At 62.2% G+C, this 111665-nt stretch carries 114 protein-coding genes and 1 tRNA gene (1 of these 115 running past the window's edge); 48 read left to right on the top strand and 67 right to left on the bottom strand.

What is annotated here, in order from left to right; genetic code table 11:
• Nucleotides 1-153, top strand: partial view of a DUF2842 domain-containing protein gene (locus tag B8784_RS02490; RefSeq protein WP_233355934.1) — the 3' portion only. The gene continues 33 nt to the left of window position 1, outside the view; the window shows 153 of its 186 coding nt (coding positions 34-186); the start codon falls outside the window, past its left edge; it ends in the stop codon at nt 151-153.
• A gap of 5 nt (nt 154-158) precedes the next feature.
• Here B8784_RS02490 and B8784_RS02485 read toward each other — a convergent pair whose 3' ends face one another.
• Nucleotides 159-1073 (bottom strand): phosphatidylserine decarboxylase, encoded by a 915-nt coding sequence (locus B8784_RS02485; protein ID WP_084396044.1) that lies wholly within the window; start codon nt 1071-1073, stop codon nt 159-161.
• 11 nt (nt 1074-1084) lie between these two features.
• Nucleotides 1085-2911, bottom strand: a complete 1827-nt coding sequence (locus B8784_RS02480) for an ABCB family ABC transporter ATP-binding protein/permease (protein ID WP_233355933.1) — start codon at nt 2909-2911, stop codon at nt 1085-1087.
• Between the two features lie 110 nt (nt 2912-3021).
• Here B8784_RS02480 and B8784_RS02475 point away from each other — a divergent pair, with 110 nt between their 5' ends.
• On the top strand, nt 3022-3585 hold the full coding sequence (locus tag B8784_RS02475) for an LOG family protein (RefSeq protein WP_084396042.1): 564 nt from the start codon (nt 3022-3024) through the stop codon (nt 3583-3585).
• Here the strand turns inward: B8784_RS02475 and gltX are convergent.
• Genes gltX through B8784_RS02455 form a run of 4 tightly spaced genes read right to left on the bottom strand, consistent with a single transcriptional unit; the run spans nt 3582 to nt 8686 of the window.
• Nucleotides 3582-4925: a glutamate--tRNA ligase gene (gene gltX, locus B8784_RS02470; RefSeq protein WP_084396041.1), complete on the bottom strand. Its 1344-nt coding sequence runs from the start codon at nt 4923-4925 to the stop codon at nt 3582-3584. The two genes, B8784_RS02475 and gltX, sit on opposite strands and share 4 nt — an antisense overlap.
• Complete coding sequence (locus B8784_RS02465; protein WP_084396040.1) at nt 4925-6580, bottom strand: NAD+ synthase; 1656 nt, start codon at nt 6578-6580, stop codon at nt 4925-4927. Before B8784_RS02465 ends, gltX begins: the two co-directional genes overlap by 1 nt.
• 22 nt (nt 6581-6602) lie before the next feature.
• A complete protein-coding gene (locus B8784_RS02460; protein ID WP_084396039.1) occupies nt 6603-7763 on the bottom strand; it encodes a DegT/DnrJ/EryC1/StrS family aminotransferase in 1161 nt (386 codons plus the stop codon).
• 2 nt (nt 7764-7765) lie between these two features.
• Nucleotides 7766-8686, bottom strand: coding sequence for a Gfo/Idh/MocA family protein (locus tag B8784_RS02455; RefSeq protein ID WP_084396038.1), 921 nt, complete (start codon nt 8684-8686; stop codon nt 7766-7768).
• A gap of 167 nt (nt 8687-8853) precedes the next feature.
• Between B8784_RS02455 and B8784_RS02450 the strand changes: the two genes are divergently transcribed.
• The 3 genes from B8784_RS02450 to B8784_RS02440 all read left to right on the top strand — a co-directional run bounded on the left by B8784_RS02450 (nt 8854) and on the right by B8784_RS02440 (nt 11175).
• Entirely contained in the window at nt 8854-9876 is a 1023-nt protein-coding gene (locus tag B8784_RS02450; RefSeq protein ID WP_143435257.1) for an NADP-dependent oxidoreductase, read from the top strand.
• A gap of 25 nt (nt 9877-9901) precedes the next feature.
• Entirely contained in the window at nt 9902-10813 is a 912-nt protein-coding gene (locus B8784_RS02445; RefSeq protein WP_084396036.1) for a hypothetical protein, read from the top strand.
• Nucleotides 10814-10908: 95 nt separating this feature from the next.
• Nucleotides 10909-11175, top strand: a complete 267-nt coding sequence (locus B8784_RS02440) for an HU family DNA-binding protein (protein ID WP_084396035.1) — start codon at nt 10909-10911, stop codon at nt 11173-11175.
• A gap of 18 nt (nt 11176-11193) precedes the next feature.
• Here B8784_RS02440 and B8784_RS02435 read toward each other — a convergent pair whose 3' ends face one another.
• Together B8784_RS02435 and B8784_RS02430 are read right to left on the bottom strand one after the other, a co-directional pair.
• Entirely contained in the window at nt 11194-12579 is a 1386-nt protein-coding gene (locus B8784_RS02435; RefSeq protein ID WP_084396034.1) for an MATE family efflux transporter, read from the bottom strand.
• A 15-nt stretch (nt 12580-12594) separates the two neighbouring features.
• On the bottom strand, nt 12595-13974 hold the full coding sequence (locus B8784_RS02430) for a class II 3-deoxy-7-phosphoheptulonate synthase (RefSeq protein ID WP_084396033.1): 1380 nt from the start codon (nt 13972-13974) through the stop codon (nt 12595-12597).
• 145 nt (nt 13975-14119) lie between these two features.
• On the opposite strand from B8784_RS02430, the gene B8784_RS02425 reads away from it, so the two are divergent.
• A complete protein-coding gene (locus B8784_RS02425; protein WP_084396032.1) occupies nt 14120-15439 on the top strand; it encodes an AAA family ATPase in 1320 nt (439 codons plus the stop codon).
• On the opposite strand, the gene gor is transcribed toward B8784_RS02425, so the two are convergent.
• The 3 genes from gor to glmU are packed head-to-tail and all read right to left on the bottom strand — an operon-like array spanning nt 15440 to nt 18958.
• Entirely contained in the window at nt 15440-16840 is a 1401-nt protein-coding gene (gene gor / locus B8784_RS02420) for a glutathione-disulfide reductase (protein WP_084396031.1), read from the bottom strand.
• A gap of 54 nt (nt 16841-16894) precedes the next feature.
• The gene (gene rpiA, locus B8784_RS02415) at nt 16895-17593 is read right to left on the bottom strand and encodes a ribose-5-phosphate isomerase RpiA (protein WP_084396030.1); all 699 of its coding nucleotides are present in this window, start codon (nt 17591-17593) and stop codon (nt 16895-16897) included.
• Between the two features lie 12 nt (nt 17594-17605).
• Complete coding sequence (gene glmU / locus B8784_RS02410) at nt 17606-18958, bottom strand: bifunctional UDP-N-acetylglucosamine diphosphorylase/glucosamine-1-phosphate N-acetyltransferase GlmU (RefSeq protein ID WP_084396029.1); 1353 nt, start codon at nt 18956-18958, stop codon at nt 17606-17608.
• Between the two features lie 77 nt (nt 18959-19035).
• Between glmU and B8784_RS02405 the strand changes: the two genes are divergently transcribed.
• A complete protein-coding gene (locus B8784_RS02405; protein ID WP_084396028.1) occupies nt 19036-19719 on the top strand; it encodes an HAD-IA family hydrolase in 684 nt (227 codons plus the stop codon).
• Here B8784_RS02405 and B8784_RS02400 read toward each other — a convergent pair.
• Nucleotides 19716-19964, bottom strand: coding sequence for a hypothetical protein (locus B8784_RS02400; protein WP_084396027.1), 249 nt, complete (start codon nt 19962-19964; stop codon nt 19716-19718). The two genes, B8784_RS02405 and B8784_RS02400, sit on opposite strands and share 4 nt — an antisense overlap.
• 506 nt (nt 19965-20470) lie before the next feature.
• Here B8784_RS02400 and B8784_RS02395 point away from each other — a divergent pair.
• From B8784_RS02395 to B8784_RS02360, 8 genes are all read left to right on the top strand, one after another.
• Nucleotides 20471-20545 (top strand) — tRNA-Val (locus tag B8784_RS02395).
• A gap of 102 nt (nt 20546-20647) precedes the next feature.
• Nucleotides 20648-21355 (top strand): lysophospholipid acyltransferase family protein, encoded by a 708-nt coding sequence (locus B8784_RS02390; protein ID WP_143435256.1) that lies wholly within the window; start codon nt 20648-20650, stop codon nt 21353-21355.
• Nucleotides 21356-21400: 45 nt separating this feature from the next.
• A complete protein-coding gene (locus B8784_RS02385) occupies nt 21401-22675 on the top strand; it encodes a 3-deoxy-D-manno-octulosonic acid transferase (protein ID WP_084396025.1) in 1275 nt (424 codons plus the stop codon).
• Nucleotides 22672-23673, top strand: a complete 1002-nt coding sequence (gene lpxK / locus B8784_RS02380) for a tetraacyldisaccharide 4'-kinase (RefSeq protein ID WP_084396024.1) — start codon at nt 22672-22674, stop codon at nt 23671-23673. Before B8784_RS02385 ends, lpxK begins: the two co-directional genes overlap by 4 nt.
• The gene (locus tag B8784_RS02375) at nt 23670-24629 is read left to right on the top strand and encodes a lysophospholipid acyltransferase family protein (protein WP_084396023.1); all 960 of its coding nucleotides are present in this window, start codon (nt 23670-23672) and stop codon (nt 24627-24629) included. The genes lpxK and B8784_RS02375 overlap by 4 nt, the downstream gene beginning before the upstream one ends.
• Nucleotides 24630-24705: 76 nt before the next feature.
• Nucleotides 24706-25104, top strand: a complete 399-nt coding sequence (locus B8784_RS02370; RefSeq protein ID WP_084396022.1) for a DUF4345 family protein — start codon at nt 24706-24708, stop codon at nt 25102-25104.
• A gap of 19 nt (nt 25105-25123) precedes the next feature.
• Nucleotides 25124-26047: a pseudouridine synthase gene (locus B8784_RS02365; RefSeq protein ID WP_084396021.1), complete on the top strand. Its 924-nt coding sequence runs from the start codon at nt 25124-25126 to the stop codon at nt 26045-26047.
• A gap of 28 nt (nt 26048-26075) precedes the next feature.
• Nucleotides 26076-27410 (top strand): cytochrome P450, encoded by a 1335-nt coding sequence (locus B8784_RS02360; protein WP_084396020.1) that lies wholly within the window; start codon nt 26076-26078, stop codon nt 27408-27410.
• Nucleotides 27411-27421: 11 nt separating this feature from the next.
• Here B8784_RS02360 and B8784_RS02355 read toward each other — a convergent pair whose 3' ends face one another.
• Nucleotides 27422-28273 (bottom strand): OmpA family protein, encoded by an 852-nt coding sequence (locus tag B8784_RS02355; protein WP_084396019.1) that lies wholly within the window; start codon nt 28271-28273, stop codon nt 27422-27424.
• Nucleotides 28274-28357: 84 nt separating this feature from the next.
• Here B8784_RS02355 and B8784_RS02350 point away from each other — a divergent pair, with 84 nt between their 5' ends.
• Complete coding sequence (locus B8784_RS02350; RefSeq protein ID WP_084396018.1) at nt 28358-29290, top strand: hypothetical protein; 933 nt, start codon at nt 28358-28360, stop codon at nt 29288-29290.
• On the opposite strand, the gene B8784_RS02345 is transcribed toward B8784_RS02350, so the two are convergent.
• The 4 genes from B8784_RS02345 to purD form a co-directional block, all read right to left on the bottom strand.
• Nucleotides 29229-30134, bottom strand: a complete 906-nt coding sequence (locus B8784_RS02345) for a hypothetical protein (protein WP_084396017.1) — start codon at nt 30132-30134, stop codon at nt 29229-29231. The genes B8784_RS02350 and B8784_RS02345 overlap by 62 nt on opposite strands.
• Nucleotides 30135-30138: 4 nt before the next feature.
• Nucleotides 30139-31227, bottom strand: coding sequence for a phosphotransferase family protein (locus B8784_RS02340; RefSeq protein WP_084396016.1), 1089 nt, complete (start codon nt 31225-31227; stop codon nt 30139-30141).
• A 166-nt stretch (nt 31228-31393) separates the two neighbouring features.
• Nucleotides 31394-31831, bottom strand: a complete 438-nt coding sequence (locus B8784_RS02335; RefSeq protein WP_084396015.1) for a PA2169 family four-helix-bundle protein — start codon at nt 31829-31831, stop codon at nt 31394-31396.
• Nucleotides 31832-31912: 81 nt separating this feature from the next.
• Entirely contained in the window at nt 31913-33226 is a 1314-nt protein-coding gene (gene purD, locus B8784_RS02330; RefSeq protein WP_233355931.1) for a phosphoribosylamine--glycine ligase, read from the bottom strand.
• 135 nt (nt 33227-33361) lie between these two features.
• Between purD and B8784_RS02325 the strand changes: the two genes are divergently transcribed.
• Together B8784_RS02325 and xseA are read left to right on the top strand one after the other, a co-directional pair.
• A complete protein-coding gene (locus B8784_RS02325; RefSeq protein ID WP_143435255.1) occupies nt 33362-33814 on the top strand; it encodes a hypothetical protein in 453 nt (150 codons plus the stop codon).
• A gap of 3 nt (nt 33815-33817) precedes the next feature.
• Nucleotides 33818-35254, top strand: a complete 1437-nt coding sequence (gene xseA / locus B8784_RS02320; RefSeq protein WP_084396013.1) for an exodeoxyribonuclease VII large subunit — start codon at nt 33818-33820, stop codon at nt 35252-35254.
• Nucleotides 35255-35318: 64 nt separating this feature from the next.
• Here xseA and B8784_RS02315 read toward each other — a convergent pair whose 3' ends face one another.
• From B8784_RS02315 to B8784_RS02305, 3 genes are all read right to left on the bottom strand, one after another.
• Nucleotides 35319-35792 (bottom strand): NfeD family protein, encoded by a 474-nt coding sequence (locus tag B8784_RS02315; protein ID WP_084396012.1) that lies wholly within the window; start codon nt 35790-35792, stop codon nt 35319-35321.
• A 2-nt stretch (nt 35793-35794) separates the two neighbouring features.
• On the bottom strand, nt 35795-36754 hold the full coding sequence (locus tag B8784_RS02310) for an SPFH domain-containing protein (protein WP_084396011.1): 960 nt from the start codon (nt 36752-36754) through the stop codon (nt 35795-35797).
• A 135-nt stretch (nt 36755-36889) separates the two neighbouring features.
• A complete protein-coding gene (locus tag B8784_RS02305) occupies nt 36890-37372 on the bottom strand; it encodes a peroxiredoxin (protein WP_084396010.1) in 483 nt (160 codons plus the stop codon).
• 116 nt (nt 37373-37488) lie between these two features.
• Here B8784_RS02305 and B8784_RS02300 point away from each other — a divergent pair, with 116 nt between their 5' ends.
• Nucleotides 37489-38049, top strand: a complete 561-nt coding sequence (locus tag B8784_RS02300; protein ID WP_084396009.1) for a YqgE/AlgH family protein — start codon at nt 37489-37491, stop codon at nt 38047-38049.
• A 7-nt stretch (nt 38050-38056) separates the two neighbouring features.
• On the opposite strand, the gene B8784_RS02295 is transcribed toward B8784_RS02300, so the two are convergent.
• The 10 genes from B8784_RS02295 to coxB all read right to left on the bottom strand — a co-directional run bounded on the left by B8784_RS02295 (nt 38057) and on the right by coxB (nt 47050).
• Nucleotides 38057-39091, bottom strand: coding sequence for an EAL domain-containing protein (locus B8784_RS02295; protein ID WP_084396008.1), 1035 nt, complete (start codon nt 39089-39091; stop codon nt 38057-38059).
• Nucleotides 39092-39132: 41 nt separating this feature from the next.
• On the bottom strand, nt 39133-40515 hold the full coding sequence (gene thrC, locus B8784_RS02290) for a threonine synthase (RefSeq protein ID WP_084396007.1): 1383 nt from the start codon (nt 40513-40515) through the stop codon (nt 39133-39135).
• Nucleotides 40516-40519: 4 nt separating this feature from the next.
• On the bottom strand, nt 40520-41209 hold the full coding sequence (locus tag B8784_RS02285; protein ID WP_084396006.1) for an SURF1 family cytochrome oxidase biogenesis protein: 690 nt from the start codon (nt 41207-41209) through the stop codon (nt 40520-40522).
• Nucleotides 41206-41586 (bottom strand): DUF983 domain-containing protein, encoded by a 381-nt coding sequence (locus B8784_RS02280; RefSeq protein ID WP_084396005.1) that lies wholly within the window; start codon nt 41584-41586, stop codon nt 41206-41208. The genes B8784_RS02285 and B8784_RS02280 overlap by 4 nt, the downstream gene beginning before the upstream one ends.
• A gap of 9 nt (nt 41587-41595) precedes the next feature.
• Nucleotides 41596-42471: a cytochrome c oxidase subunit 3 gene (locus tag B8784_RS02275; protein ID WP_084396004.1), complete on the bottom strand. Its 876-nt coding sequence runs from the start codon at nt 42469-42471 to the stop codon at nt 41596-41598.
• A 70-nt stretch (nt 42472-42541) separates the two neighbouring features.
• Entirely contained in the window at nt 42542-43090 is a 549-nt protein-coding gene (locus B8784_RS02270; protein WP_084396003.1) for a cytochrome c oxidase assembly protein, read from the bottom strand.
• Nucleotides 43087-43344 carry a hypothetical protein gene (locus tag B8784_RS02265; protein ID WP_084396002.1) on the bottom strand — a complete coding sequence of 86 codons (258 nt, stop codon included), beginning with the start codon at nt 43342-43344 and terminating at the stop codon, nt 43087-43089. The genes B8784_RS02270 and B8784_RS02265 overlap by 4 nt, the downstream gene beginning before the upstream one ends.
• The gene (gene cyoE / locus B8784_RS02260) at nt 43341-44309 is read right to left on the bottom strand and encodes a heme o synthase (RefSeq protein WP_084396001.1); all 969 of its coding nucleotides are present in this window, start codon (nt 44307-44309) and stop codon (nt 43341-43343) included. The genes B8784_RS02265 and cyoE overlap by 4 nt, the downstream gene beginning before the upstream one ends.
• An 87-nt stretch (nt 44310-44396) precedes the next feature.
• On the bottom strand, nt 44397-46070 hold the full coding sequence (ctaD, locus tag B8784_RS02255) for a cytochrome c oxidase subunit I (protein WP_084396000.1): 1674 nt from the start codon (nt 46068-46070) through the stop codon (nt 44397-44399).
• A gap of 29 nt (nt 46071-46099) precedes the next feature.
• Nucleotides 46100-47050, bottom strand: coding sequence for a cytochrome c oxidase subunit II (gene coxB / locus B8784_RS02250; RefSeq protein WP_084395999.1), 951 nt, complete (start codon nt 47048-47050; stop codon nt 46100-46102).
• Between the two features lie 156 nt (nt 47051-47206).
• Between coxB and B8784_RS02245 the strand changes: the two genes are divergently transcribed.
• Both B8784_RS02245 and tldD read left to right on the top strand, forming a co-directional pair.
• Nucleotides 47207-47758, top strand: a complete 552-nt coding sequence (locus tag B8784_RS02245; RefSeq protein WP_084395998.1) for a tetratricopeptide repeat protein — start codon at nt 47207-47209, stop codon at nt 47756-47758.
• A 45-nt stretch (nt 47759-47803) separates the two neighbouring features.
• On the top strand, nt 47804-49207 hold the full coding sequence (gene tldD / locus B8784_RS02240) for a metalloprotease TldD (protein ID WP_084395997.1): 1404 nt from the start codon (nt 47804-47806) through the stop codon (nt 49205-49207).
• On the opposite strand, the gene B8784_RS02235 is transcribed toward tldD, so the two are convergent.
• Entirely contained in the window at nt 49204-49611 is a 408-nt protein-coding gene (locus tag B8784_RS02235) for an energy transducer TonB (RefSeq protein ID WP_143435254.1), read from the bottom strand. The genes tldD and B8784_RS02235 overlap by 4 nt on opposite strands.
• Before the next feature lie 208 nt (nt 49612-49819).
• Here B8784_RS02235 and B8784_RS02230 point away from each other — a divergent pair, with 208 nt between their 5' ends.
• Nucleotides 49820-50155, top strand: a complete 336-nt coding sequence (locus B8784_RS02230) for a rhodanese-like domain-containing protein (RefSeq protein WP_158085547.1) — start codon at nt 49820-49822, stop codon at nt 50153-50155.
• 19 nt (nt 50156-50174) lie between these two features.
• Here the strand turns inward: B8784_RS02230 and B8784_RS02225 are convergent, their stop codons facing one another.
• The 3 genes from B8784_RS02225 to B8784_RS02215 all read right to left on the bottom strand — a co-directional run bounded on the left by B8784_RS02225 (nt 50175) and on the right by B8784_RS02215 (nt 54081).
• Nucleotides 50175-51794 carry a peptide MFS transporter gene (locus B8784_RS02225; protein ID WP_084395994.1) on the bottom strand — a complete coding sequence of 540 codons (1620 nt, stop codon included), beginning with the start codon at nt 51792-51794 and terminating at the stop codon, nt 50175-50177.
• 130 nt (nt 51795-51924) lie between these two features.
• Complete coding sequence (locus B8784_RS02220; RefSeq protein WP_084395993.1) at nt 51925-53304, bottom strand: glutamate--cysteine ligase; 1380 nt, start codon at nt 53302-53304, stop codon at nt 51925-51927.
• A gap of 15 nt (nt 53305-53319) precedes the next feature.
• Nucleotides 53320-54081, bottom strand: a complete 762-nt coding sequence (locus tag B8784_RS02215; protein ID WP_169712599.1) for a 16S rRNA (uracil(1498)-N(3))-methyltransferase — start codon at nt 54079-54081, stop codon at nt 53320-53322.
• Between the two features lie 56 nt (nt 54082-54137).
• Between B8784_RS02215 and B8784_RS02210 the strand changes: the two genes are divergently transcribed.
• The 4 genes from B8784_RS02210 to B8784_RS02195 are packed head-to-tail and all read left to right on the top strand — an operon-like array spanning nt 54138 to nt 58232.
• Nucleotides 54138-55502, top strand: a complete 1365-nt coding sequence (locus tag B8784_RS02210; protein ID WP_084395991.1) for an NAD-dependent succinate-semialdehyde dehydrogenase — start codon at nt 54138-54140, stop codon at nt 55500-55502.
• A 27-nt stretch (nt 55503-55529) separates the two neighbouring features.
• Complete coding sequence (locus B8784_RS02205) at nt 55530-56510, top strand: 4-hydroxybenzoate octaprenyltransferase (RefSeq protein ID WP_084395990.1); 981 nt, start codon at nt 55530-55532, stop codon at nt 56508-56510.
• Between the two features lie 53 nt (nt 56511-56563).
• Complete coding sequence (locus B8784_RS02200; protein WP_084395989.1) at nt 56564-57517, top strand: fatty acid desaturase family protein; 954 nt, start codon at nt 56564-56566, stop codon at nt 57515-57517.
• Nucleotides 57518-57563: 46 nt separating this feature from the next.
• Nucleotides 57564-58232 carry a DsbA family oxidoreductase gene (locus B8784_RS02195; RefSeq protein ID WP_084395988.1) on the top strand — a complete coding sequence of 223 codons (669 nt, stop codon included), beginning with the start codon at nt 57564-57566 and terminating at the stop codon, nt 58230-58232.
• Here B8784_RS02195 and B8784_RS02190 read toward each other — a convergent pair.
• The 5 genes from B8784_RS02190 to B8784_RS02170 all read right to left on the bottom strand — a co-directional run bounded on the left by B8784_RS02190 (nt 58229) and on the right by B8784_RS02170 (nt 64913).
• Complete coding sequence (locus B8784_RS02190; protein WP_233355929.1) at nt 58229-60067, bottom strand: ABC transporter ATP-binding protein; 1839 nt, start codon at nt 60065-60067, stop codon at nt 58229-58231. The two genes, B8784_RS02195 and B8784_RS02190, sit on opposite strands and share 4 nt — an antisense overlap.
• Complete coding sequence (locus tag B8784_RS02185) at nt 59991-61109, bottom strand: inositol monophosphatase family protein (protein ID WP_233355928.1); 1119 nt, start codon at nt 61107-61109, stop codon at nt 59991-59993. The genes B8784_RS02190 and B8784_RS02185 overlap by 77 nt, the downstream gene beginning before the upstream one ends.
• On the bottom strand, nt 61096-62445 hold the full coding sequence (locus tag B8784_RS02180; RefSeq protein ID WP_084395985.1) for a TldD/PmbA family protein: 1350 nt from the start codon (nt 62443-62445) through the stop codon (nt 61096-61098). The genes B8784_RS02185 and B8784_RS02180 overlap by 14 nt, the downstream gene beginning before the upstream one ends.
• Before the next feature lie 72 nt (nt 62446-62517).
• Entirely contained in the window at nt 62518-63252 is a 735-nt protein-coding gene (locus tag B8784_RS02175) for a CheR family methyltransferase (RefSeq protein WP_084395984.1), read from the bottom strand.
• Between the two features lie 191 nt (nt 63253-63443).
• Entirely contained in the window at nt 63444-64913 is a 1470-nt protein-coding gene (locus tag B8784_RS02170) for a pyridoxal phosphate-dependent decarboxylase family protein (protein ID WP_084395983.1), read from the bottom strand.
• A gap of 118 nt (nt 64914-65031) precedes the next feature.
• On the opposite strand from B8784_RS02170, the gene trmFO reads away from it, so the two are divergent.
• Complete coding sequence (gene trmFO, locus B8784_RS02165) at nt 65032-66444, top strand: methylenetetrahydrofolate--tRNA-(uracil(54)-C(5))-methyltransferase (FADH(2)-oxidizing) TrmFO (RefSeq protein WP_084395982.1); 1413 nt, start codon at nt 65032-65034, stop codon at nt 66442-66444.
• Here trmFO and B8784_RS02160 read toward each other — a convergent pair whose 3' ends face one another.
• The 4 genes from B8784_RS02160 to B8784_RS02145 all read right to left on the bottom strand — a co-directional run bounded on the left by B8784_RS02160 (nt 66445) and on the right by B8784_RS02145 (nt 71106).
• Complete coding sequence (locus tag B8784_RS02160) at nt 66445-66957, bottom strand: nuclear transport factor 2 family protein (protein WP_233355927.1); 513 nt, start codon at nt 66955-66957, stop codon at nt 66445-66447.
• Nucleotides 66958-66979: 22 nt separating this feature from the next.
• The gene (locus tag B8784_RS02155) at nt 66980-67588 is read right to left on the bottom strand and encodes a glutathione S-transferase family protein (protein ID WP_084395980.1); all 609 of its coding nucleotides are present in this window, start codon (nt 67586-67588) and stop codon (nt 66980-66982) included.
• A gap of 105 nt (nt 67589-67693) precedes the next feature.
• On the bottom strand, nt 67694-69742 hold the full coding sequence (locus B8784_RS02150; protein WP_084395979.1) for a TonB-dependent receptor: 2049 nt from the start codon (nt 69740-69742) through the stop codon (nt 67694-67696).
• 80 nt (nt 69743-69822) lie between these two features.
• Nucleotides 69823-71106 (bottom strand): NupC/NupG family nucleoside CNT transporter, encoded by a 1284-nt coding sequence (locus B8784_RS02145; protein ID WP_084396184.1) that lies wholly within the window; start codon nt 71104-71106, stop codon nt 69823-69825.
• A gap of 145 nt (nt 71107-71251) precedes the next feature.
• On the opposite strand from B8784_RS02145, the gene B8784_RS02140 reads away from it, so the two are divergent.
• Complete coding sequence (locus B8784_RS02140; RefSeq protein ID WP_084395978.1) at nt 71252-71518, top strand: hypothetical protein; 267 nt, start codon at nt 71252-71254, stop codon at nt 71516-71518.
• A gap of 73 nt (nt 71519-71591) precedes the next feature.
• Here B8784_RS02140 and B8784_RS02135 read toward each other — a convergent pair whose 3' ends face one another.
• Entirely contained in the window at nt 71592-71960 is a 369-nt protein-coding gene (locus B8784_RS02135; RefSeq protein ID WP_084395977.1) for a VOC family protein, read from the bottom strand.
• Between the two features lie 152 nt (nt 71961-72112).
• Between B8784_RS02135 and B8784_RS02130 the strand changes: the two genes are divergently transcribed.
• Both B8784_RS02130 and B8784_RS02125 read left to right on the top strand, forming a co-directional pair.
• Complete coding sequence (locus B8784_RS02130) at nt 72113-73030, top strand: SDR family NAD(P)-dependent oxidoreductase (protein WP_084395976.1); 918 nt, start codon at nt 72113-72115, stop codon at nt 73028-73030.
• Between the two features lie 105 nt (nt 73031-73135).
• Complete coding sequence (locus B8784_RS02125; protein WP_084395975.1) at nt 73136-73546, top strand: Kazal-type serine protease inhibitor family protein; 411 nt, start codon at nt 73136-73138, stop codon at nt 73544-73546.
• A 30-nt stretch (nt 73547-73576) separates the two neighbouring features.
• Here B8784_RS02125 and B8784_RS02120 read toward each other — a convergent pair whose 3' ends face one another.
• From B8784_RS02120 to B8784_RS02070, 11 genes are all read right to left on the bottom strand, one after another.
• Complete coding sequence (locus B8784_RS02120) at nt 73577-74230, bottom strand: protein-L-isoaspartate(D-aspartate) O-methyltransferase (protein WP_084395974.1); 654 nt, start codon at nt 74228-74230, stop codon at nt 73577-73579.
• Nucleotides 74218-74979: a 5'/3'-nucleotidase SurE gene (gene surE / locus B8784_RS02115; protein WP_084395973.1), complete on the bottom strand. Its 762-nt coding sequence runs from the start codon at nt 74977-74979 to the stop codon at nt 74218-74220. The genes B8784_RS02120 and surE overlap by 13 nt, the downstream gene beginning before the upstream one ends.
• On the bottom strand, nt 74976-76496 hold the full coding sequence (serS, locus tag B8784_RS02110) for a serine--tRNA ligase (RefSeq protein ID WP_084395972.1): 1521 nt from the start codon (nt 76494-76496) through the stop codon (nt 74976-74978). Before serS ends, surE begins: the two co-directional genes overlap by 4 nt.
• Before the next feature lie 85 nt (nt 76497-76581).
• Nucleotides 76582-77421, bottom strand: coding sequence for a twin-arginine translocase subunit TatC (gene tatC, locus B8784_RS02105; protein WP_084395971.1), 840 nt, complete (start codon nt 77419-77421; stop codon nt 76582-76584).
• Nucleotides 77418-77885 (bottom strand): Sec-independent protein translocase protein TatB, encoded by a 468-nt coding sequence (tatB, locus tag B8784_RS02100; protein ID WP_084395970.1) that lies wholly within the window; start codon nt 77883-77885, stop codon nt 77418-77420. The genes tatC and tatB overlap by 4 nt, the downstream gene beginning before the upstream one ends.
• Before the next feature lie 23 nt (nt 77886-77908).
• The gene (gene tatA / locus B8784_RS02095; protein ID WP_084395969.1) at nt 77909-78160 is read right to left on the bottom strand and encodes a twin-arginine translocase TatA/TatE family subunit; all 252 of its coding nucleotides are present in this window, start codon (nt 78158-78160) and stop codon (nt 77909-77911) included.
• 74 nt (nt 78161-78234) lie between these two features.
• Entirely contained in the window at nt 78235-79029 is a 795-nt protein-coding gene (scpB, locus tag B8784_RS02090) for an SMC-Scp complex subunit ScpB (protein ID WP_084395968.1), read from the bottom strand.
• On the bottom strand, nt 79026-79847 hold the full coding sequence (locus B8784_RS02085) for a segregation and condensation protein A (protein ID WP_084395967.1): 822 nt from the start codon (nt 79845-79847) through the stop codon (nt 79026-79028). Before B8784_RS02085 ends, scpB begins: the two co-directional genes overlap by 4 nt.
• Nucleotides 79844-80887: a beta-N-acetylhexosaminidase gene (nagZ, locus tag B8784_RS02080; RefSeq protein ID WP_084395966.1), complete on the bottom strand. Its 1044-nt coding sequence runs from the start codon at nt 80885-80887 to the stop codon at nt 79844-79846. The genes B8784_RS02085 and nagZ overlap by 4 nt, the downstream gene beginning before the upstream one ends.
• Nucleotides 80884-81759 carry an SPOR domain-containing protein gene (locus B8784_RS02075; RefSeq protein ID WP_158085546.1) on the bottom strand — a complete coding sequence of 292 codons (876 nt, stop codon included), beginning with the start codon at nt 81757-81759 and terminating at the stop codon, nt 80884-80886. The genes nagZ and B8784_RS02075 overlap by 4 nt, the downstream gene beginning before the upstream one ends.
• A 97-nt stretch (nt 81760-81856) precedes the next feature.
• Nucleotides 81857-83059 (bottom strand): deoxyguanosinetriphosphate triphosphohydrolase, encoded by a 1203-nt coding sequence (locus B8784_RS02070; protein WP_143435253.1) that lies wholly within the window; start codon nt 83057-83059, stop codon nt 81857-81859.
• Between B8784_RS02070 and erpA the strand changes: the two genes are divergently transcribed.
• Together erpA and B8784_RS02060 are read left to right on the top strand one after the other, a co-directional pair.
• The gene (gene erpA / locus B8784_RS02065) at nt 83058-83384 is read left to right on the top strand and encodes an iron-sulfur cluster insertion protein ErpA (protein WP_084395964.1); all 327 of its coding nucleotides are present in this window, start codon (nt 83058-83060) and stop codon (nt 83382-83384) included. The two genes, B8784_RS02070 and erpA, sit on opposite strands and share 2 nt — an antisense overlap.
• Before the next feature lie 188 nt (nt 83385-83572).
• Nucleotides 83573-84151, top strand: a complete 579-nt coding sequence (locus B8784_RS02060) for a lipid-binding SYLF domain-containing protein (protein WP_084395963.1) — start codon at nt 83573-83575, stop codon at nt 84149-84151.
• 71 nt (nt 84152-84222) lie between these two features.
• Here B8784_RS02060 and B8784_RS02055 read toward each other — a convergent pair whose 3' ends face one another.
• Nucleotides 84223-85485 (bottom strand): SulP family inorganic anion transporter, encoded by a 1263-nt coding sequence (locus tag B8784_RS02055; protein WP_084396182.1) that lies wholly within the window; start codon nt 85483-85485, stop codon nt 84223-84225.
• Between the two features lie 151 nt (nt 85486-85636).
• Here B8784_RS02055 and B8784_RS02050 point away from each other — a divergent pair, with 151 nt between their 5' ends.
• Nucleotides 85637-86248 (top strand): DUF1287 domain-containing protein, encoded by a 612-nt coding sequence (locus B8784_RS02050; RefSeq protein ID WP_407646460.1) that lies wholly within the window; start codon nt 85637-85639, stop codon nt 86246-86248.
• Between the two features lie 31 nt (nt 86249-86279).
• Complete coding sequence (locus tag B8784_RS02045; protein WP_084395961.1) at nt 86280-86651, top strand: C40 family peptidase; 372 nt, start codon at nt 86280-86282, stop codon at nt 86649-86651.
• Between the two features lie 7 nt (nt 86652-86658).
• Here the strand turns inward: B8784_RS02045 and B8784_RS02040 are convergent, their stop codons facing one another.
• Nucleotides 86659-87060, bottom strand: a complete 402-nt coding sequence (locus B8784_RS02040) for a DUF983 domain-containing protein (RefSeq protein WP_084395960.1) — start codon at nt 87058-87060, stop codon at nt 86659-86661.
• 53 nt (nt 87061-87113) lie between these two features.
• The gene (locus B8784_RS02035; protein WP_084395959.1) at nt 87114-87923 is read right to left on the bottom strand and encodes a TerC family protein; all 810 of its coding nucleotides are present in this window, start codon (nt 87921-87923) and stop codon (nt 87114-87116) included.
• A gap of 135 nt (nt 87924-88058) precedes the next feature.
• Here B8784_RS02035 and B8784_RS02030 point away from each other — a divergent pair, with 135 nt between their 5' ends.
• Nucleotides 88059-88736, top strand: a complete 678-nt coding sequence (locus tag B8784_RS02030; protein WP_084395958.1) for a nitroreductase — start codon at nt 88059-88061, stop codon at nt 88734-88736.
• Here B8784_RS02030 and B8784_RS02025 read toward each other — a convergent pair.
• Nucleotides 88733-89125, bottom strand: a complete 393-nt coding sequence (locus tag B8784_RS02025; protein ID WP_158085545.1) for a DUF983 domain-containing protein — start codon at nt 89123-89125, stop codon at nt 88733-88735. The genes B8784_RS02030 and B8784_RS02025 overlap by 4 nt on opposite strands.
• A 128-nt stretch (nt 89126-89253) precedes the next feature.
• On the opposite strand from B8784_RS02025, the gene B8784_RS02020 reads away from it, so the two are divergent.
• On the top strand, nt 89254-90138 hold the full coding sequence (locus B8784_RS02020; RefSeq protein WP_084395956.1) for a CHAD domain-containing protein: 885 nt from the start codon (nt 89254-89256) through the stop codon (nt 90136-90138).
• Between the two features lie 6 nt (nt 90139-90144).
• Here the strand turns inward: B8784_RS02020 and B8784_RS02015 are convergent, their stop codons facing one another.
• A complete protein-coding gene (locus B8784_RS02015) occupies nt 90145-90738 on the bottom strand; it encodes a squalene/phytoene synthase family protein (protein ID WP_158085544.1) in 594 nt (197 codons plus the stop codon).
• Between the two features lie 122 nt (nt 90739-90860).
• Between B8784_RS02015 and B8784_RS02010 the strand changes: the two genes are divergently transcribed.
• From B8784_RS02010 to B8784_RS02000, 3 genes are all read left to right on the top strand, one after another.
• Nucleotides 90861-91466: a superoxide dismutase gene (locus B8784_RS02010; RefSeq protein ID WP_084395954.1), complete on the top strand. Its 606-nt coding sequence runs from the start codon at nt 90861-90863 to the stop codon at nt 91464-91466.
• A gap of 239 nt (nt 91467-91705) precedes the next feature.
• Nucleotides 91706-93223 carry a DEAD/DEAH box helicase gene (locus tag B8784_RS02005; protein WP_233355924.1) on the top strand — a complete coding sequence of 506 codons (1518 nt, stop codon included), beginning with the start codon at nt 91706-91708 and terminating at the stop codon, nt 93221-93223.
• 103 nt (nt 93224-93326) lie between these two features.
• On the top strand, nt 93327-95291 hold the full coding sequence (locus tag B8784_RS02000; protein WP_143435252.1) for an alpha/beta hydrolase family protein: 1965 nt from the start codon (nt 93327-93329) through the stop codon (nt 95289-95291).
• Between the two features lie 6 nt (nt 95292-95297).
• Here B8784_RS02000 and B8784_RS01995 read toward each other — a convergent pair whose 3' ends face one another.
• Nucleotides 95298-96734 (bottom strand): coniferyl aldehyde dehydrogenase, encoded by a 1437-nt coding sequence (locus tag B8784_RS01995; protein WP_084395951.1) that lies wholly within the window; start codon nt 96732-96734, stop codon nt 95298-95300.
• Nucleotides 96735-96871: 137 nt separating this feature from the next.
• On the opposite strand from B8784_RS01995, the gene B8784_RS01990 reads away from it, so the two are divergent.
• Nucleotides 96872-97663, top strand: coding sequence for an enoyl-CoA hydratase/isomerase (locus B8784_RS01990; RefSeq protein ID WP_084395950.1), 792 nt, complete (start codon nt 96872-96874; stop codon nt 97661-97663).
• Between the two features lie 161 nt (nt 97664-97824).
• Here B8784_RS01990 and B8784_RS01985 read toward each other — a convergent pair whose 3' ends face one another.
• Nucleotides 97825-99060 carry a serine hydrolase domain-containing protein gene (locus B8784_RS01985; RefSeq protein WP_084395949.1) on the bottom strand — a complete coding sequence of 412 codons (1236 nt, stop codon included), beginning with the start codon at nt 99058-99060 and terminating at the stop codon, nt 97825-97827.
• Between the two features lie 31 nt (nt 99061-99091).
• The gene (locus B8784_RS01980; protein ID WP_084395948.1) at nt 99092-100252 is read right to left on the bottom strand and encodes an acyl-CoA dehydrogenase family protein; all 1161 of its coding nucleotides are present in this window, start codon (nt 100250-100252) and stop codon (nt 99092-99094) included.
• A 128-nt stretch (nt 100253-100380) separates the two neighbouring features.
• On the opposite strand from B8784_RS01980, the gene B8784_RS01975 reads away from it, so the two are divergent.
• Both B8784_RS01975 and B8784_RS01970 read left to right on the top strand, forming a co-directional pair.
• Entirely contained in the window at nt 100381-100812 is a 432-nt protein-coding gene (locus B8784_RS01975; RefSeq protein WP_084396181.1) for a PaaI family thioesterase, read from the top strand.
• A 52-nt stretch (nt 100813-100864) separates the two neighbouring features.
• Nucleotides 100865-101503, top strand: coding sequence for a hypothetical protein (locus B8784_RS01970; RefSeq protein WP_084395947.1), 639 nt, complete (start codon nt 100865-100867; stop codon nt 101501-101503).
• Between the two features lie 3 nt (nt 101504-101506).
• On the opposite strand, the gene B8784_RS01965 is transcribed toward B8784_RS01970, so the two are convergent.
• Both B8784_RS01965 and B8784_RS01960 read right to left on the bottom strand, forming a co-directional pair.
• Entirely contained in the window at nt 101507-102661 is a 1155-nt protein-coding gene (locus B8784_RS01965) for an acyl-CoA dehydrogenase family protein (protein ID WP_143435262.1), read from the bottom strand.
• Nucleotides 102662-102738: 77 nt separating this feature from the next.
• Nucleotides 102739-103824 carry an FAD-dependent oxidoreductase gene (locus B8784_RS01960; RefSeq protein WP_158085543.1) on the bottom strand — a complete coding sequence of 362 codons (1086 nt, stop codon included), beginning with the start codon at nt 103822-103824 and terminating at the stop codon, nt 102739-102741.
• 139 nt (nt 103825-103963) lie between these two features.
• Between B8784_RS01960 and B8784_RS01955 the strand changes: the two genes are divergently transcribed.
• The 5 genes from B8784_RS01955 to B8784_RS01935 all read left to right on the top strand — a co-directional run bounded on the left by B8784_RS01955 (nt 103964) and on the right by B8784_RS01935 (nt 110046).
• Nucleotides 103964-105070: an extracellular solute-binding protein gene (locus B8784_RS01955; protein WP_084395944.1), complete on the top strand. Its 1107-nt coding sequence runs from the start codon at nt 103964-103966 to the stop codon at nt 105068-105070.
• A gap of 13 nt (nt 105071-105083) precedes the next feature.
• Nucleotides 105084-106703: an ABC transporter permease gene (locus tag B8784_RS01950; RefSeq protein WP_084395943.1), complete on the top strand. Its 1620-nt coding sequence runs from the start codon at nt 105084-105086 to the stop codon at nt 106701-106703.
• Nucleotides 106700-107716, top strand: a complete 1017-nt coding sequence (locus tag B8784_RS01945; protein ID WP_084395942.1) for an ABC transporter ATP-binding protein — start codon at nt 106700-106702, stop codon at nt 107714-107716. Before B8784_RS01950 ends, B8784_RS01945 begins: the two co-directional genes overlap by 4 nt.
• An 84-nt stretch (nt 107717-107800) precedes the next feature.
• Entirely contained in the window at nt 107801-109162 is a 1362-nt protein-coding gene (locus B8784_RS01940) for a M48 family metalloprotease (RefSeq protein ID WP_084395941.1), read from the top strand.
• 134 nt (nt 109163-109296) lie between these two features.
• A complete protein-coding gene (locus B8784_RS01935) occupies nt 109297-110046 on the top strand; it encodes a DsbA family protein (RefSeq protein WP_084395940.1) in 750 nt (249 codons plus the stop codon).
• A gap of 17 nt (nt 110047-110063) precedes the next feature.
• On the opposite strand, the gene B8784_RS01930 is transcribed toward B8784_RS01935, so the two are convergent.
• Complete coding sequence (locus tag B8784_RS01930) at nt 110064-110834, bottom strand: thiazole synthase (RefSeq protein WP_084395939.1); 771 nt, start codon at nt 110832-110834, stop codon at nt 110064-110066.
• Nucleotides 110835-110852: 18 nt separating this feature from the next.
• On the bottom strand, nt 110853-111053 hold the full coding sequence (thiS, locus tag B8784_RS01925; RefSeq protein ID WP_084395938.1) for a sulfur carrier protein ThiS: 201 nt from the start codon (nt 111051-111053) through the stop codon (nt 110853-110855).
• A 66-nt stretch (nt 111054-111119) separates the two neighbouring features.
• Between thiS and B8784_RS01920 the strand changes: the two genes are divergently transcribed.
• Nucleotides 111120-111551 carry a type II 3-dehydroquinate dehydratase gene (locus B8784_RS01920; RefSeq protein ID WP_084395937.1) on the top strand — a complete coding sequence of 144 codons (432 nt, stop codon included), beginning with the start codon at nt 111120-111122 and terminating at the stop codon, nt 111549-111551.
• The last annotated feature ends 114 nt before the right edge of the window (nt 111552-111665 follow it).

The following is a 111665-nucleotide window of genomic DNA, read 5'->3' as shown; positions in this document are numbered from 1 at the left end:
GCCTTCATCGCCTTCTGGATTTTTCTGGCCGGCACGATCGGCACGCACATGACCGGCCTGCCCGGCTGGCTGCAGCTCGTCTTCTATGTAGTCGCCGGGATTGCCTGGGTCTTTCCGCTCCGGCCCATCCTGAAATGGATGAACCGCGCCTGAGCCGATCAGGCCTTGCCGGGATCGTCTGAATCCGACTCGTCGGGGTCCGGGTCGTCCGACATCTTGCGGGCTTCGCGCCTGAGCCGAGCGAACATCTCAGCCGGATCATTGCTGCGCGTATCGGCTTCTTCCTCAGCCTCCTCGGCCACCTCGGGCGGAACCGTCTCGGGATTGGGCGGTGCATCCGCGACGGTTTCCGTCTCCACCTCATCCGGTACAGCCCGCGGCCCATCTTTCTCGCCGAGCACCCACAGCCCGGACTCGCCGCCGATCAGCGTGCGGCCCGGCTCGACTAGGGCCTGGCCGGCCGTGGGGACATAGACATCGCACCAGCCGCCAAGGCGTCGCGTGGCGATTGTCTTGCCCGCTGCAGCCCGATCGCCGGCATCGGTGCGCGGCTCGAGGCGTGGCCCCAGTCCCCCGGTCGCGATGCGCAGGCCAACAGAATCAGCTTCGCCGACCACGGTCATGAACATCTGCGCCAGCCCCGAGGAATCGGGCCGCATCGCCGCGACGGTTTCCGGCGCGCCGTCCTCACGGATAAGGTGATCGATGCTGCCGGCGATCGGGGCGTGGATATTGTTGGTCGCAAAAGGCGAGGACGAGATGCGGATGCGCTTGTAGTCCCCCGACAGCCGCAACTCCTCCGGTGGCACGCCATCCTCGACGCTCACCACGACGCCGTCACAGGGCGCGATCACCATGGAGGGGGTCGAGGGCGTCACGCGCCGGGCGCTGCGCGTCGCAAACAGGACAACGATGCCCGGCAGGAATCCCAGCCAGAAGAGCGGCCCCCAGATCATGCCGAGCAGGATGCCCAGAAGCCAGCCGGCGAGAAAGCCGACAATCCCTTCGAGTTCGAAACTATTCTGCCACCACGCGAAGGTCCGGTCTGCGACGGGTTTACCGCGATTTTCCATCAAGTCTCGTCCTATTCGGCAACTGCAACGAGCTGGTCTCTGGCGACCTGCCGCGCCCACATGTGTGCGTAAGCGCCATCCTTGGCAAGAAGCGTAGCATGCGTGCCGCGCTCGACAATACGCCCCTCTTCCAGAACGATAATTTCGTCTGCGTTCTGTACGGTGGACAGGCGGTGAGCCACCATCAGCGTGGTGCGCCCGCGTGCAGCCTCATCGAGCGCATCCTGAACAGCGGCCTCGGTCGCGCTGTCGAGTGCGGAGGTCGCTTCGTCGAGGACCAGGATGGCCGGATTTGCGAGAATCACCCGCGCAATGCCGACCCGCTGCTTCTCGCCGCCCGACAGCTTCAGCCCACGTTCGCCGACGCGGGTCTCCCAGCCATCCGGCAGGGCCTCAATGAAAGGCAGGAGCTGGGCCCGGCGGGCGGCATCGCGCACCTCTTCCATGCTGGCGTCCGGACGCGCATAGGCGATGTTCCAGCGGATCGTGTCATTGAACAGGACGACGTCCTGCGGAACGAGGCCCAGGCTGCGGCGAAGCGATGTCTGGGTGAGATCGCGGACATCATGCCCATCGACCAGAACGGCCCCATCATCGACATCATAGAACCGGAAGAGCAGTTTCAGCAGCGTCGACTTGCCCGCCCCCGACGTGCCGACAAAGGCGATCTTGCGGCCCGGCTCGACGGTAAACGAGACATCCTGCACGCCGACCGTGCGTGCATCATGGGTAAAGGCCACATCGCGGAATTCGACCTTGCCATCCGGATGCTCAAGCACGCGCGCATCCGGCTTGTCAGCCACTTCGGCTTTCATGCCGAGCAACCCGTGCAGCTTTTCCAGGTCGACCGCGCCCTGCTTGATCTCGCGCCAGGCAAAACCAAGGATGTTGAGCGGGGCATACAGGCTGAGCAGCACCATCATCACGGCGGTCAGGTCGCCGACCTTCATGGTGCCCTGGCTGTAATTCCAGGCTGAGAGCGCCAGCACGGCGAGCAGGCCGGCATTCATGATGAAGGCCTGTATGCCATTCAGCAGGTACATGCTGCGCACCGCCTCGACGAAGCGCTTGTTATAATGGCGCATCGCGCTGTCATAGCGTCCGGTCTCGCGCTCTTCGGCGGCAAAGGCCTTCACCGTCTCGAAGTTTGTCATCGTGTCGATGGAAACCGCCCTCAGCTCGGTATCGGCCTTGTTCATCCGGCGGCGCTGGCGAACGCGCCACTCCGTGATGACGACGGTGGCGATGACATAGATGATGATGGTGCCGATGGCGATCAGCGACAGCCTGTAATCATAGGCGGCCCCAAGCGCGATGGAGGCGAGCACAAGCCGGACAAAGGTCGGCCCGATATTGAAGGCCAGAAACCGGATGAGATAATCGATGGCGCTCGCGCCCCGCTCGATCACCCGGTTCAGCGCGCCTGAGCGCCGCGTCTGGTGAAAACCGAGCGACAGCGACTGCGCATGCCCGAATGCGTCCACACAGGCGACCCGCTGGGCATCCTGGCTGACCGGGCTGAACAGGAAGTCGCGCACCTGCGGCAAGGCGGCGGCGAGGAACCTCAGGCCAATTGCAAACCCGATCCAGGCAATCGCAATGGCAAGCGGTGTCGCCCCGTCATCCTCGCCCGCCACCTTGTTGATGGCGTCCCCCAGAATGATCGGGGAAACCACTTCAAGAACTGCCGCCCCCAGCGTCAGAACGATCGCTATGCCCATGACCGGGCGCCATTTGGCGAGTTCAGGGCGCCATAACAGCTTCAGGATCCGGACGATCGAACCACCCAGCCCGCCGTCGGCGCTTTCGATCTGGTCGGTATCGTCCCTCGCACTCATACTTCTCATGCCCGCCATATGGCCCCAAATGCAGCCTGCGAACAGGCCATGGCTGGTACGAATCCCTTCATGGGCTTAAATGCGGGGCCGAATTCAGGAAAGAAATCCGAATGCCGAAGCTGAAATCCATCTGCGTCTATTGCGGCTCGTCCAATCAGGTGAAGCCCGCCTATATCCGGCTCGCGCGCGATCTCGGACGCAGCCTTGCACAGCAGAATCTGCGCCTTGTCTATGGCGGCGGCGGTGTCGGCCTGATGGGCGCGTGCGCGAAAGCCGTCCACGAGGCCGGCGGCGACGTCCTCGGTGTCATGCCGAAATTCCTGCTGCAGAAAGAACGCATCTTCGAGGATGTCGAGCATCGCATCGTCGATGACATGCACACCCGCAAGCAGATGATGTTCGACGAATCGGATGCCTTCATCGTCCTGCCCGGCGGCATCGGCACGCTGGAAGAAGCCGTCGAGATGCTGAGCTGGGCGCGTCTCGGCCTGCATGCAAAACCGATGGCCTTCCTCGACGAGGACGGCTTCTGGTCGCCCTTCTTCGAGCTGATGGAACACATCATCGAAGGCAAATTCACGCCGGAAGAGTTCCGCGCCTGCCTTGTTCACGAAAATACGCCTGAAGCGGCCATCGCGGCCCTGCAGGACCGTGTCGTCGTGATGGACAGCTAGGCCTTCGAGAGCCGGCGGACCACAGCCTCACGTCCAATCAGCGGCAGGATCGTGCCCATGTCGGGCCCGTGCTCCTGGCCGGTCAGCGCCTTGCGAAGCGGCATGAAGAGCCCCCGGCCCTTGCGGCCCGTCTTCTCCTTCAGCGCGCTCGTCCAGGTCTTCCAGGTCTCGCCTGTCACCTCACCTTCCGGCAGCAGGTCGCGTGCTTCAGCGATGAAGGCTTCATCATCTTCATCGACGACCGGTTCGATCTGTCCATAGGCGATGTCGGCGAAATCCTTGGCGTCATGCACCGTCTGGCAGTTCTCGCGTACCGCCAGCCAGAACGGCTCATTAGCGGCATCCGGCGCAATCTTGGCGAGCTGGTCTTTCACGGCCTCGTACGGGGTCGTGTGAATGAGCGTGGCATTCAGCGCCAGCAGGTCGCGCTCATCGAACTTGGCCGGCGCCCGGCCGATCTTGTCGAAGCTGAACTCCCCGGCCAGCGCCTCCAGACTCTCGCGCGCCTCGATATTGTCGCTCGTACCGAGCTTGGCGAGCAGCGACAGGATCGCCATCGGGAAGATGCCGCGCGCCTCCAGCGTATCCATGCTGAGCGAACCGAGCCGCTTGGAAAACGCCCCGCCCTCTGCATCGACAAGCAACGGCGTGTGCGCCATCTCCGGCGCCGAACCGCCGAGCGCCTTGAATATCTCGATCTGCGCGCCGGAATTGGTCACATGGTCTTCGCCGCGCACGACATGCGTGATCTTCGCGTCGATATCGTCGACCACGGAGGGCAGCGTATAGAGATAGGAGCCGTCTTCGCGGATCAGGACCGGGTCTGACACGCTGGCCGTGTCGACGCTTTGCGGCCCGCGGACCAGGTCGGTCCACTCCACGCGCTCGCCCGACAGCTTGAAGCGCCAGTGAGGCTTGCGGCCTTCGGCTTCCAGCTTGGCCTTGTCCTCATCGGTGAGGGTCAGGGCGGAGCGGTCATAGACCGGCGGGCGCCCGCGCGACAGCGCAATCTTGCGCTTGCGATCGAGCTCGTCAGCGGTCTCGTAGCAGGCATAAAGCAGGCCCATCTCGCGCAGCTTGGCCGCTGCGGCATCATACTGATCGAAGCGCTTGGACTGGTTGAACGTGTCGTCCCAGACAAGGCCCAGCCACGTGAGGTCGGCCTTGATCTGGTCTTCATAGGCCTGTGTCGAACGCTCGGTGTCGGTGTCGTCGACGCGCAGGACGAACGTGCCGCCCTGCCCCTTGGCGAACAGCCAGTTGATCAGCGCGGTGCGGACATTGCCGACATGCAGCTTGCCGGTCGGTGACGGCGCGAAACGGACTATGGGTGAAGTCATCAATCGTCCCTGAAACGGTTCGTGATCGGATAGCGCCTGTCGCGGCCGAAATTCTTGCCGCCGACCTTCGCGCCGGGCGGCGCCTGCCTACGCTTGTATTCGGCAAGATACAAGAGATGCTCGATCCGCTTTACAGTCGCCTCGTCATGGCCGCGGGCCATGATGTCCCGGATATCTTCTTCGCGGTCGACCAGACCACGAAGAATATCGTCGAGCTTGTCATAGGATGGCAGCGAATCCTCATCCTTCTGGTCCTCGCGCAGTTCGGCAGAGGGCGGCTTGGTGATGATCCGCTCCGGAATGACTTCGCCTTCAGGCCCCAGCGCGCCGCGCGGGTGATGTTCATTGCGCCAGCGCGACAACTCGAAGACTTCGGTCTTGTAGAAGTCCTTCAGCGCATTGTAACCACCGCACATGTCGCCATAGAGCGTCGCATACCCGACCGCCATTTCGGACTTGTTGCCCGTGGTGACGACCATGTGGCCGAACTTGTTCGACAACGCCATCAACGTCACCCCGCGCAGGCGTGACTGGATGTTCTCCTCCGTGATCCCCGGCTCGGTGCCCTCGAAGGGGGCGGCCAGCATCTCATCCATCGCGGACACACCGGGGGCGATATTGATGATGTCATAGCGCACACCGAGCGCCTCGGCGCATTTCTTCGCATCCTCAAGGCTTTCCGACGAGGTGTATTTCGACGGCATCATCACGCACCAGACGCGCTCCGGCCCGAGCGCATCGACGGCAATCGCCGCGCTCAGCGCACTGTCGATCCCGCCGGAGAGGCCGATGACCACGCCCGGAAAGCGGTTCTTGTTGACATAGTCGCCCAGAGCCAGCGTCGTGGCGCGATACTCCATGTGCCAGCCATCATGATCGAGCCGGCAGCCCTTGTCCTTCAGGACGAGCTTGCGGGTCTCCAGATCGAAGGCGACCAGTTCGGTCCCGGTCTCGAACTGGCCGACGAGCCCGCACCGTTCGGCATGGGTCGAGTTGGTCGCATAGGAGCCCCCATCGAAGACAAGCTCATCCTGGCCGCCGACCTGGTTGACGAAGATGTAGGGCAGGCCCAGCACGCTCCAGCGGTCGAACGCCTCGGCACGTTCGGTATGGATGCTGCGGCGCCACGGCGAGCCGTTCGGGATGACCAGCAGCTCGGCGCCGGCGGCGTGGGCCGCCATCGGCACGCGCTCGAACCAGACATCCTCGCAGATGGCGAGGCCGATCTTCACCCCCTTCAGCTCGACAATGCAGGCCGGCGAGCGTCCCTTTGCGAACAGGCGCTGCTCGTCGAACACGCCGTAATTCGGCAGCTCCTGCTTGTCATAGCGCGCGGCGATCTCGCCCCCCGCACAGAAGGCTATGGAATTGAAAAGTTCTCCATCCTGCCAGGGCGAACCGATGATGAAGGCTGGCAGGTCGGCGCTCTCACCGGCGAGTTGTATGACGGCGGCCATGCAGTCCTCGACCGCGCTCGGCTTCAGGACAAGATCTTCCGGCGGATAGCCGAGAATGAACATCTCACTGAAGACGACAAGATCGGCGCCTTTCTCGGCACCCTCTTTCAGCGTCTGGCGGGCCAGCTCGAGATTGCCGTTAATGTCTCCGACAATCGGGTCGAGCTGCGCGGCGAGGATCTTCAGCGTATCGGTCATTGCGCCCACTTAATGGGCGTTGTCAGCGCTGCAAAGCCCCCAGAAGCGCGTCGCAGACGCGATGCACCTGATCTTCCGAAAGATAGGCATGCATCGGCAGGCTCAACACCTCGCCCGCAGCCCGCTCACATTCCGGCAGGCCACGGGCCGGCGCGAACTGTTCAAAGGCCGGCATCTGATGGATCGGCGTGTCGTAATAAATGGCCGTCGGAATGCCGGCTTCCTGCATCTTTGCTCTAACAGCGTCCCGGTCGGGCACGCGCACCGTATAGAGGCCATAGGCCGGCTCATCGCCCGGGCCAGGCTGCTGGCGCTCGACCTTGCCGAGCAGGCGGCGGTCATAGATTTCGGCCGCCTGGATACGGCGCTGGCGCTCGGCCTCGAAGATACCGAGCTTCTCGGCCACCACGGCACACTGGATGGAATCGCAGCGGCCATTGATGCCCACCCGGATCGACTCCTTGCGGTTGTCGCCCGTGCCGTGCCAGCGGATGGAGCGCAACAGATCACCCATCTCCTTCTCGCGCACCAGGATCGCCCCGCCATCGCCATAGCCGCCAAGCGTCTTGGTCGGATAGAAGCTCGTCGCCGTGATTTCCGCGAGCATGCCTGCCCACGCGCCATCCTGCTTGCAGCCGAAAGACTGCGCGGCATCGGCAACCATGCGCAACCCATGCGCATCGGCAACAGACTGGATCGCCTTGTAGTTGGCCGGCAGACCATAGAGATCGACCGGTATCACGGCCCGGGCGCGCAGGTTGCGCGTGCCTTTCACCCTCTGGATTTTCCGCTCCAGGTCTTCTGCATCCATGTTGAAAGTCAGCGGATCAATGTCGACCAGAACCGGCGTTGCGCCGGCGAGCAGGACGGCGTTGGCGGTGGCATTATACGTGAAGCCAGGAATGAAGACCGCGTCGCCATGGCCGTAGCCGAGCGCGATCAGCGGCATCACCAAAGCCTGCGTGCCTGAGCCGACGGCGACCGCATCGGCCGCGCCGGTAAACTCGCACAGCTTCTGCTCACACTCGTCGACTTCAGGACCGCCGATATAGCGGCCATGATCGAGGATGGTCATCCAGCGCTGTTCGAGAGCGGGACGAATTTCGGCCTGCTGGGCTTTCAGGTCAAAGAACTGGATCGGCGCTTCGGCGGGCAGATCGATCATCTTCTCGGCAGCGGCCATGGTCAGGCTCCAATCTTCTGAAGAGCGGTCTGTTCGACAAGCTCGGCAAGCCGCACCGCTTCGGCAGCTTCCCGGCCGGGAATGGGGGTCTCGCGCTCGCCCAGGCACGCGGCGAAGAACGCTTCGTCCGCCGCCCCGAGCGGATCGGGCAGATCGGCAGAGACATCCGCCTTGATCGCATGCGGCGTCGTGTTCTCCACCTTGCGGGTCAGGAAATCGATGCTGATCGTGCCGGAAGGGTAGATCACCGTCATGGCCCGGCGGCGCTCCGGAGCCACCCGGCTGGCCCTGATGACGGCTTTCGCGTCCGACGGAAAGTCGAGCCGTGCCACCGCTTCGTCGATATGGTCGGTGTGCTGACGGCTGCCTTCACCACTGACGCTGGCGCCCACGCCGATCAGCTTGGCGGCCATGTCGAGATCGTGGATCATCAGGTCCCAGATAACCGAAACATCGCCCGCCCGGCCTTCCGGCGAAGGTGGGCTCTCACGGACCGCCTCGATCGAGACAGGGACTTCCGCAATATCGAAAAAGCCCATGGCGGCGAGGACAAACCGCTCCTGATGGCCCACCTGCAGCGTCAGCCCCTTCTCATCGGCCAGCGCGGCCAACTCGCGTGCCCGTGCCCCGGAAAGCGCCAGCGGCTTCTCGACAAGGACATGCAGCCCGGCGACGAGCGCCCGCTCCACAACCGCGTCATGGTAAATGGCCGGACAGGCGACAATGACGCCATCACAAGCCTCATGCAGCGCCGCTTCGCTTTCGAAGACCCGGGTCTCATGCTTTTCGGCCAGCACTTCTGCGCGCGATTGGTCCGGATCGAACACCCCGGCAAGCTGGGCCCGCTTCGAGTCTGCGATCTTTCCGGCATGATAGCCGCCAAAGACCCCGGCACCGATCAGACCGACTTTCAGAGAAGACATTCAACACTCCGCTTTGCGCGCCCCCTTCGCACCGGTTCGCGCCAGGCTGCAAGCTAAGCCGGCAGCCGACGGGATCAAAGAGTCTTGCGAATTCTTACCGCCAATCCTTCACACCAGACGCTTTCCGCTCCATCTGTGGGCTCAAACACAAATGGAGGATAACGATAATGCCGACAATCCCGACAAAAGACTGGACCCTCGCAAGCCGCCCGGTGGGTATGCCGAAACTGTCAGACTTCGCCATGGAGAAAGGCGAAGCCGCCGAGCCCAGGGACGGCGAGATCCAGGTCCGCAATTCCTGGATGTCCGTCGACCCCTATATGCGCGGACGGATGTATGACCGCGAAAGCTATATCCCGCCCTTCCAGATCGGCGAAGTGCTGCAGGGTCACGCTGTCGGTACAGTCGTCGCCTCGAAACATCCCGACTATGCCGAGGGTGATCTCGTCACCTCCATGGCCGGCTGGCGCGAAGCGTGGACCGACGAGCCGAAAGCCGCGATGGCCACAAAGATCCCGCAGACCGGCCTGCCCGAATCCGCCCTGCTTGGCGTGGCCGGCATGCCGGGCCTGACCGCCTATGCCGGTATCCTGCGCGTAGCCGAGCTCAAGGAAGGCGACACCGTCTTCGTCTCCGGCGCGGCCGGGGCGGTCGGCTCGACTGTGGTCCAGATCGCGAAGATCAAGAACTGCACGGTCATCGGCTCGGCCGGCGGCGAGGAAAAGTGCAAGCTCGTCAAGGAACTCGGCGCCGATCATGTGATCGATTACAAGCAGCACGATAGTTATGAGTCGCTGCTGGGCGCCCTAACGGCCGCGGCCCCGAAAGGCATCGATGTCTATTTCGACAATGTCGGCGGTGACCATTTGCAGGCCGCCATCGAATGTGCCCGCCCGATGGGCCGTTTCGCGCTTTGCGGCATGATCAGCCAGTATAATGTGACCGAGCCACAGCCCGGCCCCTACAACATCATCCAGCTCGTCGGGAAACAGCTCACCCTGCGCGGCTTCATCGTGGGATCGCATGTTGATCTGCAACCGCAGTTCCTTCAGGACATGGCCGGCTGGATCAAAGCGGGCAAGATGAAGTTCGAGGAAACGGTCATGGAAGGCATCGAGCATGCCCCGGAAGCCTTCCTCGGTCTCTTCGAGGGGCGCAACAAGGGCAAGATGCTCGTCAAGCTCTCCTGACCCCCGACAAACGACGGAGACACACATGGCGCGTCTGTTCGACGCCTATATCATAGTGGACTGGAGCGCCGCCGGCAAACCGGCGCAAGGGGCCAATTCCGTCTGGATCGGTGCCCTTGCCCGGGACGCCCGACTGAAATTCCATTTCCAGTCGGCCAACCCCTCGACACGCCTGCAGGCGCGCGAGATCGTTGCCGGACTGGCCGAACGCTTTACCGCGCGCGGCGACAAGGTGCTGATCGGTTTCGATTTCGGCCTTGGCTATCCGGCCGGGACCGCCGAGGCCATCGGCCTCGACACGGCGGCCAAGCCGGCCTGGCAGGCCATGCACGACCATCTCTCGTCCAAGGTCAGGGAACGCCCGGATAATTCCAACACTCGCTTCGCGATCGCGGCCGGGCTGAACTATGCGATGACGAAAGGCCCGCTCCCCTTCTGGGGCGCACCGGCGCGCGACCAGATCACCACGCTGACCGGCCAGAAGGGAGACTTCTCGGACTCCCCGGTCGAGGAGTTCCGGCTCTGCGAGCAATGGGTTAGGAAAACTCACAAATCGAAACCCAAATCCATGTGGCAACTTTACGGTGCCGGCTCCGTCGGCAGCCAGTCCCTGCTCGGCATCCCGTCGATGCAGGCCCTGCGCCAGCGCTTGCCGAACTCGAAGATCTGGCCGTTCGAGACCGGCTTCGAACCGCTCGAGGCGGACGCCCTTGAAGAGACCAATATCGTCTTTGCCGAGGTCTATCCCTCGCTCGTTTCGGCCAGGCCCGAAACCGGTGAAGTGGCCGACCAGGCCCAGGTTCGTGCCCTCGCCCGTCACTATTACGGTTTGGACGAAGCGGGAAAACTCGGGGCCCTGTTCGGGCCGCCGGAGGGCCTTGAAAGCACGGATATCCCCAAAATTGTCGGCGAAGAAGGGTGGATTCTGCTGAAATAGCCCGTCGTTATTGGGTTTTCGGGCTATTTACCCCCTCCGAATCGTGTAGAAAGCATGCGCGGCAAGATATCGCCGTAAGCTAAAAGGAGAGCCCAATGAACAAGGGTGAACTTACAAAGGCCGTCGCAGAATCGGCTGGCATGTCTCAAGCAGACGCCGGCAAGGCGGTAGACGCAGTTTTCGACACCATCTCCGGCGCGGTCAAAAGCCGCAAGCAGGTGGCTATCGCTGGCTTCGGCACGTTCCACGCCAAAACGCGTGGCGCTCGCGAAGGCCGTAACCCGGCAACGGGTGACACCATCCAGATCCCTGAGAAGACCTCGGGTGCCTTCAAGCCGGCTTCGGCTCTGAAGGATATCTAAGGCTCCCCAGGGGGGATCTTAGCTCACGGGGCGGCGCGCTGGTCTCAACCGGCGCGCCGCTTTTGATTCCAGCAGAGCCGTCTGCAGCACGCCGGCAAAGACCGACGCGATCAGCACGCCCTCCATCATGCCCTGCGCGCCCCGGCCGAGATAAAGGCCGAAGAACCACGCCGCCGGGATCATGATCAGGAAGTATGAGCCGAGATGGATATAGGTGGGTGGCCAGATGACATTCTGGGCCCTGAGCGCCATTGAGGCGATGTTCTGAAGCCCGTCGAACACGATGACAAAAGCCGTGAAGCCGACAATGCCGACGAGCTCCGGACGGATCAGGACACCGGCCACTTCAGCCTCAGACTTCACGAGAAGCGCCGCCAGCTGCGCCTGGAAGATCCAGACAAGCGCGCCCATGACGAGGCCGATCAGCGTCCCGGCCACGATGCCGAGCCGTGAGGCGTCCTGCACCTGGTCCTTGTTGCGCCGGCCATAGGCTTCGGCCACGCGCACGCCCGTGGCTGTGCCAAGGCCCAGGAAGGCCATGAAGCAGAAGCCGATGACGTGCACGGCCATGCCATAGATCGTCGTGGCGGCCGTGCTGATCCAGGTCGCGATGACGAAGGTGAAATTGAACCCACCCCACTCGGCGACATTGGATACAGCCATGCCATAGCCGACCGAGATCTGACGGACCGGCTCGTCTTCCGGTCCCGGCGGAGAGGGCTTGAAGGCCGGCGTAAAGCGCCACACGGCGGCGAGGAAGAACACCACCAGCAGCCAGCGCGTCCCCGTCGTGGCGATAGCGACGCCGTCCGCGCCCATTTTCGGCATGCCCCACCAGCCGGCGACGACGGCCAGGTCGATCACCAGGTTGATGAGAACGCCCGCATACATGATCGCGGTCACGACCAGCGGCCGGCGCAGGGCTTCAAGATAGGAGCCCGCAACATGGGTTAGCATGTGTCCGATCAGGCCGAGGGCCAGGATTCGCGAGACCGACGCTGTCCCGGCCGCCACCGTCTCGCCAAAGCCGAGCCCGCGGAACATCGGCTCCACGCACAAGAGGATAAGCAGGGTCAGCAGCGCCCCGAACCAGAGCGAGAACCGGATGCCCCGCCGGAAGATCCGCCCGCTCTCGTGGGCTTGCCCGATCCCGGCCAGCTCGGCGGTCAGCACCGACACGCCGAGCAGAAGCCCCATTGTGAGGCCCAGCGACACGCCGATGGGCAGCCAGGAGTTCAGGACATAGGGCAGCTCGCTCGGCGCGTTCTGGCCAAGCACGATCACATCCGTCAGGCCCATCAGCATCATCGCGGCGCGCGAGACGGCAATCGGCCCTGACAGCCGCAAGAGATCTGCAATGTCGGATGGCCGCGCCCAGGCGGGCCAGACCCGCCTGCGATACATGGCGCTGTCTCCCTCTTAGCTCGCTGCGCGCGTTTCCGCGTTGACGGCTTCCTTCATGAGCTGGAGCTTCTCTGCGATCAGGAAGGCCAGCTCAAGGGCCTGTTCGCCATTCAGGCGTGGATCGCAATGCGTGTGGTATCGCGACGACAGGTCGGCCTCGGAAATGGCCTGGGCACCACCGATACACTCGGTCACGTTCTGCCCGGTCATCTCGAAATGGACCCCGCCCGGATAGCAGCCTTCCGACGACACGATGTCGATGAACTGGCTGACTTCCGAAAGGATACGGTCCACCGGCCGCGTCTTGAAGCCGCTTTCCGTCTTTAGCGTGTTGCCGTGCATCGGATCGCAGGACCAGACGACGTTCCGGCCGCTCTTCTTCACCGCGCGCACGAGCGGCGGCAGGCCTTCCTTGACGCCGTCAGAGCCGAAGCGCGAGATCAGCGTGATGCGGCCCGGCTCGTCATTGGGGTTCAGCGTCTCGATCAGGCGCAGAAGCTCATCGGTTTCCATGCCCGGGCCACACTTCACGCCGAGCGGATTGCGCACGCCTTTGCAGAATTCGACATGGGCATGGTCCAGCTGACGCGTACGGTGGCCGATCCAGAGCATGTGGGCGGAGGTGTCGTACCAGTCGCCCGACGTGGAATCGACGCGCGTCATCGCTTCCTCGAAGCCGAGCAGCAACGCCTCGTGCGAGGTGTAGACATCGACCTGCGCCATTTGCGGCACGCTCTTGGAGTTCACCCCGCAGGCATCCATGAAGGACAGGGCATCAGTGATCCGGTCGGCCAGCGCCTCATAGCGCTTGCCCTGCGGCGAGCGGTCGACGAAGCCGAGCATCCACTGGTGGACGTTCGCCAGATCGGCATAGCCACCCTGCGAGAAGGCGCGCACCAGGTTCAGCGTCGAGGCGGCCTGCGAATAGCCCTGGATCAGGCGTTCCGGGTTGGGCGTGCGGCTTTCCTCGGTGAAGTCCATCGCATTGATGTTGTCGCCCCGGTAGGATGGCAGCGTGACACCGTCGATGGTTTCGGTCGCAGACGAGCGCGGCTTGCCGAACTGGCCAGCCAGGCGGCCAACCTTCACGACCGGCTTGGAAGCGGCGAAGGTCAGAACGACGGCCATCTGCAGCATGACGCGCAGCGTGTCGCGGATATTGTCCGCACTGAATTCCTTGAAGCTTTCGGCACAATCGCCGCCCTGCAGCAGGAAGGCTTCGCCGGCAGACACCTTGGCCAGGTTCTGCTTCAGACGGCGCACTTCACCGGCAAAAACGAGCGGCGGATAACTCTTCAGACGCGTCTCTGCATCAGCCAGCGCAGCATTGTCCGGATAGTCTTCCGGAATGTGCATGGCCGGTTTCGTTCTCCAGCTGTTCGGTGTCCAGGTCATCGCTTCTTTCCTTCCAGCGGGCGTATCAATCACAAAGGGCGACGGGGCACAAGTTTTACCACATTTCTGACTGTGTTGTGTGGCGGAATCACCGAGCTTGCCTTACGCAGCAGGGAAAACCTCAGGATTTCGGAGCCCTCTCCCCATGTCGCATGCTTTCATCGTTCATGGCCCGAAAGACGTCGACAGCCTGCTTCAGGTACACGAGGCCCTGCGGCGGGCCGGTATTCCCGACTGGTACGAGCCGCCGGGCGCCGACAGCCCGGAAAGCCGCCACTCCGTCGCCGAAGCCATCGACAAGGCCTTTGCCATGGTGGTGCTCGTCTCGGCAAGCAGCATCCGCTCGCGCGAGGCGCAGGCCCAGATCGAGCGCGGCATCGCCCGCGGCCTGACCATCGTCCCCTTCCGCGTGGACAATGCGCGCCTGTCCGGCGTCTTCAAGAAGGAGCTCGCCGGCAGTCTGCGCCACGCCATCATGGATGAAGGCGGGCTCGAGAAGCTCGTCGCAGAGGTGCGCGCACGTTACCGCCATAAATGCCCCGTCATCGCGGTGATGAATCTCAAGGGGGGCGTCGGCAAGACCACCATCACCTCTCAGATCTTCGGCGCCTGGCAGGCCGCTCTTGGCGGGCGTATCCTGCTGGTCGACCTCGACCCGCAATACAATCTCACCCAGACCTTTTTCGACATGGAGGCCGCCGACCAGAGCGCCGCGCGCGACCGCTCCGTTATCTCCCTCTTCGAGAAGAGCCGGCTGCATGCACCGGACGTCCCCTCCCCGGCGGAGTCCTGGAGCCGGTTGTCGACCGAGCCCTTCCCGACCCCGGCCATCGCCGACCTCGTCCATCCCCTGCTTGGCGAGAACGGACCTGGCGGCGTGCTCGACCTTATCTCCGGCCAGTTCGAAATCTCGAAATACGCCTTTGCGACCGACAAGGCCGCCCTGGACGCGATCCGCCTCAATTTCCTGCATATGGTCGACCATCTGCGCGGCAGTTACGACCTGATCGTCTTCGATACCAATCCGAACGCGACCTTCCTGACGAAATGCGCGCTGGAAGCCTCCGACCGCGTGATCGCGCCGATGCATCCCGACATGTACTCGCTGCGCGGCGTGAAGCTTCTGAACCAGGTCCTGAACGAGCAGATCGCAGAGGATGTCCGGCCGAAACTGTCGATCCTGTTCAACCGGGTCAGCCGCAACGAGCAATCGGCCTTCGAGGCCGACGCTCGCAACGGGGCCCATGACCAGCGCGCCGGCTTCAAGCTGTCGGAGGCGCTGCTGCAGCATCCGGTCCCGAAGAGCGGCCACTTGCAGGTGCGTTCGCCGGAGCCCGATCAGGAGCCGTGGAAGTCGCTTATCGTCCACAAGGGCCGTGGCGGCGGCCTGAAATCCATCCGCGAGTCCCTGAAAGCCTCGGCGGCCGAGATCCGCGACAAGACCTCGGCCGAAGAACCGTCCTGATCAGGCCGGTTCAGTCTCGGGCACCCATTTGTGGCGCAGGGTGACGATTTCCTCGGCAATGGTCGGGTGAACCGCGCAGGTCGCATCGAACTGGCTCTTGGTCACGCCCATCTTCACCGCGATGCCCAGCATCTGGATCATTTCAGCCGCATCCGGGCTGACGATGTGGACCCCGACAACCCGCTCGTCATCGGCCTTCACGACGAGCTTGATCATCACCCGCTCACCATGCTCGAGCAGCGCGGTCTGCATCGGCCGGAAACGTGTCTTGTAGATATCGACCTCGCCGAACGCCTTGCGGGCTTCGGCTTCCGTCATGCCCACCGTGCCGACTTCAGGCTGGGTAAAAACGGCAGAGGCGACATTGTCGTGATCGAATGAGTGCTCCTCGCCGCCGAAGACGGTATCGGCAAAGGCATGGCCTTCCCGGATCGCAACGGGCGTCAGCTGGATCCGGTCGGTGACGTCGCCCACAGCAAAGACATTCGGCACATTGGTGCGGGACATGTCATCGACGATGACCGCGCCTTTTTCATCCAGCTCCACGCCGGCCTTGTCGCAGCCAAGCCCGGCCGTCGCCGGCCGGCGGCCAACCGCCATGAGCACGACATCCGACTTGATCTTCGTGTCGTTGCTGAGATGCACGCAATAGGGATGGTCCTCGCCCTCCAGCGTGGTGACCTCGTCCAGAACAGCAGAGGTGATGACACGGACACCGGCCTCTTTCAGCCCTTCGTGAACGGAGGTCCGGACGTCCCAGTCGAAGCCGTTGAGCACCGTGTCGCCGCGATAGACAAGACAGGTGTCGACGCCGAGCCCGGCAAAAATGTGCGCGAACTCACAGGCGATATAGCCCCCGCCCGCAATCACGATGTGCTTTGGCAGCTCCTCGATGTGGAAGACCTCATTCGAGGTAATCGTGTGCTCGACCCCCGGCAGGTCTTCCGGGGTGGGCCGCCAGGGCGTACCGCCGGTCGCGATCAGGATCTTGTCGACGGAAAACGTCTTGCCGCTGTCTTTGAGGACGATGGTATGCGCGTCCTGCATTTCGGCGCGTTCCTCGAACACGTCGACACCGGCATTGGCGAGGTTGCGCAGATAGATGCCCGACAGCCGGTCGACCTCGGCATGCATGTTCGACATGAATTTCGGAAAGTCGAAGCCGGACGACTCGACCTGCCAGCCATAGTCCTGCGCTTCCTTGAGCTTGCGGCCATAGTCGCTGGCATAGACCATGAACTTCTTGGGCACACAGCCCCGGATCACGCACGTGCCGCCGACGCGGTACTCTTCGGCGATGGCGACCTTCGCACCGGCCTGTGCCGCGATCCTGGCCGCCCTGACCCCTCCCGATCCCGATCCGATAACAAAGAGATCGTAGTCGTAGCCCAGCTCAGCCATGAAGTGTCCTTTCGGGTTTCCGGTCCAAAGGTGCGCGATATGGCGTGATCGGGCCTAGTATTCAATGACGGCTGCGCCGACATCCTGTCCGATGATCACCGTGCGGGCCATGCCGATGAAAAGACCATGCTCCACGACGCCCGGAACAGCGGACAAAAGACGCGCCGCTTCAGGCGCATCGGGAATGATCGAGCAATGACAGTCCAGGATGTAATTGCCGCCATCGGTGACGAGCGGCTTGCTCCCGCTGCCATTGCGCACCTCGATGCGCGGCTTGGAGACGCCTGACGCCCGCAGCGCGTCATAAACCTTCTTGGCCGTGATCGTGTAACCGAAGGGCGTCACCTCCACTGGCAGGGGAAAGGCGCCCAGCACCTCGACCTGCTTGGACGGGTCGGCAATGACCATCATCAGGTCACTGGCATTCGCGATGATCTTCTCGCGCAGAAGGGCGGCGCCGCCGCCCTTGATCAGCTGCGCCTTCTCGTCGACCTCATCGGCGCCGTCGACGGTCAGCTGAATGCGGTCCACATGTTCGATCGGCAGCAGCGGCACGCCGAGCGATTCGGCCAGCCGGCGCGTATCCTCACTGGTCGGCACGCCCTTCACCATCAGCCCATCGGCGATTTCCTCGGCGAGCAGCTCGACAAAGAATTTCGCCGTCGAGCCAGTGCCCAGGCCAAGTGTCATGCCGTCCTCGACAAACTCGATCGCGGCAGCCGCTGCGTTTTCCTTCTCACGTTCATACGCCATGGCGAACCTCTTCTAGCTACGGGCCTTCTTCTCTGCCGCTTTCTTCTGTCTGAACTCCGACGCCCACTCGGCCTTTTCGACCTGGCGTCCACGCGCCACAGCCAGGGCATTGTCGGAAACATTTTCCGTGATGACCGAGCCCGAGCCGACAATGGCCCCATTACCGATCTTCACAGGCGCGACAAGCGCGCTGTTTGACCCGATGAACGCATTGGCGCCGATCTTCGTCTGATACTTCAGGAAGCCGTCATAGTTACAGAAGATCGTTCCGGCCCCGATATTCGCATTCGCGCCAATATCGCCGTCGCCGAGATAGGCCAGATGATTGGCCTTGGCGCCAGCGCCCACACGCGTCTTCTTCACCTCGACAAAATTGCCGATCTTCGCGCCTTCGCCAATAATCGCGCCCGGACGCAAACGGGCATAAGGACCGATCTCGGCGCCTTCCTCGACATTTGCGCCTTCAAGATGGGAGAAAGCCCGGATCATGCTACCGCGGCGAACATGCACGCCCGGTGCAAAGATGACATTCGGTTCGATCGTGCAGTCCGGCTCGACTATCGTGTCATAGGAAAAATAGACCGTCTCCGGCGCCGTCAGCGTCACACCGGCATCAAGCAGCTCTCCGCGCCGCCGCTCCTGGAACGCCGCTTCCGCCGTAGCCAGCTCCCGGCGGGAATTGACGCCGAGCACATCGCGCTCATGGCAGGTGACGACCTTGCAGGCAGCGCCCTCGTCCCGGGCCAGTGCCGCGATGTCGGTGAGGTAGTACTCACCCTTCTGATTCTCATTCGTGACCTGCGAGAGAAGGCGGAACAAGCGCTCCGCCCGAACGGCCATGACGCCTGAATTGCAGAGATCGATCTTCAGCTGCTCGGGACTGGCATCCTTGGCTTCGACAATCGCCTCCAGGTCGCCGTCATAAGACGTGACCAGCCGCCCATAGGCGCCCGGCTCTTCGGCCCGGAAGCCCAGCACGCCAACGCCGGCCCCAGCCTCGAGCGCCTCGAACAGGGATTCGACCGCGCTCGACGGGATAAGCGGGGTGTCGCCGTAAAGGACGATGACGTCGCCGCGAAAGCCCGCCAGGGCACGCTCGGCGGACTGCACCGCATGGCCGGTTCCGAGCGGGCGCTCCTGCACGGCAATCGCATCCTCACCCAGCGCCCCTGCGACATGGCTATGAAGCTCCGGCGCATTCGGACTGATCACGGTCACGATCTGCTCACAGCCAACCCGCCGGGCAAGGTCGATCGACCAGTCCAGCATGGCTCGCCCGCCGACCTTGTGAAGAACTTTCGGGAGCGACGATTTCATGCGGGTTCCCTGCCCCGCGGCAAGAATGATTGCGGCGCGTTCAGCCATGTCGTCCGGTCTCGTACTGCTTTGACAACTCGCCTAAACCATCTGACGAGTCGATGCGAGTGATTTAAGGAGCGCCCATGACAGACGCCAATCTCAAGGGCTGGACGATTGTTTTCGATCTCGACGGGACGCTGGTCGATACCGCGCCCGACCTGCATGCCGCGCTCAATCACTGCTTGGCGGCGGCCGGCTACAACACGGTCCCCTTCGAGGCGATTCGCGGCATGATCGGAGACGGGGCGAAAGCGATGATCCGCAAGGGGCTGGAAGCCGACGGTGTCGCCCCCGAAGACCCTGTCGTCGAGCCGCTATGGACGGGTTTTCTCGAGCACTACCGCGCCAATATCTGCCGGTTGAGCCGGCCCTTTCCGGATGCGCTCGACACCCTCTCCCGGCTCATCGGCCAGGGCGCACGCTGTGCGGTCTGTACGAACAAGACCCAGCAGCTTGCCGAAGAGGTGCTGAACGGCCTGGAGCTGACACGCTATTTCGACGCGGTCGTGGGCGCCGACAGCGTGCCTGAAAAGAAGCCGCATGGCGGCCATATCTTGCAAACTATTGCAGAGGCTGGCGGCACGCCTGAGCGCGCCATCATGGTTGGCGACAGCCTGACAGACGAAAGGGCAGCCCGGAATGCCGGACTGCCCTTTATCTTTGTCCCGTTCGGTTACGGGCCGGAGCCCGAAACGCCACTGGAAACGCTGCTTGTTGCCGAGACCTATTCTGATCTTTCGGCGGTCATACTGTCTGTGACAGCTTAAGCGGCTTCGATCGTGGCTTCGGCAGGACGGTAAGGTGTGCGCACATCTTCCTGCGTTTTCGCGATACGGCGGCGCGGCATGCCGTTCACCATATTGCTGCGCAGGTCGGTCCGTGCACTCCGCATGGCAGGGACGAAGCCTGCATCGACGAGGTCGACATCGACTTCATAGCCACGCTCGGCCCAATATTCGCGAATCTTCTCGCGGAGGCGTTTTGCACCTTCGTTGTTACACCAGTCTTTCATTTCAATCTCTCCAGGCTAACTAGTTATGCAGGAGGGGATCCTCCCACTTGCCTGTCCTTCTGTTTGCTATTGTTTTGCACAATGATGCGGAGCGGTTTGGCGCCGCGTCATTCGTGACGCCTAGATGACGGTTTCGGTCCCAAAGCTCAAGGCTTTTTCTAGATGAAAATCGAGTAAGGCCCGAATATGAACAGCTGTTCATTCTGAATATCTGTTCATATTCAACACCCTTTGAGAACCAGAATTTCCCTATCATTGCTTGTTTCCAGCTAGGCTATTGGTTTCATATATAATTATCCAATTGTGGCGATATTCAGGACGTGTCCCGCGAACAGGCGACACAATGCCGCAAAATCTCATCACGCCGTGAACGGGCCAAAAATCCCATGCCGTAACGCATGGGAGGCATGCAAATTCAAAAGCAGTTAATACCACCAGAAATACGTGTGCAGAGATCAATTGACGCCCCCTACAAGGCGACTTATCACCTGCGGCTCCCGAATCGGGGGCGATTAGCTCAGCGGTAGAGCACTGCCTTCACACGGCAGGGGTCACTGGTTCGATCCCAGTATCGCCCACCATTTGCAAGATTTCCCGGATCGACAACCCTTCCCGGCCGAGCTGCAACGGCATTGTTTTATGCCTTTGCGATTCGCCACGACCCGCTCTACACCCGCGCTCAAATGAAATCACTCCTGCGCAACCCTGTTGTGGTGTCCATTCTTGGCGCCCTGATCTGGGCCTATATGGTCCTTTGTGCCCGCACGATCCGCTGGACCGTCGAAGGCGACGACGCCTTCCGGGAGGCCTGGAAACGCGATTATGGCCTCATCGTCGCCGCCTGGCATTCCCGCGTCCTGCTGCTGCCCACCATATGGAGCCGCATTGCCCGCAAGCTGCCGGAAAAGCCGCACCCCACCGCCATGTTGATCTCGCTCTCGCGCGATGGCGAGGCGGTTGCCCGCGCGATCACGCATCTCGGCCTCGACTCCGTGCGCGGCTCCTCCACCCACAAACGCAAGCGCAAGGACAAGGGCGGCACCGCCGCCATCGCCGAAACAAGCCGCCGCCTGCGGGCCGGCAGCGTGGTCTGCATCACGCCCGACGGGCCGCGCGGCCCGGCCGAACAGGTCCAGCAGGGCCCGGTCATCCTCGCCCAGCGGACCGGCGCCGCCATCGTCCCGTATGCCCTTCACTGCAAGCCCGTCTGGCGCCTCGACACCTGGGACCGCTTCATGATCCCCCTGCCCTTCACCAAAGGTGCCATGGTCATCGGCGAGCCCTTCTTCGTCGAGAAGACCGACGACACAGAACAGGCCCGTCAGGCCCTCGACGACAGGATGCAGGCGGTTCACCAGCGCGCTTCGGCCCTTGCCGGACAGTCCGGATAAGACGAGGCTGTGGCATGATTGCCTGGAGCCATTAGGAAAGCGGGTATGAGTTTCGCACAGGCGCTATACAGGGTCGCAACGACCACGGCCGAGCCACTGCTCGGCCTTGTCATGCGCCGCCGCCTGAAAGCGGGAAAAGAGGTGGAAGGCCGCGTGCCTGAACGTTTCGGCCGCAGCCAGGCCCCGGCACTCCCACAGCCGCTTGTCTGGATGCATGGCGCCAGCATTGGCGAAACACGCCTCTTGCTCGAACTCGCCAAACACCTGCGTGACGAACGGCCTGACCTCTCCATCCTCTTTACCAGCCAGACGGTGACGGCTGCTCAGCTTATCGACGCCGACATCGAGACCGATCCGCGTCTCACAGGTGCCGCCCGCCACCAGTTCGCGCCGATCGACACCACCGCCATCGCGAAGCGCTTTCTCGACCACTGGCAGCCCAGCCTATGGATCCTCGCCGAAGGCGAGATCTGGCCGAACCTGCTGCGCGAGGCCCGCCGGCGCGCCATTCCGACAGCCCTTATCAATGCCCGCATGACGCAGGCCAGCGTGAAGAACTGGGCCAAATGGCCGAAGCTGAGCCGGGCCCTGTTCGGCGGATTTGATCTGATGTTGGCAGGCGACAAGCAGACCGCCGAAGGGCTCACCCGCCTTGCCGGGCGGACGGTCGAGAGCCCCGGCAACCTCAAGGCCTCCTTGCCGCCGCCGCGCCATGACCCGCAGGAAGCTAAAAGCCTTCGGGCGAACTTCCTCAATGGCCGTGCCTGCCTCACCGCTGTCTCCACCCATCCGGGCGAAGAAGCGCTTGTGCTGGATGCCCTGGACATGATCACGCCTCGCCCGGCCTGCATCATCGTTCCCCGCCACCCGGACCGTGGCGCCGAGATTGAGGCCCTTCTGAAAGCCTGCAAACTCAGCTGCGCTGTCCGGTCAAAACAAACGCCCCCCACACCGGATACGGATGTTCTGCTTGCTGACACATTGGGTGAGGTTGGGCTCTTCGCCTCGCTTGCCGATACAGTCTATCTCGGTGGCGGGCATGCGCCCGGCATTGGCGGGCACAACCCGCTCGAGATCACCCGCCTCGGAAAAGCCGTCGCGAGCGGTCCGGACATGTTCAACTTCTCCGACACAAAAGCGCTGCTCGAAGGCAAACGAGGCTTTTATTTCGTCGATAACGCCAGCGCACTCGCTTTCGGCTTCCCTTTCGATCCGCCTACGGATGACCTTATTCGCGAGATCGAAGGCATGGCCCAGGCCCCCATGGATGCGACCCTTCAGGGCCTGCGCCCGCTCCTGCCTCAGGAGGCCGAACAATGAGACCGCCACGCTTCTGGAATGGCGATATCGATCCGCGCTCACGCGAAGCGGCCCCGCTGACGCGGGTGCTCCTGACGCCTCTGGCGGCGCTTTATGCTGGCGTGACGGCGCGAAAAATCAGGCAGGCCGATCCGGCCCAGCTGCCCATCCCCGTCATCTGCGTCGGCAATCTCACGGCCGGTGGCTCGGGCAAGAGCCCCGTTGCGGCGGGGCTCCGCGACTGGTTCAGCGAACGCTTTCCCGGCAAACGGATCGCAACTCTCTCGCGTGGTTATAAGGGCCGGCTCAAAGGGCCGCTGCGTGTCGACTTCGACACACACACCGCTGCGGATGTCGGCGACGAAGCCCTGATGTTTGCCGCCCATGGAGAAGCCTGGATCGGCGCCGACCGGGGCGAAGCCGGCAAGGCCATGGCCGCTGACGGGGTCGACCTCATCATCATGGATGACGGCCACCAGAATCCGACCCTGAAGAAAGACCTTTCGCTCGTCGTGGTCGACAGCGAATACGGCTTCGGCAACGGCCACGTTATCCCGAGAGGCCCCTTGCGCGAACCGATCGACCGGGGCCTTGAGCGCGCAGACGCCGTGATCGTCACAGGCCGGACCTCAGCCCCAGAAGAACTGAACTCATTCCGTGAGCCGATACTCCGCTGCCTGATCAATAGCGAAGGACCTGTGATGATGCAGGCGCTGGTCGCCTTTGCGGGTATCGGTCGGCCCGAAAAATTCTTCGACACGCTGGGCGCGCTTGGCAACAAGCCCGTCGATGCCGTCCCCTTCCCGGACCACCACGCCTATACCCGGCGCGATCTCGCCTACCTGCATGATCTGGCCAGAAAAAACGGCGCCACGCTCATCACCACGGAAAAGGACTTCGTTCGTCTCGATCAGGAGCAGCGCAAGGGCATCCTGACCCTGCCGGTCAAGGCGCAGTTCGACGCGCCGCAGATGCTGGATCAAATCCTCGCCCCTGTGGCAGAACGCTTGTCGTCATGACCAAACCCGCATCCCGGCAATATGTCCGTCCCAAGGATATCGATGAGCGCTCGACCCTCGGCCAGCGCATCGGCTGGCGGCTGGAGGCGATTGCCTGGGACGTTCTCTACTGGGGGCCGATGAAGCTGCTTGGACCGGACCGCGCATCGAAGACGGCTGGCTGGATCGTGCGCTCGATTGCACCCCTGTTCAGCCAGAACAGGACGGTAAAGCGCAATCTGCGCCTCGCTTTCCCGGACTGGAGTGAAGACAAGATCGAGGCGACCGCCAAAGCCGCCTGGACCAGTGTCGGACAGACGGCCGGCGAGCTGCCACACCTGCCGAAAATCCACCCTTATGCCGGCGACCGGGTCGAGGTGGTCAATGCAGATCGCCTCGACGCCGTTGAAGCCGCCGACAAGGGCGCGGTTTTCATCTCGGGCCATTTCGCAAACTGGGAAGTGATGGCCGCCGTCATCTGCCGCCGGCCGGTCGACTGCCTCGTCACCTATCGGGCCCTGAACAACCCGCATATCGACAAGCGCATCAACAAGGTGCGCCATGACTATGGCATTGGCGTACTCGCGCCGAAGGGCCTTGGCACGCGTGAGCTGATGCGCGCGCTCTCGGCGGGCCGGGCGGTCGCGCTGATGAACGACCAGAAGTTCAACCAGGGCCTGGCGGTTCCCTTCTTCGGGCATGACGCCATGACGGCCCCCGGACCCTCCCGGCTGGCCGTCAAATATGATGTGCCGGTCATCCCTGTCTCGACGGTACGCACAGGGCCCGCCCGCTTCCGGGTGACGATCCATGAGCCGATGATGCGTACGCCTGGCCTCGATGACGACGCCGCCACGAAAGACATGGTGGAGCGGATCACCGCCTTCATCGAAGCCGAAGTGCGCGCCAATCCGGGCCAGTGGTTCTGGCAGCACCGCCGCTGGCCGAAATCTGCCTGGAGAGACGCCGGAGTCTGACGCACGCGCCACATGCGGGCTGGACAACCGGGACAGACGGCGCATGTCCTGACATCAAAGCCCAGGAGCGCATCCCATGACTCTCTACACCCTCATCTCCGCCCTCGCCCTGACCTTTTGTGCCCTGATCGGGCTCGGCGCGCTCTTTGCTCCGAAATGGGCGCAAGGCGTCGTGCGGCTGGTGCCCGATCCGGACAAGCCCGGCGGCTTTTCGGAATTCCGCGCCACTTATGGCGGGCTTCTCTTCTTTCTGCATATCACGGCCCTGGTCGTGCTTGTCAGGATTGGCGGCGTCCCGGCCCTCTTCGCCATCATGCCGGTGGCAGCCGGCTGGTTCGGCGCCGGATTCGGGCGCATTCTCTCCTATCTGTTCGACACGAGAGCCAATCGCGAGCCGGGCCTGATCCCTGTCTGGATCCCTGTCGAACTTGCCCTCGGCCTTGCAATTGCCGCCCCGGTTCTTCAGATAGGCTGAATCTGACAAGGACAGACATATGACGGATCGTCGAGAGACGCCCCGGCCCGGCAGACGGACCAAACCCGCTCAGAAAGACCAGGCAGGCCCAAAGGACTGGGACGATGGCGAGCGCATCGCCAAATGGCTGGCGCGTGCCGGCGTCGCGTCCCGGCGCGCCTGCGAGAGTCTGATCGAAGACGGCCAGGTCGCCGTGAACGGGCGCAAGCTCACCTCCCCGGCCTTCAAGGTCACCGGCCGCGAGACCATTACGGTCAAGGGCAAGCGCATCCGGCCGCCCGAAGCCACCCGCCTCTGGCGCTATCACAAGCCCTCCGGCCTGATCACGACGACGGTCGACCCGGCCGGCCGGCGCACCATTTTCGAGGAGATGCCGAAACACCTGCCCCGCGTGGTCACGGTCGGCCGGCTCGACCTCACGACCGAAGGGCTGCTCCTGCTGACCAATGACGGCGAACTGGCCCGCAGCCTCGAGCTGCCGTCAAACGAGTTCCAGCGGACTTATCGCGCCCGCGCCCATGGCAAGGTGACGCCCGAGAAGCTGGAAGCCCTGCGCGAGGGCATCACGGTCGAGGGCACGGTCTACGCTCCCATCGTCGCCGAGCTGGAGCGCGAGACCGGCACCAATAACTGGATCAAGGTCACCCTGACCGAAGGCAAGAAACGCGAGGTCCGCCGCGCGCTTGAAGCCGTCGGGCTGGAGGTCAACCGCCTGATCCGTGTCGCCTATGGGCCGTTCACCCTTGGTGATCTCGCCCCTGGCGCGGTTGAGGAAGTCCTGCCGAGCGAGCTGAGGGCCGAACTCGGAAACCTGCTGAAGACATCGCAGTCGGCGCCGGATGACGCGCCCTGGAAAGGCGCCCGCAAGCGCAAGCCCCGCCAGACTGACGCCAAGAGAGGGCTTCACAAAATGGGCCGGAGTCGTACCATCCCGAAAAAATGAGACAAACGTCATTTTTCGGGAGGACCTCATGGCAGACACAGCAGTCGCAGCCCCACCAGAGACAAAGAAAGATCCATCGCGCGAAATGAGCGCGGCGGCCGCAGCCACGGCCGACCAGATCGTCAGCCCTGACGTCTATGCCAACCCGCGAGCGCTCGATGCAGCCTTTGCCCGTTTGCGCGCCGAGGACCCGGTCGCCTGGTGCGAACCGGAAGCCTTCCGTCCCTTCTGGGCCGTCACCAAGCATGCCGACATCATGGAAGTGAGCCGGCAGAACAAGCTCTTCACCAATGGCGAGCGCGAGATGCTCAGCTACAGGGAAGCCGAGGAGCGTGTCTATGCCCAGACCGGCGGCCCTCACCTACTGAAGACGCTCGTCCAGCTCGACGATCCGCTGCACTACAAGCTGCGCCACCTCACCCAGGACTGGTTCATGCCGCACAAGGTGAAGACGCGCGAAGAGGCGGTTCGCAAGATTGCGAAGGAATTCGTCGACCGGATGGAAGACATGGGCGGGGAATGCGACTTCCAGCAGGACATCGCCCTCTATTATCCGCTCCGCGTCATCATGCAGATTCTCGGCGTGCCGGAAGAAGACGAGCCGATGATGCTGAAGCTCACCCAGGAAATCTTCGGCGCGCAGGACCCAGACCTGATGCGCGACAAGGAGCTGGCCCAGGGCGGCGATTCCGAAAAGGGCCTCGCCTCGATCCAGGAAACGCTCGCCCAGTTCTTCATGTACTTCACCAACATCACCAAGGACCGCCGCGAGCATCCCAAGGATGATGTCTCGACCGTGATCGCCAACGGCATGGTCGATGATGAGCCGATCGGCCAGCTGGAAGCGATGAGCTATTACATCATCGTTGCAGCCGCCGGCCACGACACGACCAGCGCGTCGACCGGCGGCGGGGTGCTCGGCATGCTGAACAATCCCGAACAGCTGAAGAAGATGATGGACGATCCGCAGACCGTTTCGCGGACAGCCGTTGACGAGGCGATCCGCTGGACGACGCCCGTGAAGCATTTCATGCGGACCGCCCAGGACGATTACGAGCTGCGTGGACGCAAGATCCTGAAGGGTGAGAGCCTGCTGCTCTGCTATCCGTCCGGCAACCGGGACGAGGAAATCTTCGACGATCCCTTCGAATTTCGCGTCGACCGCAGCCCCAACAAGCTGATCTCGTTCGGGCATGGCGGGCATATGTGCCTCGGCATGCACCTCGCCCGGCTGGAGATGAATGCCATCTACCAGGAGCTGTTCTCGCGGCTGAAATCGATCGAGCTTGCCGGAGACCCGACCTTCATCCGCGCCAATTTCGTTGGCGGGCCGAAGTCGATCCCCGTGCGCTACAAGTTCTAGGCAAAGCGCGCTTATTTGGTCCGGACCACAAACTCCGTGCGGCGGTTGATGGCATAGGCCTCAGCCGTCTGGCCCGGATTGAGCGGGCGAGACTCGCCATAGCCGACAGCTCTGACCGTCCCGGCATCCACGCCCAGCGCGGTCAGATAATCGCGTACCGTATCGGCGCGCTTCTGCGACAGGGTCATATTGTAGGATTCAGCGCCGCGCGCATCGGTGTGGCTTGCCACCTCGATGGTATAGTCCTTGCACAGACGCACCGCACCGGCCACGGCCTCGAGCGCCGGCTGGCTGGCGGGCGCGATCTCGGCATCCTCGGAGACGAATTCGATGCTGCGGCCATCCATGATCCGGTCAAGGACAAGCTGGCAGGATTCCGGTGTGGGTTGCGGATTAAGCGAAGCGAGCGCCTCACCGGGCGCCGGTGCTTCGTCCTCCAGGATGATGGCATCGATGATCATCCGCTGCCCCTCACTGGTATTGCCTTCGGTCTCAATGATCGACTCGGCCGCCGTGCGCGCGGCCTGCTCGGCCTCAGCATCCGGCGCCTTCCCGCCGAGAACAGCGACCGGCCCCTTCAGATCGACCGACAGCCAGTCATAGCCGGCCTCTTGCAGCTCATGGCTGATATGGTCGCCGGCCGCAACGGTTTGCTGATTGACCTCTGGCAGCGGCTCCAGGACGATCTCGCTCGATGTCGGCGAAAACTTTCCGTCCGCAAACAGATAGTATCCATCAGGAATCTCGACACAGGAATCGCCTGTCATCTGGAGGCCGCTCTCCTCACTGGCCCCGCACGCACTAAGCCCGGCGAGCGCCGCCATGACCACCATCGGGAGCTGGAACCTGTTACTGATCGCCATTGCGTTCTCCGGTCATCCACACTTGTTCTTACTGCCTGCTTCGGCAAACCTACATTTCCCGGACCCGACAATCCAGAAAGACCCATGCGCGACAGGCATTTCAGGCGTTTTCCATTCAAGTCTCATGCCGCCTTGCTCGCGGCAATTCTTGCCGGAACCATGGCCATGGCCGAACCGGCCAATGAAACCTTCGACGCCCCGGACCCGGCGCTGGATGCGCTGGTCGAGACCTGTCTGGCGACAGAAGACGTCCACGTCCTGCCTGACACAAACACGATCTGCTACAATGCGGCCATCTTTCCTGGCCAGTTCCTGCAGCTTGCCGACATGGCCCCCGCCGACCGGATCATCATTACAAGTCCCGGCGGCAATGTCGCCACGGCCCGGATGATGAGCCGCATTCTCGATGAACGCAACGAGCCGGTTGTCATTGCCGGCCAGTGCATGTCGGCCTGCGCCATGGTGCTGATCCCAGGCGCCGACGACCTCATCATCCACCATAGCGCCCATATCGCGGTCCATGGCATTACCATGATGGATTACACGACATGGTTCGGCTGGCGGACGGATGGCGCCACCCCCTCAACCGCCGACCTGATGAAGGCTAGCCTCGGCTATGACTTCGGCTATGCCCTGCATAAGACCGGCAAGGACCACATGATTGGCCATCTCGAGGGCCAGCATGTCGAGCGCGGCTATATCGACGATATCAGCACGCGGATGCTGGACGATGCCCGCGCCTGGCCGTGCCGTGTCCCGCCCAAGGACTATTGGGGCATGATCGACGCAGACCATCTGCGCCGCTATCTCGGCGACCATATCCGCCGCATGGAACACTTCAACCAGTCCTGGGACGCGCCGGACAATACCATCTACAAGGATGTCACCCTGCCCATCGCGTCGATGACCTATATTTTCGACCGCGACTACAAGGCGGCCGGCTGTGACGGAACGGCTATTGCGGCAGAAGATGCTCCGGATAGTCCGGATAGCTCGCTTTCATCACACCGTGATTGAGCAGCATTTCGGCCTTCAGCGTATCGCCCGCCTCGTCAAAGAAGCGCGTCAGCACCCAGTAATTCTCCACCCGGCGCGACTGTGACAGGGCCACGATCTCGCGCGTGAGCCGGTATGGCTCTCCCACGAAAAGCGGGCCGTCCACCATCTTGATCTGCAGGTCCGCAAACAGGCCGATGGAGGGGCGCTTGATGGGCCAGCCGGCCATGCCGCCTGTATAATTGCCGAGCACCGAGACCATCTCAGTCGGGATGATCGCCCTGCACCAGGGCGACGCGCTGGCATCGCTATACCAGTCCATCGGTTCGGTGATTTTTGCGAGCTTCTCGTTCAGCGAGAAGGGATAAAGATTGCCCATATGCTGGTCCGGGTCCATCCGGACAATCTCGTCCTGCTTGCCGGTCATGCCGACCGAAAGGTCCGCCAGGATGACCAGCTCGCCGGCCGGGCGCAGCTTCGCCATGCGGGCCTCGAGCAATGGTTCGCCATGACCGGGGCCGAGCGTGGCGCTCGCCTCCAGGACCGGCGTGCCGTCTTCCTTCTCGGCGCGGCAATAGGCCGAGGTCTCCGAGGTCGGCTCCACGAAGACACGCACCGCCTCGCCCTCGAACACCATGGTCTGGAAATGCGCGGAAAAGCATCCGCGCTCGAACCAGGCCTGGTCGAAGAGATCGACCAGATAGGGTGAGAACTGGCTGAAATGCGTCGGTCCCTCGATCGGCCCGGCCTTGATGCCGAGCTTTTCGGCCTGCTCATCATCATGCAGGGAGCTGTGGCCGTCATAGGACTGATCGGCCAGCATCTGGGCCGGCTTGCGAAGCGGGCCTTCAGTGATCGTTGCCATCGCCCTAGCCTTCCATCCCGGCCATGCGGGCGCGTTCAGCGGCAAAGGCGGCCAGAGGCTTTACCCGTTCGGCATTGGCCGCCGCATTGGCGTTCGAGGCCGTTCCGTCGCGCACACGCCCGACAATCCCCTGAAGGATGCCGGCCAGCCGGAAAGCATTGTAGGCGAAATAATAGTTCAGGTCCGGAATGCCTTTATCGCGGCCGGTATACTCGCAATAGAGATCGACATATTCCTCCAGCGTCGGGATGCCCCAGGCCTTCAGGTCCTTGATATTGGCGATCGATCCGCGCGCTTCGTCATTGCCCGGCATCACCCAGTTCATCAGGTGATAGGAGAAGTCGGCCACCGGATCGCCGAGCGTCGAGAGCTCCCAGTCCAGAACGGCAATCACCTTCGGCTCCGTCGGATGCAGGATCATGTTGTCGAGGCGGTAGTCACCATGGACGATGGTGACGTCCTCATTCTCCGGCAGGTTCTTGGGAAGCCAGTCGATCAGCTTCTCCATATCCTCGATATGCTCGGTCTCCGACGCCTTGTACTGCTTCGTCCAGCGGTGGATCTGGCGGGCGACATAATCGCCCTCCTTGCCAAACCCTTCCAGGCCGACCTTGCGGAAATCGGTATTGTGGAGGTCGGCAAAGGTCTTCACCTGGGCCTCATAGATCGCGCGGCGTTCGGCCGGCTCGGAGTCCGGCAGCGTCTGGTCCCACAGGATACGGCCCTCGACGCAGTCCATGACGTAGAACATCGTGCCGGTGACATCCTCGTCCTCGCACAGGCCATAGGGCCGCGGCACGGGAAAGCCGGTCGGGTAGAGCGCATTGATAACACGGAATTCGCGGTCGACGGCGTGTGCCGACGGCAGCAGCTTGCCCGGCGGCTTGCGGCGCATGACATAAGTCTTGTTCGGTGTGAAAAGCTTGTAGGTCGGATTCGACTGGCCACCCTTGAACTGCTTGACCGTCAGCGGGCCTTCATAGCCCTCGACATGCTTTTCCATCCAGTCCGCCAGATTCTGCTCATTGAACTGATGGCTTTCGGCAACTTCTTTTGTGCCGGTATACAGCTCCTGTGCGTCGGCTTCTGCCATGGCTCTACTCCCTGTTGTCTCTTGGCCGGCACCCTAGCGTCATCGGTCTTGGTGACAAAGCATATCGCAGGGTCAAAGTGCGATCATAAAGATGGCTGGGCCAAAATGAATGGAGCAGGCCTTGCGGCCTGCCCCATCGTCACCGGAACGGGTTTAAAGTCAGTCTCTAGTGGTCGGTAAGTTCGTCGGCGAATTTCTCGCCATACCGCGCCGAGGCCCTGGCCCGCTGGAGGAGATCGCGCGTGGCGGCGTCGAGCCCCTCTTCCTTGAGCTTCGCCTCGATCTTGTTGGCGAGATAATCTTCGCCATCATCAACCGCATCAAGCGCTGCCTTCTCGTCGCTTTCGAAGAGCGAAGTGAAGTCGGTCCAGGCCCGGTGGAGGGCTCCGCCGGCACCGCCCGAGCTAACAGGCTCTTCGCCATAATCGCGTATACGAGCTTGAAAGGCATGTATAAGCTCTTCCCGTTCGGCGGCGAGCGACTGAAACTTCCCGCGAAGCGCATAGCTTTCATCGGAAAGATCGCAGACCTTCTGATAGCCTTTCTGGCTATCGATCAGGGTCTTGGTGACGTCATTGAGGACGTCGGCATTGGGATTTGACATTTCTTGTCTCCATTGCGCCAATCGCATGGAGAACAACAATGCTCGCGCCCCAATTGTTGCCGGGAAGCGCTATTCTGACGGTTATTTAAGAATACGGTGGCCGATATCCTTGCGGTAGAACCCGCCGGGCCAATCGATCGCAGCGACGCCTTTATAGGCATTGGCGATGGCGGCCTTGAGATCGTTACCGGTCGCGGTGACCCCGAGGACACGTCCGCCGGCGGCGATCAGCTCGTTCTTCTCGTTCACATCGGTCCCGGCCTGGAAGACCATCACGCCCTCGATCGCTTCGGCAATCTCGAGCCCTCTGATGACGGTGCCCTTCTCGGCAGTCCCCGGATAGCCATTGGCCGCCATCACGACGACCGCGCTTGGCCGGAAGTCGCTGAGCCCCATCATGTCGCACAGCTCCGAATGCGCCGTCGTCAGCCCGCCTGTCGCACAGACCAGCAGCGCCGGGACGATATCGCCGGGCAGCCCCGCCATCAGCACCTGGCATTCCGGGTCCCCGAACCGCGCATTGAACTCGACCACTTTCGGCCCAGCCTCGGTCACCATGATGCCGACATAGAGCACGCCCTGATACGGCATCTCGTCCTCGGCCATGCCCGACAGCATCGGCTCGACAATCGTCGTCTGGACCAGTTCCAGGGTGCGCGCATTGACCACCGAGGCCGGCGCATAGGCGCCCATGCCGCCCGTATTCGGGCCGGTATCGCCATCGCCGACCCGCTTGTGGTCCTGCGCGACGGGCAGATAGATCGCGCCCTCGCCATCGGTCATGACGAAGATGGAGGCCTCTTCGCCTTCCATGAACTCCTCAATGACGATTTCGGCAGACGCGTCCCCGAACTTGCCGGTCATCATTTCCTCGACCGTATTCTCGGCGTCTTCCAGCGTCTCGGCGATGACGACCCCCTTGCCGGCAGCCAGCCCGTCGGCCTTGATCACATAGGGCGCCTCCATCGTCTCCAGGAAGTCCAGCGCTTCGGTGAGGTCGCTGAAGCGGCCATAAGCGGCTGTCGGCACGCCATATTTCTGCATCAGGTCCTTGGCGAAGCCCTTGGAGCTTTCGAGCTGGGCCGCCTGCTGGCTCGGCCCGAAGACGTCGAACCCGCGCGCACGCAACGCATCGGACGCGCCTGCTGCAAGCGGCGCTTCCGGCCCAATGATGATCAGGTCCGGATGCAGCTGCAGCGCCAGCTCCTGAACCGCTTTCAGGTCCGTGATGTCGAGGTCGAAGCAGGGGCCGAGCTTGTCCATGCCGGGATTGCCCGGCGCGGAATAGACCTCGTCGACCAGCGGTGACTGCGCAATCTTCCAGGCCAGGGCGTGTTCGCGCCCGCCTGAGCCAAGGATGAGAATTTTCATGTTGCGGGTGATGGACTTGGCCACGCCGCCAATCAAGCCCCGAAATGAACGTCACGCCGCCCCGATGACATCAATTTAAGACGATGTCCTGTGGGCGGCGGTGGACAGGCCCTGCAAAACCCCTTGAAGATACCGTCATCAGAGAGGCAAGGTATGTTCATGGCGAACAGAAATGACAGACGCCACACCTTCTCGGACCTGAGTGGATTGTGGACCGGCTATTATGCCTATGACCTGACAGACGAGGCGGTCATGTTCACCGCCTGGATCAGGGAAGAGGATGGTGAAATCCGCGGCTCGATCCTGGAAGAGGATCTCAGCGGCGAGATGCTGGACTCCGAATATGAAGCCGACATTCACGGCTTCCGCCATGGGCTGGATGTGCGCTTCACCAAGATCGCGCTCGATGAAGACAGCGGGGACACGCTGCTCCTGCGCTATCATGGCGACACCGATGCCGATTGCTGTCTGGTCAGCGGTGTCTGGTTCTTCGACGACCCGTCCGACTGGACCGGCACCTTCATGATGACGCGCATCTCCGGCGACCTCAAAGCCCGCGTCGCGGCAGAAGCCTCTCAGGATGCTGCCGATGACAGCGGAGACGAGGGATAAGCCTTGTCGGAAGAAGCGCCTTCAAACGTCACCGAATTCACGGTTTCCGAGCTTGCCTCGAACCTGAAGCGCACGGTCGAGACCGCCTATGACCATGTCCGCGTGCGCGGTGAACTCGGCCGTGTCACGATTGCGCGGTCCGGGCACATGTATGCCGACATCAAGGACGAAAAGGCCGTTCTGAATACGGTGATGTGGAAAGGCTCGGTGAACCGCCTGCCCTTCAAGCCGGAAGAAGGCCTCGAAGTGGTCGCAGAAGGCAAGCTCTCCATCTACCCCGGCCGCTCGAACTATCAGCTGATCGCGGACTTCATGCGCCCGGCGGGCGCCGGCGCGCTGATGGCACTGCTTGAAGAGCGCAAGAAGAAGTTCGCCGCCGAAGGCCTGTTCGACGAGGCCCACAAGAAGACCCTGCCCTACCTGCCACACACGGTCGGCGTCGTCACCAGCCCGACTGGGGCTGTCATCCGCGACATCCTTCACCGCATCCGGGAGCGCTTCCCGGTCCGCGTCATCCTCTGGCCGGCGCTTGTCCAGGGCGATACCGCGGCCGCCCAGATCGAAGCCGGCATTCGCGGCTTCAACGCCATGACCGGTGAGGATCGCCCGGACGTCCTGATTGTCGGTCGCGGCGGCGGCTCCATTGAGGATCTCTGGCCCTTCAATGAAGAGAACGTGGTCCGCGCCGCCTTCGAGAGCGAGATCCCGCTTATCTCGGCGGTCGGGCACGAAACCGATACGACGCTGATCGACTATGTCTCTGACGCCCGCGCCCCAACGCCGACCGGGGCCGCCGAGATTGCCGTGCCGGTCCGTCAGGACCTAATGATCGCGCTGGGCGAACTGGGGCAAAGCCTCACACATGGCCTCTCGCGCATGGTGCGCCATGACCGCGACCGGCTGCGCGCGGCGCGGCTTCCCAAGCTCGAAACCCTGATCGCGCAGAAGCGGCAAACGGTCGATTATCTCGAGGCGCATCTGCGCTCGGGCCTCTCAAGCGCCATCAAGTCCAAGCGGATCGAGCTTACACGAACCGAGGCGCGGCTTCGGCCCGAACCACTGCAAATGGATGCCAGACGCTGGCGCCAGCGCCTTGGCGAAACCGCCGTGCGCGCCAAACCGGCCCTCAGGCGCATCATCGCCGACCGGCGCACGGCGCTCGCGGCACAGGCGAAGCTCCTCGATACCCTCTCCTATCAGGCGACTCTCGACCGTGGCTTTGCCATTGTGAAGGACGAGGCCGGCAATGTGCTGAAAAGCGCCTCGAAGGCCGAAGCGGGTGACACGGTTTCGATCTCGCTCGCCGATGGTACGCTCGGTGCCGAGGTGACGGGAAAGGACAAGCCGTCCTCTACGCCAGGCGCCAGTCAGAAACCGAAACCGGCCAAGCCCGCTCCCAAACCGGCCGATCCGCCGAAAGGGCAAGGCTCACTTTTCTGAGTTGAGGTGCACCGATTGGTGTACCCTCTACTGCACTCTCCAGGTGTACCGTGGAGTGCACCCTCTAGGCCGGCTTTATCCTCAGGACGTTTCCAGCCGTTTCCGCCACAATGATGGCGGTGCCGTCCCGTGGGTTCGAGCCGTCGACCGTCTCGGCCGACCACTCCGTATCGCCAAGCTTCACCCGGCCCATGCCGCTCGCAAAGGCGCCGACCGTGACCCCACGCTGGCCAATGGTGCGGTCCATGCGCCGGTTGAGGGTCGGATGATCGCCCACCATCTGGCGCATGCCCGCAAAGACGGTCCGCCCAAGCACAAACAGGCCGACTGCTGCGACAGCGAAGAAGATGAGCTGGCCTTGCCAATCGCTAAGCCCGGCCGGCGCGATGGCCGCGAAAATTGCTGTAATGCCGGCGGCAATGGCGATCCAGAGCAAGTCAAACGTGCCGACCGCCATTTCGATGGACAAGAGGATCAACCCAAGCGCCAGCCAGTGCCAGGCGGTGAGCGGCCAGACCAGTGCGCTTATGCCTTCCATGGCTAGTCCTCCCTGCGGCGGGTCGGCGGCACGGCGCCGCCTGCCGAACGGTTGCCGGCGGCGGTCTCGGCCAGACCACGGATGCCCTCGATGGTCCCGAGAATGGAGCTGAACTCGGCCGGAATGATGACGGTCTTCTGGTTCTGCGCGGTCGCCAATTTCTCAAACGCCATAACATATTGCTGGCCAAGGAAATAATTGATCGCGTTGACGTCACCCTTGGCGATGGCTTCCGACACCATGGCCGTCGCCTTGGCTTCGGCCTCGGCCTCGCGTTCGCGCGCTTCGGCGTCGCGGAAGGCGGCTTCGCGGCGGCCTTCGGCTTCAAGGATCTGCGACTGTTTCTGGCCTTCCGCCTTGAGGATGGCCGACTGCTTGTCGCCTTCGGCCGTCAGGATTTCGGCCCGTTTCAGCCGCTCGGCCTTCATCTGCCGGGCCATGGCTTCTGTAATGTCTGCCGGCGGTGTGAGGTCTGCGATCTCGATGCGGGTGACCTTCACGCCCCATGGATTGGTCGCGGCATCGACGACCGAGAGAAGCCGCGCATTGATCTCATCGCGATTGGAGAGGACCTCGTCGAGATCCATCGAGCCGACCACGGTCCGGATATTGGTCAGCGACAGGTTCTGGATTGCGTTCTGGAGATTGTTGACCTCATAGGCCGCCGAGACCGGATCGATCACCTGGATGAACACGACTGCGTCGCAGGACACCATGGCATTGTCCTTGGTGATGACCTCCTGGGTCGGGATGTCGAGCACGCTCTCCATCATGTTCATCTTGCGCCCGATGCGCTGATAGAATGGCACGATAAAGTGAAGTCCGGGCGACAAGGTCTTGGTATATCGGCCGAAATTCTCGACCGTGAAATTGTAGCCCTGTGGGACGACCTTTACGGCGGACGTGATGAGAACAAGTCCCGCAACCGCCACGATAATGGCGACGACAAATGATGGCTCCATACAGGTTCCCTCCTGATGACCTGTAAGCTACATCGGTACGAATTTTCCGTTTTTCAATAAAAACGCGATACAAAAACGGCGTATACCAATGTCGGTATACGCCGTTCTAGAGCGGTTCGATTGATTCCGGGAGCTTTAAATCTCGCCGAGAAGATAATCTGCGCTGGAAACCTTGTACTCGCCGCCGTCCTCGACATTGAGCTTTTCGACGACACCATCCTTCACCAGCATGGAATAGCGCTTCGACCGCTCACCCATGCCGAAACCGCTGGCATCCATTTCAAGCCCGCAAGCCTTGGCAAACGCGCCATTGCCGTCAGCCAGCATGCGGACCTTGCCATCGGCATGGCTGGACTCGCCCCAGGCATTCATCACAAAGACGTCATTCACCGAGGTGCAGACAATATCGTCGACGCCCTTGTCATGCAGGGCGTCGGCTTTTTCGACAAAACCCGGCAGGTGCTTGGCCGAACAGGTCGGCGTGAACGCGCCCGGCACGGCAAACAGGGCCACCGTCTTGCCGGCAAAGATATCATCGGTCTTGCGCGGCTCGGGCCCGTTGTCGGTCATTTCCATGAAGACAGCGTCCGGCAGCTTGTTTCCAACTTCGATTGTCATTGAATTCTCCCTTGAGCGTCACAGCTACTTAGGGATGCCCCGGGCAATGATCAATCAGCGCTTGCCAACCTCAAGCGCGTGAGTCAGCCTAACGTGGAAAGAAAGGCATCGGCCCCATGCTTGAGGATCTGACCGGAAAACTCTTGATCGCCATGCCAGGCATCGGGGACTCGCGTTTTGCGCGGTCCCTCGTCCTGATCTGTGCGCATGAGCCGGACTATGCGATGGGGATCGCGCTCAACAAGCCGATCGAGGATCTCACCCTGCCGCAACTGTTGACGCAGCTCGGAATCGAGCAGGATATCCGCGTTCCCGACAATGCCGTCCTGAGCGGCGGGCCGGTGGGCACTGACCGCGGTTTCGTCGTTCACACAGGCGACTTTCATTCCGACGGCGCGACAATGGATGTCAGCCATGACTGCTGCCTGACGGCCACACGCGACATCCTGCAGGCCATCGCCTCCGGCGAAGCGCCGCGCGAATCAATCATGGCGCTCGGCTATTCCGGGTGGGGCGCCGGACAGCTCGAGACCGAAATCGCGGAAAACACCTGGCTGGTGGGCGAAGCGATCCCGGACTTGGTCTATGGCGGCGAACATGACAGCAAGTGGTCGCGCGCGCTGGACCTGCTCGGCATCGATGCCGCGAGGCTTCATTCCGGCGGCGGCAACGCCTGACCGGCTCCTAAGGATCGAGCAGATTGAGCGCCTGGGCCGCGCTGACCGGGTGCGAGAACGCAAAGCCCTGCGCATAATGAAAGCCGAGACTCCGCAACAGGCTGATCTGCTTGAGGTCCTCAATTCCCTCAGCGGTGGCCGACATGCCAAGCCGTGAGGCGAGCAGCGTTACAGTCTCGAGGATCACTCTCACCTTCCGCTCCTCGATCTGACGCGTAAGCTCCGGGTCGATCTTCAACCCGTCAGCCGGAAGCGCGGCGAGCCAGGAAAAGGAAGAGTGGCCGGAGCCGAAATCGTCGAGCACAACGCCTGCCCCGACCTCTTTCAGCGCGCGGGCGACCCGGATAGCCTCGCCGGCATCGCGCAGGGCGGCCTGTTCAGTGAGTTCGATGCGCAGCTGGCCCGGCTCGAAGCCATGGCTGGAGATCAGCGCCTCGACGAGATTGGGCAAGTCATCGCTCGCAAGGTCGCGGCCCGTCAGATTGACATTGACGAAAATGGAGCGCTCTGGCCGCGCCCGGCACCAGGTCGCGAGCGCTTCGCTCGCCCGGATCAGCATGTTCTGAGCCAGCGCGCCTTCATCCATGGACGGGTCGCCGGAGTGGTCTTCCGGGGATTCCCCGTCCCAGCGGGCAAGCGCCTCGAAGCCGGCCACATGTCCGGTCACGAGCGATACGATCGGCTGGAAGACCGCGTCCAGATCCGGTCCCGGACCGGCCTGTTGCGACAACTCTGGTCCCGGTGCCCGGAACAGGCGTCCGGACGCTCTGCCGTTCTGCCCGAAAGCGCCAACCAGGCGTACGGCCCTGCCCGTGGACAGGCCCAGGGCACAAGCCACCTCCTGGTTCGGCGCGTGAGCCATGTCGAACATGCGGGCCAAACGGCTCCGGCTCAGCCCATCGAGCACCACGCCCAGTGAGTCGAGCGTCCAGACCCCACCAATTTCATCCAGGGATGCCTGCCGGTCGGGTTCGATCCTGAGACGCCGTGAGTCCGGATCCCACCACCATTGCCCGACTTCGGATCCTCTCTCGTGCTGCATCAGACGACCTCTACCGCGTCCCGGCCCTTCTGGCGAGAAGATCAGGCGCGTTGATGCTGCAGAATATAGTCCCGCACGGTGGCTGCGTCAGGAGACAATCGTTCGAACACTTCCGTCTTCGATGCAATGTTCTCAACCCGCACAGGCAGCGGCGCCTCGCGCCCCGTGGCTTCCAGAACCGTCTCGGGGAACTTCGCGGCATGCGCGGTCGCCAGCGTCACGGTCACGGCCTCGCTCGGCTCGAGATCGCGCGCGACCCGCGTGCCGACCGCAGTGTGCGGGCAGACAAGCCATCCGGTCTCTTCCAGCATGCGGGCCATCTCGCGATGGGTTTCGGCACTGGAGACCGACCGGGCCGACAGGCCGCTACAGCCCAGCGGACCAGCCATCCGTTCCGGCAGGGTGACGTCGCCGCTCTGCGCAAATTGCTGATAGAGCTGACGCACGAGATCCGGGTCGCGCCCGGAGACTTCAAAGGCCAGCCGCTCGAAATTGCTCGGCACGGAAATATCCATGGCCGGGCTCGGCGTGGCGACGGCACTGGCCCGCACCATCCGCCCTTCTTCGAAGAGCACCCGCAGCGTGTCGTTTTCATTGACGGCACAAACACTTTCAAACCCGGCCAGCAGGCCGCAGCGCGCGGCGACATAGCCGGCCAGCGCATCGCCCATATTGCCGCTCGGCACAACGAATCGCAGTGGCCGGCCGGCGCCGAGCGCCGCCTGGGCGCTGGCATAATAGACCGCCTGCGCGGCAATCCGCGCCCAGTTGATCGAATTCACACCCGACAGGCTCGTGGCCGCCACAAAGTCCCGGTCGGCGAACAATTCCTTCACGATGGACTGGCAGGCGTCGAAATCGTCATCGAGCGCAATGTTGTGGACATTCGCCGCGCCGGTTGTGGTCATGAACAGGCGTTGGACCGGTGAGACCCGTTCGAACGGATGGAGAATGAAGAGGTCGACATGCTCGGCCCCGGCAAAGGCGGCCGCTGCCGCCCCGCCCGTGTCGCCCGAGGTGGCACAGGTGACGCTCATCCGCTGGCCACGCTCAGCCAGGGCATGATCGAAGAATTGTGCGATGAACTGCATCGCGACATCCTTGAAGGCCAGCGTCGGGCCGTGATGAAGCTCCATCATGAAAGCGTTCGGCCCGGTCTGCAGCAGAGGCGTCACGGACTGGTGCGCAAAGTTGGAATAGGCCCGCGTGCAGATGCCGCGAATCGTCTCTTCCTCAAGTTCGTCGCCTGCGAACGCGGCGACGACCCGGGTCGCGATATCGACATAGGATTCATTGGCCTGGGCCGGTTCAATGCGTGGCCACGCTTCCGGCACATAGAGCCCGCCATCAGGCGCCAGGCCCGAAAGACAGGCATCAACAAACCCTACAGGCTCAGCCTGTCCACGCGTCGAAATGAATTTCATGCACCTATTCCCTGAACCGCAACCGGCCTTTTGAATGATGATAGGCGAGGTACACGCCAATCAGGGCCGCTGCCAAGCCCCACCAGGTCAATGCGTAGCCCAAATGACGCGCGGGCGGCAAAGGGTCGCGAAGTTTCGGGCTGGCATAGGGGTTTTCGGCCTGCCGGGCGCGCGAGAGATCACTGCCGAGCCGGATGGTTATCGTGTCCGGCTCGACCACCGTCATGCCGGCATCGTCATAGCCGAGATTGGCCAGCATCGCCTGCGGATTGAATTCGTACCACTTATCCTCTTCCGGGTGGTCCTTGCCCGCAAAGCTGCTGTGGCTGGCCGGACGCTCGAACACATTCGCGGTCGGCTCGAAGTCGGATGTCTGTGAGATGGCGAGCGGTTCGGGCTCGGTGCCCGCAACGGCATCCCAGAGGGCCAGCACGACCGGCCCTTCTCCATCGATACGCCCGGGGACATAACGCCGCCAGATCGCCTCGCCGTCGATGATGCCATAGACCTGCTGGGCCATGCCGGGATTGTCTTCGTCGACATCGATCCGCACGGTCTCGAAAGCTGCTGCCTCGGCCGGCTCACGGGTGAGCTTGTCCTCGTAGCGGCCATACTGCCAGTTTCCGAGCCAAATCAGGATCGCCAGGCTCACAAGGGCCAGCACGGTGAGCACTGGCAGCGGCCGAAAGCTCATTGTCCGTCTCCATCATCCCCGGCCCATTTGGCCTCTTCCGCCCTGTTCTTCCATTGAAGCGCGAACATGAGCGACTTGAAGGGGCGCAGGAGCATCATCGCCAGAACGATGATGACCGGCGTCCAGAGAATGAGATGAACCCAGAAAGGCGGCGCGAAGAGCGCCTGCACCAGGAGGACCGGCGGCATGATCAGGATGCCGAGAATGAACATGACAAAAAAGGCCGGGCCGTCGCCGGCATCGGCCTGGGAGAAGTCGGCGCCGCACGCTGTGCAGCGCGGCGCCAGACCAAGATAGGATTTGAAGACAGGCCCCTCCCCGCATGCCGGGCACTTGCAACCGAGCCCGGCCTTGATGGGAGAGACAGTCCGCGTCACGTCAGCCCTTTAGTGTCCGAGGACGAGGTACGGGATCACGTAGACGAAGGCGAACAGGAACAGCCAGACAATGTCCACGAAGTGCCAGTACCAGGCCGCAAATTCGAAGCCGAGATGCTTCTTGGCAGACATGCCGCCGCTGAGCAGGCGGACAAGGCAGACCGTCAGGAAGATCGTCCCGATGACAACGTGTGCGCCGTGGAACCCGGTCGCCATGAAGAAGGCCGAACCGTAGATCGTGCCGCTATAGCTGAAGCCGGCTTCCATGTATTCGACAGCCTGAAGGCCGGTGAAGCAAAGACCCAGGACAATCGTGATGGCCAGCATGCTGATGGCGGTGCGGCGATTATCGTGCTGCAGGGCATGGTGCGATGCGGTGATCGTCGTGCCCGAAAGCAGCAGGATCAGCGTGTTCATGAGCGGCAGGTGGAACGGATCGAAGACCGTTACGCCTTCCGGCGGCCACTGCCCGCCAACGGCCTGAAGCGCTTCGCTGTAAAGCGGGCTCGCCACATCAAAGGACTCGCCGACGCGCGCGCCATGGAAGATTGCGAATTCGAAGAAGCTCCAGAACCATGCCACGAAGAACATGACTTCCGAGGCGATGAACAGGATCATGCCGTAACGCAGGCCGATCTCGACGACCGGCGTATGATCGCCCGCGCCGCCTTCCTTGATGACTTCGCGCCACCAACCGAACATGACGTAGATGATGCTGGCCAGACCAAGCGCCAGCAGCCACCACGTGCCGGCCGGCATGCCGAAGAGGCCTTTCATAAAGGTAACGGCGCCGAGCGCCAGGACGATCATCCCCATCGACCCGAGCAGCGGCCATGGCGACGGATTCACAAGGTGATAATCGTGTTTTACTTCATCATGAGCCATAGCCCTGAATCCCTCGAATGTTCCCAGTTTCGGCGCCTTGTAGCCTGCGCGCTATAAGAGTCGCAACCGTTCAATTGAGCGCGGCTGAATTCGCCGCACCCTCGAAACTGTCCGTTTGGTAGAAAGTATAGGAGAGCGTGATGGTCCGGACATCCGCCATATTGCGCTCCTGATCCATTTCCGGACCGATGAAAAACACGACCGGAAGCTTCTTGGTTGTCCCCGCCTTCACGACCCGTTCGGTGAAGCAGAAGCACTCAAGCTTGTTGAAATAGAGCCCGGCCTTGTGCGGCGTGACATTGTAGGAGGCCATGAGGCTGATGTCCCTGTCGGACGTATTCGTCACCTCATAGAAGGCCAGGCCATGCTCGCCGAGGCTCAAGTCCAGCGATCTCTGCAGCGGGCGGAACTTCACCGGCGCATCAATGACGTTCGAATCGAACCGGACATTGATCTTCCGGTCGATGATGTCTTGCGGGGCGGCTTCGGCAATTTGCGTCGTGCCACCAAAGCCTGTCACCCGGCAAAAGGTGTCGTAGAGCGGCTTGGAGGCAAAGGCGAGACCAAGCATGCCAAGGCAGACAGCACCAAAGCCGAGGGCAAGCGTGCGGTTGTTCATGACGCCTCTCCTTCCGGACTTTCCTGATCCGAGGGTAGCTCAGGCATGGGCTGGCTGTCGCTCTGCGGATCGTTGCGCCAGTAGAGCCCGCCATCAGAGCCGAGGTCGGCATCGCCAAGGCGTATAGCAGTGGTTATCCCGACCAGGAAGACAAAAGCGAAAAGGGCGAGCGCCAGCCACAGATTGCGCCGCTTCTGCGCCTTGCGGGCTTGCGCATCGAGTTTCACCGGCGTCGGACGCTCGTCCTCGGTCATGCCACCCCCGGAATTGCGAGATAGGCGCCGAAGCCATGTTCGACGATGAGCGCCGCGAAGAGCGCGAACAGATAGAAGATCGAAAAGCCGAACATCACCTTGGCGCGTTTCAGGCTTTCAGGCTCAGCCCCCGCATCACCGGCATCGCTCTTCCACACCCGCCAAGCGAGCATCAGGAAAGCGGCACCAAGCGCGGCAGAGACAATCGCATAGACAAGGCCGCCAAGCCCGGTCAGCGCCGGCAGAACGCCCAGCGGCGCGAGGAAGATCGTATAGGCGAAAATCTGGTTCCGGGTTGCGGCCGCGCCATGCGTGACCGGCAGCATCGGGACCTTTGCCTTTGCGTATTCCTTGTGGGCGAGCAGCGAGAGCGCCCAGAAGTGCGGCGGGGTCCAGAAGAAGATGATGGCAAAGAGCAGCCATGCGTCCAGCGGCGCGCTGCCTGTCACGGCGGCCCAGCCGATAACTGGCGGGAACGCCCCGGCTGCGCCGCCAACCACAATGTTCTGCGGCGTGCGGCGCTTGAGCAGCATGGTGTAGAACCAGCCATAATAGGCGATCGACAAGGCAAGCAGGCCTGCGGCCAGCGCGTTCGAGGCCAGCCACATCAGCAGCACCGAAACCCCGGACATGATCAGCCCCATGGCGAGGGCTTCGTCACGCGGGACAGCGCCGGACGGGATCGGCCGGGTCGATGTGCGCTTCATCACGGCATCGATGTCGGCATCGTACCACATATTAATGGCCCCGGCCGCGCCGGAGCCCAGCGCGACGGCGAGCGTCGCAATCGCGGCCATCACCGGATTGATCGCCACATCAGAGACGCTTTGGGCGGCGACGAGCCCTGCCAGCGCCGTGAACACAACCAGCATCATGATGCGCGGCTTCATCAGCTGCACATAATCCCCGGCCGTGGCAGGCCGCGTTTCCATCTGGTTGAAGTCGAAGGCGTCTGTCGAAGACATGCTCAATCCTGCGGTTTGGAGCGGAAACGGCCCTCTGCGTCAGTCACGCAAAGGGCCGCCCCCTGAAATTTCCCGGTTCAGCGTCCCTTAGTGATGGCTCTCGGGCTTCACCTCGGGCAGCTCGTTGAACTGGTGGAACGGCGGCGGTGAGGAGAGCGTCCACTCCAGCGTGGTCGCGCCCTCGCCCCACGGATTGGCCACACCCTTGCGGCGGCGAACCAGGGCTTCAATCACGCCGACGAAGAAGATCGTCGTGGCAACCAGCGTCACCGCATAGCCCATGGACGACCAGAAGTGCCAGGTGGCGAAACCGTCGGCATAGTCGATATAGCGGCGCGGCATGCCGTTCAGCCCCAGGAAGTGCTGCGGGAAGAAGAGCAGGTTCGAACCGATGAACATCGTCCAGAAGTGGGCGTAGCCGATGGTCTTGTTGTATTTGATGCCGAACATCTTCTCGAACCAGTAATACCAGGCGGCAAACAGGCCGAAGACCGCGCCGAGCGACAGCACGTAGTGGAAGTGCGCGACGACGTAGTAGGTGTCGTGAAGAACGTGGTCGATCCCGGCATTGGCAAGCACCACACCCGTCACACCGCCAACGGTGAACAGGAAGATGAAGCCGATGGCCCAGACCATGGGCACCTCGAAATCAATCGAGCCACCCCACATGGTCGCGATCCACGAGAAGATCTTGATGCCCGTCGGAACGGCGATGACCATAGTGGCCGCCACGAAGTAGGCCTTCATGTCGGATGGCATGCCGACCGTGTACATGTGGTGCGCCCACACGATGAAGCCGATCGCACCGATGGAAACCATGGCGTAGGCCATCCCGAGATAGCCGAAGACCGGCTTCTTCGAGAAGGTCGACACGATGTGCGAGATGATGCCGAAGGCCGGCAGGATCATGATGTAGACTTCGGGGTGGCCGAAGAACCAGAACAGGTGCTGGAACATGATCGGGTCACCACCGCCGGACGGATCGAAGAATTGCGAGCCAAAGTTCCGGTCGGTCAGCAGCATGGTCAGCGCGCCAGCGAGCACCGGAAGGGCCAGCAGGAGCAGAACAGCCGTCACCAGAACGGACCAGGCAAAGAGCGGCATCTTGTGCAGCGTCATGCCCGGGGCGCGCATATTCAGGATCGTCACGATGAAGTTGATGGCACCGAGGATCGAAGCAATACCGGCCGTGTGAAGCGACAGGATCAGGAGATCCATGGACGGCCCGGGGTGGCCCGTCGCGCTCGACAGCGGCGGATACAGCACCCAGCCCCCGCCGAAGCCAAGGAAGTCACCCGTGCCCGGCAGCAGCATCGAGATGCAGGCCATGACAAAGGCGGCCGCCGTCAGCCAGAAGGAGATGTTGTTCATCCGCGGGAACGCCATGTCCGGCGCGCCGATCATCAGCGGCACAAACCAGTTGCCGAAACCACCGATCAGCGCCGGCATCACCATGAAGAAGATCATGATCAGGCCGTGATAGGTAATCACGACATTGTAGAAGTGCTTGGCGTGCTCGACGGCCTGGTCGCCGGAATAGCCGAAATACTCCATCAGCCCGGTCAGCGGGCCAATCCCCGGCTCCGCGAGCTCCCAGCGGATCAGACCGGAGAGCGTGTACCCGACGATACCCGCACAGAGTGCGAAGATCAGGTACAGCGTCCCGATGTCCTTGTGGTTCGTGGAGAGGAACCAGCGTGTGAAGAAGCCCGGCTTGTGATCGTGTTCGTGATCGTCATGGGCGACTGAGACTTGATCCATTGCCATGTCAGAAATTCCTCTGAAAATCTTTATTGGGCCTGGGCGAGGCGCGTGGGAGCGTCCATCGGCTCTGCCGTTGTTGCGGTTGCGGTGTCGTCGAGACCGTCAAAGGCCGCCTCGAACTCACCGGCTTTCAGGCGCTCGATCCAGGTGTCGAAAACCTCCTGGCTCACCACCCGGACCTCGATCGGCATATAGGCATGGTCCTTGCCGCAAAGCTCCGAGCACTGCCCGTAATAGGTGCCCTCTTCCTCGACCAGGAACCAGCCCTCATTGAGACGGCCCGGCACAGCGTCGGTCTTGATACCGAAGGCCGGCATCGCAAACGAGTGAATGACGTCTGAGGCCGCTGTCTGATAGCGCACATAACGGTTGACCGGCAGCACCAGCGGATAATCGACGGCCAGGTTACGCGGCCCGGTCGACAGGTCGGTCACATCCTTGGCGAGACCATGCTGAAGACCGTTGGAAACGAATTCGACCGGATAGCCCGATCCGTCCAGCTGGTCCGGGAAGGAATAGGTCCAGTTCCACTGATTGCCTTGCGCCTTGAACGTTACCCAGCCCTTTTCAGCAGCGGCCGGGTAGATGTTCGGATCGTCACCATTGCCCGAAGAGATCACTTCGAGATCCGGCTCGTTTTCCTGATAGAAGAGGTTCGAGAAAGACGGACCGGCAATCGCCACCAGGATCAGCACCGGCACGACGGTCCAGACAATCTCGATCAGCGTGTTGTGGCTGAACTTGCGGGGAACCGGGTTGGAGCGCTTGTTGTAACGCACGCACACCCAGATGATGAGCGCCAGCACGAACAGCGTGATGACCGTGATGATCACGAGAAGGTAAGCATGGAAGCCGTGCAGACGCTCCATGATCCGCGTCGCCGCCGGCTGCAGGCCAAGCCCGCCAGCCTCAGGCTGCGCTGCCTCTGCGAGGGCGCCAAATGGCAAAATCGAAAGAAGAGCGATCAAAAAACGCACAGCCCGACTCCTTGGTAATGATTTGAGCCTTGCCATAACTACACTCTCACCCCCCGTCCACCCAAGCGCTCAGTGTTATCAAATTTGTCGCAGCTTGTTCGCATGAACAATTAAACCGACTATCATCACGATCATACCACAAAGTGGAGAACCCCTATGTATCGACCCCTCGTGACCGGCGCTGTCGCTGCCATTACAGCCGCATCTGCCGCTGCCCAGGTCTTCGTCGTTGGCGGCGGCCTGGCCAAGGAATGCTACGAGCTTGCCAAGACCGGCAACTACCAGGCCAGAACGGCCGAACAGACCTGCACGCGCGCAATCCGCGAAGAGACCATGGACCGGAAGAATCGCGCCGCCACCTATGTGAACCGGGGCGTTATCCGCATGCGAGAGGGCAACTACGCCCCTGCCCTGGAGGACTATGACAAGGCCATCGAGACCCAGCCGGAACTTGGTGCAGCCTATCTCAACAAGGGGGCGGCTCATATCTACATGAAGGAATTCGATTCGGCCCTCGCCCCGCTCAACAGAGCGATCGAACTCCAATCGGTTCAGCTTCACGCGGCTTATTACAATCGCGCGATCGCGCGCGAGAATACGGGCGATGTTCCGGGGGCCTATTATGACTTCCAGAAAGCGCTGGAATTGAAACCGGACTGGGCGCTGGCCGAAAAGCAGCTGGCCCGCTTTACGGTGAAGTCACAATAGCAGTGGCGCCTTGCAAGCCTTCGCGGGAGGCCCCATTCTCGATTCATGTTTGAAACCGACCTCCCCTTTGACCGCAGCGAAGCTTCCTCCATCCTGGCGGAGGCCTGTGATGGTGCCGATGACGGCGACATCTATGTCCAGCGCTCCCGTTCGGAACAGTTCCTGTTCGACGATGGCCGGCTGAAATCGGCCGCCTTCGACACCAGCCAGGGCTTCGGCCTGCGTGTCATTGCCGGTGAGGCGAGCGGTCATGCCCATGCCGGAGAGCTCACCATCGATGCTATCCGCCGCGCGGCCGAAACCGCGTCTGCGGCCAAGCACGGCTATCATGGCAAGCTCGATGTCAGCCCGCAGCCGGTGAACCGGCGCCTCTATGCGCCGATCGATCCGACGGAAGCGCCCGGTTTCGGCGTGAAGACGGAGTTGCTTTCGGAAATTGACGCCTGGGTCCGCGCGAAAGATCCGCGCGTCGTGCAGGTCTCGGTCTCTCTGGCCGGTAGCCATGACGAGATCGATGTGCTGCGCCCGGCCGGCGATGCCTTCCACGATGTCCGCCCGCTGGTGAGGCTCAACGTCTCCGTGACGCTGGAGAAGGATGGCCGTCGCGAATCGGCCAGTGCCGGCGCGGGTGGCCGCGCAGCCTATGATGAATGGATTGAGCCGTCCCGCTGGAAAGGGCTTGTCGAACGCGCTATCCGCAAGGCCGAGATCAATCTCGAATCCATCCCGGCGCCCGCCGGCGAGATGGAGGTCGTGCTCGGGCCGGGCTGGCCGGCCGTGCTGCTGCACGAGGCTGTCGGCCATGGCCTTGAGGGCGACTTCAACCGCAAACAGACCAGCGTCTATGCTGGCCGCATCGGCGAGCAGGTCGCCGCGAAAGGCGTGACCGTCATCGATGACGGCACCATCGACGCGCGCCGGGGCTCTCTCTCCTTCGACGATGAAGGCACGCCGACCCAGCGCAATGTGCTGATCGAGGATGGCATCCTGAAAGGCTATATGCAGGACCGCCAGAACGCCCGCCTCATGGGCATGGCCCCGACCGGCAATGGCCGGCGCGAATCCTATGACGCCAATGTCATGCCGCGGATGACGAATACGGTCATGCTCGGCGGCAAGGACGACCCGGACGAGATCGTGAAATCCATCAAGCGCGGCATCTGGGCGGTCGATTTCGGCGGCGGCCAGGTCGATATCACCTCCGGCAATTTCGTCTTCCAGTGCACCGAGGCCTATCTCGTCGAGAACGGCAAGGTCGTCGCGCCGGTGAAGAATGCGACGCTGATCGGTCATGGACCAACGGCGCTCAACAAGGTGTCGATGATCGGCAATGATTTCGCCATGGATGACGGCATCGGCACTTGCGGCAAGGCCGGCCAGTCGGTGCCGGTCGGAGTCGGCCAGCCGACGCTGAAAGTCGATTCGCTGACTGTGGGCGGAGCCGGCTAGGAAACGGCGACCTGATCGCAGGCCTCAAGCGGCGGGAATTGCCTCTGCCACTCAGGATTATCACCCGGTTGAGACAGCGTGAATTCGATTGGATATGTCACCCCCGAGCGAGTCTCTGGGCGACCATCCTTGATCAGCGGCTCGAATTCGACCTGGCTGATGGCGCGTTTGACCTCATCGCAGAAAACGGGATGGGAACAGGAAACCTGTATCCCGAACGTGTATCCATATCTGTCGACAGAAAATAAGCTATTGCACCTCCCCTCGATCCCCATTCGCGCTGCTATCGGTGGATAGGACGGCACGGGTGGGTTGATTGGTTGCACATCTTTGAGACCGGCCGGGTCTCCCCAGGCCGCGGTGACAATCAGCACCGATGACAGAGCAGTCACATACAGCTTCACGCTTTTCCCTCGCAAAAAGTATCGCAATCATAAGTGATCCGGCATCACTCAAGATTGTTTTGCGGCTTAGGCGAAAAGGCTGCCCTCTGCCAGCCCAAAAATATGATAGTCTGGATTCATGAAGGTACGATCTCTACTCGCCGGAGCGACATGCCTTGTTGTCCTATCCTTCACAGGAACCGCCCTTGCCCAGGGTCTTCCTCCGGAAATGCCGGTCACGAAAGGTGATCTCATGGTCCGCAAGGCTGGCGGGCTGCTGATCGATGTGCGCACACCGGACGAGTGGCGTCAGACCGGCGTGCCCGTGACCGCGCACACAGTATCCGCCGAAGATCCTCAATTCGTGCAGAAGGTTGGGGAGCTGACAGGCGGCGACAAGAGCCGGCGCATCGCGCTGATCTGCCGAAGCGACAACCGCTCGGCGGAAGCCCGCGACACGCTGATGGCCGCCGGCTTCACGAATGTGACGAGCATCAACGGTGGTGTGACCGGCCCGAATGGCTGGATCGATGCGGATCTGCCGGTCAGGCCTTATAGCAACTGACCGGCACTCTCTTTTCCGCTTATCCGATCGTCTTGTCGCGATCGCCCGGATCGGTCACCGAGCCAAACGTGTCGAGCGTCGGCTGGTCCTGCGGGGCATCATCATCACGCAGCGTGTCGAGATGCATCATCTTCGTCAGGAAAGGCGAGATCACGGCGAAGAAGACGCCGACGCCGATCGCGAACCAGCCGACCTTGGTATAGACCGACAGGACCTGCTCGATATTCGCGCCTTCTGCGCCCTCGCCGCCTGCAGCGGTCGCCTGCGCGATCAGGGCTGCAACGGCGTTGCCCGCGCCCGATGCGAGGAACCAAGCCCCCATCATCAGACCGACCATGCTCGTCACCGACAGACGCGTCATGGCCGACAGGCCAACCGGCGAGAGGCAGAGTTCCCCCGTCGTGTGCAGGAGATAGATCAGGAAGATAAAGATGACCGGCGTCAGGTCACCGGGCGACGAGCCCCAGACCAGCACGAGGAAACCGAGACCAAGCTGCATCAGGCCCAGTGCGAATTTGAGCGGTGCACTCGGCTCCCAGCCCTTCTTGCCCAGCCAGACCCAGACACCCGCGAAGACCGGGCCGAGCGCCATGATGTAGAAAGCATTGATCGACTGGAACATCGAGGCCGGCACTTCCCAGCCGAGCAGGTTCCGGTTGACGTTCTCGTCGGTAAAGATGTTGAGCGAGGAGCCGGCCTGTTCGAACAGCCCCCAGAAGAGTACGTTCGTCGTGATCAGGATCAGCGCCACAATGATGCGGTTACGCTGATGCGGGCTCAGGTTCGCGACGGCGCGGTAGACGATATAGAGATAGGTCACGATCATCGCGCACAAGAGCACAATATTGACCGTGCCCTGACTGCGCACGAGCTGCCAGACAACCAGCGTCGCGACGATCGTCCCGATCCAGATCATGTGCTCGCGGGTCAGCGGCCCAAAGAGCTTTGCCTTCAACAGGGCCGGGTCGCGCGGCTCACCGGCCCCGCGAAGCGCCGGCTTGCCCCACATGAAGACGATAAGGCCCGCCAGCATGCCGAGACCGGCGGCCCCGAAACCATAGGCCCAGCCAAAGGTTTCACCGAGGTAGCCGGAAATCAGCGCGCCGAGGAACGCGCCCAGATTGATACCGACATAGAAGATGGTGAAAGCCGCATCGCGGCGCCGGTCCGTCTTGGGATAAAGTTCCCCGACAATGGTGGAGATATTCGCTTTCAGGAAGCCGACGCCAACAATGATCAGCGCCAGACTGAAATAGAAGATGTTCATGATGCCGGCGGACGCGGTCTCGCCCGCCTGGACTGGATCGCCCTCGATCGCCATGCCGAGGTGGCCAAGGACCAGCAGAATCGCCCCCAGAAGCACGGCCTTGCGCTGGCCGAGATAGCGGTCGGCAAGAACGCCCCCGATCACCGGACCGATGAAGACGAGCGTCGTGTAAGCGCCATAAAGCCCATAGGCGGCTTCGCGTTCGAACAGGAAGTGCTTGGTGAGATAGAGCACCAGGAGCGCGCGCATACCGTAATAGGAAAAGCGCTCCCACATCTCGGTGAAGAACAGGACAAAAAGCCCGCGGGGGTGACCCAGAAATGTTTTGCCTTCGTCTGCTGCTGTTGCGCCGCCTACAGTCGCATCACTCATGATCTCTCCCTGAATCTCCTGCGATGGTGACTCATCTGTTTGCCCTTATTGGGCGACACTTTGAGCATGCAGCAGCACTCTGCTCAAGCAATGATGTGCCATTTCCGGGCTTCAGGGCGCAATCTGATGCCTAGTAGGCTAGCGTTTCGAAGGCTGGTTCAACCCGCTGGCCCCATTCATTGTAGTAGAGTTCCAGCAGCCGGTCGGCGGGTGTCAGGCCGCTCTGGACGATCTCGTCCAGCTCCGACAGGAAGCCGGACTCATTGTCTCCGGCCGTATTTAGCTTGGCCCGGGCCTTCAGGCCGTCCCGGCTGATCATGAGCGCTTCCTTCGCCACGTCGCGCAAGGAGAGTCCGCCCGGCACAGGCGTCTTCAGCCCAAGCACAGGCACGGAAAGCCGCACCGCCTCACGTTCCGGCGCCGTCCAGTCCTTCACGAGGTCCCAGGCAGCATCGAGTGCCGCATCATCATAAAGGATACCAGTCCAGAAAGCCGAGAAGGCGCAGAGCCGGCTCCACGGCCCGGAATCGGAGCCACGCATTTCAAGGAAGCGCTTCAGGCGCACTTCCGGAAAAATGGTCGAGAGGTGGTCGACAAAATCATCCAGTGCTGGCTTTTCGCCGGGCAGGATTTCGAGCTTGCCGTTCATGAAATCCCGGAAACTCAAGCCAGACGCATCGAGATATTTCCCGCCGCGGCGGACAAAATACATCGGCACATCAAGGGCATAGTCGACATAGCGCTCAAAACCCGCGCCCTCTTCGAACATGAAGGGCAGCATGCCGGAGCGATCCGGATCGGTATCCGTCCAGATGTGCGAACGGTATGAGAGGAAGCCGTTTGTGCGCCCCTCGGTGAAGGGCGAATTCGCAAACAGCGCCGTGCCGAGCGGCTGCAGGGCCAGCGAGACACGCATTTTCTTGACCATGTCGGCTTCGGACGAAAAGTCGTAGTTCGCCTGAACCGTGCAGGTCCGGAACATCATCTCACGCCCGAGACGGCCAACCTTGAGCATATAGTCCCGCATGATCTTGTAGCGCCCCTTGGGCATCATCGGGGTCTCGTCCATCGACCAGAGCGGCGAGGAGCCCATGCCGAGGAAACCAATCCCCAGCGGATCGGCAATTTCGCGCACTTCGCGCAGATGGTCGCCAACCTCGTTACAGGTCTGGTGAATATGCTCGAGTGGAGCCCCCGAGAGTTCGAACTGGCCGCCCGGCTCCAGGCTGACGCTGGCGCCATCCTTCTTGAGACCGATCAGATAGCCGCCCTCGATGATGGACTCCCAGCCAAACCGATCACGCAGACCTTCCAGCATCGCCTTGACCGACACCTCGCCATCATAGGGCAGTGGCTTCAGCCCCTCACGGATGAAGCCGAATTTTTCATGTTCGGTGCCGATCCGCCAGTCGGTTTTCGGCGTGCAGCCGGCTTCCACCCATTCGACGAGTTCAGTCGTCGATTCGATCCGCGGCGCGGATTCGTCGATGTCGGAGGTTGGTGTGGTCATAAGTCTGGCTGCCCTCTAGCCATTAGAAGTTTCTGGCAGATAGGGATGATCGCGCCAGTCTCCAACCAGCGCTTGCCAAAGTGTCAGGGCTGAGACAACTGCTGTTTCAGCCCGCAGGATACGCGGCCCCAGTGTTACCGGGACAATGAAAGGCGCCTTTCGCAGCATGTGCCGCTCGGTCGGTGAGAAGCCGCCTTCCGGCCCGATCAGCAGGCCTGCCGGCCCAAATTCCGTCTCGGCCAGCACCGTCGCCATGGGGTGCGCCTCGCCGGCTTCATCGCAATAATAGAGCGGACGGGAAGGATCCCAGGCGGAGAGCGCTTCTGTGAGAGAAACACTCTCTTCGACCACGGGAATATCCATGCGCTCGGTCTGCTCGGCCGCCTCAATGACGGTGGCCTGCAGGCGGTCCGTGCGCACCCGGTTTGACTGTGTCCGCTCCGTCATAACCGGCAGGATACGCCTCACGCCCAGTTCACAGGCCTTTTCCACGACAAAATCGGTGCGGGTCTTTTTCAGCGGCGCAAACAAAAGCGTGAGGTCTGGCGTTTTGACCTGTTCGCGCGTCTTGGTCTCAGGGATAACGGAAACGCGCTTGCCGCTTTCCTGGCGTACATGCGCTTTCCATTCGCCATCGCGTCCATTGAAAACCCTCACCAGGGCCCCACTCTCAAGACGCATGACACGTGTCAGATACTTGCCCTGCCCCTCTTCAAGCGGAACAGGCTCATCAGCCTGCAGGTCATGGGCGACAAAGATGCGCGGTACGGAACTCATCGCCCCCATATAGGCTTCAGAGTCGTTAGCGTTAAGTTGTAAAAAGAGATCAATCCATGAGTGTCCAGTCGATCAATCCCGCAAACGAAGAGATCATCGAAACCTTCGAGCCTCATAGCGACGTGGATATCGACCATGCGCTGGCCGCTGCAGAAGAGCGGTTCAACGCCTGGCGGCTCACAAGTTTCGATGAGCGGGCCGACCTGCTCAACGCTGCCGCCGACGTCCTCGAAAACAAGGCCGACATGTTTGCCCGCCATATGTCACTGGAGATGGGCAAGCCGATTTCTCAGGCCGAGGGCGAAGCTAAAAAATGCGCCTGGGTCTGCCGCCATTATGCCGAGCATGGCGAGTCCTATCTCAAGGATGAGACGATCAGGACGGATGCCAAAGCCGCCTATGTCCGTAACCTGCCGCTTGGCCCTGTCCTGGCAGTGATGCCCTGGAACTTCCCTTTCTGGCAGGTCTTCCGTTTTGCCGCTCCGGCCCTGATGGCCGGTAATGTCGGCCTTTTGAAGCACGCGTCGAATGTCTGGCGCTGCGCGCTTGATATTGAAGAGGTTTTTCGCGAGGCCGGCTTTCCCGAAGGCTGCTTCCAGACCCTGCTGATCGGCTCCGACAAGGTGGCGGGTGTCATTTCTGACCGCCGTGTACGGGCGACGACGCTCACAGGCTCCGGCCCCGCCGGCAGTGCGGTTGCTTCGAAATCGAGCGAGCACATCAAGCCGAGCGTGCTGGAGCTGGGCGGCACCGACGCCTTTATCGTGATGCCCTCGGCCGATCTGGAGGCCGCCGTGGCCACAGCCATTGACGGACGCACCCAGAATACCGGCCAGTCCTGCATCGCTGCCAAACGCTTCTTCGTTCACGAAGATATTTATGAGGATTTCCGCACCCGCTTCATCGATGGCATGAAGGCCATAACGCCCGGCGACCCACTGTCGGAGGAGACGAAACTCGGCCCGCTGGCCATGAAATCGATCCGCGACGACCTCAGCCAGCAGGTAGAGAAATCCATATCCGCCGGCGCGAAGCCGCTTCTTGAAACGCCCGCCCTGCCCGAAAAGGGCTGGTGGGCCGCCCCGCAAATCCTCGAGGATGCGCCCGAAGCAGCCCCGGCCTTCCATGAGGAGATGTTCGGCCCGGTCGCGGCGCTCTGGAAAGTCCCCACCCTGACCCATGCCATCGAACGGGCGAATGCCAGCGACTTCGGGCTGGGCTCGGCGGTCTTCACACAGGACGAAGCCGACATGGAGCAGGCCATCCGCGATCTCGAGGCCGGCTCGACCTTCATCAATAGCAAGGTTGCCAGCGACCCGCGCCTGCCCTTTGGCGGGATCAAACAGTCCGGTTATGGCCGCGAACTGGCCGGTGACGGCATCCGCGCATTCGTGAACAGAAAGACAGTCTCTATCGCCTGACGGGTAAAATTCGCTATACGGTCGGGCATGACTGGACCGAATGACGATTCTGAAAGCGTCGAGCCGATCGATGCGGAGTTCGAAGAGAAACCGCAAGAAGAGCGCAGTGCCCCCGCTGACAGCGCCCTGCCGGACTGGCTTGTGTCGCTGCCCGACCAGCTGCGCCCCTATGCGGCATTGGCCCGGCTCGACCGGCCAATCGGAACATGGCTCGTCCTGATCCCGACCCTGGTGGCGCTTGCCTATACGCGGATCCCGACAGGCTTCTACTGGATCGACATCTGGTGGCAGGTGCTTTTCGCAATTGGTGCCGTGGTCATGCGCGGGGCGGCCTGTACATGGAATGACATTACCGACCGGGAATACGATGCCCAGGTCGAGCGCACGGCGAAACGGCCGCTGCCCTCTGGCGAGGTGTCGGTGCGCAATGCCTATATCTTTTTGGCGATCCTGCTGCTGATCGGTTTCATAGCCTGGCTGTGCCTGCCGCTCGATGCCAAGGTCGTGGCCCTGCTCGCCATTCCGCTGATCGCGGCCTACCCCTTCATGAAGCGGATCACCTGGTGGCCGCAGGCCTGGCTCGGCTTCACGATCAACTGGGGGGTGCTCGTTGCCGCCGCCACGGCCCTGCACGTCTCGTTCGCGACGCTCTTCCTCTTCTTTGGCTTTGCCGCCTGGACGGTCGCCTATGACACGATCTACGCCATGCAGGATGAAGAGGATGATGCCCTTATCGGCGTCAAATCGACGGCGCGCCTGATGGGGGACCGCGTGATTGTCGGGGCCTTCTCCTTCTATGTCATCGCCGGCGCCTTTTTCGCCGCCGCCACGGCTGTGACAGGCGCCACCCGGATCGGGGCGCTCGCTGTCATCGCTTTCCTTGTTCACACGATCTGGCAGGTCCACACCCTGAACCGGGACCGCAATACAGCGCTGATGGTCTTCCGCTCGAATGCCTGGGCAGCGCTCATCCTGCTGGTCGGCTTTACACTGGCGGCCCTCATCTGAGGGCCTGCCGAAGCCTCTTGGCTAACGTTACGCCAATCCGGTAATATGACACTATGCCTGCCGCAAAGCGCATACGTCCGCTCGACCTCTTCACCCGTGAGGAGTGGGAGCATGTCAGCCGCCGCTCCAGCCTGCTCGGGACGGGAACGGTCATCCATGCCTGGGCCGTCATCGCGCTCGCCATGGCCGCGGCGATCTGGCAGCCTTGGCTGGCCATTCTTGCAATCCCGGTGATCGGCGCGCGCCAGCTCGGCCTCGCCATCCTGATGCATGAAGCCGCGCATGGCGGGCTACACGAAAACCGCAAGATAAACGATTTTCTCGGCCAGTGGCTCTGTGCCGCGCCGGTCGGCGCGCATTTGCGCAATTATCGCGGCTATCATCTGACCCATCACAAATATGCCCAGCAGCCCGAAGACCCGGACCTCGCCCTCTCGGCGCCCTTCCCGGTGACGCGGACATCGCTCAGACGGAAGATCATCCGCGACCTGACCGGCCAGACCTTCCTCAAGCAGCGCCGGAACCAGTTCGCCAATGCGCTGGGCCTCGGCATCCGCAAGACCAAGGGCAATGTGAACCGTGCCCAGAGTGCGCGCGAAGCCGTCATTCCTTTCGTTGCAACCAACCTCCTCCTGCTGGCCGGACTGACGCTGACCGGCCACTGGTGGGCCTATTTCGTACTCTGGCTGCTGCCACTGGCCACCTGGAACCAGATGGTGACCCGACTGCGCAATATCGCCGAACATGCGGTCGTGCCGGACCATAACGATCCCATGCGCCATGCCCGCACGACGCTGGCAAGCTGGTGGGAACGGGCCCTGATCGCGCCTTACTGGGTGAACTATCACTGCGAACATCACATGTTCATGCACCTGCCTTGCTACCGGCTGCCGGAGGCTCACAAGCGGCTTGCGCAGAAGGGCATTACGGCCCAGATGGAAGTGAAACGCGGTTATTGGGGCGTCCTCAAGGAGGCCTCCTCCAAGCCCGAAAAGGCCGCGGCCTGAGATTGCCAGCTGTCCAGGCTGGCGCACCAGCAAGGAGCCAGCCCTCATGACCAAGCTTACCCTCGAAATGGTGTCCGACCTTGTCTGCCCGTGGTGCTGGCTGGGGCTGAGGCGCATCCAGAATGCGATTGCGCTGGTGCCCGAAGTCGAGGTGGAGCTTCTTTTCCGCCCCTTCGAACTCGACCCGACCATTCCGGAAGGCGGGGTGAATTACCGCGACTATATGGCCAAGAAGTTCGGCCCCGAAACCGAGGAAGGCCGCTGGGCGGCCATGCGCGAGGCACTTGAACAGTTCGGCGAAGAAGAAGGCATCCCTTATCATTTCAACGAGATGCGCCACCGTCCGAACAGTTTCGACGCCCACCGGCTCGTGCGCTGGGCCCAGGGCCAGGGCAAAGGCGCCGACGCCAAGGAAGCCCTCTTCTCTGCCTATTTCGAACATGCCCGCGACATCGGCGATCACGAAGTTCTGGCCGATATTGGCGAGGAGATCGGTCTCGAGCGTGACATCGTCGAAAAGCTGCTCGCCTCCGACGCCGACATCGAGGAGACCAAGCGCGAGGAAGAAACCTTCCGCCAGATGGGGATCAGCGGCGTGCCGACCTATATCGCCATGCGCAAGATCGCCGTTCAGGGCGCGGAATCGTCCGAAAAGCTCGCCAAGTTCATCAAGGCCTCCGCGCAGCAGATGCCACAGGAACGCAGCTACGGCTAACTCAGCTGCAGGTCGACCAGTTTTCGGTAGGCACCACCCTTTTCCATGAGCGCGTCATGGCTGCCCTCTTCGACGGCCTGGCCGTCTTCCATGACGATGATGCGGTCGGCAGCGCGCACCGTGGAGAGGCGGTGGGCGATGATGAGCGTGGTGCGATCAGCTGAAAAAGCCGACAGCGCCGCCTGCACCTTGGCCTCGCTTTCGGCATCGAGCGCGGACGTGGCCTCGTCCAGCAAGAGGATCGGCGCCTCACGCAAGATGGCGCGGGCGAGCGCGATACGCTGGCGCTGACCGCCGGAGAGATTGCGCCCCATCTCGCCAGCCGGGGCGTCATAGCCGCCGGGGAGTGCCTGGATGAAGTCATGCGCATTGGCAGCTTCAGCCGCCTGCCGGATTTCCTCGCGCGTCGCGCCCATACGCCCAAGCGCGATATTGGCGGCAATGGTGTCGTCGAACAGCAGCGCCTCCTGCGCGACGAGCGCAGTGGCCTGACGGAGGCTCGCCCCGGTCACGGTGCGAATATCGCTGCCGTCGACTGCCACCGTTCCGGAGACGGGATCATAAAGCCGCAGCAGCAGGTTGAAGATGGTGGATTTTCCAGCCCCCGAGGGGCCGACGAGCGCCACGGTCTCCCCCGGCTGGGCGGTAAAGCTCATGCCCTTCAGTGCCGGCGAGCCATCGGGATAGATGAAATGCACGTCCTCGAAGGCCACCCGGCCCTCGACATCGTTGAGCACGGTCGCATCCGGCCGGTCGGTCACAACGGGCTTGGCATCGATGATCTCGAAGACGCGGTCCGCGGCCGCGCCGCCTTCCTGGGCAACCGCGTTCAGCGTGCCGAGCGCGCGCAGCTCAGGCGCGGCGACCGCGACGGCCCCGATCACGCCGACGAAATTGCCGAGCGAGGTGTCGCCCTGGCTGATCCGCCAGGCCGTCAGCGCCAGGATCCCGACAAGTGCGATCCCGCCGGTAATTTCCAGGATCGGGTCGACCGCGGCCTTGTCTGTCAGCACCTTCAGGAAAAGGCGCGAGCGTTCGACAAACCCCTTCTTGGCGCGCGCCTTCTGATAGTCTTCGAGCCCATAAGCCTTGACCACACGCGCCGACTGAAAGCTTTCCGAGAGAAGTGACGCCACTTCGCCAACCTGTTTCTGGGCTTTTTTGGACCGCTTGCGCACACGGTTGCCGAGCCCGATCACCGGGCCAAACGCGATCGGATAGATAACCAGCAGCACCAGCGTCAGCTTCCAGTCCATGATGAGCATGGTGAAGAAGACACCGATGACGGTCAGCACGCCCTTGGTGAGGTTGTTGGCAAGCCTCAGCCCCGCTTCGCGGAGCGCGTTCACATCATTGATGAAGCGCGAGACGAACCCACCCGAGCGGTCCCCCGACAGACGCGCGAAATCGCCCTCGGTCAGCGCGTCGAACTGATCAGCCTGGATGTCGACAATGGCACGCTGCACACCGGTATTGTTGGCGAGCGTCATGCCATAGAGCGAGAGCGAACGGATGGCGGCCGCCGCACCAATGATGCCGATCAGCCACCAGAGATATGGCGGCACGGTCGTGGCCGACGGGTCGGCAAGGGTTTCCAGCCCCTCAACCACGAGCTTCAGCAGATAGCCATACGAGGCGGCGGCCACCGACGTGATGGCCGCGCAGGCGGTTCCAAGAGCAAACCACTTCCAGTGCGGCAGGTACCGCTCCCGGATCAGCCGCCAGAGGCTGCGCGCGCCTTTCGGCGCGTCGTGTTCGCTAGACGTGATGGTGGGACCCCGTTTCCGGGTCGAGCAGCCGGTGCGCATGCAGGATGAAGTAGCGCATCTCGGCATTGTCGACGGTCTGTTGAGCAGCCGACTTCCAGGCGTCATAAGCCGCCTTGTAGTTCGGGAAGGCGCCGACGAAGTCGATCTTCGAGAGGTCCTCGAATTCGACACCGCGAACATCTTTCAGCTCACCCCCGATGACGAGATGAAGAAGTTGTTTTGCTTCCGGCATGTCCGCCATGGGCTTTTGCTCCGTAGTCTCTGTCTTGTCATAGGGCCGAACCGTCCAGTTCGGATCGGGCAACCGGACCCCGTTGACGCGCTCCACTAACAGAGGTTGCAGAGCCTTTCCAGCGGCAATGAGGCTTCTCTGTGCAGGTTCGCTGCGATTGAAAATAAAGGGTTCACCAAGATGCGTCGAGGCCGCACCGCCGGCCTCGTTGACGATAATGGTCCCGGCGGCAAGGTCCCAGTCGGATTTGCGCCAGAGCGCGAGCGTGGCGTCCCATGCACCGCTCGCGACCCAGCACATCCGCAGAAGCGTGGCATTCGGCTTGGGCCGGGCGAGCTCCATATCCGGCCATGGCACCTTCCAGGCCGGATGGCTCAGCATCGATTCCGACGCGATCATCCGACAGCCCTCTTCCTTGTCGCAGGCACTCGCGTGAATGCGCTCGCCATTCAGCCAGGCGCCTTTTCCCCGCTCGGCGACATAGGTCTCCCCCAGGGCAGGAGCGTGCACCACGCCGGCCACCGGCTGGCCATACTGGATGAGCGCGAGCCCGACGCACCAGTAAGGCTGGTTGCCCATGAAAGCGCGCGTCCCGTCGATCGGATCGACACACCAGACCGTGTCATGAAACTGGGTCTGGCGTGACAGGGCGGTTTCTTCTGACAGCCAGCCATAGGACGGCTGCGCGGTCATCAGGCGGTCGCGCACCAGCCTGTTAACAGCAAGGTCCGCCTCGGTGACCGGGTGGCCGGGATACTTCTCCCATGAGGGCGTCGAGCCCTGTTCGAAATAAGCCAGCGCAAGCGAGCCTGCCTCTACCGCGACCTCCCGCAGAAGATCCAGGTCCTCGGAAAAGCGCGGCTCAGTTTCCGGCAATCGACATGTCCTCGATGAGCAGGCTCGGCGCATTCAGCCGGCCCCGGAATTCGAGATCGGAGGCTGGGATGAGCCGGGCGAACATGGATGGCAGGTCCCCGGCAATCGTCACCTCCGAGACCGGATATTGCACGGCGCCATCCTCGAACCAGAAACCGGCAACGCCAACCGAATAGTCGCCCGTATTGGGATTGATCGACGGGCCGAACATATCGGTGACAAGCAGGCCCTTGCCTGCCTCCTTCATGAGCGTTTCCGGCGCCTTTTCGCCAGCCTCGACATGCGTGTTCGAGGTGCCGACGCCAGGCGGATTACCAAAACCACCGCTGGCAAACCCGTTCGGCTGACGGCCGAGCTGCTTGGCGGAGGAGAGGTTGAGCAGCCAGTCGATCAGCACGCCATCCTCGATGAGATGCTTGCGCTCGACAGGCAGGCCCTCGCCATCGTGATTGCGGCAGCCGAGCGCCTTTGCGAGGAAAGGATCATCGATGATGTTGATGCCGTCAGCGAACACCTTTTCGCCGAGCCGGTCCTTCAGGAAGCTCACGCCACGGGCCACTGATGGGCCAGAAATGGCCGAGAGGAACGTCCCGATCAGGCTTGAGGCCACCCGCTTGTCATAAAGGACAGCGGCCTTCTGCGTCTTCACCTTGCGCGGCCCCAGCCGTGCGACGGCCCGCTCACCGGCGGTGCGGCCGATCTCTTCCGGCGATGGCCGATCGGCCATCTTGCGCACGCTCCAGCTGTCATAATCACGCTCCATCGCGCCGTCGCGTTCGGCCACAGCCGCGAGCCCCAGCCCCGTGGAGCCACCGGAAAGATAAGAGGCAAAGCCGTTGCTGGCGGCGACCCAGCGCTCGGTCCGGCTCCAGCCATTGCCGCAACCGGCCACCGTCTTCACGCCCTCGACGCCAAGCGCAGCGGCTTCCGCGGCAATCGCATCGGCTTCCAGCTTCTCCAGCGGAATCTCGCCATCGCCTTCAAGGTCGAGCACCGGGGGATCCTTGGCGAGCAGTTCCGGTGAAGCAAGGCCGGCATATTTGTCTTCCGGCACAGCCTTCGCCATGGCAACACAGCGCTCGGCCAGCGCCGAAACCGCCTCATCGGAAAGGTCCGATCCGGAGACATGGGCCTGGCGCTGCCCGAACAGGACCCGCAGCTGAATGGCCTGCGATTCGGAGCGCTCGACATCTTCGAGCTTGCCGTCGCGCACATCGACGCTGACCCCTTCGGAGGCCCCGAGGCTGCAGTCGGCAGCGGTCGCGCCTTCCTTCAGGCAGCGGTCGATCAGTTTTTCGAGAATATCGGCGGGCGGCGTCGTGAATTTACTGTTCATGCCCTTGCAGGTAGCCCCTGGCCTGCCGCGGGGCAACGGGAAAAGGTGTGCTTTGACAAAGCGGCACGCGGACTAGGCCTGCTTGCGATAGAAACCCGGTCCAAGCCCGCCATCTCTTATCAGGCCATGCCCGCCCGGTATCGCCTCCCCGGCGCCGGTGAGAAGCCAGCCGCCCGGGCGTAGTCCCCGGACAAGCGACTGAAGCGCGGTTACGCGGCAGCGATCCGACATGTCGCTGAGAACGTGTCGGGCCAGAACGATATCGAAGGCCTCTTTCCGAACAGGCCCGTCGAGCAGGTTGTGCTGGCGCACGGCAAGCCGATCTCGCAATCGCTCACAGGCTTGCCAGTTTCGGTCCCCAACACGCTCGAAATGCGCCAGCATGCGCGCCGCCGACAGGCCTTTCTGGATCTCGAAATGCGTATAGATGCCGGCTTCCGCCCGGCGGGTCGCACGGTGCCCGATATCCGTGGCCAGAATCTCTATCCCGCCAGCTTCCCCCCTCATCTCTTCGGACAGGATGGCCAGCGAATAGGATTCCTGCCCACTGGCCGCCCCCGTGCACCAGATACGCGGTGTATGACCAGCCTCTGTCTTCAGAGCGTGATCGATAACGGTCTGGAGGGCCTGGCGCTCACGGAAAAACCAGGTCTCGCCATTGGTCAGAGCATCGGCGACATAACTGACCAGATTGGACGAAACACCTTGCTCGAGCCGCTCCAGCAAATCATCGACCGTCTCCGAGCCCAGCATTGCCATGGCCGGCTTCAGGCGAACTTCCGCAAGGAAGGTTTTGCGCGAGTCCAAGTGTTGCCCCGTCAGCCTTTCAGCCAAACGGGACAGCCGCTCAAAACGAGCCCCCGCCACGGTCTTTGACAAGCCTTGCAAGCCAGCCTCTGATTGCGTCCCAAGGCCCAATTTAGCTGGCCGATGTGATCCGGCAATCGTTCAAATTGATGATTCAGACGGGTTTCGTGACAGGGCCTTGTCCGGGAAGACTATTTTCCAGAGGCGATTGCTTTGCCCACGTTCAGCGTCTCCTCGATCAGGTAATCCAGGTCTGCGAACCGTGTGCGGTGGTTGGTGATGTTCACCCGAATGGCGAGCGCCCCCCGGATACGCGTCGTCGAAGGCGCGGCCGCACCGCTCTCCTGCAAACGGATGACGATCTCCTGATTGAGCGCATCGAGGTCTTCCTCGCTCATACCCTCTGCCTTGTAGCGGAAACAGCAGATGCTGGTTTCGGTCGGCGCCAGGCGTTCCAGGTCGGATTCACGGTCCACGAGGCTGGCCAGATAGTCCACCTGCTCACAATTCGCGGTAATAGCCGCGCCCAGCCGCGCGGGCCCGAATTCAAGCAACTGCGCCCAGATCTTCAGGGCCCGGAAACCGCGCGAGAGTTCCGGGCCATACTCAACCGGCCAGGGATTGGCCGCCGCCAGGCCGCGCTCGACACCGCTCAGATAATCGGGCCGGTTGGAGAAGCTCTTGCGGTGAGCCTCCCCGTCGCGAACCAGAACGAAGCCGGCGTCATAGGTCACGTGCAGCCATTTATGGAAGTCGAAGGCAATGGAATCGGCGCGGTCTATCCCGGCCAGGCGCGGGGCAAGCCGCTCGCTCATGATCCCGCAGGCGCCGAAGGCCCCATCAACATGGAACCAGAGCCCCTCCTCCGCCGCGATATCGGCGAGATCGACAAGCGGATCGATGGCCCCGGTATTCACCGTTCCAGCCGTGCCGATGATGGCGAGCGGCGTCTTGCCTGATGCCCGGTCTTCGGCAACTGCGGCCCTGAGAGCCGGCAGCTGCATGCGGAAATGGTCGTCGACCGGGATCTTGCGCAGAGCCTCAGAGCCAAGCCCCAGAATATCAAAGGCCCGCGCGATGCAGGCATGCGCTTCGGCGGATGTGTAAGCAGTGAAACTGTGCCCGGCCATACCGTCCGCGCGGCTCGCAAACGCCGTCGCCCTGTCGCGGGCGGTCTTCAGGGCGATGATGGTGGCCATGGATGTGCCGGACACCGCCAAGCCGCTCGCCGTATCGGGAAAGCCGAACAGGTTGCAAAGCCACCGGGTGAGTTGGCGTTCCACATGGATCCCGGCATGGTTGCGCCCGCCGCAATTGGCATTCATCGCGGCTTCGGCGATAGCCGGCATCAGGCCGCTCGGCGTGCCGGCCCCATGCACCCAGCCGAAGAAGCGCGGATGCGTATTGCCCACCCCGTGCGGCAAGAGGGAGGCTATCAGGGCATCCATCGCTTCTGGCCCCGTGCCCTCCTGCGAAAGGCCGGTTTCAAGTGTCCGGTGCAATGCTTCCGGCACGGGCGTCCAGACCCGGCCGTCCGTAGCGTCTTCCATCTTGTCCAGCGCCCGCTCCAGCATCGCATGGGCACGCGTGCGGAAGGCCGACCAATCCTGCGGGTCGAGCGTCGTGGGCGAGCGGGTCTCTGGCGCGGTCTTCTCTGTCATGACGCCCCTCTTGCCTCGCTTTCATCGAAAGGAAAACCGCCGCCTTTGCGTCAAGATGCAGCCGACGGCCTGAGCCCCACTCTTGACCGGCAGGCAGGAGGCGCGCACATCGCGGCTCATGAGCATCAAACCGATCCACATCATTGGCGGCGGCATGGCAGGCTCCGAAGCCGCCTGGCAGGCGGCTGAAATGGGCGTGCCCGTCATCCTTCACGAGATGCGTGGCGTGCGCGGCACCGAAGCCCACCAGACCGACAAGCTGGCCGAGCTCGTCTGCTCGAACTCCTTCCGGTCCGACGATCACACCTCCAACGCCGTCGGCGTCCTGCATGAGGAAATGCGCCGCGCGAACGGGCTGATCATCACCAAGGGCGGCAAGCACCAGGTACCGGCCGGCAGCGCACTCGCGGTGGATCGCGAAGGCTTTTCGGAAGATGTGACGGCGACGCTGGAAGCCCATCCGAACGTGACCATCGTGCGCGAAGAGATCGATGGCATTCCGCCCGAAGAGTGGGACAGCGTTATCATCGCCACTGGCCCACTCACCTCGATGAAGCTCGCCGACGCCATCCGTGCGCACACGGGCGAAGAGGATCTCGCCTTTTTCGATGCCATTGCGCCGATCGTCTATTTCGACTCCATCAACATGGAAAAGGCCTGGCGTCAGAGCCGCTATGACAAGCCTGGTCCGCATGGCGAGAAAGCCGCCTATATCAACTGCGCCCTGGATGAAGACCAGTACAACGCCTTCATCGATGCGCTGATTGCCGGCGAGAAGACCGAGTTCAAGGACTGGGAAAAGGACACGCCTTATTTCGAGGGCTGCCTGCCCATCGAAGTCATGGCCGAACGCGGGCGCGAGACGCTGCGCTTCGGGCCGATGAAGCCGGTTGGCCTGACCAATCCGCACAATCCCGATGTGAAGGCTCATGCCATTGTACAGCTGCGCCAGGACAATGCGCTTGGCACGCTGTGGAACATGGTCGGCTTCCAGACCAAGCTGAAATATGGTGCGCAGGCTGACATCTTCCGGATGATCCCGGGGCTGGAGAACGCGCAGTTCGCCCGGCTTGGCGGGATTCACAGGAACACCTTCCTCAATTCGCCCAAGCTGCTCGATAATCAGCTGCGCATGAAATCCATGCCGCGCCTGCGCTTTGCCGGACAGGTGACGGGCGTTGAAGGCTATATCGAAAGCGCGGCGATGGGGCTCTTGGCAGGCCGGTTCGCCGCCGCCGAACGCCTCGGCCAGACGCTCACCGCGCCGCCGGCGACCACCGCGCTCGGGGCCCTGATCGGCCACATCACGGGCGGGCATCTGGAAGGCAAGCAGAGCTTCCAGCCGATGAACATCAATTTCGGCCTCTTCCCCGACCCTGAACCCGGCACGGTTCCGACCAAGGACGAGGAAGGCAAACGCATTCGCGGCAAGGCCAAGGGCCGCGCCAAGAAGGGTGTTCAGGCCGCGCGGGCACTCGTCGATATCGATGCCTGGCTCGCCGGGCAGGCAGAGACTGTCGCGGCGGAGTAGCTAGGCCGGCTTGTTCTTTAGCAAGGTATAGATCGGGTCATCAGGCGCGCGACCGCCAATCGGTTTCATCGGGCCGAAGCGCTCTTCCTCCGTGCCCGGCGGCACGTCCATCTCTTCCACCCAGTCAAAGACGACAAGCCTGTCCTGTATCCGCCATTCGCCGTCGCGCTCCGTGAACCAGTCAAGATAACGGCCTTTCATGTCGAGCTTCTGGAGTTTTCGCTCTGGCCCCATCTGGCGCTGGAAGGCGGAGAAATAGCTCTCCACAACCGCCCCGCCGGCGCGAAACTCGATCAACACATTGTGGATCTGGTGAATGCCACGCTCGATATAGGGAAGCGTCTTCATCGCCCAGTCGACGAAGCCCGCCGCGCTACCCTGATACGGACCATGATTGTCGGTCCCGTCCGGCCAGTAGGCCGAGCGGAGCATCTCCTCATCGGCCCGGTCGATGCCCCGGCAATAGCGGTAAAGGCAGTCGCGGATCGCCTCCCTGTCTAGAAGCGCCTTCATCTTTTCATCCTGCATTTGAGGTTTATCCGAGCTTCTCTTTCGTCCGGGCGAGCCATTGGCCGATATTGGCGAACTCCTCATGCGGCTTCCACTTCATGACGCCAGCAAAGCCGGTGAAACAGTAGAGCGTGATGTCGGCGATGGAGAAGCGCCCGGCAGCGAGAAAATCATTGTCTGCGAGATGCGTGTCGATCTTCTTCGCCATGGCCCGGGCACTCTTCTCGGCTTTCTCGCCCACCTCAGGCAGTTGCGGCACTTCCAGCGGCGCCATGGCCGGATGGGTGTTGCGGAACCAGGTCGCGAATTGAAGGAAGAGCATAAGCTCCACACGCCGGTCCCACATCTCGATCAGCGCCTTCTCCTTCGGGTCGGCCCCCATCAGGTTGGGCTCCGGGAAGATGCCTTCGAAATAGGTGCAGATGGCACGGCTCTCTGTGATCGTCGTTCCGTCATCGAGCACCAAGGCGGGGACCTGCTGAAACGGCGAGACCGCGCGATAGTCGGGTGTCTTGTGCTCCTGCTTCATGATCGAGAGTTCCTCGATCTCGACGGCTTCGAGCTTGCCTTTCGCCTTGAGGAAATTGGTCACGCGCTCCGGGTTGGGCGCCTGCGGGCTGTGATAGAGCTTCATGGGGACCTCCTGTTTGCCAGCGTGTCTAACGCAGACGCCGCATCAGGCGAAGCCTGACGTTGCGTCGCCCGTTCCGACGAACCAGACGGCCAATATGAGCCCCAATCAGTTGAACCGTTTTCTGATCCCGAAGGTCGCGTTCAGCGGTTCGCCCGGGAAATAGCGGTTGGCCCCGAAGGCAAGGTCGGCGCGGTCGGCATAGTTGAGATCGAACAGGTTGCGCACGATCACGAAAGCTTCGAGGTCTTCGCTGAACGCATAGGAGGCGCGGGCCTGCGTGGAGGTATGCCCCGGATAGGTCTGCGTATTGCCGGGATCGGTGTAGTATTCGCCGATATATTCCGCCGACAGGCTCGCCTCGAAGGCTTCCGTCGGGCGCCATGTCAGACGGAGATCACCAAGCCAGTTCGGCGCGGTGTCGACTTCATTGCCTGAGCGGATGACCTCGGACCCGGACGCGACGACCCGGTCGAACGTATAGGTGTGCTCGGCATAGCTCGCCGTACCGGACAGCGTGAAGAGCCCGTCGCCGAGCAGATCCCATGCGGCATTCGCCTCGATGCCCTGATGCTTTGTCGAGCCGTCCGTGACGTTCAGGCCGTCGGAATCGCGGAAGAAGAAATTCTCCTTCTCGGCATAATAGGCGGCCACATCGAAAACGAGCCGGCCATCAAGCCCCGATCCGCGAGCCCCCGCCTCAATGCTGTCCATCGTCTCGACGTCTGCCTCGGCAATGCCTTGCTGGGATTGTAGCCGATAGAGATCGGACGCCTGCGGGGCGCGTTCACCGCGGGCATAGTTCACATAATAGCTGACCGAGCTTCCCTGCGGCGTCCAGATCGCGCCGAGCTTTGGCGTCAGCAGGTCGAAGCTGTCTTCGCGATCGTCCGGCACCTTGAAGCGTCCATTCACGCCAGCCGGCACATCGGTCTCATAGTCATAATCGTGTGTCTCGCCGCGCAGGCCGGCCAGGACCATCACCGTCTCGGACACCGCCCATTCCGCTTCGGTCCAGAGACCGAGCATGGTGGTGTCGACGTCATAGTCGTAATGGACGCCGACGGGGAAACGGTCATCCCCCGGGAAGAAGCCAAAAGGCTCAAGCTGAGTTTCCTTGAGCCAGCCAGAGGCGAGATCGACATCGGCGCCGATGCGCCAGGTCAGGCGATCAGAGGCTTCGACTTCGTATTTCGACTGGAAGCCGACCGCGTCATGGCCGTTTTCTTCCACCCCGCCATTCGGTAGGAAGTGCTGCGCGAACGCCATCTCCTGCCAGCGATAATAGGGTGTCAGGGTGAGTTCGCCGGGCCCCAATTCGCGTGAGAGGCGAACCGCGCCCATGGCCCATTGTGCATCACGATAGGCTTCCGGGTTCGGATTGCTCTTGGCGGTGTCGTCATCACGATAGGCGTTATAGCCCTCGATGAAGCCAGCCGTCTCCTGGTTGAGGTTCGAGAAGGTGATCCAGGCAAGCCCCTCCCAGCCGGCGGCTTCGAAGGCGTACTGGCCGGAGATTTTCTGTTGCTCCACTCCGGTATTGTCGCGCCAGCCGGCATCATCCTGCAGCGAGAGAGAGAGCCGCGCCGTATCATCGAGATTGCCGGTGAGGTCGGCCTTGTAGCGGTTGAGTGTCGAACCGGAAATTCGCGTATCAAGATAGTCGTCCGGTGTCGGCTCCCCGAGGATGACATTGATCAGGCCATGTACCGCGTTCGAGCCGTATTTGGCCGAGCCCGGTCCGCGGACGACCTCGATCGCGTCGGCCACTTCGTGATGGATCTCGAAGAGCGAGTTCACATTGCCAAACGCCGGGGACCGGGTCGGCACGCCGTTCTCGAGAATCAGGAAGCTCCCCTGCCCGGCCCCGCCTGTGAGGACCGGCGAGCGCAGCGCGATCAGGTGCTCCTGACCGGAATTCATCTGGATGTTCACGCCCGGCAGCTCATTCAGGATCTGCGCCGGATGGTCGGCATCGATCTCGTCGATCGTGTCCGCGCCCAGCGTCGCGACACTGCCTGGCTGTTCATTGGTCCGGTCGCCATAGACCGTGACGGGCAACAGACGTTCTACCCCATCGGGGCTTTGCGCGGTGGCGGCGCCAGCGACAAGACTGGCAAGGCTGGCTGTTGTCGCAAGCAGAGTGCGGAGCGGCATGGCAATATCCAGAAAACAGAGGAGAGGAATCCCCGGTTTTCTAGGGGTTTCGCCGTGGCCTGACGAGTCCCCTCTCTGCGTCAGCCTGTAGCGCCCAGGAAGAGCTGGACCGGTAAAGCCCCCACGACCGCGCCGGACAGGCAGGTCGCGAGCGTCCCGGCGATCAGCGTTTTCCAGGCGAGTTCCAGAAAGGTTTCTCGCCTCTCGGGGGAAATGATGTTCAGCCCGCCGATCAGGATGCCGATGGAGCCGAAATTCGCAAAGCCGCAGATGGCGTGAGCGGTGATAATGCGCGTGCGCGGATCCATCGCTTCGGGCGGGACGTCGCCAAGCTCGATGAAGGCGACGAATTCGGTGAGAACCGTCTTGATACCCATGAGCGAGCCCGACAGCGACGCCTCCTGCCAGGGCACGCCGATCATGTACATCAGCGGCGCGAAGATCCAGCCGAGGATGCGCTGGATGGAGAGCGGCTCGCCCGCGACATCCGGAAAGGCCCCGAGCCCGGCATTGGCGAGCCAGAGCAGCGCCAGCGCCGCGATCAGCATGGTCGCGATATTGAGCACGATCTGGAGCCCGTCGGCGGCCCCCGTCGCGAAGGCATCCATGGTGGAATTGTATTCGAAATCAGGCTCGTGCGCGCGTTCTCTCTCGTCCACCGTTTCCGGGATCATGGTCAACGCCATGGCCACGGCGGCCGGCGCGGCGATGATCGAGGCCGTCAGAAGCTGGGCCAGCGGGTTGGCCATCACGCCCTCGAGGAAGGTCGTGTAGATCACCAGCACCGAGCCCGCGATGGTGGCAAAGCCTGCCGTCATCAGGATGAAGATTTCAGAGCGCGTCATGCCCCGGATGTACGGCTTGATCAGAACCGGCGCCTCGGTCATGCCCATGAAGACATTGGCCGAGACGGCCAGCGACGTCGCCCCGCCCAGCCCCATGGCCTTGCGGAAGACGAAAGCGAACCCCTTGGTCACCCAGCGCAGGATGTGCCAGTGCCAGAGAATGGCCGAAAGCGCGGCGACAACAATCACGACCGGCAGGATCTGGAAGAAGAAGAGCGGCGGGGCCTCGCCCGTCATAATCTCGCTGGCGGCCTGATTGTCCCCGACATAGCCGAAGACGAAGCTGGTGCCGTTCCGGGTGGCTTCCTGCAGGCCATCGACGATGACGTTCGCCTTGAACAGCATGTTGCGCACCGGCGGGATGCCAAACAGCAGAAGCGCAAACCCGAACTGGATGGCCACAGCGCCCAGAACGATCCGCCAAGGGAAACTCTGCTTGCGCTCGGACAGGATCCAGCCAATGCCGAAAATCAGCGCGATGCCGATCAGTGCGCGCGCATTGTCCCAGCCCCATTCCATGCCCATCTCCTCATATCACGGATGTATCAGCCTTAGCCTGCGATCCTGCATGGCTCTACCCCGAACTTCATGGGCCACTGCGCCATGGAACGCAGTGGGGTGCTATCCGTTGGTTGAGTGAACCATGTCTGAAAGGAGCGACAACATGAAACAGAAGTCCTTTGTCCCGCTAAGAGAACAGACGGTTGTCATGGAGCTGCGCCCGGTCACGACCGACCAGGTCGACGCGGTCCAGAATTCCTCTGAAGCACTGGACGTTCGCATGGCAAAGCTGCGCGACCTTCGCCAGCAACATGCTGAATGGGCCAACCGCCAGAAGGAAACCGACGGACGCCCGCTGCTGCGCTATATCGACGACGGCATGATCCGTCTTCTGCGCCAAGGTGATCTGCAGAAGGTTGAAGCGGCCTGATCGTCCAAGCCGTTTGAAAAAGAAAAGCCGCCGGAGCTTTCCGGCGGCTTTTTATGTCCTGTGACGATCCGTCCTAACCCAGCTTGCAGACACAGATCTTGTTGCCATCCGGGTCACGGAAATAGGCGCCATAGAAGGTCGGCATACGATTGCCCGGCTCGCCTTCATCCTTTGCGCCAAGCGACAGCGCCTTCTTGTAAACGCGGTCCACGGTCTCGGTGTCCGGGCATGCCAGGGCCGGCATGACGCCATTGCCTGCCGTGGCAGGTTCCCCGTCATATGTCCCACCAATCGCCAGCATGGGCTGGTTCGGCCCGGCGGAGTAGAAATACAGACGGTCATTGTCGAAGACGCGTTTCGCGCCGAGTTCGCCCATCACTTCATCATAGAAGGCGAGCGCCTTTTGTGTGTCATTTGTTCCCAGGGTCAGATAAGCCAGCATGATCGGTTTCCTCCTTTTGCCTCACCTGCCATGCAGCACGGCCTGTGACGTCCGGCAAGCGCTGACCTTGCGCTAATGCTTGACGTTCACGTGAGCGGATGCTGCAAGGCTCACCAGCTGAATCCATTGTTTTTTGCGAGGAGAATACATCCATGTCCGATATCCGTTTTGATGGTCAGGTCGCCATTGTCACCGGTGCCGGCGGCGGGCTCGGCCGTTGCCACGCGCTTGAACTCGCCCGCCGTGGCGCAAAGGTCGTCGTCAACGACCTCGGCGCGTCCATGGACGGATCGGGCGGCAGCTCGGAAGCGGCCAACAATGTCGTCAAGGAAATCGAAGCGCTCGGCGGCGAAGCCATCGCCAACGGGTCGTCGGTCACCGACGATGCCGGCGTGAAGAAGATGATCGACGACGCCATGAACAAGTGGGGCCGTATCGACATCCTGATCGCCAATGCCGGCATCCTGCGCGACAAGTCCTTCGGCAAGATGACGATGGAAGACATCGAGCTTGTCGTCGACGTCCACCTGATGGGCTCGTTCAAGCCGATCAAGCAGGTCTGGGACATCATGAAGGAGCAGAATTACGGCCGCATCGTCGTGACGACCTCTTCCACCGGTCTCTACGGCAATTTCGGCCAGGCAAACTATGGCGCCGCCAAGCTCGGCCTCGTCGGCCTGATGAACACGCTGAAGATCGAGGGCGCCAAGAACAACATCAAGATCAACGCCGTCTGCCCGGTCGCCGCGACCCGCATGACCGAAGGCCTGATGTCACCGGAAGTGCTGGAACAGCTCAAGCCGGAATATGTCACGCCGGGCGTGATGAACCTCGTCAAGCAGGATGCCCCGACCGGCATGGTCCTGTCGGCGGGGGCCGGTGCCTTCTCCATGGCTGAAATCGTCGAAACCAATGGCGCCTATGTTGGCCAGGGCGACGAGCTGACGGCGGAAGCTGTCGAAGCCGCCTGGGACAAGATCACCGACAAGTCCGTGCAGACCCATTTCAACATGGGCGGCGAGCACGGCCAGAACATCTTTGCCCGCCTCGCCGAAGGCAAGCCGGCCTGATAGCCGGCCGGCACCCCGAAAACGGCCGGTTCTTTCTGGAAGACCTTGAAAAGACCGGCCGTTCATGGGCGTAATGTGCAGGAATCAAACAGGCGGGGGTCTGTCATGCGTCTTCTTATCTTGTCCTTGGTCCTTGGCATGCTGGCGGCTTGCCAGCCCGGCGATGAAACCGGGCCGGAATCGGCGTCCGAAGCGCCGGCTGAAGACAGCACGGCGACTGAAACGCCGGCCCCAACCGAAAAACCCGCTCCGGCGCCCGACGCCGAAGGCGCAACCTGCGGCGGCATTGCCGGCATTACCTGCCCGGCCGGTCTCTATTGCAAGCAGCCCGAGGGTCAGTGCCTCGAAATGGCTGATGGCACCGGCACCTGTGAGCCCGTTCCGGAAATCTGCACGCAGGAATATGCCCCGGTCTGCGGCTGTGACGGCCAGACCTATGGCAATGAGTGCGAGGCTGCCGCAGCTGGCGTCAGCGTCGCAGCGACCGGAGAATGTGGCGGCCAGGACGTCGAGTAGACGTCCAGGGCCTTTTCGCCAGAGCCACCCCTAAAGCGCGTCCGACTTCCCTGACCGCAACAGCGGCAAGGGTTCGAGGATCTGGAAATCCACCTCACGGCCGTTTGCCGTGACGCGGCGGATCACCTGGTCCTGGCCCGTCCGGTTGAACGGCGTGACCAGGACCCCATCCTTGGTGAGCTGCTCCAGAAGTTTCTCCGGGATGCCGGAGACCGCTCCGGTCAGCAGAATACGGTCGAAGGGCTTGTGCTCAGGCCAGCCATTCAGCCCGTCAGCATGCTTCAGCGTCACATTCTCGACCTTGAGTTCGAGCATCCGGGCGCGCGCTTCCGTGACGAGCTTCTGATAGCGGTCAATCGCCCACACATGCCGCCCGATCTGCGCGAGCAGCACCGCCATATAGCCGCTGCCCGAACCAATCAGCAGAACGCGGTCCTCCTTGCCCGGGGACATCTGCAGCGCGCCGAGTAGCTGCGCGACCACGACCGGCTTGGGGAGGATCTGCCCGCATGGGATCGGCAGGACCGTGTCTTCATAGGCAAGTTCGCTGAGGCCCGGATCGACAAAAACCGCCCGGTCGATCGTCTCCATCGCCGACAGGACGGCATCGTCACGTATCCCCTGCCGCCGCAGCAGCAGAATGAGCCGGGCGGCCCGGAAAGGATCGGCGATCAGGTCCGCCATGAGGCCTTCAGCTCCTCGAAAAAGCGGTTGTGGGTCAGGTCGATATGCAGCGGCGTCACCGAAATGCGCCCCTCATAGATGGCGCGGAGATCCGTGCCCTCGTCGGGTTTCGACAGCCGGCCGGTAAACCCAATCCAGAAATAGTCATTGCCGCGCAGGTCCTCGCGCCGCTCGGTATGGATGATGGATTCGTCGCGAAAGCCCTGGCGGGTGATCTCGATCCCGTCGACCTCATCCGGCTCACGGTCCGGAAAGTTGATGTTCATGACGACATCGTTCGGCCAGCCGCGCTCGATCAGCGGGCGAATGACCTTCGCGCCCCACTGCTTCGAGGTCTCCCAGGGCAGCGATCCGCGCTCGCGAAAGCTCTGCGCCTGGCTGAGCGCGATGGAGGGAATGCCCTGCTGCATGCCGAACATGGCGGCCGCCACCGTGCCGGAGAAGCTTGTATCCTCGGCGATGTTCTGGCCGCGATTGACGCCTGACAGGATCAAATCCGGCTTGGCATCCATCAGGTCCTGCAGGGCGAGCAGCACGCAATCCGACGGCGTGCCCATGACGGCCCAGCACTGCTCGCGCACCTTGCGGGTGCGCACCGGCTGGGTCAGCGTGATGGAGCGGGACTGGCCGGATTGTTCGACCTCCGGCGCCGCGATCCAGATATCGTCGGAAAGCTCGCGCGCGATGGTTTCGAGGACGGACAGCCCCGGCGCATGAATGCCGTCATCATTGGTCAGGAGAATCTTCATCCGATCACCTCCAGGCCGCCCATATAGGGTTGCAGCACTTTCGGCACGGCGATGGTGCCGTCTTCCTGCTGGTAGTTCTCCAGCACGGCGACCAGCGTGCGCCCGACCGCGAGGCCGGAGCCATTCAGCGTGTGGACGAATTCAGGCCGCGGCTTCGGATTGTCTTCGCTTGGCGCCGGGCGCCAGCGCGCATTCATGCGCCGGGCCTGGAAGTCGCCGCAATAGGAGCACGAACTGATCTCGCGATAGGTGTCCTGGCTCGGCAGCCAGACTTCGAGGTCATAGGTCTTGCGCGCGCCGAAGCCCATGTCGCCGGTACAGAGCAGCATGCGCCGGTATGGCAGCTCGAGGCGCTCGAGGATTGTCTCCGCACAGCGCGTCATGCGCTCCAGCTCGTCCAGCCCCTCGGCCTCGTCGCGGACGATGGAGACGAGCTCGACCTTGTTGAACTGGTGCAGCCGGATCATGCCCTTCGTGTCGCGGCCCGCACTGCCGGCTTCGGAGCGGAAGCACGGCGTGTGTGCGGTCATCCGGCGCGGCAGGGTGTCGGCTTCGAGGATGCTCTCGCGGACACTGTTTGTCAGCGGAACTTCGGCGGTGGGGATAAGCCAGTGACTTGTAAGCTTTGAAACTACCCAATCCGCGATACCGAGCGCTTCCATTTTCATCATTTGCTCAATTTCGCCAACCAGCTCATTTTTCCGGTCTGCAGTGAGTCCTTCGACCATCCCCTTTAACTGTCGGGTAGCAGGATGATCAAATTTGCCATTGAGCGCGGCCAAGAAAAGGTTCATCCCGCCCTGAACATCGCGGAAGAACTCAGCGAGTGACCCTTCAGTGGCGGGCACTTTAAACAAATCTTCCTCAAACTTCGGCAGCTGCCCCGTGCCAACCAGCGCTTCATCACGCACCAGAAGTGGCGGGCTCGTCTCTTCGTAGCCATGCTCACCGGTCTGCACGTCCAGCATGTAGCTCGCGAGCGCCCGTTCCAGCCGGGACAGTTGTCCCCGCAGCAGGACGAAGCGCGAGCCGGACATCTTGGCCGCCGTCTCGAAGTCCATAAGCCCAAGCGCCTCACCAAGATCGGCATGATCCTTCGCCGCGAAACCGAGCGCGGTGGGCGTGCCCTCCGTCTTCTGCTCGACATTGCCCTCTTCATCCTCACCTTCCGGCACGTCGGCCATGGGCAGGTTCGGCAGGCCGAGCAGGATCTCGTCCAGGGCCGCGCGGGCCGCCGCTTCCTGCTCGCCGGCCGCCTCGATCGTCTCCTTCGCTTCAGCCACGACTGCGCGCAGGCGTTCGAATTCCGCCTCGTCGCCCTTTGCCTTGGCCTGGCCGATCAGCTTGGAGTTCGAATTGCGCGCGCTCTCGGCTTCCTGCTTGTCGGTGACGGCCTTTCTCAGCGCCGCATCATGGGCGAGGATATCGTCCACCTTGTCGCCCAGCCCGGCCGCCCGCCTGTTCCAGGCGGCACGGAACTCCTCAGGATTGTCGCGGATCGCGCGAATATCGAACATGCTTGTCTGACCCTATCGAAACTCGAAGCTGCAAGCCCCTCTAGAGCAATTGGCGCAGGAGCGGAACCGGTGAGATGAGGCTATTCTAGTCCTCAGCCTCACGCTCGGCTTCTTCCTCGGCGGCCTTCTTCTCCATCATCGCGACACAGGCAATGCTGATCTCGTAGAGGCCATAGACCGGCACGGCGAGCATGATCTGAGAGATCATGTCCGGCGGGGTGAAGAAGGCGGACGAGACGAGGATCGCCACAATGGCGTATTTCCGACCCGTGCGCAGCGTATCCGCGCCGATGATCCCGGCCCTGCCCATCAGGCTGAGCACGACCGGCAGCTGGAAGGACAGCCCGAACGCCAGCATCAGCGCCATGACCAGGGAGAGATACTCCGACACCTTGATCTGCGGCGTGATCGCGGCAATGCCGTCACCGCCCATCTGCTCAAACGACAGCGCAAAGCGCGAGATCAGCGGCAGCATAACGAAATAGACGAACACCGCCCCGATCACGAACAGGACGGGTGCCGCGATCAGGAAGGGCAATGCCGCGCCCCGCTCGCGCTTGTAGAGGCCAGGCGCAATGAAGGAATAGAGCTGCCAGCCAATGATCGGAAACGCGACGAAGATCCCGGCAAACAGCGCGAGCTTCAGCTGCACGAAGAAGACTTCCAGCGGCGCGGTATAGATCAGCTCGAAGGTCGCATCCTGACGCTCCAGCTCAGCCACGGCGACAAGCGGCCCGAGCAGGACATTGTAGAGCGGGCGGGCAATGAAGAAGCAGCCAATGCTCGCAAGGGCCAGCGCGAGAATCGACCAGATGAGCCGCGAGCGCAGCTCGATCAGATGGTCGAGCAACGGCGCACGCGAGGCTTCCATCTCCGCATCGTCGGTGATGTCCGGGCGCTCATCGGCGCGCATATCCTTGCTCATGAAGACTGCGCCTTCTTCTCGGGCGTCGTGTCAGAGCCGCTTTCGGTCTCCGGCGCATCCCCGGAAGCGGCCGGCTTTTCAGCGGGCGGCGGCGTGTCCGTGTTTTCCGAAGGTGTCTCATGATCCGGCACCGCTCCGGGCCCGCCCTGCGGCCCCGTCTCCGGCATCGGATTTTCCATCATGACCTTGCGGTTGATGTCGGATTCAGTCTTCTTGAGGTCATCGACGGCTTGGCTCAGCGCATTGTCGCGGCGCAAATCCTCGATTTCCTTGCGCAGCTCATCCAGCTCCGCCTGACGGGCAATGTCGTCGAAAGCCGACTGGAACTCGCGCGCCATCGCCTTGCCGCGTGACACGAACTGCCCAAGCTTGCGCATCATCATGGGCAGGTCCTTCGGACCGACCACGATCAGCGCAATAATTGCGACAACCAGGAATTCCGTGAATCCGAATTGAGGAAGCATGGATCAGCCGCCTTCCTCGGGGCCTAGCTCGACGATTTCGTCTTGTCCTTTTCAGGGGTGACGTTGACCATCTTGTCGTCGTCGAGCTGTTTGTTCGAGGACTGGGTCTTGTCTTTGTCCTTGCCCTCTTCCTCGTCATCATCATTGAGACCCTGGCGGAAGGAGCGGACCCCTTTTGCCATGTCGCCCATGATCGAGGAGATCCGGCCACGGCCGCCAAACAATAGCAGTGCCACGACAAGGACGATGAGAAGCTGCATCCAGCTGGGGGCCATGAGTATACTCCGGTCAGACTAGGCTAAAATAGCGCCGTGAGGCGCCCGGCTCAATGGGAGCGCCTGTAGATCGCCTAGTCCGCCTCATCCTCGCTGTCCATGAAATCTGTCATGAATGCGGCGTTTTCGTCCTCATCTGCATGACTTGTAGGCGCGTCTAGATCACGCAGCGGCAATTCCATTTCGCTCGGATCGAAGTCATCCGGCACAACATCCGACAGCAGGCCGCCGGCTTCGAGCTCGGCCCGGCCCGGCAGAAGCTCAAGGCTCTCCAGCCCGAAATGCTCAAGGAAGGTGTCGGTCGTGCCATAGGTGACCGGCCGGCCCGGCGTCTTGCGCCGGCCCTTGATGCGCACCCATTCGGCTTCCATCAGCTGGTCGATCGTCCCCTTGGAGACGGCGACACCGCGCACGGCCTCGATCTCGGCACGCGTCACAGGCTGGCCATAGGCAATGATGGCGAGCGTCTCGAGCGCGGCCTGGGAAAGTTTCTTCTGCTCGTGACGTTCCTCGACGAAGAGATAGGAGAGGTCTTCGGCTGTCTGGAAGCGCCACTTGCCGGCGACCTCGACGAGGTTCACGCCGCGATGGGAATAAGCCGCCTTGAGCGACATGAGGACCTGAGCGGCATCGGCCTCCTGCGGCAGGGCTTCGGCAATCTGATCGGCCGACAGCGGCTCGCCGGCCGCAAACAGGATGGCTTCGGCCCGGCGCAGTGCCTCGGCACTGGCATCGACATCGCCATCGGCGGTTTCCGAAAGCGTCTCGGCGGAGCGGCGATAGGCAAAGGAGAGCTGGCGCACGGCCTTGCGGATATCGTCGGGCGCGTCGTCTTCTTCGTCGTTCTTCATCTGGGGTATTGCGTTCATGCGTGGAGCCCTCCCCTGTCTTCCCGACTGCCGCGCAGATAGAGCGGCGAAAAATGCTGGTCCTGACGCAGCTCAACGTCACCGTCGCGGGCAAGTTCGAGCGCAGCTGAAAACACACTGGCCGTGACCGAGCGCGGCGGCACATCGCCGGCAATATCGCGCATCTTTTCACCAATGACATCGAGGCTTGCCCAGTCATCGATCATCTTCGACAGCGATTTGAGCGAGTCGCGGGCATGTTCGAGCGGCAGAACGTACTGATGCTCGATCCTGTGTGGTGCGGCCTCTTCCCGGCGCTGGCGGATGCCGCCAAAGGCCTGCATCAGGTGCCAGAGGGTTGTGTCGTATTCAGTCTGCTTGACGACCCGCGGCTTTTCCGGATCGCCCCGGACAAACACATCCTGGCCGAGCTGGGCCAGATCCATGAGCTGGTCGCCAGCCTCACGCATCGCGTCGAGCCGTTTCAGGCGGAAGGCCAGACGCGCCGCCATCTGCTCGCCATCGACCTCATCGGCCTCCGCCTTCTCCGGCTTCGGCAACAGCAGGCGCGACTTCATGAATGCCAGCCAGGCGGCCATCAGCAGATAGTCGGCCGCAAGGTCTATGCGCTTCTGGCGCGCATCCTCGATGAAGCCCAGATACTGGTTTGCCAGTTCCAGCATGGAGACCTTGAGCAGGTCGACCTTCTGCTTGCGGGCCAGATCGAGCAGCAGATGGAGCGGGCCTTCATAGCCATCCACATCGACCGAGAACATGTCCTCGGTGTCGATGTCCTCGTCGCGTTCGATGAGGTCGTTGGAGACAAGTTCAAGGCTCATGCGTGAGTGGCCCCCACATCAGGGATCAGCGCCCTGAACTCTACCCAACCGGCCTCGGCATCAAAGGCGATTGCGCGTTTGGAGGCCTCTTCGGCCGCTTCCGCACGCTCAAGCGCCTTGTCGTCGAGCATTGGCGCGGCTTCGGCCACTTCCGTCATTTCGGCCAAAATGGCATCGGGCTCGGTCAGGAAACCGGAGCAATGCAGCAGCACATCGCAGCCCGCCGCGATCGAGGCGTGGGCACGGTCTGTCAGAGAGCCCCCCAGGGCCTTCATGCCGAGATCATCCGTCATCAGAAGACCATCAAACCCGATTCGGCATCGAATGACTTCCTGAATCATCTTGTGGGAAACTGTGGCCGCCTTGCCGGCGTCGAAATGGTCATAGGCAATATGGGCCGTCATCGCCATCGGCGCATCGGCCACATGGGCAAAGGCGGCAAAGTCCGAGGCGAGTTCACTCTCGTCCGCCGTTACCCGCGGCAGCTCCATATGGCTGTCGGCCATGGAGCGGCCATGACCGGGGATGTGCTTGATCACACCGGCGACACCGCCATCCTCCAGCCCCTTGAGGGCGGCCTTTGCCAGCGCGCCCACCTTGTCGGGATCGACGCCGAAAGCCCGGTCGCCGATGACATCATGGGCCCCTGGCTGCGGCAGGTCGCATACCGGCGCGCAATCGGCATGAAGCCCCATGGCCGCCAGCTCATGCGCCATCAGCCGGTGGCCGAGCCAGACGGCCTGCAGCCCCTTTTCCGGATCGGCGTCGTAAAGGTCTCCATAGACACGGCCAGCCGGAAAGAGCGGCCATTCCGGCGCCTTCAGGCGCGCGACCCGCCCGCCTTCCTGGTCGATGAAGACAAGAATTTCGCGGCCGACCGCGTCCCAGATATCCTCAACGAGCTGTGCGACCTGCTGCTTCGAGACACAGGAGCGCCCCATCAGGATCATGCCCCATGGCTTGTGATCGGCCAGAAGGGCCGCCTCCTCACGAAGCAGCTCCGCTCCGGAAACGCTAAGGATACAGGCCTTGTTCGTCATGCGGTATCGCGCACCACGATGCAGTCGCCGCCTTCAGCCTTGTAGGCATCGCAGAAGGTCGAGGCGGTGTCGCGCGAACCGAAGGCCCCGGCCCGCAGGCGGTAGAAGACGCCCTTGGCGCCCAGATCGGCCCGTTCGATGGACATGCTCGCTCCTCTGAAGATATCCGGATTCTTCCGCCGCGCCGTCTTCCAGGCATCGGCGGCGGCCGCTTCACTGCGAAGCGCTGATATCTGCACAACATACTGGCCACCCGGCGCAAACGCAAAGCGGGAGGCTGGTTCCGGTTGAGCGGCCGGTTCCTGCGCTGGAGCTTCACTCACGGAAGCTGTCTGAACGGGCTCGGCCGGCGCTTCGGTTTGTTCGGCCAGATCGGTGCGCGTGACCGGGGAAGCCGGCTTGCTGGTGTCTTGTGCTGCCGATTCGCCCACAGGCGGGGCTGGCGGCACATCCGGCGCCGTCTCACTGGCGGCGGCCTTGTCGCCAGACGTTCCCGGGCGCAAATCCTGCGGCGGGCCGCCCTGCAGAAAGCCCTGGCTTGCATCCGAGACCTTTGTGGGCTCAGGCCCTCGGCTGGTACCGTCGATCACGTCGTAGAGCCGACGGTCGAGATCGTCGATCTCGACGCCGCCGCGGTCATCCGGCACGCGCTTATAAGGCTGCGCCTCGGCGGTCACCATGGGCAGTGCGCCGTCCTGCGGACGTATCCCCTGCCGGTAGGTGTTCCAGACAACACCGGCAAAGACGATTAGCACTCCAATCGCCAGCGCGAGGATCAATGGGCCGCGCGCGGTCTCGTCATCACGGATCTCGAAGCCCCGGTATTCTTCCTCATAAGGCCCGACTTCATATTCACGGTTACGATTGCTCATTCTGGTCATCTGCCCCTGATGATGGTCGTTTTGGTTAAGATTAAGGGGCGCTTCGTTAACGCTGGCTGAATCGGTCTGGCGACAGACCGCGCTGAGATCAGATCATGCTTTCCAGATTGAAGACCTTGCGATGCAGGTCGATAGCATAATTGTCTGTCATTCCCGCAATGTAGTCGCAGACAAGCCGGGCCCGACGGTCCTGCGGGGCCTGCTCCGCGTCCTGACGCAGCGGCGGCGGCAGGATGTCCGGCTCTTCGAGGAACAGGTCGAACAGCTCCTTCAGCACGCGCTTGGCCTGGCTGCGCATGCGGTTGACCTTGTAGTGCTTATACATGCGCTCGAAGAGGAAGGCCCTCAGCGCACGCTGCTGACGGTCGAACTCATCGGAGAAGGCGACGAGCGGCTCCGGCAGGGCTCGCACTTCAGCCGCCGAACCCGGATTATGCTTTTCCACCCGCCTCAGCGTCTCATTGCAGAGATCGTCGATCCAGAAACCGATAAGGCGCCGGACCGCCTCATAAACGGTGCGCTGGGTGTCGAGGACGGGATACTCCTCGCGCACTGCGCGGAACACATCGCCGACCAGCGGAATGTCCAGCATGTCATCAATCGTGAACAGGCCGGCGGCGATCCCGTCATCGATGTCGTGATTGTTATAGGCAATATCGTCCGCCAGTGCGGCGATCTGGGCTTCCGGCCCGGCGAACTGGTCGAGCTCCAGCTTTTCAAGCGGCGGAAAGTCCCGGAAGGCGGCCGGCAGCGCGGCGACAGGTGTGTCCTTCGTCACCAGCGGGCCATTATGCTTCACCAGCCCCTCGAGCATCTCCCAGGTCAGGTTCAGCCCGTCAAAGGTCGGGTAGCGCTGCTCGAGCCGGGTCACAACGCGCAGGGTCTGCGCATTGTGGTCGAACCCCTCATAGCCTTCCATGCAGGCATCCAGCTGGTCCTCGCCGGCATGGCCGAAGGGCGGATGACCGAGATCGTGGGCCAGTGCCATGGCTTCGGCGAGATCCTCGTCCACGCCGAGACGGCGGGCGACCGAGCGGGCAATCTGGGAGACTTCCAGCGAATGCGTCAGCCGCGTGCGGTAATGATCGCCCTCATGGGCGACAAAAACCTGCGTCTTCTGCTTCAGACGCCGGAAGCCAGAGGAGTGGATGATCCGGTCGCGATCCCGCTGAAACGGCGTACGGGTCGCAGAATCCGGCTCATCGTGAAAGCGCCCGCGGGAATTTTCCCACAGCGTCGCAAACACTGATCTCTTTTCTGGAAGCACAGGCTTTCCTATCTTGTAAGCCATGAGCGACGTGACCCTTTCTCCTTCGGCTGCCAAGCGCATTAAGGCGATTCTGGCGAAACAGTCCGACAAAGACTTCCTTCGCGTCTCTGTTGAAGGTGGTGGCTGTTCGGGCTTTTCCTACAAGTTCGATCTCGAAGATACGAAGAATGACGACGACATTGTGGTCGAGCGCGACGGCGCGCAGGTCCTGATCGACGAGATGAGCCTGGAATTCATGCGCGGCTCGGAAATCGATTTCTCGACCGAGCTGATCGGCGCAGCCTTCACGATCAACAATCCGAACGCCACGGCGGCCTGCGGCTGCGGGACGAGCTTTTCGCTGTAGTCCAGCTTGTGCGGGCTGCGGCGCTCAGCTCAGGCCCGCCACAGGCTCTTCCCAGCCTATCCCCCTGACATTCCTCCACCGGATCTTGGAACGATACCGGAAGGGAGCAATTGATTCCTGCATCAAGCATCGCGGGACGCAGATTGCCTTTCGATGCTGAAGACATCTGATTTTCAGGAGGATATTTTATGACCCTTTCCAAATCCCTCATTCGCCAGACCACTGTTGCCGCAGCCGCCACAGCGGCGCTTTCCTTTGCCGGTCTCTCGGCAAACGCCGAAGGCAAGGACATGCAGGAAGACGCGACGCCGCTGAAGCATGAGGCCATGCAAACCCTGCAGCAGTGCCGCCAGATCGCCGAGTCCTGCTCCAAGCACGTTGACGACGCCGCGGGCGTTCTTGTCTTTCCGGAAGTCTGGAAAGCAGACCTGATCGTCGGCGGTGCCGGCGGTGATGGCGTTCTGTTCGTGGACGACAAGATCGAAGGTTATTACGATATCGGCAAGGCCTCGGTCGGCCTGCAGGCCGGGATCGACGAGTCCGCGATGGTTTATATCTTCCGCGACGAGGAGTCGCTCGACGAACTTCGTAACGGCCAGAAGTGGGAAGCCGGCGCGGCCGCTGGCGTCACGCTGGTCGATGAGAATGCCGACGCCATGGCAAGCACGGGTGACCCGCTCGTCTATGTGCTGGAAGCTGACGGGCTCAATGCGGAGCTGAATGTGAGCGCCCTGCGCATCTGGGAAGACACCGATGATGCAAGCTAAGAGGCTCACGGGGCTTCGGACTTCAGGAAAGGCGCCCTTCCCGGGCGCCTTTCTTTTTGGGCGGTTGCCGCCTAGCGCTTCGGCGTTTTCCAGTCGCTGCCGGCGTCACGCCGGCTGAGCCGCAGGGCCAGGCCGACGGTCACGCCCACCCCGATGGCCACGGTCAGGTCAACCAGTACCGTCAGAACGAGCGTCAGCAGGAGCAGGACGATGTCGCTCGCCCGGCCTCTGGCATATTCCTTCCACTTGTGCGGCTCGCTCATATTCCAGGCGGTCATGATCAGCAGCGCCGCGAGCGCCGGCATGGCGAGATAACCTGCCAGTGGCGCAGCAACCAGCATGATCAGGAGTATGACCAGCGCATGCACGAGGCCCGCCACCGGTGTCTTCCCGCCGGCACGGACATTGGTCGCCGTACGCGCAATCGCACCGGTTGCCGGCAAGCCGCCGAACAGCGAAGACGCGATATTCGCCGCGCCCTGGGCGGTCAGCTCCGCATTCGGGCGGTGATGCCCGCCGATCATCCGGTCGGCGACCATGGCCGAAAGCAATGATTCGACACCAGCCAGGAAGGCGATGGTGATGGCGGACGGGATGAGTTCGACAATCCGGTCCCAGCTGATCTCCGGCAGGTGCGGCACCGGCAGGTGGTTCGGCAGCGCCCCGAAGCGCGAGTAAAGCGTCTCGACCGGCCAGTGCAGCAGGGCAACCGCCGCCGATCCGATCCCGACCGCCACGATGAGACCGGGATATTTCGGCGCCGCGCGGCGCAGGACGATGATGAGGATGAGCGTTATCAGCGCAATCCCGAGCGCATGCGGGCTGAATGTCTCGCGCGCGCCCCAGAGCACAGGCAGCTTTTCAACAAAGTCGGCCGGGACCTCGCCCGGCGACAAGCCGAAGAAGTCGCTAAGCTGGCTCGTCGCAATGATGATTGCGATGCCGATCGTGAAGCCGTTGACGACCGCCTCCGGAATGAAGGCGATCAGGCGCCCTGCCCTGAAATAGCCCGCCACCAGAAGGATAAGGCCGGCCATCAGGGTTGCGAGCACCAGCCCGTCATAACCATGCTCGGCGATCACCGAGAAGACAACGACAATGAACGCCCCGGTCGGCCCGCCAATCTGTACGCGCGAGCCGCCAAGCAGCGAGATGAAGAAGCCGCCGACAATCGCGGTGACAATGCCCTGGGCAGGGTCGGCGCCGGAGGCAATCGCGATGGCCAGGCTGAGCGGCATTGCCACCATGGCAACCGTGATCCCGGCCATGAGGTCGGCCAGGAACTGGGCGCGGTCATACTCTCGGATCGTCGTCAGAATCTTCGGCGTGCGCATGGCCGGCCTCATAGCGCAGTCGCGCCATGTTGGCAGCAGGCCTTCTGTCGCATGGCCCGAATTGCCCTGCTCTTACCCGGTTGAACGGCTTTCAAAAGCCCCGGAGCGGCCACAATCACGCCTCAGACCCGGCGCAGCGTTCTGCTCCATGATGAGCAAACCGCCGCAAAACCCGACGAGGAGAGTGATGATGACCGGCATGGCGCTTTTCCCCCTGGCGACGGCCGAGACCGGCTGGCCTGTCTTTCCCGAGGCGACCCGCCTCATCGCCGCAGCCCGGCGCCAGATTGGCGTCACGGTCGATTATGATCCGGCCTATGTCTCGCTCGCCTATCCCGGCGGCGACGTCCCGCGCGAGACGGGCGTGTGCATCGATGTCGTGATCCGCGCCTATCGCGACGCCTTCGGTTTCGACTTCCAGAAAGCCATCCATGAGGACATGCGCACCAATTTCGGTGCCTATCCGAAAACCTGGGGCTTGCGCCGCCCCGACACGAATATCGACCATCGCCGCGTGCCCAATCTGGAAACCTGGCTCACCCGCAATGCCACCGAACTGCCGACCAATGACTGGGAACCGGGCGACCTCCTCACCTGCCTTGTCGATGAGAGCCTGCCTCACATCGCCATCATCTCCGACCGACAGTCCCCGTGGGGCGACCCGCTGGTGATCCACAATATCGGCCTCGGCGCGCGTGAGGAGCGCATCATCGGCCGCTTCGAGCTGGAACGGCGTTTCCGCTTCTATCCGGCAGGTGCTTGACGCCTGGCTCTTAGCGACATATCGTTTTTCGATGAACTCTCGATATGATTACCGGCCCGGCGACCGTGTCTCCGTGCGCTTTGGCGGCGTGCTTCGCCATTATGGCATCGTCAGCTGGGGTGGGCGTGTGATTTCGAACAATGGGCGCTATGGCGGGGTCGTCTCGCAATCGCTGAGCGACTTTGCCCGTGGCCGCGAGATCACCAATCACGGACCAGAGGCCGGCCATGACTATCTCGGCCCCTCACGGGCAACCCGGCGTCTCGGCCACGACTATCATCTTACCGGCTCGAACTGCGTGCACTTCGTCCGCCATGCCCAGGGGCGCAAGCCGACCGCGACGCAAGTCGCGCGCGGCACGTTCGAAGCGTTTCGGGATATGCTGGGCGGGCGCCGGCGCTAGCCCTGCCTTAATGCTTCCAGCCTTTTGGCGGCTGGCCATGCGCGCCGGTCTTCGACCACTGGGCCTCTTCGGCCTTGTTGCGGATCTGCAGGTTGAACAGGACGCCCTTGAACGGCGGCAGCAGGAAAAGCGCGAGCCCGATCATCATCGACAGCAGCATGATCCACAGCCCGATCTTCAGCCACAACCCAACCGGAACGACCGGCAGGATGAAGTAGAAGGGCGCAAACAGCACCATCACCAGAAAGCCGACAAAGAAGGCCGGGCCGTCGGCGGTGTCGGCCATGCGGAAATCCTGGCCGCAAACGGGGCACTCGTCATTGAATTTGAGATAGGCGCGGAAGAGCTTGCCCTTCTCGCAACGCGGGCATCTGAGCCTCAGGCCGGACTGGACGGGATGATCGAACATGTCCCATAGATGGCCCCAATTCCTGCGTTATGGAAGTGCGGCGGGGGCGCGCATCAGGCGCGCGGCGCCCCCGGTGTGATGTCAGCGTCAGGCCCCATGATCGTTTTCTTCCGCGCGATCAGGTTCAGCACCTCGACAAAGACCGAGAAGGCCATGGCCGCATAGATGTAGCCCTTGGGCACATGCACGCCGAATCCGTCGGCGATCAACACCATGCCAATCATCAGGAGGAAGGCGAGCGCCAGCATCACCACGGTCGGATTGCGGTTGATGAAGCGTGCCAGCGGCCCGGCGGCTGCCAGCATGGTCAGGACGGCGACAATGACGGCCACGACCATGATCGGCAGGTGATCGGTCATGCCGACCGCCGTCAGGATGGAATCGATCGAAAACACCATGTCGAGCAGGATGATCTGCACGATCGCGCTCGCAAAGCCGATCCCGGCCTTGCCGCCAGCGAAGACGGTCTGGCTCGGCTCCGGGTCGATATTGTGGTGGATCTCGGTCGTCGCCTTCCAGACGAGGAAGAGGCCGCCGGCGATGAGGATGATGTCCCGCCAGGAAAAGGCCGTCTCGAAGGTGACCTCGCCATGCGCACCGGGCGGGCCGGAGATGCCGAGATCGATCACCGTAGCGGTCAGCCCGACAAGCCAGGCGATCCCTGCCAACAGGACAAGCCGCAGAATCAGGGCGAGGCCGATGCCGATCCGCCTCGCGGCCGGGCGCTGATCTTCGGGCAACTTGTTGGTGAGGATAGAGATGAAGACGAGATTGTCGATGCCGAGCACGATCTCGAGCACGATCAGTGTCGCCAGCGCCGCCCAGGCCTCCGGCGCTGCGAAAACGGCGATGACATCGGCCATGAAATGCCCCTCTTCTCTTTTGTGCTCGGTAGAAATCCATAGCGCAGGGCACGGTTCCGCAAGAGCGGGCTTGGCTGCCCTTGCGGCAGCGCTCTAGCTTCGCGGACAAGCAATCACCGGGAGGAGACAAGGGCCATGGAGTATGAAGAGGTTGTCCGCACGCGCCGCAGCATTCGCGGCTATCTGGACAAGCCGGTGCCGAAGGCGCTGATCCGGGAAATCCTCGAAACCGCCATGCGCGCCCCGACCTCGCTGAACACCCAGCCCTGGAACTTCTATGTCGTCTCCGGCGCCGTGCTCGACCGGATCCGCGAAGGCAATGTCGAACGCAATGTCGCAGGCGTGCCCGATAGCCGCGAGTTCCGCATGGGGCCGGGCTATGAAGGCGTCCACCGCGAGCGCCAGATCGAGATCGCCAAGCAGCTCTTCGCCGTCATGGGCATCGAGCGCCATGACAAGGAGGCGCGCATGGACTGGGTGCTGCGCGGCTTCCGCCAATTCGATGCGCCGGTCTCTATCGTGGTGACCTATGACAAGTCGATTCAGGGCAGCGACATTGCGCCGTTCGACTGTGGCGGCGTGGTGAACTGTATCGTGAACACCGCCTGGAATCGCGGCCTCGGCTGCGTGATCAACTCCCAGGGCATCATGCAGAGCCCGGTCGTGCGCGAGCATGCCCAGATCCCCGACAACCAGGTGATCCAGACCTGTGTCGCGATGGGCTGGCCGGATGACAACTTCCCGGCCAATGCCGTCGTCTCGAAGCGCAAATCCGTCGACGAAGCGGCAACGTTTCTCGGCTTCGAGGACTAGGACTCGTCGGTGAGGTCGGCGGACGTCTGCGCGCCGAGCTTCCAGATCGCAGCAATGAAGACCCCCTTGGCCCGTGGCAGGATGGCAAGACAGAGGCCGACAGCCAGCCCGGCCATCAACAGGGTCACCAGCCACATCGGCATGACGTTCGTCATGAAGGCAATGATCATGAACGGTGCCAGCAGATGGCCCGTCACCAGCAGGGTCAGCCAGGGCGGGCCGTCATCGGCGCGGATGTCACCGGTTTCCAGGCCACACCCGCTGCAGGCCGGCGCCTGCCTCAGATAGCCGGAGAGAAGCCGGCCCACCCCGCATCGCGGGCAACGCAGCTGCACGCCGCGCCAGAGGACGGTCGCCAACTCCGGCTCTTCAAGAGATTTTACGTGCATGAGGTCCCGGAACGGTTTTTCGCGAAAGGGAGTTCTTTGCCCCGTGCGATCCGCCCGCTCAATGCGTGACAGCGCCGCACCGGGTTCCATCATCGCATGATCGGGCTAAACTCACCTCAGGAGGCATCATGGCCTATTCTTTCAAACACGCCGACGAGAGCGTTGAAGCCGGTTTTCGCCGCATCGCAAAAAGCCAGCTTGAAAGCGGCTTGGAAGAATTGCGTGGCGATACGCTCTCGCGGCCGGAAAAGGTCCACCAGATCCGCAAGCGCTGCAAGAAGATGCGCGGCCTGCTCCGCTTTGTGCGCACCGCCTTCGAGGACTATTCCGAGGAGAACAAGACCCTCCGCGATGCCGCCCGCACACTCTCAGGCGTGCGCGACAGCAAGGCTGTCCTGGAATCCCTGAACGATCTCGAACATCATTTTGGCACGGAGCTGAAGAAGGCCGCCCTCGACCCGATGCGCAAACCGCTCGAAAGCCGCCGGGAGGCTGTCGACGAAAGCGAAGTCGAGGAGAAGCTGGCCGATATGCGGCTCATTTTCCGCGAAGCCCTGGAGCGCGCCGAAGACTGGTCCCTGGACGAAACTGGCGCCGACGCCTTCTCCGCCAGCGTCGCCAAGACATATAGCCGGGCGCGCAAGGCGATGGAAAAGGCGCGCAAGAGCGGGAAAACTGAGGATTTTCACGAATGGCGCAAGCGCGTGAAATATCACTGGTATCATGCACGGCTCATCCGCAAGGTCTGGCCGCCCGTGCTCGAAGGCTGGGCCTCGGAAGCCGACAAACTCTCAGACGATCTGGGCGATCACCATGATCTTGCCGTGCTTGTCGAGGCCGCCGAAGACCTGATCCCGGACAAGACCGACACGCTTGAACTCGTCGGGGCCCTGTGTGCCGCGCGCCAGGAAACACTGGCCGAGCGATGCTTCAGGCGCGGCGGCAAGATGTTCGCCGAGACGCCGGACGCCTTCGCGGCGCGCTGGACGAAATATTGGGACCTGGCCGCCTAGGGGGCTTCAGACCTTACCGCTCATCGCGCCGCGCATGACACAGAGGCGCTTGGAGAGATTGCCAGGCTCATTCGTTTTTCCGTAGATCCGGCGAAGGCGCAGATGCGCGATGGCCGGGCGTATCGAAACCGGCGCCTGCGGGACAACCGGACCATAGCCAACCTTCTCGCCGCGCCTCAGGGCCGCCACATGCGGGGCAAGCGAGGCGATGTGCCGGCCCCATCCATGCGCATCCGCCAACACCTGGGCAGCTGTGGCCGTCAGCAAGGCTTCGGGTTGTTGAGCCCGATCGGCATCTTCGAAGGCATCCTCATAATGGTCGACGAGACGTTTGAGCGCGTCGAGGCGGTAGCGATCTTCCGCCAGCATGTCGGCCAGGGCACCGACAACCTCATGCTCACGCGGTTTCTCGCCCTTCTCGAACGCTTCCAGGGTATCGCGCCACCACTGAAAACGGATCGCCCCCAGCCCCGGTTCGGTCACGACCAGACGGACGCGGGCAAGCTCCCAGGCAAAGGCATAGAGTGCTATAAGGGCCCGGCGCTCCGGTTTGGGGGCATAGCGGGACGAAAGCCAGCGATCCTCATCGCCGTTTCGCATGCGCTCATCAATATTTGCCCAAATTTCAGGGCTTGTAAGGGTGGCAGAAGCTGGCATGGAACCCATATGAACCGCGACGCGCTACAAAACTAAATATACTCAACACAAAAGGAGCGACCCTTATGGCATTTGAACTTCCACCCCTGCCCTACTCCCGAGATGCGCTGGCACCACACATCTCAGAAGAGACGCTCAATTACCACTACGGAAAACACCATCAGGCGTATGTGAACAACCTCAACAAACTGATTGAAGGCACCGATCACGAAAACGCCCCGCTTGAGCAGATCATCAAGGACGCCGCCAAGGATTCCTCCAAGGCCGGGCTCTTCAACAACTCCGCCCAAGTCTGGAACCATACCTTCTACTGGCACTCGATGAAGCCCGGTGGCGGCGGCAAGCCGACCGGCGCGATTGCCGACAAGATCGATGCCGATTTCGGCTCGTATGACGAGTTCGCCAAGCAGTTCAAGGCGGCAGGCGGTGGCCAGTTCGGGTCCGGCTGGGCTTGGCTCGTCCTCAAGGGCGGCAAGCTGGAAATCCGCAAGACGCCGAACGCTGAAACCCCGGTGACCGAAGATGGCGCCACCCCGCTGCTCACCATGGATGTGTGGGAACACGCCTACTATCTCGATTATCAGAATTCGCGTCCCGGCTATATGGACGCCTTCATCGACAATCTGATCAATTGGGACTTCGTGAACCAGAACCTGGCTGATGCAAGCTAGTCAAAAGAACGCCTGAGAATATTCAAAATCAGGCCGGGCCCGCTTCTTCCGAGAAGCGGGCCTTTTTCGTTTTCGGGGCCGGGGCGCCCGTCACCACACTGTCCAGCCCCCTTTCGCACCTGCAAAAAATAGAGTATGGCAGCGCCAATATGTTCTTCCGGGCATGGAAGCGCCCGGGCCTGCTGCCATCCGGGCAGTTATCCGAGCGATATAATTCCACCACCCGAAAGAGAAATTTTTTGACTGAAAAACAAGACGATCTGCCGAAAACCACGTTTGCTGCGCTGGGGCTCGGACCGAAAATCCTCGAGGCCATCGAAGAGGCGGGCTACGATTCGCCCACCCCGATCCAGGCCCAGGCGATTCCGCATGTCCTGCTCGGCGGCGACGTAACCGGCATTGCCCAGACCGGCACCGGCAAGACGGCCGCCTTCGTGCTGCCGATGATCCACCGCCTCGAACAGGGCCGCGCGCGTGCCCGCATGCCACGCACCCTGATCCTCGCCCCGACGCGCGAACTCGCCGCCCAGGTCGCCGAAAACTTCGAGAAGTATGGCAAGAACCTGAAGCTCGAAATGGCGCTCCTCATCGGCGGGGTCTCCTTCAAGGAGCAGGAACAGAAGCTGATGCGCGGCGTCGATGTCCTCATCGCCACGCCGGGCCGCCTGATCGACCAGTTCGAGCGCGGCAAGATCCTGCTGACCGGCGTCGAGATTCTCGTCATCGACGAGGCCGACCGGATGCTCGACATGGGCTTCATCCCGGACATCGAAAAGATTTGCGCCCTGCTGCCGCCGCGCCGTCAGACGCTGCTCTTCTCGGCGACCATGCCGCCGGAGATCAACAAGCTCGCCCAGCGCTTCCAGAAGGATCCGAAAAAGATCGAGGTTGCCCGCCAGGCCCAGACCGCTGAAACGATCAAGCAGTTCGTAATCAAGATCGGCCGCGACGACGACAAGGCCAAACGCACGGCGCTGCGGCGCGCAATCGAAACGCGCGACGTCAAGAACGGCATCGTCTTCTGCAACCGCAAGCGCGAAGTCGATATCGTCACCAAGTCGCTGAACAAACATGGCTTCGATGCCGCCGCCATCCATGGCGACCTGCCGCAAGCCTACCGTACGCAGACGCTCGACCGCTTCCGCGAGGGCGACCTGAAACTGCTGGTCGCCTCAGACGTCGCCGCGCGCGGTCTCGACGTGCCGGATGTGAGCCACGTCTTCAACTATGCCCCCCCGCCCAAGGACGAGGACTATGTCCACCGCATCGGGCGTACCGGCCGGGCCGGCCGCAAGGGTGAAAGCGTCACCATTGTCGGCCCCGACGACGAAAAGTCCTGGGCGGGCGTGATGAAGATGATCCAGACCGATGTCGAGGAACTGATGCCCGAAGGTCTGGCCGACGAACTCGAAAACCTGCCGGAAGACACTGGCGGTCGTCGGGGTCGTGGCGGACGCCGCGGCAGTAGCAGCCGCAGCGGCGACAGCAAGGGCGGACGCTCCCGCGGGGGACGCAGCCGCAACAAGCCCCGCGAGGAGGCACCGGCTGAAAGCGCTCCGGCAGAGGAAAAGCCCTCGAGAAAGCCGGCCGCTAAATCCGAGGACAAACCCGCAAAAGCCGACAAGCCGAAACCCTCGCGAAATGAGGGCCGCAAGGGCTCCGGCAAGGACCGGAAGCGCGGCAAGGACGAGCTGGAACCCGCCGCCGACGGCGTGCGCGGCTTCGGCGGCGACATCCCGGACTTCTTGAAGCGGTAGGGCTCGCTCTGCCCCAAACCTCTGATGTGACAGTTTCAATTCAGGTTGATCCCCTCAGCACCTGAGGCTAAGCCTTTTCGTCGTGGAAAGACGGAGGGGCCCCGTGAGATCTGTAATCGTTGCAATGGCGGGGCTTCTGTTCGGCCTGTCCGGCTCTGCGCTGGCTCAAACTGTCCATCCCCCTATCGAAGCGTATGGTCGACTCCCATCCGTCATTGACGCGCAAATCTCACCCGACGGCCAACGGGTCGCTCTGCTGACATATGCCGACGATCACAGGGAGGTTCAGGTTTATGACCTGGAGGCAAAAGCCTATACGCATGCCTTCGACGCACGGGACCTTGAAACCAATTATATTCGCTTCGGGGATCCCGACCACCTGCTGCTCATGGCGTCAGCCCCTGCAGGGCCTCAAAGGTCTTGGCAAAGGCGCATGGAGATCGCGGCGGTCATGGTTCTCAATCTCGCCAATGGCAAGACAATCGGCCTGCTGTCGCGTGAAGACCGCATTCTGCCCTACCAGCTCGACCTGAGTTACATTGTTGGCCGACTCGACAACGGCCAGCTTCTGATTCCCGCCTTTGTTGGCAATAAGGGCGGAGCCATTCGCCGGAACCTGCTTCGCGCCGACCCTGATTCCGGCCGAGGCTTTACGCACGGTATAGGCGAAGCCGACACCTACGACTGGTTCGTCGATCGAACGGGTGCGCCGCTAGTGCGTGAAAGCTATGACTTCGAGACCCATCAATTTGCCCTGCAAGTGAAAAACGGATCAGCCTGGCGGACGTTTTACGAGCAGTCCGATGCGCGCGAATATCCTATGTGGACGGTTGCCGTTACTGAGAACGAGGATGGCCTCTACTTCCGTGACTATCTGGAGCAAACCCGTCGCTATGACGAGCTGTCGATCATCCGGTTTGACGGAAGCATTGAACGCGGCGTGCTGAAAAAGGACGGCCACGACATCGAGCGCGTTTATACCGATACCAACCGTCATGCACTGGGAGTGCGATACTCGGGGAGTAGGCCGACCTATGCTTTCGTAGATGAACGGCTGGACGCCAACTACACGCAGCTCAGCCGGAATTTGCCAGGAGCCACGATCACCATCGATTCCTGGTCGGATGATCGCAATCGGGTGCTCTACCGGATCTTTGATGGTCGCCAGGCTGATTTCTGGCTGCTCTATAACAGCAAGACCGGCAAAGCCATGAAGCTCGCCTCGACCAGAAAGGACATCCCGCCTGAAGCCGTTGGGCAGGTTTATTCCATCAACTATCCCGGCGAAGACGGAACTGTCCTGACTGCCACCGTGACCGTCCCGCCGGGCAAGACGATCCAGGCTGGCTCGAACCTGCCAATGGTCGTCCTGCCGCAAACCGGCGCGATCGTCAGAGAGTATGGCGACTTTGACTGGATGGCCCAATTCTTCGCAAACCGAGGCTATCTTGTCTTGCAGCCGACAATGCGTGGTACAGCCACCTTTGGCGGAGCTTACATTTCATCCGGCAACACGCTGGAAGACACATTCCAGGTGGCGGATATCGCCGCTGGCGTGACGGCCATGATTTCTGATGGCATGGCGGATGCGGACCGCATATGCATCCTCGGCGTGGGCAATAACGGCTTTACGGCCTTGATGGGCGCCGCCCTTGCCCCGGATCTTTATGCCTGTAGCGCCGCTTACGGCCCGGTCACTGACATCATCACCCTGATGAAGGACTACCGGGAACGCTATATTGACGACCAGCTCGTTGCGAGCTGGCAACGAATTCTGGGTGAGACCGATACGGAGACCCTGGGGTCATCATCGCCCATAGGACATATTGAGGACTACGCTGCGCCCATCCTTCTCATCCATGGGAAAAACGACCTGATCGTTCCGCCAGACCAGAGCCAGCGCATGTACACGGCGCTCAAGCAGGCCGGCAAGCCAGCAACTCTTGTGACGCTAGACAAAGGTGACCATAGCCTCAGCGAAAGCGACCCACGGCTGGAAACCTTGAAATCGCTTGCCGCCTTCGTGGACTCGCATACCGGCGCATCCGCCGCTTCATCTGGCCAATAAGGCCGCCTACTTCTTGATGCGGCCCTGGACCTGTTTGCGGTATTTCTCGCCATAGGGCGGGCGCACCATGGCGAGCAGGTCAGCCCCCACTTGGGTATAGACCGACTTGCGGTGGCTGAATTCCCTGAACCCATCGACCCCGTGATAGCTGCCCATGCCGGAGGGACCGACGCCGCCAAAGGGCAGGTCTTCCTGGGCGACATGGAAGAGTACGTCATTCACCGTGACGCCGCCTGACGTCGTATTGTTGAGCACATAGTCGCGCTCGCTGGCATCCTCGCCGAAATAATAGAGACCGAGCGGACGGGCATGGGCGTTGACGTAGCCCACCGCATCCTGGGTCGAGGTATAGGACTTGATCGGCAGGATCGGCCCGAAGATCTCATCCTGCATCACCTTCATGTCATCGGTCGGGTCGACAATGATCGTCGGCGGGATCTTGTGATGCGGCTGCTGGTCGAAATGCTCGTCCTTCGGATTGATCTCGACAATCTCCGCGCCCTTGGACTTCGCGTCCTCGAGATAGGATTGGAGCCGGTCGAAATGGCGCTGGTTCACGACCGATGTGTAGTCGTTATTGTCCTTCAGGCCTGAGGGAAACATCGTCTCGACGGCACTGGTCGCGGCCCGGACAAAATCCTTCGTCTTGTCCTTCGGGACGAAGGCATAGTCCGGCGCCAGACAGATCTGGCCGGCATTCAACGTCTTGCCCGCCATGATGCGCTTGGCGGCCTTGTCGAGATCGGCGGACTCCCCGAGGATGACCGGCGACTTGCCGCCCAGCTCCAGCGTCAGCGGCACGAGATTGTCGGCGGCCGCCCGCATGACATGGTGGGCAATGGAAGTCGCGCCGGTGAAGATGATGTGGTCGAACGCTAGGCCCGAAAAAGCCGCGCCCACATCCGGCCCGCCGGTAACGACGGCCACCTCTTCCTCGGAATAATAGTCGGCAAAAAGCTTCTTCATCAGCTCCGAGGTCTGCTCGGTAAATTCCGACGGCTTGATCATGGCACGGTTGCCGGCCGCGAAAACGCCGGCGAGCGGGGTGAAGGTCAGGTTCACCGGGAAGTTCCACGGACTGATCACGCCGATCACGCCCTTGGGCTGGTGGTGAATGCGCGCTTTGGCACCGAACAGGTTGAGCGGGAACTCCGCGCTTCTCTTTTCCGGCTTCATCCACTTCTTGAGGTTCTTTTTCGCGAACTTCAACGCGCCAATGGAGCCGGCAATATCGGTAAAATCCGACTGGTCGATGGAGCGATGACCGAAATCGGCATTCATCGCTTCGCTGAGTGCGGTGCGATGGGTAACGAGAAGGTCAATGGCCCGGTCGAGCCATTCAACCCGCTGCTCGGCAGAGGGGATGCCATCGCGCAAATGCGCGGCCTTCTGCTTTGCCAGAATGGCGTTCATGTCATTCGGACTTGCGGTATCCAGTGCCATCGAGACCTCCCAGAAATTGTATTATTCATGCTATTCTACCGGATAATCCGACCAATCCAAAGATTGCCCCCACGTCACGGTTTTCTGCCGGGGAGAAGCAGATACATTCGCGGAGAAATTGCGAGAGGAACTTCCCGATGAGCTTCGAAAAGATCACCTATACCGTCGAAGACGATATCGCCGTCATCGCCTTCAACGACCCGCAGACGATGAACGCCGCCGGCGTCGACACGATCGACGAAATGAGCCTGGCCCTTGAAAAGGCCGGCGACGAAGCCCGCTGTACCATCATCACCGGGAACGGCCGCGGCTTCTGCTCGGGCGCCAACCTGTCCGGCAATATGGGCGGCAGTGGCAAGTCCCAGCGCAAGCCGGATGCAGGCCGCGAGCTCGACCGGCTCTACAACCCCTTCATCAAGGCCATCCGCACCCATCCGCACCCGGTGATCACCGCCATCAATGGCGCGGCTGCCGGTGTCGGTTGCTCGATCGCGCTGATGGGCGACTTTATCGTCGCCGCCGAGAGCAGCTACTTCCTGCAGGCCTTCCGCCGCATCGGCCTGGTGCCGGATGGCGGCTCGACCTACCTGTTGACCCGTGCCATCGGCCGAGCCCGGGCGATGGAAATGACGCTGTTCGGAGAGAAGATCCCGGCCAGCCAGGCGCACGACTGGGGCCTGGTTAACCGCGTGGTCGCCGATGACAAGCTGATGGACGAAGCGAAGAATTACGCCCGTCAGCTGGCCGAAGGCCCGACGACCGCGCTTGCGCTGATCCGCGATCTCGTCTGGGAGGCGGAGGATAATGACTTCGACAGCCAGCTTCAGGCCGAACGCTTTGCCCAGCGCACAGCCGGACGTTCGCCGGACTTTGCCGAAGGGGTGAAAGCCTTCCTCGAAAAACGCCCGGCCGACTTCAAGAAGGTTTAAACGAGGGTCTGTGCGCGGTGGGAGAGAAGCATCGCCACGGCTTGCCCGTGGTGCCCATCTCCCGCCGGTGCGACGGGATCAGATCATCAGAAATGGATCCCACGGCCGAGCCGTGGGAGAACACCACTTGAATCACGTCTCAGTGTCGTGTGAATCCTCGCTCACCAATCGATGGCCGCATAGACCAGCTGCTGGAATTGCGGACGGATCGGATAACAGCCCGACGGGATCATCTGAGTGGCCTGGATGGCGATCAGCTCTTCCTCATAATCGATCCAGAAGAAGGTGTTGGCGAGGCCGCCCCAGCTGAACGTGCCGAGCGAACCCGGCTGCATCGACTCGGCGACATCAGTAATGACCGAGCCCCCGAGCCCGAAACCATTTCCCTCCATGCGCGCTTCGGAAAACGTCTTGTCGCCCATCGCCTTGATGGTCCGGTTTTCCGGCAGGTGGTTCTTGCGCATGAACTCGATGGTCTTCGGGCTGAGCAGGCGCGCCCCCTCCAGCGTGCCGCCATGCAGCAGCATGAGACAGAAACGGTGATAATCCCTAAACGTCGAGACAAGCCCCCCGCCGGCATTCAGAAGCGGCGGCTGTGAGCGATATTGCTTTGACTCCGCCCCCGCCCCGTCGCTCAACGTTACTTTCCCGCTGACAGGGTCCTTGCTGTAGCAGGCCATGAGCCGGTCGAGCTTGCCTTCCGGCACATAAAAATCCGTATCCGGCATATTGAGTGGCTCAAAAATCCGCTCACGGAAGAACTCATCCAGTGTCTGGCCTGAAGCCACCTCGACAATCCGGCCGAGCACATCGGTCGAGTGCCCGTAATTCCAGCGCGTTCCCGGCGAGAAGAGCAGCGGCAGCTTTGCCAGACGCACGCACATCTCTTCCAGCGTCTCGTCCGGGCGGGCGATCTTTTCGCGCCGGTAGAGCGCATCGACCTCATGCTGCATCAGGAAGCCATAGGTCAGCCCCGAAGTGTGCGTGAACAGGTCGCGCACCGTCATCGGCCGTGTCGGCTTGCGGGTCTCGTAATCGTCGATGGTCCCCTTCACCCACACCTCGGTGTCGGCAAATTCGGGAATATAGCGCGCGACCTCATGATCGAGCCGCAATTTTGCTTCCTCGAACAGCATCATCGCAGCCACCGAGGTGATCGGCTTGGTCATGGAATAGATGCGGAAGATCGTATCCGGAGTGATCGGCTGGCCACCATCGAGCTGCGTCTTGCCGCGATAGGCTTCATGCACGACCTGACCATTACGCGAGACCAGAGTCGCCATACAGGGCAGCTTGCCCGAATCGAGATAGCTGCCGGCAAAGTAATGCGGAATCGCCGCCAGGCGTTCTTCGTTCAGCCCGACATCGGCCGCGGTGATTTCATCCTGAATGGTCATTTGCCCCATCGCCTTCAAAACCCGTCAATGCCTACAATTGATCAGCGTTGGCTGCTTTCATCAATTCCCGGGCGATCACGATCTGCTGAATCTGCGAGGTGCCCTCATAGAGCCGGAACAGGCGGACATCGCGGTAGAAGCGTTCGATGCCATAATCGGTGATATAGCCCGCCCCGCCAAAGACCTGCACGGCGCGGTCGGCAATCCGCCCGCAGGCCTCCGTTGCAAACAGCTTGGTCGACGAGGCCAGCATGGTGACCCCCTCGCCGGCATCGCGGCGCCGCGCGGCATCGAGAATCATGCAGCGTGCGGCATAGGCGTCCGCCTGGCTGTCGGCCATCATGGCCTGGATCAGCTGGTGCTGGGCGATCGGTTTGCCGAACTGCTCGCGCTCCATGGCATAATTGACCATTTCCTTGATCAGCCGTTCCGAGGCACCTGTCGCCACGGCGGAAATGTGCAGACGCCCCTTGTCGAGCACGCTCATCGCGACCTTGAAGCCCTCGCCTTCCTTGCCGATCATGTTCTCGGCCGGCACGCGGACATCGTCGAAGATGACGTCGCAGACATGCGCGCCCTGCTGGCCCATCTTCTTTTCCGGCTGGCCAACGCTGAGGCCCGGCGTGTCGCGCTCGACGACGAAGGCCGAAACGCCCTTCGCGCCAGGTTCATCCGGGTTGGTACGCGCCATGACGGTGAAGAGGTTCGCCTTGTTGGCATTGGTGATGTAGCGCTTCGTGCCGTTCAGGACGTAATGATCCCCATCTCGCACAGCCTTCGTCTTGAGACCGCCAGCGTCGGACCCGGCTTCCGGCTCCGTCAGGGCAAAACTGCCGATCAGCTCGCCCGAGGCGAGCCCCGGCAGCCATGTCTCTTTCTGCGTCTCCGTGCCGAAGAGGACGAGCGCCTGACTGCCAATGCCGATATTCGTGCCCACCACGGACCGGAACGCCGGCGAGGTGCGCCCAAGTTCCAGCGCGACAAGGCATTCGGTTTCCATATCGAGGCCAAGCCCGCCATACTCCTCCGGCACGGCCAGGCCGAACAGGCCGAGCTCTTTCATCTCATCGACGATGTCCTGAGGCACCTCATCGGTCTCGCCAACCTGCGCCTCAAGCGGGATGCAGCGTTCAGTCACGAAGCGGCGCACCTGCTCGATCAGCGCCTGACGGATTTCGGCATCAAAAGCCATGAGAGTCTCCTATCACCATGTCTGTAACATACGCTTTGAAAAGGATTCTGTCGAACCGCAAGACTGGTGCGGTTGGCGGGATGGGGTGAGCCGCGCTAGATGGGGCGAGCAAACAGATGGGAGGCTTCATGGTACCGGAAACACAGGTGGAGAATGGTGAATTCGCAGGCTGGTCGACCTGGCCGGAAGAACCGTTCGAACATGACGCGGCGGGCCCCTTCTATTTTCGCGTCGACGAGAAAGGCCCCGTGGCCGCCTTCCGGGCGAAGCGCAAGCACATGAATGCCGGCGGCGTCGTGCATGGCGGTTGCCTGATGGCCTTTGCCGACTTCTCCCTCTTCGCCATCGCGCATGAGCATATCCAGGATTACGGTGTGACCGTCGCTTTCAATTCCGAATTCCTGTCAGGGGCGCCGGAAGGCGCCTGGATCGAGGCACGCGGCGAAGTGCTGCGCGCCGGGCGGTCGGTCATCTTCGTCCGCGGGATCATTACGGGCGACGGCAAGCCCTGCCTCAATTTCTCCGGCACGCTGATGCGCAAACCGAAACGAAGCGCTTGAGGCATGTTTCCTTCTCAGGGAACGAAGCGGGCCCGGGTGTCGTTATGCTCGCATGAAACATCATGCGATCCTGATTGCGTCCGCCACAGCTCTTCTCACCGCCTGCGGCCCGGGAAATTCCGGCGCCCCGCCGCCATCTGCGAGTGACGATGTCACAGACCCGGCCCCGCAAGGTCCGGCCACGAGCGACAGCGCCGACGAAGCCGCTGCTGACGCTGAAAACACCGGGAACAGCGAGAATGGCGATTCCGAGCCGTTCGAGACGGCACAGTCCGAATTCGACATCCAGGGCGCGCTGTCGGGCTCCGTTGCCGAAGGCGAATGGTTCACCCAGCCGAACTGGACCGGCTTTGGCCCGCCAAACAGTGAGGCCCTCTTCATGGTCCGCTGCGGGGAATATGGCATGATCCGCCTGACCCGCATGACGGACATCGATGAGAGCCAGCCGGCCCGCGCCGTCATCGCAGCCGGCAATGAAAGCGAAGAAGGCTACTGGAAAGCCGAGCAGGACGCCGAACTGCCCTCCGCCGATTTCGAGATCTATGCCGAGGCCCCGGTCTTCGACGCCATGATGGACGCCGACAAGATCGCCGTGCTGACCGATGGCAAACCGGCGCTTGTCATACCCGGCGATCCGCAACTCGATGAGCAGATCGATTCCTGCCGCAACCAGGGCTCGGGCACGCCGTAAGACTTAATAGCTCTTCGGCAAACCGAGTACGCGTTCGGCGATAAAATTCAGGATCATCTCACGGCTGACCGGTGCGATACGTGCCAGCATGGCTTCGCGCATATAACGCTCGACATGATATTCCTTGGCATAGCCCATGCCGCCATGGGTGAGCACGGCCGTCTCGCACGCCTTGAAGCCGGCCTCGGTGCCGAGATATTTCGCGGCATTGGCTTCAGCCCCACAATCGACGCCTTCATCGTAAAGCCCGGCCGCCTTGTAGGCGAGCAGTTCGGCGGCCTTGAGTTCGGCCCAGCTCTTGGCAAGCGGATGCTGGATGCCCTGGTTCTGACCGATGGGCCGGCCGAAGACGACGCGGTCCTGCGCATACTGGGCGGCTCGCTCAATCGCGGCAAAGCCGAGACCCACCGATTCCACCGCGAACAGGACGCGCTCGGGATTGAGACCTTGCAGCAGGTATTTGAAACCGGCCCCCTCTTCGCCGATCAGATGCTCCTTCGGCACTTCGAGCCCGTCGATATAGAGCATGTTACACTCAACCGCCTTGCGCCCCATTTTCGGGATCGGTTTGGCGTCGATCTTGGCGCGGTCGAGGTCGGTATAGAAGAGCGACAGGCCGAGATAGGGCTTGGAACACTCTTCCTTCGGCGTTGTCCTCGCAATGATGAGGATCTTGTCGGCGCGCTGTGCGCCGGTCGTCCAGATCTTGCGGCCATTGATCGTGTAGCCGGTATTGGTCCGCTCGGCGCGGGTTTCGAGGCTTGATGTGTCGAGCCCGGAATTCGGCTCCGTCACGGCAAAGCACATCTTTTCTTCGCCGGAGATGATTTTGGGCAGGTTTTCCTGCTTCTGTTCGGCATTGCCGAACTTCTCCAGCGGCTTCGGCCCGAAGATATTAAGGTGGATCGCCGAGGCGCCGGAAAACCCAGCGCCAGACCGCGTCACCGTCTGCATCACAATGGCGGCTTCGGTGAGGCCAAGGCCGGCCCCGCCATACTCTTCCGGGAAAGCCACACCGAGCCAGCCGCCCTGAGCCATGGCATCGCAGAAGGCTTCCGGCCAGTCACCGGTCTCGTCCGTCTTTGCCCAGTATTCCTCATCGAACTGGCGGCAGGTCCTCTCGACAGCGTCCTGGATCGCAAGCTGGTCTTCGCTCATCTGGCCAATGGAATGCATGCGTTCTTTCCTCCTGTCGCGAGCCTTTTACCTAGCCCCCGTGTGTTACACGTCCAGCGTCAGGCCGTCGCCCCTGACGCTGGGGAGGGGGCAAAATCTGTCGCATCGGGGGCGTGCGGAGCCCCTTCGACAAGGTCGGCAATCCGCCGCGCGGTCGCCGGGGCCAGCAGCACGCCGTTGCGGTAATGCGCCGCCGCAACGAAAGAGCCATCCGGGCGCGCACCAATGAGCGGCAAGCCCCCCGTCCGCATCGGACGCAGCCCCGCCCAGTGTTCCATGATGCGCGCCTGGTTCAACGCCGGCAGCACGGCACGGGCCGCGGCAAACAGTCTCTCGGCCTCTTCCGGGCTTGCGCCTTCATGGCTGAAATTCTTCTCGCTGGTGGCCCCGATCACGATGCGATCGGGCTTGGGCACGATGTAGCCGGAGCCGAACCGAAGGACGCGCTCAGGCCCATGCGGCAGCGGAAACAGGGCGAGCGCCTGGCCCTTCACCGGGGTCTCGACCTCCGTCTCATCGACACCCCGCGCCCAAACGACCCGGTCGAAAGGCCGCTCGCCTTCATGATCCTTCAGCTGCTCGGCCCGGTCGATGCGGGCATTCACGAAGACCGCCCCCGCCTGCCCGAGAAAGCGCCGCATCACGCCCAGCAAGCGACGGTTATCGACCTGATGGTCTTCCGGCAGGGACAGCCCGCCCAGAACGTCCGGCGAAAGCCCGGCCCGCTCGTAGAGCTCCGCCGGCGTCAGCCAACGCACGGCATGTCCGGCCTGGCTCAGCCATTGTTCCAGCGCCTCGAGCTTCTCAAGCTCTGCCGCCGTGCGCGCCAGCGCATAGGTTTCCTGATCGTCATAGCCAACCGGCAAGCCGGTTTCGCGCTTCAGATAAGCTGCGAAATCGCCCCATAGCGTGGCACTTTCGAAGCAGAGCCTCGACAGCGGTGTTTCCGGACCACCCCCATCCAGCATCAGCTCATAGGCCGGCGCAATCATCCCCGCAGCCGCCCAGCTCGCCGACTGGCGTGGGCTACCCGTATCGAAGATGCTCAGCCTGTGTCCGCGCCGGACCAGTTCGCAGGCGCAGGCCAATCCGATAACCCCACCACCGATCACGGCAATGTGTTGAGCCGTCGATTTTTCTGACACTTGATTACTCATAAAGGCTATCTAGGCGAGGCGGATGGGCTTGAACAGCACTCCCCTTGCAAGCGCGTCAAGCAATCACACCTGAAACGGCCCGACACACCCAGTTGCGATTGCTTCTCATTTGTGATTTAGCCACTTCATGTCCGATCTCATCAAGAAATTTCCGCTCTTCGCCGTTGCCGCCTTTGCGGTTGCGTGCTCTCCGTCCACGCCGGCTTCCGAGTCCGCCTCGCAGGAGGGCGCTGCGGAAACCGAGTCTGCCGCTGCATCTGACTCAAAGCCGGAATCCGGTGGAACGCTGCGGGTCTATTCCGCCCGTCACTATGATTCCGACCGGCTGATGTATGAGGCCTTCGAGGACGAGACCGGCATCCGCGTGCTTTATCGCGAAGCCGGGGCCAACCAGCTGCTGCAAACGATGAAGGCCGAAGGTGCCCGCAGTCCGGCCGACCTGATCATTGCCTCCGATGCCGGCGCGCTCTGGCGTTTCGAGGATGCCGGGCTGACCCAGGCCCTGCCGGACGGCGAAATCGAAGCGCAGATCCCGCCGCGCCTGCTCGATGAGAAACGCCAATGGATTGGCCTCTCCCAGCGGGTGCGCGGTGTTGCCTATGACCCGGAACGCATCAATCCCGAACAGGTCGATGAATGGATGGATCTGGCCGACCCGGCCCTTGAAGGCGAGATCTGTGTGCGCTCGTCCACCAATGTCTACAACCTCTCGCTGATGGGCGAGATGATCGAGCGCTGGGGCGCCGACCAGGCGCAGGCCTGGGCCGATGGCGTCGTCGCCAATATGGCGCGCGATCCGCAGGGCGGCGATACAGACCAGATTGAAGGCGTAGCCGCGGGCCTCTGTAGCATCGCCATCACGAACCACTATTATTGGGTGCGCATGGCCGAGAGCAGTTCAAATTCTGCGAGCGAAGCAGCAGAGGCATCCACGCTCATCTTCCCGACCTTTGGGCCCGACACTGGCGCGCACGTGAACATTACCGGCGTCGCCATTGCGGCCCATGCCGAGAACAAGGATGCCGCCATCAAATTCATCGACTGGCTCTACACCCCGCACGGCCAGGCGCTGCTTGTCGATTTCACCAAGGAGATTCCGGTCAATCCGGAAGCCGAACGTCCGCAGGGGCTCGACCGTATCCCGGAGTTCACCGACAGCGACATGAGCCTGAGCGTCTTCGGCGAACATCAGGCCGAGGCCCAGCGCATCTTTGACGAGGCTGGCTGGGACTAGGCATAAACGCTCGATGCAGCAGCTGGCACTCACACGACATCCCATACGGCTGACATCCATCGGTCTGACGACGCTTGTCGCCGCCGGACTGATTGCGGCGCCAGTCCTCGTCGCCTTGCTGACCGGCTTCTTTACCGGCGGCGGGGAGACGTGGAGCCATATCGTCTCCACCCAGCTTCTGGGCTATACGTGGCAGACGCTGGTCGTGCTTTTCTTCACGACGCTGCTCATCCTGCTCTTTGCCGTGCCGACGGCGTGGTTTGTCAGCCTGTATGACTTCCCGGGCCGGAAGGTCTTTGAATGGGCACTGATCCTGCCCCTGGCGGCACCCGGCTATGTGCTCTCTTACGCGTGGGCCGACATCACGAATGTGGCGGGGCCAGTCCAGTCTCTGCTGAGAGACATGACCGGCCTGTCGGCGCGCGACTACTGGTTTCCGAGCCTCTATGGCGCGCCGGGACTCTCCTTCGTCATGGCATGCGCCCTCTTCCCTTACGCCTATCTGACCGCCCGCGCGGCCTTCTCGAACCTGTCGCTCTGCACCATCGAAGCCGCGCGCAGCCTTGGCGCCTCGCCAGCGCGCATCTTCTTCCAGGTGGCCCTGCCGGCGGCCCGGCCAGCCATTTTTGCCGGGCTCGCCCTCGCCCTGATGGAAACGGCCGCCGACTATGGCGCCGCCAGCTATCTCGGCGTGCAGACGCTGAGCGTCGGCATCTTCCGCGCCTGGCACAGCTTTAGCGAACCGGCCGTCGCCGCGCGCCTTGCCTTCCTGCTGATTCTCATCGCCTTCGGCCTCCAATTCATCGAACGCGCCGCCCGGGGGCGAGGTGGCACGCAGCAGACGGCCACCCGCTGGCGCACCCCGCGCCGGCGTACCCTCGACAGGCGCACCGGCCTGCTCGTGACGGCAGGCTGTACGGCAGTCCTGCTGCTCGCCTTCATCTTCCCGGTGAGCCGCCTGATCTGGGTCAGCGCGGAAACGGGGCTTGGCCATGGCCAGATTCTGAGGCCTTTCCTGAACTCCCTGACACTGGCCTTTGCCGGCTCAGTCCTGGCTTTCGTGCTGGCGCTGACCGTTGTCATCGGCGCGCGCCAGAACCGCTTCAGCCAACTGATCGGGCGGATCGCCGCCGGCGCTGGCTATGCCGCACCGGGTATCGTGCTGGCGCTCGGCGCGCTCTTTATCCTGTCCTGGACGAGCTTTTCGGTCGCTGGCCCGGCCGCGCTTGTCTTCCTTGTCTGGATCTATGCCAGCCGGTTTACCGCCGCCGGAGCCGAACCGCTCAGCGCCGCCTTCTCGCGCGCACCGGCCAGCCTCGGCAATGCCGCGCGCAGCCTGGGCGCCAACCGCTTCCAGCGGCTCATCCGCGTGGATCTGCCCGTCGCCATGTCAGGCGCGGCGGCCGCCTCCATCATCCTCTTCGTGGAGATGCTGAAGGAACTGCCCGCCACGCTGATGCTGCGTCCCTTCAACTGGGACACGCTGGCCGTGCAGGCGCACGCCTATGCCATCGACGAACGCCTGGCGGCTGCGACCTTGCCGTCCTTGCTGATTACTGCAGCCGGGCTTGGCCCTGTCATCCTTCTCTCGCTACAGCTGACCAAAGCAGGTGAATCAAGAGCAGCTGGATGAGCGACCACAAATCCCTTCGTGCGATAGGCGTCTCGCGCGTCTATGACGGCAAGGCTGTCGTCAATCAGGCTTCGCTCACCCTCGAGCCCGGCAAGATCACCGCCCTGCTCGGCCAGTCGGGCGCGGGCAAGTCGACGCTGCTGCGCCTGTTTGCAGGCCTTGAGCCGGTCGATGCCGGCGAGATCCGGATCGGGGACACGGTCCTCTCCTCGGTCTCGAAGCATGTACCGGCCGAAGAACGTGCCATCGGCCTCATCTTCCAGGATTTTGCCCTTTTCCCGCACCTCAATGCGATCGACAATGTCGGCTTCGGCCTGAGCCGGATGCAAAAGACGGCCCGACGCAAGCTTGCCGCCGAATGGCTTGACCGGCTGGGCCTCGCCCATCGGGCCAAAGCCTATCCGCATCAGCTGTCGGGCGGCGAACAGCAGCGCGTTTCGATTGCCCGGGCGCTTGCCGCCCAGCCGGTTGCCATCCTGATGGACGAGCCCTTTTCCGGCCTTGATGTGACGCTGAAATCGGAAGTCCGTGAGATCGCCCTGGATGCAGTGAAGGAAGCCGGCATTCCCGCCCTGCTCGTCAGCCATGATGCCTTTGAGGCGATGCGCGACGCTGACCGGATCGCCGTCATGAAAGATGGCATCATCCTGCAGGAAGCGACACCGGAATATCTCTACCTGAAGCCCACTTCGCTGCCGGCCGCGCGCGCCCTCGGCCCGCTGACATCGGTGGCCCGCAAGGACATGCCAGACACCTGGAAAGCCCAGCTGCCGGAGGCGGAAACCTATTGCCTGCGCCCGGAAGCCCTGCGCCTGGTCCATGAGGACGGCGTGGCAATGACAGTCGTCTCTTCGAAACGCACCTCGACCGTCATCGAACTGGAGCTGCAGCTGAACGACGCGACGACGATCAGCGCCATCGGCATCGGGGCGAACCGCCCGGCACCGGGCGATACCGTGCAGGTCGCCCTGTCACCGGAATTCGCCTTTACCCTGCCTGCCGACAGCGCCTGACAATTTTGTTATAGCCTGCAGTGACGTCTCGCATTCGCCGCAATCCTTCACTAGTGTTGCAGGAAAGTCACTCAAGGCCCGTCCATGTCCTTCAACGTTCTGAAAGCGGCTTTGGCCGCCTGTCTCGCCCTCGCTGTTGCGGTCGGGGCATCCGCACAGAGCATCATCCGGGATGCGGAAATCGAGACCACGCTGCGCGATTGGTCCGATCCGATCTTCGAGGTCGCCGGTCTCAATCCCGAAGACGTGGACATTGTCATCATCAATGATCCCGAGCTGAACGCCTTTGTTGCAAACGGTCAGAAGGTCCACCTGCACACCGGCTTGCTGATCGCCGCCGAAACGCCCGGACAGATCAAGGGCGTGATCGCGCACGAAACCTGCCACATCGCCTGTGGCCACACCGTGTCGCGCACACGCGCCGCCGATGTCGCCTCCCGCCCGGCCCTGGTCTCCATCGGTCTCGGCGTGCTGGCCATTGCGGCGGGTGCCGGCGACGCGGGTGCGGCCCTGATCGCCAGTTCGCAACAGTTTGCCGCGCTGAACTTCTTCGTCCACACGCGTGCCGAGGAAGGCCAGGCCGACGCTGCGGCCGTGAGCTATCTTTCAGAGCTCGGCCAATCGCCGGCCGGTCTTGTCAGCTTCTTCGAGAAGTATCGCTACCAGGAAGTGCTCTCGAACGCGAAGCGCTTCCCCTATTTCCGCTCGCACCCGCTAGCCTCCGACCGGATCCGCACCACCCGCCAGCTGGCCGAGGAAACCGGCCTGATGGATGTGCCGCCGGACCCAAAGACCCAGCGCCAGTTCGACCTGATGCAAGCCAAACTGATCGGCTTCCTCGAACCGCTGGCCCGCGTCTATCAGAAATACCCCCGCGGCGATGACAGCGAAGCGGCCCGCTATGCCCGGGCGATTGCCTCCATGCAGGCATCCGACCTGGCCGGGACGCTGAAAGAGGTCGATTCCCTGCTCGATGAGTTTCCGGAGAACCCGTACTATTGGGAACTCAAGGGCCAGGCCCTGTTCGAAATGGGCCGGGCCGCCGATTCTGTCGCCCCGCACGCCAAGTCGCTTGAATTCCTGCCCGGCCAGCCGCTGCTGCTCATCAACTATGCCCGCTCGCTCATCGCACGCGATGAGGATGGCGACGTGAAAAGGGGCGAAGAGGCCCTGCGCGATGCGCTGATCGAGGAACCGAACAATTCCTTCGCCTGGTCGCAGCTTGCCATTGCGCTGGAAAAGCAGGACCGCCGCGCCGAAGCCGAACTCGCCACCGCTGAGTCGGCCTATCACATCAAGAATTATCCCCGCGCCTACATCTTCGCGAGCCGGGCGCTTGAGAATCTGCCGCCGAATTCACCGGAAGCGCGTCGCGCAAACGACATCCGCAATGTCACCGACCCGGCGCTTCCCGAGAATGAGGATTACTGGCGCCGGCGCGGCTAAGTGCCTCCGGCACAATCACGCAATTGTCAGCACGATCTGCATCCCCCATTGATGCAAGATCAATCTTTGTCGACTAGATAGCCGCAACCCATTTAGCTTGCCCATATTCCGCATCTTGCCTCTCAGGAGTCACCATGACCCGAACCGCTCTGCTTTCCTTCATGCTCGCAACGACCGCGCTGGTCCCCGCCTGCGCTCAGGGCGACGTCGATACGACCGACAAGGAAGCGATCGAGCAGATCGTGCACGATTATATCGTCGAGCATCCGGAAGTGATCGAAGAAGCGCTGATCAAGCTCTCTCAAAAGGCCGATGAGCGCGATGCTGCCGCCAAGCGCGATGCCATCGCGGACAATCAGGACGCGCTCTACAATCATGAGGGCGACTATTCCATCGGGCCGGAAGATGCAGAGGTGACGGTGGTGGAGTTCTTCGATTACCGCTGCGGCTTCTGCAAACGCTCGCTCGAATGGGCAACCGGTCTGCCGGAAGCGTATGACGGCAAGGTCCGTATCATTCTGAAGGACTTCCCGATCCTCAGCCCGGAGAGCGAAAAGGCAGCGCTGGCGGCGCTGGCCGCAGGCGAACAGGGCAAGTATGCCGAGATGCACAAGGAACTCATGCAGCTCGACAATGCGTCCGGCTTCGATCCGGAAGACATTGACGAAGCTGCCGAACGCGCCGGCGTCGATGTCGCGAAAATGCGCGAGGACATGGAGCTGCTGCGGCTGCAGAAGGTCATCGCCGACAATAAAAGCCTCGGGCGCAAGCTCGGCGTTGACGGCACACCGGCTTTCTTTGTCGGCGAGAAGCATGTCGTCGGCGCGAATCAAGCCGCCGTGGATGACGCCATCGAAGCCGCCCTCGAGGGCGAGGCCGGCTGATTCGCCAACGCCTCGGGCTAGATAAGCCCGGCCAGCGGTGAGGATGGATCGGCATAGCGCTTGCGGCCCATCCGCCCGGCCAGATACGCCTCTCGCCCGGCGATGACTGCATGCTTCATGGCCTTTGCCATGCGCACAGGATCCTTTGCTTCGGCGATGGCGGTGTTCATGAGGACACCATCACAGCCAAGCTCCATCGCCATGGCGGCATCCGAGGCTGTGCCGACGCCGGCATCGACGATCACCGGCACACGGGCATTCTCCACGATGAGCCGGATATTGAGCGGGTTCTGGATGCCGAGGCCAGAGCCGATCAGCGAGCCGAGCGGCATAATCGCACAGCAGCCGGCTTCTTCCAGTTTCTTGGCATAGACCGGATCGTCAGAGCAGTAGACCATGACCTGGAAACCATCGGCGATGAGGGCCTTGGCCGCGCTGAGCGTCTCTTCCATGTCCGGATAAAGCGTCTTCTGGTCCGACAGGACTTCCAGCTTCACCAGATCCCAGCCGCCTGCCTCGCGTGCCAGACGAAGGGTGCGCACCGCCTCGTCGGCGGTGAAGCAGCCCGCCGTGTTCGGCAGGTAGGTGTATGTCTCCGGCGATACGTGATCCTGCAGACGATCCTCATCCGGATTGGACAGGTTCACCCGGCGCAGCGCCACCGTGACCATTTCCGCGCCGGCAGCCTCGGCGGCCTCGGCATTCTGGGCGTAGGACTTGTATTTGCCGGTTCCGATGATGAGGCGCGAATCGTATTCACGCCCGGCGATGATGAGTTTGTCGGTCATCTCGATTCCTGAAGAGTTTCAGCCGCCGCCCACAAACTGGACGACTTCCAGGCGATCTCCCTCCGTAAGGGACGTCTCGCCATGTTTGGACTTGGGAACGATTTCCCGGTTGAGCTCGATCGCAATGCCGCGCGGATCGTCGGTCAGCTGTGCGACAAGGTCGCTGACGCGCGCACCGTCCTTCAGCTCCAGCGGGTCTCCATTGACGAAAACTTGCATTGGTCTGTGCTCCGTGGCTGGCGAATGGCTTGCCTTGGCTTGAGAAGCAGCGCAAGAACCAACGCCATGACAAAGCCGATTTATGTATTGAACGGCCCCAATCTCAACCTCCTGGGCACACGTGAGCCGGAGATTTACGGGCACGATACGCTGGATGACATCCGCGACGCCCTGCTCGAACGGGTAGACGGGCGCACGCTGGAGTTCCGGCAGACCAATTCCGAAGGCGAACTGGTCGACTGGGTGCAGGAAGCGTCCCGGGACGGCGCCGCGATCATCCTGAATGCCGGCGCCTACACCCACACCTCCATTGCACTGCACGATGCACTGCGCGCTTGCACCGTACCGGTCATTGAGGTTCACCTTTCCAATCCGGCGGCACGAGAGGCCTTCCGGCAGACAAATTATGTGGCGCCCGCTGCGACAGCGACGATTGCAGGGCTGGGCCCGCGCGGTTATCACGTCGCACTAGATGCCGCGATAAGAATGACAGCTTGAGGACACCTAATTCATGAGCACGGCAAAGAACGGCCTCGATACAGGTCTTGTCAGAGAACTCGCTTCGATCCTCCGCGACGCCGATCTGGGTGAGCTTGAGGTCGAGCATGAAGG

This window comes from Henriciella aquimarina, from assembly GCF_002088975.1.
In the GTDB taxonomy this organism is placed as follows: Bacteria; Pseudomonadota; Alphaproteobacteria; order Caulobacterales; family Hyphomonadaceae; genus Henriciella; species Henriciella aquimarina.
Note: the sequence above shows the minus strand (reverse complement) of the source record. Positions and strands in the feature narration are given on the sequence as shown.

Bases quoted from the DNA above. Each gene is read 5' to 3' on its own strand.
- B8784_RS02485 (WP_084396044.1), bottom strand. From the start codon at position 1,073: ATGGAAAATCGCGGTAAACCCGTCGCAGACCGGACCTTCGCGTGGTGG.
- B8784_RS02480 (WP_233355933.1), bottom strand. From the start codon at position 2,911: ATGAGTGCGAGGGACGATACCGACCAGATCGAAAGCGCCGACGGCGGG.
- B8784_RS02475 (WP_084396042.1), top strand. From the start codon at position 3,022: ATGCCGAAGCTGAAATCCATCTGCGTCTATTGCGGCTCGTCCAATCAG.
- gltX (WP_084396041.1), bottom strand. From the start codon at position 4,925: ATGACTTCACCCATAGTCCGTTTCGCGCCGTCACCGACCGGCAAGCTG.
- B8784_RS02465 (WP_084396040.1), bottom strand. From the start codon at position 6,580: ATGACCGATACGCTGAAGATCCTCGCCGCGCAGCTCGACCCGATTGTC.
- B8784_RS02460 (WP_084396039.1), bottom strand. From the start codon at position 7,763: ATGGCCGCTGCCGAGAAGATGATCGATCTGCCCGCCGAAGCGCCGATC.
- B8784_RS02455 (WP_084396038.1), bottom strand. From the start codon at position 8,686: ATGTCTTCTCTGAAAGTCGGTCTGATCGGTGCCGGGGTCTTTGGCGGC.
- B8784_RS02450 (WP_143435257.1), top strand. From the start codon at position 8,854: ATGCCGACAATCCCGACAAAAGACTGGACCCTCGCAAGCCGCCCGGTG.
- B8784_RS02445 (WP_084396036.1), top strand. From the start codon at position 9,902: ATGGCGCGTCTGTTCGACGCCTATATCATAGTGGACTGGAGCGCCGCC.
- B8784_RS02440 (WP_084396035.1), top strand. From the start codon at position 10,909: ATGAACAAGGGTGAACTTACAAAGGCCGTCGCAGAATCGGCTGGCATG.
- B8784_RS02435 (WP_084396034.1), bottom strand. From the start codon at position 12,579: ATGTATCGCAGGCGGGTCTGGCCCGCCTGGGCGCGGCCATCCGACATT.
- B8784_RS02430 (WP_084396033.1), bottom strand. From the start codon at position 13,974: ATGACCTGGACACCGAACAGCTGGAGAACGAAACCGGCCATGCACATT.
- B8784_RS02425 (WP_084396032.1), top strand. From the start codon at position 14,120: ATGTCGCATGCTTTCATCGTTCATGGCCCGAAAGACGTCGACAGCCTG.
- gor (WP_084396031.1), bottom strand. From the start codon at position 16,840: ATGGCTGAGCTGGGCTACGACTACGATCTCTTTGTTATCGGATCGGGA.
- rpiA (WP_084396030.1), bottom strand. From the start codon at position 17,593: ATGGCGTATGAACGTGAGAAGGAAAACGCAGCGGCTGCCGCGATCGAG.
- glmU (WP_084396029.1), bottom strand. From the start codon at position 18,958: ATGGCTGAACGCGCCGCAATCATTCTTGCCGCGGGGCAGGGAACCCGC.
- B8784_RS02405 (WP_084396028.1), top strand. From the start codon at position 19,036: ATGACAGACGCCAATCTCAAGGGCTGGACGATTGTTTTCGATCTCGAC.
- B8784_RS02400 (WP_084396027.1), bottom strand. From the start codon at position 19,964: ATGAAAGACTGGTGTAACAACGAAGGTGCAAAACGCCTCCGCGAGAAG.
- B8784_RS02390 (WP_143435256.1), top strand. From the start codon at position 20,648: ATGAAATCACTCCTGCGCAACCCTGTTGTGGTGTCCATTCTTGGCGCC.
- B8784_RS02385 (WP_084396025.1), top strand. From the start codon at position 21,401: ATGAGTTTCGCACAGGCGCTATACAGGGTCGCAACGACCACGGCCGAG.
- lpxK (WP_084396024.1), top strand. From the start codon at position 22,672: ATGAGACCGCCACGCTTCTGGAATGGCGATATCGATCCGCGCTCACGC.
- B8784_RS02375 (WP_084396023.1), top strand. From the start codon at position 23,670: ATGACCAAACCCGCATCCCGGCAATATGTCCGTCCCAAGGATATCGAT.
- B8784_RS02370 (WP_084396022.1), top strand. From the start codon at position 24,706: ATGACTCTCTACACCCTCATCTCCGCCCTCGCCCTGACCTTTTGTGCC.
- B8784_RS02365 (WP_084396021.1), top strand. From the start codon at position 25,124: ATGACGGATCGTCGAGAGACGCCCCGGCCCGGCAGACGGACCAAACCC.
- B8784_RS02360 (WP_084396020.1), top strand. From the start codon at position 26,076: ATGGCAGACACAGCAGTCGCAGCCCCACCAGAGACAAAGAAAGATCCA.
- B8784_RS02355 (WP_084396019.1), bottom strand. From the start codon at position 28,273: ATGGCGATCAGTAACAGGTTCCAGCTCCCGATGGTGGTCATGGCGGCG.
- B8784_RS02350 (WP_084396018.1), top strand. From the start codon at position 28,358: ATGCGCGACAGGCATTTCAGGCGTTTTCCATTCAAGTCTCATGCCGCC.
- B8784_RS02345 (WP_084396017.1), bottom strand. From the start codon at position 30,134: ATGGCAACGATCACTGAAGGCCCGCTTCGCAAGCCGGCCCAGATGCTG.
- B8784_RS02340 (WP_084396016.1), bottom strand. From the start codon at position 31,227: ATGGCAGAAGCCGACGCACAGGAGCTGTATACCGGCACAAAAGAAGTT.
- B8784_RS02335 (WP_084396015.1), bottom strand. From the start codon at position 31,831: ATGTCAAATCCCAATGCCGACGTCCTCAATGACGTCACCAAGACCCTG.
- B8784_RS02325 (WP_143435255.1), top strand. From the start codon at position 33,362: ATGGCGAACAGAAATGACAGACGCCACACCTTCTCGGACCTGAGTGGA.
- B8784_RS02315 (WP_084396012.1), bottom strand. From the start codon at position 35,792: ATGGAAGGCATAAGCGCACTGGTCTGGCCGCTCACCGCCTGGCACTGG.
- B8784_RS02310 (WP_084396011.1), bottom strand. From the start codon at position 36,754: ATGGAGCCATCATTTGTCGTCGCCATTATCGTGGCGGTTGCGGGACTT.
- B8784_RS02305 (WP_084396010.1), bottom strand. From the start codon at position 37,372: ATGACAATCGAAGTTGGAAACAAGCTGCCGGACGCTGTCTTCATGGAA.
- B8784_RS02300 (WP_084396009.1), top strand. From the start codon at position 37,489: ATGCTTGAGGATCTGACCGGAAAACTCTTGATCGCCATGCCAGGCATC.
- B8784_RS02295 (WP_084396008.1), bottom strand. From the start codon at position 39,091: ATGCAGCACGAGAGAGGATCCGAAGTCGGGCAATGGTGGTGGGATCCG.
- thrC (WP_084396007.1), bottom strand. From the start codon at position 40,515: ATGAAATTCATTTCGACGCGTGGACAGGCTGAGCCTGTAGGGTTTGTT.
- B8784_RS02285 (WP_084396006.1), bottom strand. From the start codon at position 41,209: ATGAGCTTTCGGCCGCTGCCAGTGCTCACCGTGCTGGCCCTTGTGAGC.
- B8784_RS02275 (WP_084396004.1), bottom strand. From the start codon at position 42,471: ATGGCTCATGATGAAGTAAAACACGATTATCACCTTGTGAATCCGTCG.
- B8784_RS02270 (WP_084396003.1), bottom strand. From the start codon at position 43,090: ATGAACAACCGCACGCTTGCCCTCGGCTTTGGTGCTGTCTGCCTTGGC.
- B8784_RS02265 (WP_084396002.1), bottom strand. From the start codon at position 43,344: ATGACCGAGGACGAGCGTCCGACGCCGGTGAAACTCGATGCGCAAGCC.
- cyoE (WP_084396001.1), bottom strand. From the start codon at position 44,309: ATGTCTTCGACAGACGCCTTCGACTTCAACCAGATGGAAACGCGGCCT.
- ctaD (WP_084396000.1), bottom strand. From the start codon at position 46,070: ATGGATCAAGTCTCAGTCGCCCATGACGATCACGAACACGATCACAAG.
- B8784_RS02245 (WP_084395998.1), top strand. From the start codon at position 47,207: ATGTATCGACCCCTCGTGACCGGCGCTGTCGCTGCCATTACAGCCGCA.
- tldD (WP_084395997.1), top strand. From the start codon at position 47,804: ATGTTTGAAACCGACCTCCCCTTTGACCGCAGCGAAGCTTCCTCCATC.
- B8784_RS02230 (WP_158085547.1), top strand. From the start codon at position 49,820: ATGCCGGTCACGAAAGGTGATCTCATGGTCCGCAAGGCTGGCGGGCTG.
- B8784_RS02225 (WP_084395994.1), bottom strand. From the start codon at position 51,794: ATGAGTGATGCGACTGTAGGCGGCGCAACAGCAGCAGACGAAGGCAAA.
- B8784_RS02220 (WP_084395993.1), bottom strand. From the start codon at position 53,304: ATGACCACACCAACCTCCGACATCGACGAATCCGCGCCGCGGATCGAA.
- B8784_RS02215 (WP_169712599.1), bottom strand. From the start codon at position 54,081: ATGAGTTCCGTACCGCGCATCTTTGTCGCCCATGACCTGCAGGCTGAT.
- B8784_RS02210 (WP_084395991.1), top strand. From the start codon at position 54,138: ATGAGTGTCCAGTCGATCAATCCCGCAAACGAAGAGATCATCGAAACC.
- B8784_RS02205 (WP_084395990.1), top strand. From the start codon at position 55,530: ATGACTGGACCGAATGACGATTCTGAAAGCGTCGAGCCGATCGATGCG.
- B8784_RS02200 (WP_084395989.1), top strand. From the start codon at position 56,564: ATGCCTGCCGCAAAGCGCATACGTCCGCTCGACCTCTTCACCCGTGAG.
- B8784_RS02195 (WP_084395988.1), top strand. From the start codon at position 57,564: ATGACCAAGCTTACCCTCGAAATGGTGTCCGACCTTGTCTGCCCGTGG.
- B8784_RS02190 (WP_233355929.1), bottom strand. From the start codon at position 60,067: ATGCCGAGATGCGCTACTTCATCCTGCATGCGCACCGGCTGCTCGACC.
- B8784_RS02180 (WP_084395985.1), bottom strand. From the start codon at position 62,445: ATGAACAGTAAATTCACGACGCCGCCCGCCGATATTCTCGAAAAACTG.
- B8784_RS02170 (WP_084395983.1), bottom strand. From the start codon at position 64,913: ATGACAGAGAAGACCGCGCCAGAGACCCGCTCGCCCACGACGCTCGAC.
- trmFO (WP_084395982.1), top strand. From the start codon at position 65,032: ATGAGCATCAAACCGATCCACATCATTGGCGGCGGCATGGCAGGCTCC.
- B8784_RS02160 (WP_233355927.1), bottom strand. From the start codon at position 66,957: ATGAAGGCGCTTCTAGACAGGGAGGCGATCCGCGACTGCCTTTACCGC.
- B8784_RS02155 (WP_084395980.1), bottom strand. From the start codon at position 67,588: ATGAAGCTCTATCACAGCCCGCAGGCGCCCAACCCGGAGCGCGTGACC.
- B8784_RS02150 (WP_084395979.1), bottom strand. From the start codon at position 69,742: ATGCCGCTCCGCACTCTGCTTGCGACAACAGCCAGCCTTGCCAGTCTT.
- B8784_RS02145 (WP_084396184.1), bottom strand. From the start codon at position 71,106: ATGGAATGGGGCTGGGACAATGCGCGCGCACTGATCGGCATCGCGCTG.
- B8784_RS02140 (WP_084395978.1), top strand. From the start codon at position 71,252: ATGAAACAGAAGTCCTTTGTCCCGCTAAGAGAACAGACGGTTGTCATG.
- B8784_RS02135 (WP_084395977.1), bottom strand. From the start codon at position 71,960: ATGCTGGCTTATCTGACCCTGGGAACAAATGACACACAAAAGGCGCTC.
- B8784_RS02130 (WP_084395976.1), top strand. From the start codon at position 72,113: ATGTCCGATATCCGTTTTGATGGTCAGGTCGCCATTGTCACCGGTGCC.
- B8784_RS02125 (WP_084395975.1), top strand. From the start codon at position 73,136: ATGCGTCTTCTTATCTTGTCCTTGGTCCTTGGCATGCTGGCGGCTTGC.
- B8784_RS02120 (WP_084395974.1), bottom strand. From the start codon at position 74,230: ATGGCGGACCTGATCGCCGATCCTTTCCGGGCCGCCCGGCTCATTCTG.
- surE (WP_084395973.1), bottom strand. From the start codon at position 74,979: ATGAAGATTCTCCTGACCAATGATGACGGCATTCATGCGCCGGGGCTG.
- serS (WP_084395972.1), bottom strand. From the start codon at position 76,496: ATGTTCGATATTCGCGCGATCCGCGACAATCCTGAGGAGTTCCGTGCC.
- tatC (WP_084395971.1), bottom strand. From the start codon at position 77,421: ATGAGCAAGGATATGCGCGCCGATGAGCGCCCGGACATCACCGACGAT.
- tatB (WP_084395970.1), bottom strand. From the start codon at position 77,885: ATGCTTCCTCAATTCGGATTCACGGAATTCCTGGTTGTCGCAATTATT.
- tatA (WP_084395969.1), bottom strand. From the start codon at position 78,160: ATGGCCCCCAGCTGGATGCAGCTTCTCATCGTCCTTGTCGTGGCACTG.
- scpB (WP_084395968.1), bottom strand. From the start codon at position 79,029: ATGAACGCAATACCCCAGATGAAGAACGACGAAGAAGACGACGCGCCC.
- B8784_RS02085 (WP_084395967.1), bottom strand. From the start codon at position 79,847: ATGAGCCTTGAACTTGTCTCCAACGACCTCATCGAACGCGACGAGGAC.
- nagZ (WP_084395966.1), bottom strand. From the start codon at position 80,887: ATGACGAACAAGGCCTGTATCCTTAGCGTTTCCGGAGCGGAGCTGCTT.
- B8784_RS02075 (WP_158085546.1), bottom strand. From the start codon at position 81,759: ATGAGCAATCGTAACCGTGAATATGAAGTCGGGCCTTATGAGGAAGAA.
- erpA (WP_084395964.1), top strand. From the start codon at position 83,058: ATGAGCGACGTGACCCTTTCTCCTTCGGCTGCCAAGCGCATTAAGGCG.
- B8784_RS02070 (WP_143435253.1), bottom strand. From the start codon at position 83,059: ATGGCTTACAAGATAGGAAAGCCTGTGCTTCCAGAAAAGAGATCAGTG.
- B8784_RS02060 (WP_084395963.1), top strand. From the start codon at position 83,573: ATGACCCTTTCCAAATCCCTCATTCGCCAGACCACTGTTGCCGCAGCC.
- B8784_RS02055 (WP_084396182.1), bottom strand. From the start codon at position 85,485: ATGCGCACGCCGAAGATTCTGACGACGATCCGAGAGTATGACCGCGCC.
- B8784_RS02050 (WP_407646460.1), top strand. From the start codon at position 85,637: ATGAGCAAACCGCCGCAAAACCCGACGAGGAGAGTGATGATGACCGGC.
- B8784_RS02045 (WP_084395961.1), top strand. From the start codon at position 86,280: ATGAACTCTCGATATGATTACCGGCCCGGCGACCGTGTCTCCGTGCGC.
- B8784_RS02040 (WP_084395960.1), bottom strand. From the start codon at position 87,060: ATGTTCGATCATCCCGTCCAGTCCGGCCTGAGGCTCAGATGCCCGCGT.
- B8784_RS02035 (WP_084395959.1), bottom strand. From the start codon at position 87,923: ATGGCCGATGTCATCGCCGTTTTCGCAGCGCCGGAGGCCTGGGCGGCG.
- B8784_RS02030 (WP_084395958.1), top strand. From the start codon at position 88,059: ATGGAGTATGAAGAGGTTGTCCGCACGCGCCGCAGCATTCGCGGCTAT.
- B8784_RS02025 (WP_158085545.1), bottom strand. From the start codon at position 89,125: ATGCACGTAAAATCTCTTGAAGAGCCGGAGTTGGCGACCGTCCTCTGG.
- B8784_RS02020 (WP_084395956.1), top strand. From the start codon at position 89,254: ATGGCCTATTCTTTCAAACACGCCGACGAGAGCGTTGAAGCCGGTTTT.
- B8784_RS02015 (WP_158085544.1), bottom strand. From the start codon at position 90,738: ATGCGAAACGGCGATGAGGATCGCTGGCTTTCGTCCCGCTATGCCCCC.
- B8784_RS02010 (WP_084395954.1), top strand. From the start codon at position 90,861: ATGGCATTTGAACTTCCACCCCTGCCCTACTCCCGAGATGCGCTGGCA.
- B8784_RS01995 (WP_084395951.1), bottom strand. From the start codon at position 96,734: ATGGCACTGGATACCGCAAGTCCGAATGACATGAACGCCATTCTGGCA.
- B8784_RS01990 (WP_084395950.1), top strand. From the start codon at position 96,872: ATGAGCTTCGAAAAGATCACCTATACCGTCGAAGACGATATCGCCGTC.
- B8784_RS01985 (WP_084395949.1), bottom strand. From the start codon at position 99,060: ATGACCATTCAGGATGAAATCACCGCGGCCGATGTCGGGCTGAACGAA.
- B8784_RS01980 (WP_084395948.1), bottom strand. From the start codon at position 100,252: ATGGCTTTTGATGCCGAAATCCGTCAGGCGCTGATCGAGCAGGTGCGC.
- B8784_RS01975 (WP_084396181.1), top strand. From the start codon at position 100,381: ATGGTACCGGAAACACAGGTGGAGAATGGTGAATTCGCAGGCTGGTCG.
- B8784_RS01970 (WP_084395947.1), top strand. From the start codon at position 100,865: ATGAAACATCATGCGATCCTGATTGCGTCCGCCACAGCTCTTCTCACC.
- B8784_RS01965 (WP_143435262.1), bottom strand. From the start codon at position 102,661: ATGAGCGAAGACCAGCTTGCGATCCAGGACGCTGTCGAGAGGACCTGC.
- B8784_RS01955 (WP_084395944.1), top strand. From the start codon at position 103,964: ATGTCCGATCTCATCAAGAAATTTCCGCTCTTCGCCGTTGCCGCCTTT.
- B8784_RS01950 (WP_084395943.1), top strand. From the start codon at position 105,084: ATGCAGCAGCTGGCACTCACACGACATCCCATACGGCTGACATCCATC.
- B8784_RS01945 (WP_084395942.1), top strand. From the start codon at position 106,700: ATGAGCGACCACAAATCCCTTCGTGCGATAGGCGTCTCGCGCGTCTAT.
- B8784_RS01940 (WP_084395941.1), top strand. From the start codon at position 107,801: ATGTCCTTCAACGTTCTGAAAGCGGCTTTGGCCGCCTGTCTCGCCCTC.
- B8784_RS01935 (WP_084395940.1), top strand. From the start codon at position 109,297: ATGACCCGAACCGCTCTGCTTTCCTTCATGCTCGCAACGACCGCGCTG.
- B8784_RS01930 (WP_084395939.1), bottom strand. From the start codon at position 110,834: ATGACCGACAAACTCATCATCGCCGGGCGTGAATACGATTCGCGCCTC.
- thiS (WP_084395938.1), bottom strand. From the start codon at position 111,053: ATGCAAGTTTTCGTCAATGGAGACCCGCTGGAGCTGAAGGACGGTGCG.
- B8784_RS01920 (WP_084395937.1), top strand. From the start codon at position 111,120: ATGACAAAGCCGATTTATGTATTGAACGGCCCCAATCTCAACCTCCTG.